Annotated in this window: 79 protein-coding genes and 1 riboswitch (1 of these 80 only partly in view); of the genes, 43 read left to right on the top strand and 36 right to left on the bottom strand. The window is 73.9% G+C overall.

Annotated features, from left to right (window positions below; translation table 11 throughout):
• Positions 1-271 precede the first annotated feature (271 nt).
• On the top strand, positions 272-943 hold the full coding sequence (locus tag D4B81_RS12310) for a dihydrofolate reductase family protein (protein WP_122262901.1): 672 nt from the start codon (positions 272-274) through the stop codon (positions 941-943).
• Between the two features lie 98 nt (positions 944-1,041).
• Here D4B81_RS12310 and D4B81_RS12305 read toward each other — a convergent pair whose 3' ends face one another.
• From D4B81_RS12305 to D4B81_RS12275, 7 genes are all read right to left on the bottom strand, one after another.
• Complete coding sequence (locus D4B81_RS12305) at positions 1,042-1,239, bottom strand: PIN domain-containing protein (protein ID WP_237565970.1); 198 nt, start codon at positions 1,237-1,239, stop codon at positions 1,042-1,044.
• Positions 1,240-1,389: 150 nt separating this feature from the next.
• Positions 1,390-1,710, bottom strand: coding sequence for a type II toxin-antitoxin system PemK/MazF family toxin (locus D4B81_RS12300; RefSeq protein ID WP_122262900.1), 321 nt, complete (start codon positions 1,708-1,710; stop codon positions 1,390-1,392).
• Between the two features lie 2 nt (positions 1,711-1,712).
• Positions 1,713-1,946 carry a ribbon-helix-helix domain-containing protein gene (locus tag D4B81_RS12295; RefSeq protein WP_122262899.1) on the bottom strand — a complete coding sequence of 78 codons (234 nt, stop codon included), beginning with the start codon at positions 1,944-1,946 and terminating at the stop codon, positions 1,713-1,715.
• Between the two features lie 483 nt (positions 1,947-2,429).
• Positions 2,430-2,534, bottom strand: coding sequence for a hypothetical protein (locus D4B81_RS18885; protein ID WP_237565975.1), 105 nt, complete (start codon positions 2,532-2,534; stop codon positions 2,430-2,432).
• 275 nt (positions 2,535-2,809) lie between these two features.
• Complete coding sequence (locus tag D4B81_RS12285) at positions 2,810-4,315, bottom strand: CopD family protein (protein WP_122262897.1); 1,506 nt, start codon at positions 4,313-4,315, stop codon at positions 2,810-2,812.
• Positions 4,316-4,318: 3 nt separating this feature from the next.
• Positions 4,319-5,119 carry a class F sortase gene (locus D4B81_RS18165; RefSeq protein WP_161965150.1) on the bottom strand — a complete coding sequence of 267 codons (801 nt, stop codon included), beginning with the start codon at positions 5,117-5,119 and terminating at the stop codon, positions 4,319-4,321.
• A gap of 13 nt (positions 5,120-5,132) precedes the next feature.
• A complete protein-coding gene (locus D4B81_RS12275; protein WP_122262895.1) occupies positions 5,133-5,903 on the bottom strand; it encodes a CHRD domain-containing protein in 771 nt (256 codons plus the stop codon).
• Between the two features lie 455 nt (positions 5,904-6,358).
• Between D4B81_RS12275 and D4B81_RS12270 the strand changes: the two genes are divergently transcribed.
• The 4 genes from D4B81_RS12270 to D4B81_RS12255 are packed head-to-tail and all read left to right on the top strand — an operon-like array spanning position 6,359 to position 10,141.
• Entirely contained in the window at positions 6,359-7,450 is a 1,092-nt protein-coding gene (locus tag D4B81_RS12270) for a tartrate dehydrogenase (protein WP_122262917.1), read from the top strand.
• A complete protein-coding gene (locus D4B81_RS12265; RefSeq protein ID WP_122262894.1) occupies positions 7,447-8,619 on the top strand; it encodes a mandelate racemase/muconate lactonizing enzyme family protein in 1,173 nt (390 codons plus the stop codon). Before D4B81_RS12270 ends, D4B81_RS12265 begins: the two co-directional genes overlap by 4 nt.
• 17 nt (positions 8,620-8,636) lie before the next feature.
• Positions 8,637-9,482: a sensor histidine kinase gene (locus D4B81_RS12260; protein WP_122262893.1), complete on the top strand. Its 846-nt coding sequence runs from the start codon at positions 8,637-8,639 to the stop codon at positions 9,480-9,482.
• Positions 9,479-10,141 carry a response regulator gene (locus D4B81_RS12255; protein WP_122262892.1) on the top strand — a complete coding sequence of 221 codons (663 nt, stop codon included), beginning with the start codon at positions 9,479-9,481 and terminating at the stop codon, positions 10,139-10,141. Before D4B81_RS12260 ends, D4B81_RS12255 begins: the two co-directional genes overlap by 4 nt.
• A gap of 39 nt (positions 10,142-10,180) precedes the next feature.
• Here D4B81_RS12255 and D4B81_RS12250 read toward each other — a convergent pair whose 3' ends face one another.
• Positions 10,181-13,273: a S8 family serine peptidase gene (locus D4B81_RS12250; protein ID WP_161965149.1), complete on the bottom strand. Its 3,093-nt coding sequence runs from the start codon at positions 13,271-13,273 to the stop codon at positions 10,181-10,183.
• A 151-nt stretch (positions 13,274-13,424) separates the two neighbouring features.
• Positions 13,425-14,678, bottom strand: a complete 1,254-nt coding sequence (locus D4B81_RS12245) for a metal-dependent hydrolase family protein (protein WP_122262890.1) — start codon at positions 14,676-14,678, stop codon at positions 13,425-13,427.
• A gap of 81 nt (positions 14,679-14,759) precedes the next feature.
• Here D4B81_RS12245 and D4B81_RS12240 point away from each other — a divergent pair, with 81 nt between their 5' ends.
• Positions 14,760-15,839 carry a tocopherol cyclase family protein gene (locus D4B81_RS12240; RefSeq protein ID WP_122262889.1) on the top strand — a complete coding sequence of 360 codons (1,080 nt, stop codon included), beginning with the start codon at positions 14,760-14,762 and terminating at the stop codon, positions 15,837-15,839.
• 194 nt (positions 15,840-16,033) lie between these two features.
• Here the strand turns inward: D4B81_RS12240 and D4B81_RS12235 are convergent, their stop codons facing one another.
• Positions 16,034-16,327, bottom strand: a complete 294-nt coding sequence (locus D4B81_RS12235) for a hypothetical protein (RefSeq protein WP_122262888.1) — start codon at positions 16,325-16,327, stop codon at positions 16,034-16,036.
• Positions 16,328-16,416: 89 nt separating this feature from the next.
• On the opposite strand from D4B81_RS12235, the gene D4B81_RS12230 reads away from it, so the two are divergent.
• The 3 genes from D4B81_RS12230 to D4B81_RS12220 are packed head-to-tail and all read left to right on the top strand — an operon-like array spanning position 16,417 to position 18,878.
• Positions 16,417-17,184, top strand: a complete 768-nt coding sequence (locus D4B81_RS12230) for an META domain-containing protein (RefSeq protein ID WP_122262887.1) — start codon at positions 16,417-16,419, stop codon at positions 17,182-17,184.
• 55 nt (positions 17,185-17,239) lie between these two features.
• Positions 17,240-18,430 carry an MFS transporter gene (locus tag D4B81_RS12225; protein WP_122262886.1) on the top strand — a complete coding sequence of 397 codons (1,191 nt, stop codon included), beginning with the start codon at positions 17,240-17,242 and terminating at the stop codon, positions 18,428-18,430.
• Between the two features lie 28 nt (positions 18,431-18,458).
• Positions 18,459-18,878 carry a PH domain-containing protein gene (locus D4B81_RS12220; protein ID WP_122262885.1) on the top strand — a complete coding sequence of 140 codons (420 nt, stop codon included), beginning with the start codon at positions 18,459-18,461 and terminating at the stop codon, positions 18,876-18,878.
• 18 nt (positions 18,879-18,896) lie between these two features.
• Here D4B81_RS12220 and D4B81_RS12215 read toward each other — a convergent pair whose 3' ends face one another.
• The 3 genes from D4B81_RS12215 to D4B81_RS12205 all read right to left on the bottom strand — a co-directional run bounded on the left by D4B81_RS12215 (position 18,897) and on the right by D4B81_RS12205 (position 22,151).
• Positions 18,897-19,676, bottom strand: coding sequence for an SDR family NAD(P)-dependent oxidoreductase (locus D4B81_RS12215; protein WP_122262884.1), 780 nt, complete (start codon positions 19,674-19,676; stop codon positions 18,897-18,899).
• 66 nt (positions 19,677-19,742) lie between these two features.
• Positions 19,743-20,891, bottom strand: coding sequence for an acyl-CoA dehydrogenase family protein (locus D4B81_RS12210; RefSeq protein WP_122262883.1), 1,149 nt, complete (start codon positions 20,889-20,891; stop codon positions 19,743-19,745).
• A gap of 99 nt (positions 20,892-20,990) precedes the next feature.
• Positions 20,991-22,151: a hypothetical protein gene (locus D4B81_RS12205; RefSeq protein WP_122262882.1), complete on the bottom strand. Its 1,161-nt coding sequence runs from the start codon at positions 22,149-22,151 to the stop codon at positions 20,991-20,993.
• Between the two features lie 161 nt (positions 22,152-22,312).
• On the opposite strand from D4B81_RS12205, the gene D4B81_RS12200 reads away from it, so the two are divergent.
• On the top strand, positions 22,313-23,452 hold the full coding sequence (locus D4B81_RS12200) for a putative sulfate/molybdate transporter (RefSeq protein ID WP_161965148.1): 1,140 nt from the start codon (positions 22,313-22,315) through the stop codon (positions 23,450-23,452).
• Here the strand turns inward: D4B81_RS12200 and D4B81_RS12195 are convergent.
• Together D4B81_RS12195 and D4B81_RS12190 are read right to left on the bottom strand one after the other, a co-directional pair.
• Positions 23,439-24,131 (bottom strand): HpcH/HpaI aldolase family protein, encoded by a 693-nt coding sequence (locus tag D4B81_RS12195; RefSeq protein WP_122262880.1) that lies wholly within the window; start codon positions 24,129-24,131, stop codon positions 23,439-23,441. The genes D4B81_RS12200 and D4B81_RS12195 overlap by 14 nt on opposite strands.
• 69 nt (positions 24,132-24,200) lie before the next feature.
• Entirely contained in the window at positions 24,201-24,908 is a 708-nt protein-coding gene (locus D4B81_RS12190; RefSeq protein WP_161965147.1) for a DUF305 domain-containing protein, read from the bottom strand.
• A 233-nt stretch (positions 24,909-25,141) separates the two neighbouring features.
• Here D4B81_RS12190 and D4B81_RS12185 point away from each other — a divergent pair, with 233 nt between their 5' ends.
• The gene (locus D4B81_RS12185) at positions 25,142-26,503 is read left to right on the top strand and encodes an LVIVD repeat-containing protein (RefSeq protein WP_237565969.1); all 1,362 of its coding nucleotides are present in this window, start codon (positions 25,142-25,144) and stop codon (positions 26,501-26,503) included.
• A 94-nt stretch (positions 26,504-26,597) separates the two neighbouring features.
• On the opposite strand, the gene D4B81_RS12180 is transcribed toward D4B81_RS12185, so the two are convergent.
• The gene (locus D4B81_RS12180) at positions 26,598-27,455 is read right to left on the bottom strand and encodes an SGNH/GDSL hydrolase family protein (protein WP_122262877.1); all 858 of its coding nucleotides are present in this window, start codon (positions 27,453-27,455) and stop codon (positions 26,598-26,600) included.
• A complete protein-coding gene (locus tag D4B81_RS12175; protein ID WP_202613674.1) occupies positions 27,455-28,132 on the bottom strand; it encodes a uracil-DNA glycosylase in 678 nt (225 codons plus the stop codon). Before D4B81_RS12175 ends, D4B81_RS12180 begins: the two co-directional genes overlap by 1 nt.
• A 145-nt stretch (positions 28,133-28,277) precedes the next feature.
• Here D4B81_RS12175 and D4B81_RS12170 point away from each other — a divergent pair, with 145 nt between their 5' ends.
• The 3 genes from D4B81_RS12170 (at position 28,278) to D4B81_RS12160 (ending at position 31,204) form a co-directional block, all read left to right on the top strand.
• On the top strand, positions 28,278-28,565 hold the full coding sequence (locus D4B81_RS12170) for a DUF3263 domain-containing protein (protein WP_122262875.1): 288 nt from the start codon (positions 28,278-28,280) through the stop codon (positions 28,563-28,565).
• Positions 28,566-28,635: 70 nt separating this feature from the next.
• The gene (locus tag D4B81_RS12165; RefSeq protein ID WP_122262874.1) at positions 28,636-30,303 is read left to right on the top strand and encodes a formate--tetrahydrofolate ligase; all 1,668 of its coding nucleotides are present in this window, start codon (positions 28,636-28,638) and stop codon (positions 30,301-30,303) included.
• Positions 30,304-30,370: 67 nt separating this feature from the next.
• The gene (locus D4B81_RS12160; RefSeq protein ID WP_122262873.1) at positions 30,371-31,204 is read left to right on the top strand and encodes an MBL fold metallo-hydrolase; all 834 of its coding nucleotides are present in this window, start codon (positions 30,371-30,373) and stop codon (positions 31,202-31,204) included.
• A 293-nt stretch (positions 31,205-31,497) separates the two neighbouring features.
• On the opposite strand, the gene D4B81_RS18160 is transcribed toward D4B81_RS12160, so the two are convergent.
• Positions 31,498-31,878 (bottom strand): hypothetical protein, encoded by a 381-nt coding sequence (locus D4B81_RS18160; protein WP_161965146.1) that lies wholly within the window; start codon positions 31,876-31,878, stop codon positions 31,498-31,500.
• Between the two features lie 38 nt (positions 31,879-31,916).
• Here D4B81_RS18160 and D4B81_RS12150 point away from each other — a divergent pair, with 38 nt between their 5' ends.
• From D4B81_RS12150 to D4B81_RS12140, 3 genes are read left to right on the top strand one after another with little or no spacing between them, the layout of a single operon-like run.
• Positions 31,917-32,258, top strand: coding sequence for a YnfA family protein (locus D4B81_RS12150; protein WP_122262871.1), 342 nt, complete (start codon positions 31,917-31,919; stop codon positions 32,256-32,258).
• The gene (locus D4B81_RS12145; protein WP_122262870.1) at positions 32,255-33,037 is read left to right on the top strand and encodes a DUF4031 domain-containing protein; all 783 of its coding nucleotides are present in this window, start codon (positions 32,255-32,257) and stop codon (positions 33,035-33,037) included. The genes D4B81_RS12150 and D4B81_RS12145 overlap by 4 nt, the downstream gene beginning before the upstream one ends.
• Before the next feature lie 59 nt (positions 33,038-33,096).
• Entirely contained in the window at positions 33,097-33,858 is a 762-nt protein-coding gene (locus D4B81_RS12140; protein ID WP_122262869.1) for a hypothetical protein, read from the top strand.
• Between the two features lie 15 nt (positions 33,859-33,873).
• Here D4B81_RS12140 and D4B81_RS12135 read toward each other — a convergent pair whose 3' ends face one another.
• Positions 33,874-34,590 (bottom strand): DNA alkylation repair protein, encoded by a 717-nt coding sequence (locus D4B81_RS12135; RefSeq protein WP_122262868.1) that lies wholly within the window; start codon positions 34,588-34,590, stop codon positions 33,874-33,876.
• Positions 34,587-35,279, bottom strand: a complete 693-nt coding sequence (locus D4B81_RS12130; protein ID WP_161965145.1) for an HD domain-containing protein — start codon at positions 35,277-35,279, stop codon at positions 34,587-34,589. Before D4B81_RS12130 ends, D4B81_RS12135 begins: the two co-directional genes overlap by 4 nt.
• Before the next feature lie 27 nt (positions 35,280-35,306).
• Between D4B81_RS12130 and D4B81_RS12125 the strand changes: the two genes are divergently transcribed.
• The 4 genes from D4B81_RS12125 (at position 35,307) to D4B81_RS12110 (ending at position 41,362) form a co-directional block, all read left to right on the top strand.
• Positions 35,307-36,299, top strand: a complete 993-nt coding sequence (locus tag D4B81_RS12125; RefSeq protein ID WP_161965144.1) for a phosphotransferase family protein — start codon at positions 35,307-35,309, stop codon at positions 36,297-36,299.
• A 95-nt stretch (positions 36,300-36,394) separates the two neighbouring features.
• Complete coding sequence (locus tag D4B81_RS19180; RefSeq protein ID WP_202613673.1) at positions 36,395-38,086, top strand: NAD(P)/FAD-dependent oxidoreductase; 1,692 nt, start codon at positions 36,395-36,397, stop codon at positions 38,084-38,086.
• A gap of 4 nt (positions 38,087-38,090) precedes the next feature.
• Positions 38,091-39,485: an adenylate/guanylate cyclase domain-containing protein gene (locus tag D4B81_RS12115; protein WP_161965143.1), complete on the top strand. Its 1,395-nt coding sequence runs from the start codon at positions 38,091-38,093 to the stop codon at positions 39,483-39,485.
• A 692-nt stretch (positions 39,486-40,177) separates the two neighbouring features.
• Positions 40,178-41,362, top strand: coding sequence for an adenylate/guanylate cyclase domain-containing protein (locus D4B81_RS12110; protein ID WP_161965142.1), 1,185 nt, complete (start codon positions 40,178-40,180; stop codon positions 41,360-41,362).
• Between the two features lie 63 nt (positions 41,363-41,425).
• Here D4B81_RS12110 and D4B81_RS18540 read toward each other — a convergent pair whose 3' ends face one another.
• Positions 41,426-42,064, bottom strand: a complete 639-nt coding sequence (locus tag D4B81_RS18540; protein ID WP_202613672.1) for a hypothetical protein — start codon at positions 42,062-42,064, stop codon at positions 41,426-41,428.
• 172 nt (positions 42,065-42,236) lie between these two features.
• On the opposite strand from D4B81_RS18540, the gene D4B81_RS12100 reads away from it, so the two are divergent.
• On the top strand, positions 42,237-42,572 hold the full coding sequence (locus tag D4B81_RS12100; protein ID WP_097188305.1) for a hypothetical protein: 336 nt from the start codon (positions 42,237-42,239) through the stop codon (positions 42,570-42,572).
• 125 nt (positions 42,573-42,697) lie between these two features.
• Here D4B81_RS12100 and D4B81_RS12095 read toward each other — a convergent pair whose 3' ends face one another.
• The 6 genes from D4B81_RS12095 to D4B81_RS12070 form a co-directional block, all read right to left on the bottom strand.
• A complete protein-coding gene (locus D4B81_RS12095; protein WP_237565968.1) occupies positions 42,698-44,743 on the bottom strand; it encodes a HelD family protein in 2,046 nt (681 codons plus the stop codon).
• A gap of 141 nt (positions 44,744-44,884) precedes the next feature.
• On the bottom strand, positions 44,885-46,060 hold the full coding sequence (locus tag D4B81_RS12090; protein ID WP_122262863.1) for a glycosyltransferase: 1,176 nt from the start codon (positions 46,058-46,060) through the stop codon (positions 44,885-44,887).
• Between the two features lie 19 nt (positions 46,061-46,079).
• Complete coding sequence (locus D4B81_RS12085) at positions 46,080-47,303, bottom strand: NAD-dependent epimerase/dehydratase family protein (protein ID WP_122262862.1); 1,224 nt, start codon at positions 47,301-47,303, stop codon at positions 46,080-46,082.
• Positions 47,304-47,456: 153 nt separating this feature from the next.
• Positions 47,457-48,860 (bottom strand): S1C family serine protease, encoded by a 1,404-nt coding sequence (locus tag D4B81_RS19175; RefSeq protein ID WP_122262861.1) that lies wholly within the window; start codon positions 48,858-48,860, stop codon positions 47,457-47,459.
• A 23-nt stretch (positions 48,861-48,883) separates the two neighbouring features.
• Positions 48,884-50,446 (bottom strand): sensor histidine kinase, encoded by a 1,563-nt coding sequence (locus D4B81_RS12075; protein ID WP_237565967.1) that lies wholly within the window; start codon positions 50,444-50,446, stop codon positions 48,884-48,886.
• Positions 50,443-51,147 (bottom strand): response regulator transcription factor, encoded by a 705-nt coding sequence (locus D4B81_RS12070; protein ID WP_122262860.1) that lies wholly within the window; start codon positions 51,145-51,147, stop codon positions 50,443-50,445. The genes D4B81_RS12075 and D4B81_RS12070 overlap by 4 nt, the downstream gene beginning before the upstream one ends.
• Positions 51,148-51,243: 96 nt before the next feature.
• Positions 51,244-51,372, top strand: a riboswitch (FMN riboswitch).
• Between the two features lie 122 nt (positions 51,373-51,494).
• On the opposite strand from D4B81_RS12070, the gene ribD reads away from it, so the two are divergent.
• From ribD to ribH, 4 genes are read left to right on the top strand one after another with little or no spacing between them, the layout of a single operon-like run.
• The gene (ribD, locus tag D4B81_RS12065; RefSeq protein WP_122262859.1) at positions 51,495-52,574 is read left to right on the top strand and encodes a bifunctional diaminohydroxyphosphoribosylaminopyrimidine deaminase/5-amino-6-(5-phosphoribosylamino)uracil reductase RibD; all 1,080 of its coding nucleotides are present in this window, start codon (positions 51,495-51,497) and stop codon (positions 52,572-52,574) included.
• A gap of 3 nt (positions 52,575-52,577) precedes the next feature.
• A complete protein-coding gene (locus D4B81_RS12060) occupies positions 52,578-53,201 on the top strand; it encodes a riboflavin synthase (protein WP_122262858.1) in 624 nt (207 codons plus the stop codon).
• Entirely contained in the window at positions 53,198-54,523 is a 1,326-nt protein-coding gene (gene ribB, locus D4B81_RS12055; RefSeq protein ID WP_122262857.1) for a 3,4-dihydroxy-2-butanone-4-phosphate synthase, read from the top strand. The genes D4B81_RS12060 and ribB overlap by 4 nt, the downstream gene beginning before the upstream one ends.
• Entirely contained in the window at positions 54,520-54,996 is a 477-nt protein-coding gene (gene ribH / locus D4B81_RS12050) for a 6,7-dimethyl-8-ribityllumazine synthase (protein WP_122262856.1), read from the top strand. Before ribB ends, ribH begins: the two co-directional genes overlap by 4 nt.
• Positions 54,997-55,117: 121 nt before the next feature.
• Here ribH and D4B81_RS12045 read toward each other — a convergent pair whose 3' ends face one another.
• Positions 55,118-56,791 carry a DNA repair helicase XPB gene (locus D4B81_RS12045; RefSeq protein WP_419866241.1) on the bottom strand — a complete coding sequence of 558 codons (1,674 nt, stop codon included), beginning with the start codon at positions 56,789-56,791 and terminating at the stop codon, positions 55,118-55,120.
• Positions 56,792-56,870: 79 nt separating this feature from the next.
• Between D4B81_RS12045 and D4B81_RS12040 the strand changes: the two genes are divergently transcribed.
• On the top strand, positions 56,871-57,809 hold the full coding sequence (locus D4B81_RS12040; protein WP_202613671.1) for a hydroxymethylglutaryl-CoA lyase: 939 nt from the start codon (positions 56,871-56,873) through the stop codon (positions 57,807-57,809).
• A 3-nt stretch (positions 57,810-57,812) separates the two neighbouring features.
• Here D4B81_RS12040 and D4B81_RS12035 read toward each other — a convergent pair whose 3' ends face one another.
• Positions 57,813-59,615: a hypothetical protein gene (locus D4B81_RS12035; protein WP_122262855.1), complete on the bottom strand. Its 1,803-nt coding sequence runs from the start codon at positions 59,613-59,615 to the stop codon at positions 57,813-57,815.
• Positions 59,616-59,678: 63 nt separating this feature from the next.
• Here D4B81_RS12035 and D4B81_RS12030 point away from each other — a divergent pair, with 63 nt between their 5' ends.
• On the top strand, positions 59,679-60,647 hold the full coding sequence (locus D4B81_RS12030) for a lysylphosphatidylglycerol synthase domain-containing protein (RefSeq protein ID WP_122262854.1): 969 nt from the start codon (positions 59,679-59,681) through the stop codon (positions 60,645-60,647).
• A 167-nt stretch (positions 60,648-60,814) separates the two neighbouring features.
• Here the strand turns inward: D4B81_RS12030 and D4B81_RS12025 are convergent, their stop codons facing one another.
• Together D4B81_RS12025 and D4B81_RS12020 are read right to left on the bottom strand one after the other, a co-directional pair.
• Positions 60,815-62,413 (bottom strand): ABC transporter permease, encoded by a 1,599-nt coding sequence (locus D4B81_RS12025; RefSeq protein ID WP_122262853.1) that lies wholly within the window; start codon positions 62,411-62,413, stop codon positions 60,815-60,817.
• A complete protein-coding gene (locus D4B81_RS12020; RefSeq protein WP_122262852.1) occupies positions 62,410-63,315 on the bottom strand; it encodes an ABC transporter ATP-binding protein in 906 nt (301 codons plus the stop codon). Before D4B81_RS12020 ends, D4B81_RS12025 begins: the two co-directional genes overlap by 4 nt.
• A 99-nt stretch (positions 63,316-63,414) precedes the next feature.
• On the opposite strand from D4B81_RS12020, the gene D4B81_RS12015 reads away from it, so the two are divergent.
• The 3 genes from D4B81_RS12015 (at position 63,415) to D4B81_RS12005 (ending at position 66,261) form a co-directional block, all read left to right on the top strand.
• Complete coding sequence (locus tag D4B81_RS12015) at positions 63,415-65,391, top strand: M13 family metallopeptidase (protein WP_122262851.1); 1,977 nt, start codon at positions 63,415-63,417, stop codon at positions 65,389-65,391.
• Positions 65,392-65,458: 67 nt separating this feature from the next.
• On the top strand, positions 65,459-65,863 hold the full coding sequence (trxA, locus tag D4B81_RS12010; RefSeq protein ID WP_122262850.1) for a thioredoxin: 405 nt from the start codon (positions 65,459-65,461) through the stop codon (positions 65,861-65,863).
• Complete coding sequence (locus D4B81_RS12005; protein ID WP_122262849.1) at positions 65,860-66,261, top strand: DUF302 domain-containing protein; 402 nt, start codon at positions 65,860-65,862, stop codon at positions 66,259-66,261. Before trxA ends, D4B81_RS12005 begins: the two co-directional genes overlap by 4 nt.
• A 24-nt stretch (positions 66,262-66,285) precedes the next feature.
• Here the strand turns inward: D4B81_RS12005 and D4B81_RS12000 are convergent, their stop codons facing one another.
• Positions 66,286-68,517: a helicase-associated domain-containing protein gene (locus D4B81_RS12000; protein ID WP_122262848.1), complete on the bottom strand. Its 2,232-nt coding sequence runs from the start codon at positions 68,515-68,517 to the stop codon at positions 66,286-66,288.
• Positions 68,518-68,527: 10 nt separating this feature from the next.
• On the bottom strand, positions 68,528-70,027 hold the full coding sequence (locus D4B81_RS11995) for a gluconokinase (protein ID WP_122262847.1): 1,500 nt from the start codon (positions 70,025-70,027) through the stop codon (positions 68,528-68,530).
• Positions 70,028-70,087: 60 nt separating this feature from the next.
• Between D4B81_RS11995 and menD the strand changes: the two genes are divergently transcribed.
• On the top strand, positions 70,088-71,794 hold the full coding sequence (gene menD / locus D4B81_RS11990) for a 2-succinyl-5-enolpyruvyl-6-hydroxy-3-cyclohexene-1-carboxylic-acid synthase (RefSeq protein ID WP_122262846.1): 1,707 nt from the start codon (positions 70,088-70,090) through the stop codon (positions 71,792-71,794).
• 112 nt (positions 71,795-71,906) lie between these two features.
• Here menD and D4B81_RS11985 read toward each other — a convergent pair whose 3' ends face one another.
• From D4B81_RS11985 to D4B81_RS11975, 3 genes are all read right to left on the bottom strand, one after another.
• Positions 71,907-73,220, bottom strand: a complete 1,314-nt coding sequence (locus D4B81_RS11985; protein ID WP_161965141.1) for a GNAT family N-acetyltransferase — start codon at positions 73,218-73,220, stop codon at positions 71,907-71,909.
• Between the two features lie 32 nt (positions 73,221-73,252).
• Complete coding sequence (locus tag D4B81_RS11980; protein ID WP_237565966.1) at positions 73,253-73,531, bottom strand: GNAT family N-acetyltransferase; 279 nt, start codon at positions 73,529-73,531, stop codon at positions 73,253-73,255.
• Positions 73,532-73,626: 95 nt separating this feature from the next.
• Positions 73,627-74,934 (bottom strand): isochorismate synthase, encoded by a 1,308-nt coding sequence (locus D4B81_RS11975; protein ID WP_122262844.1) that lies wholly within the window; start codon positions 74,932-74,934, stop codon positions 73,627-73,629.
• 37 nt (positions 74,935-74,971) lie between these two features.
• Here D4B81_RS11975 and D4B81_RS11970 point away from each other — a divergent pair, with 37 nt between their 5' ends.
• The 11 genes from D4B81_RS11970 to D4B81_RS11920 all read left to right on the top strand — a co-directional run.
• Positions 74,972-75,673 (top strand): demethylmenaquinone methyltransferase, encoded by a 702-nt coding sequence (locus D4B81_RS11970; protein WP_122262843.1) that lies wholly within the window; start codon positions 74,972-74,974, stop codon positions 75,671-75,673.
• A 17-nt stretch (positions 75,674-75,690) separates the two neighbouring features.
• On the top strand, positions 75,691-77,553 hold the full coding sequence (locus D4B81_RS11965; RefSeq protein WP_122262842.1) for a putative nucleotidyltransferase substrate binding domain-containing protein: 1,863 nt from the start codon (positions 75,691-75,693) through the stop codon (positions 77,551-77,553).
• Positions 77,553-78,245 carry an exonuclease domain-containing protein gene (locus D4B81_RS11960; RefSeq protein WP_122262841.1) on the top strand — a complete coding sequence of 231 codons (693 nt, stop codon included), beginning with the start codon at positions 77,553-77,555 and terminating at the stop codon, positions 78,243-78,245. Before D4B81_RS11965 ends, D4B81_RS11960 begins: the two co-directional genes overlap by 1 nt.
• Positions 78,246-78,410: 165 nt before the next feature.
• A complete protein-coding gene (locus D4B81_RS11955) occupies positions 78,411-79,703 on the top strand; it encodes a geranylgeranyl reductase family protein (protein ID WP_122262840.1) in 1,293 nt (430 codons plus the stop codon).
• 94 nt (positions 79,704-79,797) lie between these two features.
• Positions 79,798-80,163 (top strand): NADH-quinone oxidoreductase subunit A, encoded by a 366-nt coding sequence (locus D4B81_RS11950; RefSeq protein WP_097188361.1) that lies wholly within the window; start codon positions 79,798-79,800, stop codon positions 80,161-80,163.
• Between the two features lie 69 nt (positions 80,164-80,232).
• Entirely contained in the window at positions 80,233-80,787 is a 555-nt protein-coding gene (locus D4B81_RS11945; RefSeq protein ID WP_097188279.1) for a NuoB/complex I 20 kDa subunit family protein, read from the top strand.
• Complete coding sequence (locus D4B81_RS11940; protein WP_122262839.1) at positions 80,784-81,593, top strand: NADH-quinone oxidoreductase subunit C; 810 nt, start codon at positions 80,784-80,786, stop codon at positions 81,591-81,593. Before D4B81_RS11945 ends, D4B81_RS11940 begins: the two co-directional genes overlap by 4 nt.
• A gap of 71 nt (positions 81,594-81,664) precedes the next feature.
• Positions 81,665-83,014, top strand: a complete 1,350-nt coding sequence (locus tag D4B81_RS11935; RefSeq protein WP_181951298.1) for an NADH-quinone oxidoreductase subunit D — start codon at positions 81,665-81,667, stop codon at positions 83,012-83,014.
• Positions 83,011-83,904, top strand: a complete 894-nt coding sequence (nuoE, locus tag D4B81_RS11930) for an NADH-quinone oxidoreductase subunit NuoE (protein WP_122262838.1) — start codon at positions 83,011-83,013, stop codon at positions 83,902-83,904. Before D4B81_RS11935 ends, nuoE begins: the two co-directional genes overlap by 4 nt.
• Positions 83,901-85,214, top strand: a complete 1,314-nt coding sequence (gene nuoF, locus D4B81_RS11925) for an NADH-quinone oxidoreductase subunit NuoF (RefSeq protein WP_122262837.1) — start codon at positions 83,901-83,903, stop codon at positions 85,212-85,214. The genes nuoE and nuoF overlap by 4 nt, the downstream gene beginning before the upstream one ends.
• A protein-coding gene (locus D4B81_RS11920; protein WP_122262836.1) for an NADH-quinone oxidoreductase subunit G crosses the window boundary here: on the top strand, positions 85,211-87,738 show its 5' portion. Its footprint extends 52 nt past the window's final position; 2,528 of the gene's 2,580 nt are visible here — the first part of the coding sequence; it begins with the start codon at positions 85,211-85,213; the stop codon falls past the right edge of the window. The genes nuoF and D4B81_RS11920 overlap by 4 nt, the downstream gene beginning before the upstream one ends.

Raw genomic sequence — 87,738 nt, 5'->3', positions numbered from 1 at the left:
CGCTTCTGGCTCTCATCCATCGAGTTCCTCGTGAGCGCACCACGCTGCAGCACTTCACCGTGCACCCCGGAGGCCCACCACAACACCCCGTCCCTGGCACCGGCATCGCGACGCACGGGGACAACGAGACGTCCGGATTTGCCGCATGCCGGATGCGGTAGCGTCCGCTCCTACCGCTACTGGGTACGGTCCGTGTCGGACGATGAGAGTGCGCGGTGCCGGGAGTCGATCCCCTGTGGCGCAAACACGCCGCACTACCGGAGGAGCACAGATGTCACGCACCCGGATCCACAACCTGTCCGTCTCACTCGACGGCTTTGCCACCGGAGAGCCGCAGTCCGCCGAGGCCCCCTTCGGCCATGCAGGCGAGCGCCTGCACGAATGGATGCTCGCCACACGGTTCTGGACGCTGGGCGGGGACCCAGGTGGTGCAGGGGGCGGTGGCGGATCAGAGGGCGTCGACAACGTTTTCGCGGAGCGCCACATCGCCGGCTTCGGAGCTGAGATCATGGGCGCCAACAAGTTTGGTCCGCCGGGATGGCAGGACGACCCGGACTGGAGGGGCTGGTGGGGAGCGAACCCACCATTCCATACACCGACCTTCGTGCTCACCCACCACCCGCGGCCCCCGATGGAGATGGAGGGCGGCACCACGTTCCACTTCCTCGAGACTTCCCCGGCCGACGCGCTCGCGGTCGCCCGTGCAGCCGCCGATGGCCAGGACGTCCGGATCGGCGGCGGCCCCACCGTCGTCAGAGACTTCCTCGCCGCGGACCTCGTGGATCATCTGCACGTGGTTCTGGTCCCCATCGTGCTGGGCCGGGGCGTCCGGCTCTGGGACGGCTTGGAGGCTCTCGAGGGCGCCTACGACGTCGAGGCCGTCTCCTCGCCCAGCGGCGTCACCCACCTCACATTCACACGTAAGACCGTCTCTGCGACGTGACCTGGGCGAGATGGTCGCGTGAACGATGCTCCTGTCAACCTCCCGCAGATTTCGTGACCTCGCGTCAGCCCAGGTCCATCCCGTATTGCCGCGGGCCGTTAGGCCACGCGCACCTCGATCAGGTCCTCAAGTCCGGCGAAACCATCCGGGTTGCGGGTGTAGAGCGCAGCGTCATGTGCATGGGCGGTGGCTGCGATCAACAGGTCCATCGCGCGTCGGCGGGGTTGACGTCCGGCTTCTACGGCTGCGGCCGCGAGGCGGCCGTAACTGGCGTCGCGGACGGTGTCCTCGACCAACTCTCGATCAGTCTCCCAGTCCGCATCGGCAGGGCCGGCGAACAGGTCCGTGACCTCATCCCAAGCGCTTGTGCTACATACTCGCTCGTGCCGCCGGTCCCTCTCCATTCCAGCCCGATCGGAAGGCGCTGTCCCGGTCCCCGGGGGCCATCACGGCTCATCAAGCAACGGCACCTCGAGGTCGTACGCCAGCACGATGACTCTTGCAAGCTGGCGCTCCTGCTCGGGCGTGAGGAAACCCAGCGTCCGTCCCAGGAGGTCAGCGGGGATGGTCAGGACGTTGTCGATCGAGACAGCACAGTCGTGGTCCAGCCCGTTTGCACGTCCTACCGGCAGCTCGCTGGACAACCCCTTGACGGTCGACGTGAGGGGAGCCACGGTCACCTTGGTCATCACGGCGCGGGCAGTGTCGCGGGTGAGCACCAGGACGGGGCGGGTCTTGTCCAGCCGCGCCAGGCAGATCTCGCGCAAGGTCAGTCGTCCCGCGTCGTGTGGGCCACGGACCAGGTGACGAGTTCGTCGAGGTCATCGGCCGTGCCCTTCTTCTTCAGGGTCTGGGCGTCCTGCAGCGCGGCTTGCAGGCGCATCTCGCGCTCTAGGGCCGCCGCCACCAGTGCGGCTCGGCTGGGTGCCTTGCCACTGGCGACGCTCCGGTCGAGAAACCGAACCATCTCATCAGGGAGCCGTACCGCGATCTGTGTCGTCATCGCATGAGCATACCATCGGACATCCCAATATGGGATGCGCGACTCCCTCGCCCAGAGCCTTTTACCACAACGTCGTTCGGTAAAACACTGGATTCGTTCGTGAGCACTCCATTGGGACCGCCGAGTCGATGGACTACATCGGCTCCCCCTCCAGCCGCTACACCAACGCCATCGACATCGCGTCCGACTGCACCCGTGAGGTCCTGGCCGACATCGACATGGTGGCACTGGAACCGGATCCGAAGTCTCGGATGGCGCGCCTCCCGGTTCATCGGCCACTCGCCCTCCGCCGGGCGGGTGTTGGTCGTGATCGCCTACCGCGACCTCCACGGTGAGCTACACGGAGTGAACGCTCGGCCGGGGTCCAGAGCGTGGCCGATGCCAAGCATCTACCTGCATTCACGCTCGTGCGCTCCTGGATCCTTGAACGGCTTGACCAGGAGAGCGCCTAACCCGCAGCACTACTGTGCCGCGCGTCGAGGGTCACAATTGCAGATGGAGGCGCAGCGCTTCGTCGACCGCGGCCATGAGGCCCGGCGAAAGCCGGCCAATTGCAGAGCCCACCTGCTCAACAGCTACCGACCGCACCTGCTCAGCCTGGGCCTCGGAGTCCTTCTGCAGTCCTATCTCGTCTGCGGGCAACACCTGCAACGAGAAGACCCGCTCGCCTGCTCATTGCTGACGAGCACCGCGGGCCGAGCATGTTTGACTCGCTACCGCGCACGGGTCCAGGTCGACGAGAAGGATCTCACCGCGCAGCATCGGTGAGCCCGTCCGAGGACGCTACGGCCCACTTGCTACTTCAGTAGCAGCATCCGGCCATGCGCGCTGGCGACGGCTGCGCCCGACCGACATCGCCGTTGTCAGGGGTCGGCGCGGACCTGGAGCGTGTCGGCGAAACTCGTGGTTTTGCTGCTGTCGCTGCGGTTGGTGAAGTCGTAGTCGCCCGGCGCGGCAGGCGCGATGAACGTGATGAAGGTCCTTGGGCCAACGTCGGCGTCGAAGGTGCCGTCGAGCGCGCTGATGGTGGCGGCGGCGCTGCTGCGGTTGTACACGGTGACGGGTTGGCCGGGGCGGACCGTTCCGGCCACGTGGAAGCGATCCGTGTCGACGAGGATGGATACGGACAGCTCCCCGTGGTCGTGACCGCTCATGTCCTCGGCCGGCTCCTGCGGTGCGGGCGTGGAGGAACCGGCGTCGGCCGGTTCGGCCAGCTGTGGGTTCACGTCGACGGTGGTGGTGGTCGCCATGGTCGGCGTGGGTGCTGGTGATGCCGACAAGGCCACCGACAGGGCAATTGTCAGGCTCATGAGCGCCACCTCGACCACGCTGAGACGCAGGAATGCGCGCGGTGCTCCGGAGGCCAGTGCGGGCAGGGTGCGCCGTCGGTGCCACCAGCCGATGAGGGTCAGGCAGCCCAGAAGCAGGCTCTTGATCGACAGCAGGAGCACCCAGCCCTGGGTGGCCCACGCCAGCGTCGGCGGACCCGCCACCAGCACGGCGGAGGTCACACCCGAGGCGAGCAGCAGGACGACGCAGGCCAGCGCAAGGGTGCTGAACCGGCGCACGGCGTGCACGGACCGGGATCGGTCACGGCCATGCATGAGCAGTGCGACCAATCCACCGACCCACAGGCTGGCCGTGACGATGTGCACCGACAGGGCGACCACAGCAGGGACGTGGTTGTCCGCCGCCGCCGAATGACCGGCCAGCGCCGCTGGGAGCACGACGGCGCCCAGCGCCGCGAGGAGGAAGAGCGCTGATCCCGCACGGGTCCAACCCCGATGGTCTCCGGCCGCCACCACCCGGGCCAGCCAGGCCGTGCCCACGATGACCGCAGCGAGCAGCAGCGCGACCCAGAGGGCAGCCCGACCGGCGGGCAGCTGCATGAGCACCGCCAGGACCGCCCGCGGCGACAGGCCGGTGACCGGGACAGAGTAGACGGAGCTGGCCGTGAGGACCAGGGCGCTGCCCTCGGCGACGAGCCACCCCGTGGCGCACCAGGTGGTGTCCCGCAGGGCACTCACCGTCCCCCCAGCCGCTCCGGTCGGGGCGAGCAGTGCGGCGTAGGTGAGCTGTCCGACCGCCAGCACCGCAAGCACGCGAACGACGAGGTCGACCAGCGGACGGCCCCAGCCGGTCACCGAACCTGGGTCGGGCAGACCCGGCAGCGTGGGTGGCGGTCCGCCGCCTCCCACCACCAGCGCCGCGACCAGGATCCCCATCAGTAGCAGACCCGCCAGGACCCCCACCCGGACCACCCGGGAGAGAGGAACAGGTGCATGGATCAGCTCTTCGGATCCGGCCGGCTCGGTGGGTGCGACCGTCCGGGGCACGAGCGGACGGGTCTGGACGGTCAGCGGCGACATGGACTAGACCTCGCGGGCGAAGACGATGATGTTGTCGGTGAAGTGGCCCGTGCTCTCCGCGATGGTGCCGCCGCAGGTGATGAGGCGTAGCTCCGGGCCGGGCGTGTTGCCGTAGACCTGGACCGTGGGGAAGGAGTCCTTGGGGAACTGCTGCAGGTCGTACACCTCGAAGGTCACGACGGTGCCGTCCGAGCGCTCGACCTCGACCGTGTCTCCGACCTGCAGCCGGGCGAGGTCGAAGAACACCGAGGGTCCACTGTCGATGCTGGTGACGTGCCCCTCGATCACCGCCGGACCGGTCTGACCGGGGCGCGGGGAACCGTCATACCAGGCGGCGGAGTCGAAGTCCGGACCTTGGGGCACCTCCAGAGTGCCGTCCGGGTTCAGGCCCAGGTGCAGCAGGTCGGAGGTCACGTCGATCGCGGGGATGGACACCGAGACCGGCAGGGCCACCGGGGCGGGCTCCTCGGTGGGCTCGGCCTGCGCAGAGGGTGCGGCGGCCGACGACCCGGGGGAAGCCGCGTCGGGCGGCGCGGTGCGGGACGACGGTTCGGGGTTGCGCGACTGTCCCGCATCTCGCGACGGTGCTGTCGAGGAAGCAGCATCCGCCTCGGGTTCGGACCCGGCGGGCGCGGACAGTGCGGGTGGAACCGGTGTCCCGCCCTGACCGGACAGCCCGACGGCCACCGCTGTCCCACCGCTGAGCATCACGGTGAGCGCGACGGCCGTGCGGACCATCCGACCGGGACGTCGGGCGACGGGACCGGAGGTCCCCGTCACCGTGCGCCCGACGTCCTCATTCATCAGATGTCCGGGATCAGTTGTCGGTCGCGGTGCGACGACGGGCCAGGATCAGCGCGCCGCCGACGATGGCGGCACCGCCGGTCGCGGCCAGCAGGAGGTTCTGGCCGCCCATGGAAGCCTCACCGGTCTCGACGCCACCGGAGGGCACGCCGCCCATCTGCGAGGCCTGGACCACGCCACACAGGGCGGGGTCGGTGGCCTCACCGGGAAGCGAGGGGTCCAGGTCGGACGCGCCGCGGTCACCCTCGTCATACTCGCCGTTGCTGTTGTGGTCGACACCGTGCACGACGACGACAGCCTGACCGGCCATGATCGCGTCCGCGGTGGCCTGGTCGACCTCGATGCCTGCGCGGCTGTAGCTGACGTCGTCGCCGACGCCGAAGCGGTCGATGGCCAGACCGGAGTCCGGGCTCGTGTCGCCCTCGGTGGTCAGCGAGACGGCGATGCCGCCGTAGGACGGGGCTCCGTCGCTGGTGCTGATGAAGCCGTCGCCGTCCGCGTCGTCCTCAGCGGTGGGACACGCGTTGCGAGCGTCCGCGCCGAAGTGGATGTGGGCGGCGTGCGGGGCGTCGGCGAGCAGGCCCTGGTAGGCGAGGGTGAAGTCCACCATGGTGCCGTCGACCTCGAACATGGCCGAACCCGAACCCGGGGCGTCGTTGAGCGGCACCGGCTGCAGGTCCGCCATCGCCGAGCCGGTCGAGGCGGCCAGCGCCGGAGCACCGGCCATGAGCAGCACGGCGGCACCGGCGGCCGGGAGGGCGAAGAACGTTCGGGAAAGCTTCATCAGGTCATTCCTTCTACTCGGACCCGCGGCAGCCTGCATGCGCACCGTCGAGTCATGCGACCCCCACGTCTGTGGGGCTTCTCCCGGTGTTCGGTACCGATCGACCTTCGGATTGGGCCTTGGCCACCTGGTCTTGAGGAGACGGGGCGGAGGTGAGTTGCCCATGCGTGTCCGCCGAGCTCGAAACCGGCTTTCGTGTCGGCCCTCGGCCCTCGGACCCTTCGAGAGCCCCAGATCGACCGCCCCGGAACGTCTACTGCTCGTGGTTACCGGTGCGGCGCAGGCGTGTCTGACAGGACTGGGGCAGGGGCGCGGCATACGCCCATCGGGGCTAACCTCTCGGCAAGGCCTCTGCGCGACCGTCTCCACCCCCTCGACCACGCCGGGGGCACCCGGCTGGTCACGCCGATTGCCGTCGCCCGGTCCAGGTCTTCCGACAACGTGGAGGTATGCAGATGGAGTCACCCGACATCTCCCGGAAGGTCACCGTCGCCGTGATCCCCGGGGACGGGATCGGCACCGAGGTCATGGAGCCCACACTGGGCATCCTCGAGGCCGTCGGTGAGCGTCACGGCCTGGAGTTCGCCTGGCAGCACCACGACTGGAGCTGCGAGTACTACACGAGGACCGGCGCCATGATGCCCGAGGACGGGCTCGAGCAGCTGGCGGCGGCCGACCAGATCCTCCTCGGCGCGGTCGGGTTCCCGGGGGTCCCCGACCACGTCTCCCTGTGGGGTCTGCTGATCCCGATCCGTCGGGCCTTCAGGCAGTACATCAACCTGCGTCCCGTCAGGCTGATGCCCGGGATCGACTGCCCGCTCGTGCTGCGCGAGGGCACCGAGATCGACTTCGTCGTCGTGAGGGAGAACAACGAGGGGGAGTACTCCGAGGTCGGCGGTCGCATGTACCGCGGCACCCCCGACGAGTTCGCCGTCCAGGAGTCGGTCTTCACGCGACGCGGCGTCGAACGGGCGGCCCGCTTCGCGCTGGACCTCGCGGTGTCCCGGCGGGGGAGCCTGGCGTCCGCCACCAAGTCCAACGGCATCGTGCACACCATGCCGTTCTGGGACGAGGTCGTCCACGACTGCGCCCGCGACTACCCGGGCGTGGAGGTGCGCGACTACCACATCGACGCCCTGGCGGCGCTCTTCGTCCTCGACCCGGGCCGCTTCGACGTGGTCGTCGCCTCGAACCTCTTCGGCGACATCCTCACCGACCTCGGCGCGGCCATCATCGGCAGCATCGGCATCGCGCCGTCTGCCAACCTCAACCCGGAGGGGGAGCACCCGTCGATGTTCGAGCCGGTCCACGGGTCGGCCCCGGACATCGCCGGCCTGGGAATTGCGAACCCCCTCGGCCAGATCTGGGCCGCGTCGCTGATGCTCGACCACCTGGGGCACCCGCAGGCAGCCGCGGAGGTGGTCTCGGCGATCGAGGCCAGCCTCACCTCGGGCGTGCGCACCCGGGACCTCGGCGGCACCGCGAGCACGACCGAGGTGGCCGACGCCGTCCTCCGTCATGTCACCAGCGAAGGGGCCGCAGCATGAGGATCGTCGAGGTCCGTGAGCGGACCTTCCCCATCAGCAGCCCGATCCGCAACGCGGTCGTGGACTTCTCGCAGATGACCCTGAGCCTGGCGGCCGTCATCACCGACGAGGTTCGCGACGGTCGCCGGGTCGTGGGCTTCGGGTTCAACTCCAACGGCCGCTACGGCCAGGGGTCGCTCATGCGCGAGCGCTTCGTCCCCCGGCTCACCGCTGCCGCACCCGACGACCTCCTCGACGACGAGGGCCTGATCGACCCGCACCGGACCTGGGACGTTCTCATGACCAACGAGAAGCCCGGCGGCCACGGCGAGCGGTCGGTGGCGGTCGGCGTGCTCGACATGGCGCTGTGGGACCTGCGGGCCAAGCTGGAGGAGCGCCCGCTCTACGACCTCATCGCCGAGAAGCACGGCACCGGCGCCCCGGACCGACGGGTCTTCGTCTACGCCGCCGGCGGCTACTACCACCCCGGCAAGGGCACCCGCGGTCTGAAGGACGAGCTGCTCAGCTATCTGGACCGCGGTTACACCGTGGTGAAGATGAAGATCGGCGGTGCCCCCCTCGCCGAGGACCTCGAGCGGGTCGAGGCCGCGCTGTCCGTCCTCGGCCCCGGACAGCGCCTCATGGTCGACGCGAACGGACGGTTCGCCGCGGAGGAGGCCACGGCATACCTGACGGCGTTGGAGTCCTACGACCTGCACTGGTACGAGGAGCCGACCGACCCCCTCGACTACCACGGGCTCAACCAGGTCGCGGAGCGTCGCACCTCGGTGCCGCTCGCCACGGGGGAGAACCTGTTCTCCTCCCAGGACGCGCTCAACCTCGCGCGCTACGGCGGTCTGGACCCCGAGCGCGACTACCTGCAGTTCGACTGCGCCCTCAGCTACGGGCTCGTGGAGTATCTCCGTACCCTCGAGTCGCTCCGGCCGCTGGGCTGGGAGCCGAGCCGCTTCATCCCGCACGGCGGGCACCAGATGTCCCTCAACATCGCGGCCGGGCTCGGCCTGGGCGGCAACGAGTCCTACCCCGACCTGTTTCAGCCCTTCGGCGGCTTCCCCGACGGTGTCGAGGTCGAGGACGGCCACATCACCATGCCGGAGCTGGCAGGCATCGGCTTCGAGGGCAAGGCGGACCTCGCCGCCGTCTGCGCCTCACTGGTCGAGGACGTGTAGGCGACCCCGCCACGCGGGTGCGTCGTCCGTCCCCGGGCCGGGCCACGCAGGTGCGCCGCGAGTCCGATCGAGCCCGCCGCAAGGGCGGCGAGGGCGACGACGAGCCCCGGCCCCGTGACGAGGACGACCATCCCCACGAGTCCGGCGAGCAGGGTCGCGGGGACCCACCGTGGGACGGCACGGGTGAGGAACAGGCCGGCCACGACGAGCAGCAGGCCGCCCAGCCAGAGGAGGCCACCCGGACGGCGGTCGCGGAGGAGCGGATGCGGCTGGCCAGGGAGCTGCACGACGTCGTGGCCCACCACCTCGTGGTCATGGTGGTGCAGGCCGGCGCGGCGCGACGCACGCTCGAGAAGGGGCGACCCGGCGCGTCCGAGCCCCTGTCCGACGTGGCCCGGACCGGCGCCGAGGTGCTGACCGAGATCCGGTCCCTCCTGGACCTCGTCAACCCGGGCGCGACGACCGGGCCGGCGCACGGCCTGTCGGAGCTCGAGCTGCTGGTCGACCGGGCCAGGGCAGGCGGGCTCGACGTCGGGCTGACCGTCCGGGGCGAGCGTCGGAGCCTTCCCGGCCTCGACCTGGTGGCGCACCGGATCGTCCAGGAGTCGCTCACCAACGTCATCCGGCACGCCGGGGCCACCCGGGCCGACGTGGTCGTCGCCTACGACCCTGCCCGGGTCACGATCGAGGTCACGGACGACGGGCACGGGCTGCGGGACGGGGCCGTCCCGGGGCTGGGGGTGCGCGGCATGGACGAGCGTGCCCAGCTCTACGGCGGCTCCTGCGAGCTCAGCGACCTCCCCGGCGGCGGGGCACGAGTGCTGGCGACGCTGCCCCTCGAGCCGGAGGGGGTGCTGACGTGAACGGCATACGCGTCCTCGTCGCGGACGACCAGGACCTGGTCCGCCGCGGTTTCCGGCTGATCCTCGAGGCCGAGGACGACCTGGAGGTCGTCGCGGAGGCCGAGGACGGCGCCCGCGCCGTCACCCTCGCCCTCGAGACACGCCCCGACGTCGTGCTGCTCGACATCCGGATGCCGGTCCTCGACGGGCTCGAGGCCGCCCGACGGATCCTCCAGCAGCCCGGCCAGCGGGCCAGGGTGCTGATGCTCACCACGTTCGACCTCGACGAGTACGTGTACGAGGCCCTGCGCATCGGCGCCAGCGGCTTCCTGCTCAAGGACACGCCACCGGAGCACCTGGCCGCGGCGGTCAGGGCGGTCGCCGCGGGCGAGTCGATCCTCGCTCCGAGCGTCACCGCACGGATGATCGCCCGGTTCACCCGGCAGCCCCCCGCGCAGGATGCCCGCAGACTGCTGGACCGGCTGACGCCCCGCGAGCAGGAGATCTTCGTCCTCCTGGCACGCGGTCGGTCGAACCAGGAGATCGCGGGGGAGCTGTTCCTGGGTGAGACCACCGTGAAGACGCACGTCTCCCGCGTCCTGGCCAAGCTCGGTCTGCGCGACCGCGTGCAGGCGGTCGCGCTCGCCTACGAGACCGGCGTCGTCAGCCCGGCTGAGTGAGCTCGAGGGCGCTGGGCCGCCGTCCGGCTCTGCGCCCGCTCAGTCGGTGACGGTCACGGTCGCGGCCTCCTGGCCGAGGACCCCGTCCCGGTGCAGCAGCAAGAACCCGCTCTGCGACGGGGATGCCGTCGCACCGCCGGCTGGCGCCGTGACGGTCAGCGTCGACGTCGTGCCGGGCTCCACCAGCGGTGTCAGCTCACCGACGGCATACCTGGGCGTGCCCACCGTGAACGTCATGCCCGTGATCGCGTCGGTCAGGGAGCCGGTGAAGTAGTTGTCGAAGGCGTACACCGACACGTCGAACTGTCGTCCCGGGGACAGACCGACGGCGGACATCGGCACCGTCAGGATGGCGTTGGCACTGTTCAGGTTGGCATCCGTGAAGTAGTAGGCGGTGCCGACGCCGCTGCCCACCCTGGACACGTAGACCACGTTCTGACCCGTGCCGAGGTCCGCGTTGTAGACGACGTAGTCGTCCCTGCCGTCGCGGTTGGTGTCGAGGTAGACGTCGAACTCCGCCGGGTAGTTGGGGTGCGAACGGTCACCGTAGGTCGTGATGCCGAACTGCATCACGCCCGCGTCCCCCCGGACGCCCACCGCCCGCAGGTCGATGACCGCGCGGTTCTCGCCGATGGCGGGCAGCTCGGAGGCGGGGATCTGGGGGCTCGTCCCGGTGAGCGCGAAGACCTCCACCGCGGCGCCGAGCCCGCTGTCGCTGGTCGTGTTGCTCAGCTGGAGCGAACCGGTGCCCGCCGTCAGGTCGACCGACGCAGGGGAGGTGACCTCCGCGGCGCGGTGCGGCAGCACGTGCCAGGGCAGGTGGACGGTGTCGCCGCCGCCGGAGATCACGACGTAGCCGTCGAACTCGTTGGTGGCGAGCGACGGTCCGTCGCCACCCCGTGGGCCACCGTCCAGCACGTAGGCCGGGAGCCTGCTCGCGTCGATCTTCATGATGACGTCGACCTTCTTCGTCTGGCCGGCCGGGACCCTGACGCTCCGGGGTCCGACGAACCGGACCGCTCCGCTGGCGCGGTCGTCGGCATACCGGAACTCCGGGGTGACGGAGTAGGTCCTTCCCGCGCCGGTGTAGTTGCGCACGAGCACGGTCCGCTTGAGGGTGACGTCGTCATGAACGGTGAGGTAGCCGAACGACAGCGCGGCACCGTCGCCCTCGGAGTCCCAGGCCGCCGTCCGGGCGGCCACGGCGTCGTCGACCCGCACCTCGCCCGCGCCGATCCGGGTGATCTCCGCAAGCTCTCCCGGCCGGGTCATCGGGTTGATCTGGACGTCGGTGTCGGCGGTGTTCATCAGCACCGCCTTGACCTCCAGCGGCGTGCGCGCGGGATAGGCGTCCAGCACCAGCGCGGCAGCGCCCGCGACCATGGGCGCCGCGCCGGAGGTCCCGCCGAAGGCCGTCTCACCCGTCCCCGTGCCGGCCTCGGCCGACACCGAGGCGCCGGGCGCGCCGATCTCGGGCTTGATGGCGTCGAACGACATGCTCGGGCCGCGGGACGAGGTCGACGCCATGCTCCCGGCCAGAGGTATGCCGTCCGCCGGATCCACCGTGACCGTCACGCCGTTCGCCACCTGGGTCTTGATCCGCGTCCCCACCTCCTGACCGATGACGAGGGTCTGGGCCGGGGTGAACGGGTCCGGACCGCCGAAGGAGAACGACGGCGCCTCGCCCGGGGCGTTGTTGGCCAGCAGGACGCCCGTGGCACCGGCCTCGGCGGCGTTGTGCACCTTGATGCTGATGTTGCAGCCGCCGCGGTCGATCAGCGCCACCTTTCCGCCGAACACCGAACTGGCGAGCGGGCCGCACCCGAGCTGCTCCTGGGAGCTCTGGCCATAGGCCACGACGCCGGCGAACCCGTCAAGCACCGGTGCCCACTCGACGGTGTTGGTGTTGGTGTAGATCCCGGCGATCGCGGGCGGCGTGTTCACCTCCAGCACCAGTCCGCGAGCACCGGGCACCTGGGTCTGCGCGACCGAGATGGCTCCCGGCGTCGCGGCCGGCGAGCCGGTGATGTAGGGCCGGTCGCCGCTGTTGCCCGCGGAGGCGACGACGACGACGCCCAGGTCGACGGCGTTGGCCACCGCCGCGGACAGGTCGTCCTCGATCTGGCCGTACGCGCTGCCGAGCGACAGGTTGATCACGTCCACGGCGTCGTCGATCGATCCGTCCCCGTCCGGGTCCACCGCAGCCTCCATCCCCTCGAGGAGGGCGACGCCGTTGCACGATGTGGATACCGCGGAGCACACCTTGTACGCGTAGAGGTCGACGTCCGGCGCCACGCCGGTGTCGCCGCCGACGATTGCGGCCACGTGGGTGCCGTGCCCACCGCTGCAGCCGATCGGGCCGGGACCGCAGTCGATCGGGTCGGGGTCGTGCACGGCCGGCCCGTTGGGCCACACCTCGCCGACGAAGTCGAAACCCTCCACGACCTTCGCGGTCGGGAACTGACCGTCGCGGGACCTGTTGCGCACGTCGCCGGTCGAGGTGCCGTATGCCGCGGCGTACGCCTCCGCGGTCCCGGCGCCGCCGAGGCGCTCATGGGTGTAGTCGATGCCGGAGTCGAGCACCGCCACGGAGATGCCCTCACCGGTCAGCGCGGGGTCGCCCTCGTGCAACGCGGTCGCCCCGATGTAGGGCACCGTCTCGGTCAGGTCGAGCTCGTAGTCCAGGACCGGACGCACCGACACCACGCCGGGGATCTCCGCCAGGCTGCGGACGTCGTCCACGTCGACGGACACGACGACGGCGTTGACCGCCTTCTGCGTGGTCGCCAGCTCCTCGCCGCCCAGCGCCTTCACCCGGCCGGCGACGCCCCGCTGCGCGCGCTCGAGGCTGGCGACGTGGGCCCGCTGTGCGGCCTTCCCGAGGGCGGGTCCCTGCTGCTTGGCGCCCTCGCCGACCGCCTCGGCGAGCGAGGGGGCGGACAGCCGGAGGGACACTGTGACCTTCCCCTCCGCGTCGGCCAGCGGTCCCTCCGGGACCCGGTCCGTCGAGACCGGGCCGCCGGGGATGCTCAGCCGCTCCGACGGGTCGTCCTGGGCGGAGACCGCCAGGGCCGGGAAGCAGAGTCCGAGGGTGGCGGCGGCCGCCACCATCGTGCGCAGGGAACGGCTCACGAGAGACCTCCTGGGGCCCATGGGCGGGACGCCGACAGACCCTCGGCGATGACGCGAACGTACTCCCGCCCCGTCGGTGCGTCAATGGTCCGGGAGGGTTCGCCTCGCCCCCGAGCTCGCGGCGTGATATAGCAGCCTCCGGCCAGCGGCGTCAGGGCTCGTCGTGGTCCTCCCGACGGCTCACCCGCACGCCCGCCATCCACACCTCCCGGACCCGTTCCCGCAGCCCCACCAGGTCGTCGTAGGACCCGTCGACCACGACCACGTCCCCGACCTTGCCCTCCTCGAGCGTCCCGTGGTCGGCCTCGACCCCGAGCAGCTCCGCGGCGACCCCCGACGCCGCTGCCCAGGCGCGCGCGGGCGGCATACCCAGGGCTGCGAGGTGCCCGAGCTCGTCGAGGTTGGTGCCGTGCACGCCCACCCCGCTGTCGGTGCCCATCGCCACCTTCACCCCGGCCTCGACCGCCCGGCGCACCGAGTCGTCGTGCACCGCGGCGACCATGCGGGCCTTGGCGACGACCGCGTCCGACATCGCCGCACCCGCCTCGGCCTGGGCCAGCACCGCCCGCGGCGCGCTGAGGGTGGGCACCAGCCAGGTGCCGTGCTCGAGCATGAGCTCGATCGCCTCGTCGTCGAGGTAGATCCCGTGCTCGATCGAGCGGACCCCGTTGCGGACCGCCGTCTTGATGCCGTCGGCGGCGATGGCGTGCGCCATGACGTTCAGCCCAGCCGCGGTGGCCTCGCGGACCAGCTCGGCGACCTCGTCGTCGCGCAGGTGCCCGTGGACCGGGTTGGACCGGGGCGAGAGCACGCCGCCGCTCGTGGCGACCTTGATGACGTCGGCCCCGGCGCGGACCAGCTCGCGCACCTTGCGGCGCATCTCCACCGGGCCGTCGACGACCGCCGACGGCATGCCGGGATGACCCGCGATCAGCCCGACCTGCGCCCCGCACACGTGCCAGTCGTCACCGTGGCCGCCGGTCTGGCTGATCATCTGGATCGCCACCTGCATCCGCGGCCCGAGCACCAGCCCGCGCCGGACGGCCTCCGCCAGCCCCAGGTCCGAGCCGCCGGCGTCGCGCACGTAGGTGATCCCGGTCGCGACGGTCCGCCGCATCCGGTCGATCGCCTCGTAGAAGGGGAGGGAGAACGGGGTCTGGAGGGTCTTGACCATCGTGGGCTGCTCGAAGAGGAAGTGCACGTGGCAGTCGAAGAGCCCCGGCGTGACGAACGCGCCGGCGCAGTCCACCACCCGGAGGTCGTCGTCCCCGCCCCCGCCATCGAGGCCGGGGAGGCCGGTGCCGACCCCCGCCACCCGGCCGTCCACCACCAGGACGTCGGCGGGAGCCGGGTCGGCGCCCGTCCCGTCGACCACGACACCACCACGGAAGAGGACCCGGTTCATGCCGGCCGACGTTACCCTGGCGGGGGAGGGGGTCGGGGACGGACCGCGTGCGTCGGGCCCGGGGGTCGGTACCGTTCGGGCGTGGCCCTGCTCGCGCGCTACCGCGGCACCGGCGCGGACCTGCCGTGGCAGGACCCGCGCCGTTCCCACCCGGGGGTGGCCATGGAGGGGTACTTCTGGCGGGTGACCGACGTCCGGGCCGGGCGCACGCTCATCGTGCTCGTCGGCGTCAACCGGGGGCCCGACGGCCCGTGGGCGACGATCGGCCTGGCCACGTCCGGCGGACTGCTGTGCACGACCGCCCTGCCGGGTGCGGAGGCGGCGCCCCACGGGCTGGGTGCGCGGGGCGGCGCGGTCGGGGCCGGCTGGGTGGTCGAGGGCACGGCGCACCGGCTCAGGGTCGACCTGGGGACCGACGCCCGCGTCGACCTGCGGCTGGAGCCTCTCCACCCGTGGCCCCCCGGCCGGCTGGGCGGGTCGAGCGTCTTCCACGCCGTGCCGCGGCTCAACCAGTACTGGCACCCGTGGCTCCTCGGCGGGCGGGCCACCGGCACCGCCGTCCTGGGGAGGGAGACCTGGACCCTCGACGACGCGCAGGTCTACGGCGAGAAGAACTGGGGCCCGGAGGGGTTCCCGGACGCGTGGTGGTGGGGGCAGGCGCACGGCTTCGCCGAGCGCGGGGCGTGCCTCGCCTTCGCGGGCGGCCAGGTCCACGCCACCCCGCTCGGTATGCCGCTGCGCACCGAGGTGACCGCGCTCGTCGTCCGCCTCCCCTCGGGTCGGGTCCTCCGCCTGGGCGATCCGGTGGTGACGCCGGTGGCGGCGCAGGTCGACGATGCGTCGTGGCGGCTGCGCGGGGTCGACCGGCTCGCCGGGTGGCAGGTCGAGGTCGACGCCGCCTCGCCGCTGTCCGACGCGCACGTCCTGCCCGTCCCCCTGCCGTCGCAGGGGCGCAACACCCCGGGGGCCCTGGAGCACCTCGCCGGGACGCTCGAGGTGCGCGTCGCCCGGCGGGGCCGGGAGGTGTGGCGAGGAACGTCATACCTGGCCGGTCTGGAGCACGGGGGACTGGCGCGGGCCGAGGCCGAGCTGGCGAGGCGGGGCGGGCGGCCCGAGCCCGGTGGACCACCGGGTCCGCAGCCCCCTCCGACCGGACTGTGAGGAAGCCCTGCCTCCCAGGACAGGGGGGATTCGTCACCCGTGCCCGGCTGTCGGCGCAGCCCGTCGCGGGTGTGGGGCGGTTCGTGGCCCCTGGAGGGGCCATATCTCGCCGCGGACGCGGACGTCAGCGGGCCGGCTGGACCTCGCCGGGCAAGGGGACCTGCACGGCGGCGATCCCGGGAGCCGGGTCGTGCTCAGCGCCGGCCGCGACGGGCCAGGGAGACGGCGACCGCGGCACCCGCGACCAGCGTGGTGAGGCAGCCGATCGGCAACGGCAGGCAGCACCCGCCCACGGTCACCCGCGTGCCGCCGCGGCTCCACGTACGCGCCGGGATGGGGCCGAGGCCCCCGCCGCTGGCCACCCACCCGTCCTCGCCGCGCTGAGCCTCCTGCTCCTGGGCCCAGGGGTTGGCGGGCTCCGAGCCGGGAACGGCGTCGGGGCGCGGACGGGGGGCGTCGTCGGGCCACGGGCCACCGGGTGAGGTCATGGTCCGATCCTCCCAGGGGAGGTGGGGTCCGGCAGGCTCAACCGTGTCCGCGCCGGGAACCGCCGGCCCGGGCCGGACGTCGGACTCGCATGAGGATCCTCGTCGTCGTGGCGCTGGTCGGCCTGCTCGTCACCGCGTGCGGCGCCGGGGCAGGTCCCGGCGGTCCCTCGGTCGAGGGGCGCACCTACCTCAGCACCGGCGTGACCGAGGACGGGGGGACCCGCGAGCTGGTCCCGGGGTCCCGGGTCCAGGTGTCGTTCGTCGACGGCCGGGTGTCGGCGAGCGCCGGGTGCAACTCGATGAGCGGGGCGTACCGGCTCGTCGACGGCACCCTCGTCGTCGAGCCGATGGCGATGACCGAGATGGGGTGCCCGGAGGAGCTGATGTCGCAGGACGCCTGGCTGGCCGACCTGCTGACCGCGGAGCCGGCGCTGGCCGTCGACGGGGACACCCTGACCCTGACGACCGCCAGCACCGTCCTCACCCTGCTGGACCGGGAGCTCGCCGACCCCGACCGACCTCTCGTGGGGACCACCTGGCTGGTCGACTCGCTGATCACGGGCGAGACCGTCTCGAGCGCGCCCGGCGGCGCGGAGGCCTCGCTCACCCTCGCCGAGGACGGCTCCGCCCAGGTGATGGCCGGCTGCAACCGGGGCCGGGGCAGCTGGGCGCAGGGCGAGGGCACGCTGACCGTCAGCGCCCTGGCGCTGACCCGGATGGCCTGCCCCGGTGACCGCGGCGAGCTCGAGCGGGCCGTCCTGGCCGTGCTCGAGGCGGGCGAGCTCGGGGTCGAGATCACAGCCGACCGGCTGACGCTCACCGCCGGGGACCTGGGCCTGGGGCTGCGGGCCGGCTGACCCCCGCGGGGGCGCCCTTTGCTCGTGGCGCGCCGACGTCATACCGTTGACCCACGTGCCAGCCAGTCCCGCCCGCGCCCGCCTGGGGATCTCCCTCCAGTTCCTCACCAACGGCGCCCTCATGGGCACCCTCCTGCCGCACTACCCCCAGATCAAGGACGGCTTCGGGCTGTCCAACTCCGCCTACGGGCTGCTCGTCGTCGCCTTCGCCCTCGGCTCCATCCTCACCGCCGCGTTCTCCGGGCGGCTCGTCCGGCGGTTCGGCGCGATGCAGGTGGCGACGGCGGGGACGGTGGTGCTCGCCGCGATGCTGGCGGTGGCGGCGTCGAGCCCCTGGGTCTGGCTGCTCTTCCTCGGGCTCCTGCTCGCCGGCGCGGTCGACCCGATCCTCGACTCCGGTCAGAACGTCCACGGGCTGCGGGTGGAGCGCGTCTCCGGCCGCTCCATCATCAACTCGCTGCACGCGATCTGGAGCCTCGGGGCGGTCGTCGGCGGGCTGGTCGGCGCGTGGACGGCCGGCGTCGGTCTCGATGTCGGCACCGTCATGGTCGTCAGCGGGATCGGCTGGTCGGGGGTGGCCCTCCTGGCCTGGTGGCTCACCCGGCTCCCCGGTGCCGACGAGGCGGCCACCGAGAGGGAGGGTCACGTCCTGGTGCGCCGCCGCCGGGGCCTCCTGCTCGTCGCGCCCGTGGCGCTGCTGGCGGTCTGCGGCACCCTGGTGGAGGAGATCGGCAACTCCTGGGCGGCGCTCTACACCCGCGACGCCCTGGGGGCCGAGCCCGGCGTGGCCGGTCTGGCCTACGTCACGGCGTTCGCCGCGCAGTTCGTCGGGCGGCTCCTCGGCGACCCGCTGAGCGACCGGTTCGGCCGGGGGCCGACGGCCGCCGGCGGCGGGGTGCTCATCGCGCTCGGCGCGCTCGTGGTCATGGTGGCGCCGGGGGTGGCGGTCGGCCTCCTCGGCTTCGTGCTGCTGGGCCTGGGCTGCGCGACCCTCGTGCCGGCGGCCTTCGCTGCGGCGCACGAGATCCCGGGGCTTCCTTTCGGGACGGGCATCGCGCTCGTCACCTGGCTCATGCGGACCGGTTTCCTCCTCACGTCGCCGCTCTACGGCGTCATCGCCGACGGGGCGGGGCTGCGCGCGGGCATGGTCCTGCCGGTGGTCGCCGGTGTCGCGGCCGTCGTCGTCTCGCTGCGCTGGGTGCGTCCCGCGCCGGCCCGCGAGGGTGCGTCCGTCACCGGCCCGTGAGGGCGGTGGTCGGCCCTACGCTGGTGCGGTGACGACCCCGGCGCCGCAGGAGGACCAGTGGCTCATGCAGCCGCGCTGGGTCCCCGCCCTGCGCGCCGGGATCGGGCTGCTCCTCGCCGGGTCCGCCGTGGCCGCGCTCGTGCTCGTCCGGCCCTGGCGCGCCCCGGCGCTGGCGCTCATCCTGGCCTGGCTCGCCCTCGGGATCTTCCTGGTGTGGGCCAGCCGGTTCGAGCGCAGCGGCACCCGGCTGGAGGCCGACGCGATCACCGTCGTCGAGGGCCGCCGGCCGCGGCGCCTCACCCGGGAGGACATCCTCGACCTGCGCGGCGAGCCTCCGCAGGCCCCGTGGCGGCTGCAGGCCGTGCTGCGCGACGGCCGGACCGTCACCCTGCTCGGCGTGCCGCCCGGTGAGCTGGAGCGGCTGCGCCGCTGGCACTCCGGGGTATGACGCACGGGCGCCGGTCGGTCAGCGGGGGGGCATGCGGAGCGCGCCGTCGAGGCGCACCACCTCGCCGTTGAGCAGCGGGTTCTCGACGATGTGGGCGACGAGGGCGGCATACTCCTCGGGGCGTCCGAGGCGCGCGGGGTGGGGGACCAGCGCCTCGAGCGACTCCTTCACACCGTCCGGCATCCCGGCCATCATCGGTGTCTCGAAGACCCCCGGCGCGATGCACATCACCCGGATCGCCTTGTCCGCCAGGTCGCGTGCGCAGGTCAGGGTGAGCCCGGCGACACCGGCCTTGGAGGAGGCGTACGCCGCCTGCCCGACCTGCCCGTCGAAGGCCGCGACGGAGGCGGTCGTGACGATGACGCCGCGGTCACCGAGGCCCCGCTCGTCGGGCACCGGCTCGTTCCCGGCCATCTGCTCGGCGGCCAGGCGCAGCACGTTGAAGGTGCCGACGAGGTTGATCTCCACGACCGTGCGGAACGTCTCGAGGGGCAGCACGCCCCGCCGGGACAGCACCCGTCCCGGCGTCGCGACGCCCGCGCAGCAGACGACGACCCGCAGCTCGCCGAGCTCCGCGGCCCGCGCGACCGCCGCCGCGACCTGCTCCTCGTCGCGGACGTCCGCGCCCACGAACGTCGCGCGCTCCCCGAGCGCCGCGGCGACCTCCTCTCCGCGGCCGCCGGGCAGGTCGACGAGCACGACCCGCGCCCCGTCGGCGAGCAGCCGCCGGGCGGTCGTCTCGCCAAGGCCGGACGCGCCGCCGGTGACGAGCGCGACGGTGGTGTCGGTGATCTGCATGGTGTCCTCCGGGTATGACGTGGGCCGGCTCCGCGGGGCCGCGGCGGTCGGCTGGACGGTCGGGGCTCAGGCGTGCTGCGCGAGCACCTGGCGGGAGATGACCAGCCGCTGGATCTGGTTGGTGCCCTCGAAGATCTGGGTCACCTTGGCCTCGCGCATGAAGCGCTCGACCGGGAAGTCGGTCGTGTAGCCGTAGCCGCCCAGCACCTGGACGGCGTCGGTCGTGACCCGCATGGCGGCGTCGGTCGCGACCAGCTTGGCGATCGAGGCCTCCCGCGTGTGCGGCTTGCCGGCGTCCTTGAGGCGGGCCGCGTGCAGGTAGGTGGCCCGGGCGGAGCCGACCGCGGCGGCCATGTCGGCGATGAGGAAGGCCAACCCCTGGTTGTCGGCGATCGGCCGGCCGAACTGCTCGCGCTCGGTCGCGTAGCGGCTGGCCACCTCCAGCGCGCGCTCGGCCAGACCCGTGGCGGCCGCGGCGATGCCCAGCCGGCCGGCGTCGAGGGCGCCGAGCGCGATCGGCATACCCTGCCCCTCCGCGCCGACGCGGTTCTCCTCGCCGAGGCGGACCCCCTCGAGGAGGACCTCGCGCACGGTGGCTGCGCGCATGCCCATCTTGCGCTCGGGCTCGCCGAAGGCCAGGCCCTCGGTGTCGGCGGGGACGTGGAAGCAGGAGAGCCCGCGCCCGCCGTCGTCGGAGGTGCGGGCGAAGAGCGTGTAGAAGTCGGCGTGGCCGGCGTGGCTGATCCACGCCTTGGTCCCGGTGACGACGTAGGCGTCGCCCTCGCGCACGGCGCGGGTGCGGATCGCCGCGACGTCGGAGCCGGCCTGCGGCTCGGAGAGGCAGTAGGCGCCGAGCTGGTCGCCGGAGAGCATCCCGGTCAGCCAGCGCTCCTGCTGCTCGGGCGTGCCCTGGGTCGCGAGCGGGAAGCAGGTGAGGGAGTGCACCGAGACGCCGACGGCGACCGACATCCAGGCGCGGGCGATCTCCTCGACGACCTGCAGGTAGACCTCGTAGGGCTGACCGCCTCCCCCCTGGTCCTCCGGGTAGGGCAGCGACAGCAGCCCCGCCTGGCCCAGCATCGTGAAGACGTCGCGGGGGAAGCGCGCCTGCGCCTCGGCCTCGTCGACGCGGGGGAGGAGCTGCTCGTCGGCGATCTCACGGACGAGCGTGAGCAGGTCCTCGGCCTCGTCGCTGGGGAGCACGCGTTGCACCATGCGGCGCACGATAGCCCCCGACGTCGCGTCAGCCGCTAACCGGCCGCGCGGAGACGGCCCGTGCACCGGGGGAGGTGCACGGGCCGTCGGGCGGGGCGGTCAGCCGAGCGGGTATGCCGCGACGCCCGCCTCCGTGCTCATCAGCAGCAGGTCGCCGAGGAACCCCTCGGGCCGGGCCTCCACCGGGCCGCCCACCGTGAGCTCGCCGTCGCGGAGCAGGGCGACGCCCCCCAGCCCGCACCAGGCGCAGTCCGCCGTCGGGACCTCGTCCCCGACCACCGGGCCCGCGAGGGTGCCGTCGTCGGCGAGGGCGGTGAAGCCGTCTGGAGCGTCCGGCTGCGGCTCGACGCAGGTCACCTCCGCTGCGCCGAGGTCGACGACCGCCATGCCCAGCCAGATCAGGTCGCGGTTCGGCGACCGGGGCGGCACCGGGTCGACGCCCGGCCGCTCACCTCCGCCGGAGTAGCAGTCGACGCTCTCGCCGACCGGGCCGTCCGGGGTGAGGACCCGGACCACGTCGTCCACCGTGTCGACGAGGAGGTCGTGCATGACGGCCAGCGAGTCGACCGGAAGGTCGTAGCCGTCGGCGCCGTCGTCGACCATCATCGTGCCGTCCTCGGCGATGGTCAGGACGGAGGCGACGTCGGTGGGGTGCGCGAGCCACAGCTGGTCGCCGCTGACCGGCTCGGAGACGACGTAGCCGGCGGGCACCTCCAGGGCGCCGATGGCGACGTCCTCACCGGTCGTGGGGTCGACGACGGCGCCGGCGGCCAGGGTCAGGCCCCCGTCGAGGGTGCCCGTCCAGGCGAGCCGCAGCGTGTGGTGGCCCGGCAGGACGACGACCGTCAGGTCGGTGGCTCCGGCCAGCTCCTCGGGCGCGGAGAGCTCCCGCTCCCAGGCCACCGAGCCGTCGGCGCCCAGGGCGGTGAGCAGGCCCTCGCTGCTGCCGGGCTCCCCGTCGTGGACGACCGCGACGTCGCCGTAGGCGCCGACGAGGTGCCCCGCCGCGGTCCACGCCGGCTCGTCGGCGATCGCGAGGGAGCCGTCGTCGGTCTCCTCGGGCTCCGCCGGGGTGGTCGGGGCCTGCCTCTCCGTCGGCGTGCTCGTCGGGGGCTCGCTCGTCGGCGCGGGGTCCGTGGTCCCGGTCGGCGTGGCCGGCGCCGGCGCGCCCACGTCGGGGGACTGCTCGCCGCAACCGGTGAGAAGGAGGGCCGCGGTCAGGGTGATCGTCAGGGCCAGGGATCTGGGGTGGGTGTGCATGGCGGGAGTCCTCCGGGTGCGGGGTCGCCCTGCGCGACCCCTCTGGCAGTCATGACGCCGCACCATGGGCCGACCGTTGGACCGTCTCGGTGTGATGTGCGTCACGGTGGGGCCTCCGCGGGTGGGCGGACGGCACGGGAGGCGGTGCGAGGATGCGGGGTATGCGGTGGAGCTGGCGGGAGGTCGCGGGCGCCTTCGGGGATCTCGGGGTGCTCGTGCCGATCGCCGTCGCCCTCATCGTGGTCAACGGTCTCTCCGCGACCGCGGTGCTGCTGCCCGCCGGCATCCTCTACGTGGTCTCCGGTCTGGTCTACCGGGTCCCGGTCCCGGTGCAGCCGCTCAAGGCCTTCGGGGCCATCGCGATCGCGCAGGGCCTCGGGTCGGACGTCATCGCCGCCGGCGCCCTGCTCATGGGCGCGATCTTCGTCGGGCTCGGTGCGACCGGGCTGCTCGACCGTGCTGCGCGGTGGGTGCCGCAGCCGGTCATCCGCGGCGTCCAGCTCTCCGTCGGGCTGTTGTTCCTCAGGGTCGCGTGGGGGCTGACCAGCTCCCCGCCGGAGGCGTTCACCGACGCGGCGCGACCGTCGTGGTGGCTGCTCGGCGGCGCCCTGCTCGTCGCGCTGGCCGCCGGCCTCTGGCGGCAGCGGCTGGTCACCCTCGGCCTGGTGGCGCTCGCCGTGGCCGCGATCGCCTGGCACGGCCCGCAGCTGAGCCTCGGCCCGTCCGCGTTGCGCGTCCCCAGCCTGGACGCCGCCACCTTCGGCCTGGCGTTCACCGTGCTGGTCCTCCCGCAGCTGCCGCTGACCTTCGCCAACTCCTGCCTCGCGACGGCCGACGTAGCCCGGGACTACTTCGGCGGGGCCGCGCGCCGGGTGACGCCCGGCAGGCTCGCGACCTCGCTCGGTCTGACCAACCTCGTCGTCGGCGCGGTCGGCGGCATGCCCGTGTGCCACGGGGCCGGCGGGATGAGCGCGCACCGCGCCTTCGGGGCCCGGACCGGGGCCGCCCCGGTGGTGATGGGCGTCGTCCTGGTCGCGCTGGCGGTGGTGCTGGGGTCGGCTCTCGCAGGGCTCCTGGTCGCGTTCCCGCTGCCGGTCCTCGCGGGGCTGCTGGCGGTGGCCGGCGTCGTCCACGTCCTCCTGCTGCGCGACGTGCGTGGCGTCTGGGACTGGACGACCGTCCTCGTCGTGGGCCTTCTCGGGCTCGCCGGCCAGCTCGGCCTCGGCCTGCTCGTCGGGCTCGTCCTGGCCTGGGCCCCCCGGCTGCGTGCGCGCCGGGCGGCCGAGCTCAGCTCGCGCTGAAGAGCTGCGCCATCCCGAGGCGGATCGCGCCGACGTCCGTGTCCACCCCCAGCAGGTCGAGCCCCGGCAGCCGGCCGTCGAGGTTCCGGTCGGCGGAGAAGGCGCCGACGAGGACGCCCTGCCGCCGGGCGGTCGCAGCGACGTGGTGGATCGCCGCGACGACCTCCTCGTCGACGACGGACGGGCGGCCGAGGGAGAGCGACAGGTCGTAGGGGCCGACGAACACGCCGTCGACCCCGTCGCAGCCGACGATGTCGGCCACCGCCTCCAGCCCGCCGCGCGTCTCGACCATGGGCAGCAGGAGTGGGTGCGACGGGCCGCCGACGAGGGCGCTGCGGGACAGGCCGCTGCTGCGCCGCCCCTCCGGCGGGAAGCGCACGGCCGACACCAGGGCGGCGGCCTCCTGGCCCGACCCGACCCCGGGGACGATGACCCCCGCCACACCGGTGTCCAGCACGCGCGCGAGGTGAGCGGCGTCCTGGGAGGCCGTGCGGGCCAGCACGGGGACGGGGCTCACCCGCAGGATCCCGGCCAGGTCGGCCACCTCCAGGCGTCCGTGCTGCAGGTCGACGCCCACCCAGCCGACGCCCTCGAAGGGCACCGCCTCGAGCGCGTCGGCGCCGAGGAGGGTCAGCCACAGGCCGTGCGGGGAGCGGAACGGGGTGGTCGCTGGGGTCAAGACGTCTCCTCGGCGGGGTCGGTGGGGGAGCTCGCGGCGGGACGCCCGGCAGGCGCCGACGCGTCGGTCTCAGGAACGCGCGTCGAGCATCTCCTGCATGCGCTCGATCTCGATGGCCTGCTTGCTGCTGACGTCGTTGGCCATCTCCTCGGCGCGGGGGTCCAGCGCGCCGCCCAGGACGGGCTGGGCCATCTCGATCGCGCCCTGGTGGTGGGCGATCATGTAGGTCAGGAACGTGCGCTCGAACTCGACACCGCGCGCCTTCTCGAGGATCACCATCTGCTCCGGGGTGACCATGCCGGGCATGCCAGCGTGGGTGCTGTGGGGCCCGTGCTCCGAGGTCGGCTCGACCTCGGGAACGGGAAGCCCGCGGTCGGTGAGCCAGGTCGTCATGACGTCGATCTCCGGTCCCTGGGAGATGGCGATCCGCTCGGCGAAGACCTTGAGCTGCTCGTCCTCGGCGCGCTCCTGCGCCAGCTCGGCCATCTCCAGGGCCTGGGCATGGTGGGGGATCATCTGCTCCACGAACCGCGCTTCGGCCTCGGTGAAGCCGCCCCCGAGGACCTCACCGGTCTCGCCGGGCTCCAGGACGGTGGGCTCCTCGCCGGGCCGACCCGGGATGATCACCCGCGCGTCGGCGGTGAAGGTCTCGGTCGTGGGTTCGACGCCCCGGTCGACCGCAGCCTCGGGCTCAGCGCTGCTGCAGCCCGTCAGCGTCAGCGCGAGGGCAGTCAGCCCGACGCCGCACCGCTTCCGTGCACCCGTGATCATCGACATCCAGGACCTCCCGCTTGACCATTCCTTGACCATTTCCTGACGACTTCTTGTCCAAACCCTTGCAACACTTTTACGTCCGAAGGTGTCGCGCGCGTCACATCCCACACTACGTTGAGAAGGCCCCGTTTTCACCGCAGTGCCCCACACGAAGGGATGTCCCCTTGCGACCATCATTCAGGAGATTCGCCGCTACGGCGGCGACCGGCGTCCTCGCCGTCGGCATGTCCGTCGGCGTGGCTTCCCTGCCCAGCGCGGCCGTCAGCGCGCCGTCGGCCCCCCTCGCGGCGGCGGCCATGGACGAGATCCTCGAGCCGGGCGAGTCAGCCAGCACCGACAACCTCAGCCTCATCGCCAACCTGCCCAAGCCCGAGGCGTTCGCCGCCCAGGGTGCCTACAACTCCGACTTCGCCTTCCAGGGCAACCACGCCTTCGTCGGCAACTACAACGGTTTCTCGATCTACGACATCAAGAACCCCAAGAAGCCGAAGCTGGTCAACACGGTCGTGTGCCCGGGCTCGCAGAACGACATCACGGTTCACGGCGACCTGCTCTTCCTCTCGACCGACTCGGTCCGCAGCGACGACTCCTGCGACAGCACCGCCGGCCAGGCCAGCAACCCCACGATGTGGGAGGGCATGAAGATCTGGGACATCTCCGACATCAACAACCCGCAGTACATCAAGTCGGTCCAGACCGCGTGCGGCTCGCACACCCACACCCTGGTGCCGGACGGGGACAGCGTCCTCATCTACGTCTCGTCCTACAGCCCCAGCGTCAACAACTACTACTGCAAACCGCCGCACGACGCGATCAGCATCATCGACGTGCCGCTCGACAACCCGACGGAGGCCGCAGTCATCGACGTGCCGGTCCTCTTCCCGGACGGTGGCTACACCAACACCTCCGGCTGCCACGACATCACGGTCTACCCCGAGCTCGACATCGCCGCCGGCGCCTGCATGGGCGACGGCATCCTGATGGACATCTCCGACCCGCGCGAGCCGGTCGTGACCGAGCGGGTCCGCGACGAGGCCAACTTCGCCTTCTGGCACTCGGCCACGTTCAACAACGACGGAACCAAGGTCGTCTTCACCGACGAGCTCGGCGGCGGCGGCGGGGCCATCTGCCGTCCCGCCTACCGGGACAACCAGGGTGCCAACGGCATCTACGACATCGTGGACGGCCAGCTGGAGTTCGCCAGCTACTACAAGATCCCCCGCGAGAACACGGACACCGAGAACTGCGTCGCGCACAACGGCACCCTGATCCCGGTCAAGGGCAAGGACATCATGGTCCAGTCGTGGTACCAGGGCGGCATCTCGGTGTTCGACTTCACCGACTCCAAGAACCCGACCGAGCTGGCCTGGTTCGACCGTGGCCCGCTCTCGGCGGAGCGCCTCATCCTCGGCGGCTCCTGGTCCTCGGGCTGGTACAACGGCCACATCTACTCCAGCGACATCCAGCAGGGCTTCGACGTCCTGCAGATGAAGGACTCGAGGATCGCCAGCGCCAACGGCGCGAAGTACAAGGAGTTCAACGCCCAGACCCAGCCGTCCTACCAGGACGCACCGGGTCTGGCCAAGAAGAAGGGCTGACCGGACGCACCGTCCTGACCGCCTGACCGCCGGAGCCCGGCACCTCCCCAGGGGTGGTGCCGGGCTCCGCCGCGTCACGGATCGGTCGGGAGGGTCACGGGTCGATCGGCCGCGTGCCCTGCGTCGGCGGTGCGCTGGGCCGCACGGGTGCGAGGTCGGGACGCTTGGGCGTCACGTCGTCACCGGAGCTGCGGCCGGTGAGCCGGCGCTGCACCCACGGTGCGCCGTAGGCGCGGACCCACTGGGCGTTGCCGCGGATCGTCTCCAGGGTGCCGGCGGGGGCCTGCGGCGGCAGGGGGACGTGCCAGTCGGCGTCCTGCGGGTCGTGGCCCAGGGCGGCGTAGGCCGCCAGGGCAACCCGCCGGTGGCCCTCCGGCGTCATGTGGATCCGGTCCTCGGCCCACATGCGCCAGTCCTTGAGGAAGTCGAGCGCCCACTGGTTGAGGACGAAGCACCCGTGCCGGTCGGCGATCGACCAGATGTGGGCGATGTAGACCCCGACCCGGCCGCGGGTGCGGGAGATGACCGGCGCGCCGGCGGGGTCGGTGGGCGTGGCCATGAGCACGTCGGCCCCGCTGGCCCGGACCCGCGCCACCGCCTCCTCGAGCTGCACCGCCAGCGCGTCGACGTCGGCCCGCGGACGGAGCAAATCGTTGCCGCCGCCGACGATGCTCACGAGGTCGGGTCGCAGCTCCAGCGCCGCCTCGAGCTGCGGACCGGCGACGTCGACCAGCTTGCGCCCCCGCACCGCGAGGTTGGCGTAGGAGAACTCCTCCTCGGCGTGCGGGGCCAGGAGGCTGGCGAGGCGGTCGGCCCACCCGACGTAGGCCCCCGGGGCCGCCGGGTCGGGGTCGCTCATCCCCTCCGTGAACGAGTCGCCGACCGCGGCATACCTCGTCCATCCCCGCGGTGCCGGGCGCGGCGCGCGCGGCCCGGTGGGGGGTCCGTCCATCAGAGCCTCCAGTCGATCGGGTCCGCCCCCTGGCGGACGAGCAGCGCGTCGGCGCGGCTGAACGGACGGCTGCCGAGGAAGCCGTTGCGGGCGGACAGGGGGGAGGGGTGGGCGCTCTCGACGCGGGGCACGTCACCCAGCCGCCCCGCCAGGCTTCGGGCGTCGCGCCCCCAGAGGATCGCGACGAGGGGTCCGCCGCGCCGCACGAGCGTGTCGATGGCGAGGTCGGTGACCTCCTCCCAGCCCAGGCCCCGGTGGCTCGCGGGCGTGCCCGGGCGGACGGTGAGGACCCGGTTGAGCAGCATGACGCCCCGCTCCGCCCACGGGGTGAGGTCGCCCGACGTCGGGACGGGGTGGCCGAGGTCCGCGTGGAGCTCGGCGTAGATGTTCTGCAGGCTCCGCGGCACCGGCCGCACCTCCGGGGCGACCGAGAAGCTCAGGCCGACGGCGTGCCCGGGGGTCGGGTAGGGGTCCTGGCCGACGATCAGCACCCGCACCTCCTCCAGCGGCCGCTCGAAGACGCGCAGCACGTGCTCACCGGCCGGCAGGTAGCCCCGACCGGAGGCCGCCTCCGCCCGCAGGAACTCCCCGAGGCGTGCCACGGTGCCCGCGGCGGGCTCCAGCGCGCGCGCCCAGGACGGGTGCACGAGCGCGCTCAGCGGGGCGGGGGCAGGCACGGGACGAGGGTATGTCGTGCCCGCGCCGGCGGCGAGGCTGGGCCGCCCTGCCGCGCCACACCGGTGAGGAATGACAACGGTGCAACTCCATGTCGTAGACTCACCAGCGGTACGGGCATCGTCGAGGTCGAGAGAGAGCTGTTTCATGGGCGCAGCGCAGGTGCAGCACGCCACCGGGGCGTCCTCCCTGACCGATCGGGACCGGGAGATCCTCGACTTCGAGCACCAGTGGTGGAAGTACGCCGGGTCCAAGGAGCAGGCGGTCAAGGACCTGTTCGACCTCAGCCCCACCCGCTACTACCAGATCCTCAACCAGCTCATCGACAACGAGGACGCGCTGGCGCACGACCCGATGCTCATCAAGCGGCTGCGTCGACAGCGTGCCCGGCGCCAGCGGAGCAGGTCCGCGCGCCGCCTCGGCATCGAGCTCTGACACCGGGTAGTAGCGTTCGGCCTACGCGGGCCGCGGAGGGTCCGTCCGGTGCGCAAGGAGGCCGCCCGACGTGAAGTCAGACATCGAGATCGCCCAGGGAGCCACGCTCCGGCCGATCGGTGAGATCGCCGCCGGGCTGGGTCTGAGCGAGGCGGAGTGCTCCCCCTACGGTCACGACAAGGCCAAGATCTCCCTGTCCGTGCTCGACCGGCTGGCGGACCGCCCGGACGGCCGGCTGGTCCTGTGCACCGCCATCAACCCGACCGCGGCCGGCGAGGGCAAGACCACGACGAACGTCGGCCTCTCGATGGCGCTCAACCGCCTCGGCCACCGCGCGATCACCACCCTGCGCGAGCCCTCTCTGGGACCGTCCTTCGGCATGAAGGGCGGGGCGGCCGGCGGTGGCCACGCCCAGGTGGTGCCGATGGAGGACATCAACCTGCACTTCACCGGTGACTTCCACGCGATCACCTCGGCGCACAACCTGCTCGCCGCGCTCCTCGACAACAGCCTCCACCAGGGCAACCCCCTGGGTATCAACCCCAAGCGCGTCACCTGGCCCCGCGTGCTGGACATGAACGACCGGGCGCTGCGCAACGTCGTCATCGGGCTGGGCAAGGTCGGCGACGGCGTCGTGCGGGAGTCCGGCTTCGAGATCACGGTGGCCAGCGAGATCATGGCCGCCCTGTGCCTGGCGACCGGCCTGGAGGACCTCAAGGAGCGCTTCGGCCGGATCGTCGTCGCCCAGACCTACGACAGACGACCGGTCACGGCCGCCGACCTCGGGGCCCCCGGAGCCATGGCGCTGCTGATGAAGGACGCCGTGCGCCCCAACCTGGTGCAGACCCTGGAGAACACCCCGGCGATCATCCACGGTGGCCCGTTCGCCAACATCGCGCACGGCAACAACTCGATCCTGGCCACCCGGACCGCGCTCAAGCTCGCCGACTACGTCGTCACCGAGGCCGGGTTCGGTGCCGACCTCGGCGCGGAGAAGTTCTTCGACATCGTCTGCTCCGCCGGTGGGCTGACGCCGTCGGCGGTCGTCCTCGTCGCCACCGTGCGGGCGCTCAAGCTCAACGGGGGCAGGGACCGCAAGGAGCTGGCCGAGGAGGACCTCGACGCGCTGGGCCGCGGCGTCGTCAACCTCGAGCAGCACCTGGAGAACCTCGCCCTCTTCGGCGTGCCCGCGGTGGTCGCGCTCAACCGCTTCCCGACGGACACCGACGCCGAGCTGGACCTGGTGCGGCGGCGGTGCGCGGAGCTGGGGGTCGACGTGGAGCTGTCCGAGGTCTTCACCCGGGGCGGGGAGGGCGGGGAGTCGCTGGCGCGCAAGGTCGTCGAGCTGTGCGAGCAGGACAGCACCTTCACGCCGCTCTACGGACCGCAGGACGGCGTGCTCGAGAAGATCGAGCGGATCGCCACGCGCGTCTACCGGGCCGACGGCGTTGACCTCACCGGTCCGGCGCGGACCCAGCTGGCCCAGCTCGAGGCGCAGGGTCACGGTGCCCTGCCGGTCTGCATGGCCAAGACCCAGTACTCCTTCTCCGACGACCCCGCCCTCCTCGGCGCGCCGCGCGGTTTCCGCATCACGGTCCGCGAGCTGGTGGTCAACGCCGGGGCCGGTTTCGTGGTGGCCCTGACCGGCGACATCATGCGGATGCCGGGGCTGCCGAAGGTGCCGGCGGCCGTCGGGATGGACATCGCCGGGGACGGCACGATCACCGGCCTGTCCTGACGTCGGTCGGTCGTCGCGGCGGTCGTCGCGGCGGTCGACCCCGCGGGCCGACCGTAGACTGCCGGGCATGGAGCTGACCTGGCAGGAGATCGGCCCGGGGGTCCACGTCCGACGGCACGAGGAGCTGAACCTCAACTGCGGGCTGGTCGTCGGGGAGGAGCGCGCGCTCGTCGTCGACACGCGCAGCTACCACCAGCACGGTATGGAGCTGCTCGCCGCCGCGCGCGAGGTCACCGACCGCGAGCTGGTCGTGGTCAACACCCACGCGCACTACGACCACTGCTTCGGCAACAGCGCGTTCCGGGACTCCCAGATCTACGCCCACACCGGGTGCGTCGAGGACCTGATGCGCACCGGAGAGCTCCAGCGCGAGCAGATCGTCGCGCACATGCGCCGCACCGACCGGGAGGAGATCGCCCGGGACATCGAGGCCACCGAGATCGTCCTGCCGTTCTACCTCGTCGAGGAGGACACCGGGATCGACCTGGGCGGGCGCGACGTGCAGCTGCTCCACCGCGGCCGGGGTCACACCGACCACGACCTCGTCGTCGGGGTGCCGGACGCCGGGGTGGTCTTCGCCGGCGACCTCGTCGAGGAGGGGGCCGACCCCCACATGGAGGACGCGTTCCCGCACGAGTGGGGGCCGACCCTGCGCGAGCTCCTGGCCGCCGACGCGCTCGACGGCGTGGACGTGTGGGTGCCCGGGCACGGGCAGGTGGTGGACCGCGCCTTCGTCGAGGAGCAGGCCGTCGTCATCGAGCGTCTCGCCGAGCGGATGGGCGAGGTCCTGGACGACGGCGCCCTCGGTGTCGAGGGCCTGGTGAGCGGCTGCCGGGGCCTGGGCCTGGCCGACCAGACCCTGCGCGACGCCGCCGTGCGCGTCCTCGAGCTGCGCACCTGACGGCATACCCCCCGCTCCGTCCTCGTCCCCCGCCGTCAGCGTCCTCGAGCGCGGCTGACGGCATACCCCGACCGACCCGCGCGGCTGACGGCATCCCCGGCCGACTCACGCGCCTCCGGCTGTTCCGCCGAACGGGCACATCCGACCCCGTCCTGCGGCTTTGCGGCCATCTGCGCGAATGTGCCCGTCCGCGGCAACGCCGAGCGCACGGGCGGGTCGGCGTGGACAGGAGTGGGCCGTCGCGCACCGGGGGGTCGGCGGGGACAGGAGCGGGCCACGCGCCCTCCTCGCTGTTACGGGGAACGGGCACATCGGAGGGCGTCCTGCGGCGATGCGGCCATCTGCGCGAATGTGCCCGTCCGCGGCGACGCCGAGCGCACGGGCGGGTCGGCGTGGACAGGAGTGGGCCGTCCGAGCACCCCCGACTCGCCTGCGGCGGGCAGACCCTCGGGGGCTCCGCCCCCGAGCACCCCCGACTCGCCTGCGGCGGGCAGACCCTCGGGGGCTCCGCCCCCGAGCACCCCCGACTCGCCTGCGGCGGGCAGACCCTCGGGGGCTCCGCCCCCGAGCACCCCCGACTCGCCTGCGGCGGGCAGACCCTCGGGGGCTCCGCCCGCGAGCACCCCCGACTCGCCTGCGGCGGGCAGACCCTCGGGGGCTCCGCCCGCGAGCACCGCAGAAGCACCTCCTCGGGCAGCTAGTCTCGGACCTCATGACCGGCCGCTCGATCGCGCTCTTCGCCCTGGCCGCGCTGCTGGAGATCGGCGGTGCGTGGCTGGTCTGGCAGGGGGTGCGCGAGCGGGTGCAGGGCAGCTGGGTCCTCGTGGGGCTCGGGGTGGTCAGCCTCGGCCTCTACGGTGTCGTCGCCGCGTTCCAGCCCGATCCCCACTTCGGCCGGGTGCTCGCGGCCTACGGCGGCGTCTTCATCGTCGGGTCGCTGCTCTGGGGGATGGCCCTCGACGGTTTCCGCCCGGACCGCTACGACGTGGGCGGGGCGCTCCTGTGCCTGGTCGGCGTCTGCGTGATCATGTACGCCCCCCGGGGCGTCGGGTGACGGTCCTCGTCGACCCGCCGATGTGGCCCGCCCACGGGCGGTTGTGGTCGCACGTGGTCAGCGACACCTCGCTCGAGGAGCTGCACGCCTTCGCGCGCCGGGTCGGCCTGCCCGAGCGCTCCTTCGAGGGGGACCACTACGACGCCCCCCAGGAGAGGTATGCCGAGCTGCTGGCGGGCGGGGCCGTGCCGGTGGGTGCCACGCAGCTCGCGCGGATCCTCCGCGACAGCGGCCTGCGCTTCCCGAAACGACGCGGTGAGCGACCGCTGGCGCGGGTCCAGAACGGTCTGCGGGCGGTGACCCCCGTGCCGCACGTGCTCGACGTGGTGGCCTCGCCCCACGAGCGGCGCACCGCGGGGGCGGCCGTGGTCCTCGTACGCGTCGCCGGCACCCGGCGCGACCCGCTGATGGCGATGGTCCGCAACGCCACCCGCGAGGGGTGGTACCCGCCCGGCGGCAAGCGCGACCCGGGGGAGAGCGTGCGCGAGGGTGCGGTCCGGGAGGTGGCCGAGGAGACCGGCCTGGTGCTGGACCCGGGCGCGCTGCGGCCCGTGGGCTACGAGCGGATCACCGTCCCCGCGGGCGTCGACGCCCGCCCGTTCGACCCCGGCGTCAACCACCTGCAGGTCTTCGCCGCGGTCGTGACGGACGCGGTGCCGCTGCGGCCCGACCTCGACGACGTGCTCGAGGCGGCCTGGTTCACCCGCTCCCGCGCGCAGGAGCTGTCGGGGCCGCAGCCGTGGTGGCCGCTCGTGCACTGGTGGTGGGAGAGGCACTGATCGGCCCGGCGTCGGCGCGTTCTCATGGCCCTCTCACCGGGTGTGGTTACGGTTGAGGAATGCTTCGAGCAGCAGGCGACGACGCCCCGGACTCGGCCCGGTCCCGGGGCCGGACCGCCTCCCGGGGGCTGCCGTGGCGCCGGGTGGCCTGGACGCTGGCCGTCCTCAGCCTGCTCCTCGTGCTCCTCAGCCTGGCCCTCCCACCCGCTCTGGGCCTGCCCTACGACGACTACGACCACTGGCTGCGGGACTTCCTCGACGTGGGCCGTGAGGGCAACGTCCCCACCTGGTGGTCGTCGTCGCTGCACCTGGTGGCCGCGGGCGTCCTCACCGTCGTGGCGCTCGTCCACCGGCAGGCCGGCCGGGGGACCGGAGCGGCGTGGGCCTTCTTCGCCCTGCTCCACCTGGCGTTCTCCGCCGACGAGGCGACGCTGATCCACGACCGCGCCCGCCGGCTCACCACCCTCGTCGCCCCCGACCACCCGTTCGGCGACGGCTACGCCTGGTTGGGGGTCGGCATACCCCTGGGGATCGCCGTCCTCGTGGCCGCCGTGCTCGCCGCGCGCGGGCTCCCGGCGCTGTCCCGGCGACTGGTGCTGCAGGGGCTGGGGGTGTTCTTCCTCGGCGCGGTCGGGTTCGAGATCCTGCACGCCGCCGTCGACCCCTACCTCGAGGTCGGCTTCACCTGGGTGGCGATCTACCACGTCGAGGAGCTGCTGGAGATGTGGGGGGTCGTCATCGTGCTGGCCGGGGCGATGACCGGCGTCCGCTACCGACCGGCCGGCCCCACCGTCGTCCTGGAGCCGACCGCCGGGAGCTGACCCCGCCGCCCGACGTCACCGCACGTGCTTCGTCGCCTCGCGCACGGTCAGCCTGCTCATCCGCGCGCCGTGCCGCCGCACCAGGTCCAGGACCCAGGCGGGGTCCGTGCGCGCGTGCTGGCGCAGCGCCCAGCCGATCGCCTTGCGGACGAAGAACTCCCCACCGAAGGGCGACCCCTCGAGGTTGGCGACGACGCACCTCTCCAGCAGCGCCGTGTCGGTGGCGGCCCCGTGCCCCAGCTGGCTCAGGATCGCCGTCCGCCGCAGCCACAGGTCCTCACCGGTCGCCCACGCGTCGACCACCGGCGTCACCTCGGCCCGGTGGGCGAGCAGGACCGGGCCGACGAGGTGCCCCGCCGTCTCGTCGACGAGGTCCCACCAGGCCCCCGTGACGACGAGGTGGCGGCAGAGCCCGAGCAGCTCCGGGTCCCGCCAGCGCGCGGCGACGCGGTCCCGGGCGACGGCGACCGCGGCGTAGCGCTCCTCCCGGTGCGTCGCGCCGTCCCACAGCTCGCGCACCGTCGCCTCCCAGGTCGCGCGGTCGGCGGGCGGGTGGCGGCGCAGCTGGTCCGCCACGAGCCGCCGGACCTCGGGCAGGGTCACCCCGTGGAAGGGCAGCGTCGAGCGCATGTAGCGCTGCTGCCCGACGGCGCGGACCGGGTCCCCGGCCGACGCGAGAGCCGCACGGACCCCGGCGACCAGCGCCACGTCATACCCGGGACTGCCGGTCACGACCGGAGGTCCGCGAGCTCGGCGGCGAGGTTGGTGCGCGCCCGCGCGGTCCAGCGCGCGTGGGCGTGCGCGGTCCGGTAGATCCGCGCCCGGTCCGCGAAGCGCTCCAGGACCGTGGTCCGGCCGGCGCGGAAGAGGTCCTCCGGGACGACGGCGTACTCCGCCCGCACCTGCGCGCGGTAGGCGGCGTAGCGGTCGGCGGCGGAGGAGAGGATCCACAGGTCGGCGTCGTGGACCCCCTCCAGGACCCGGGTATGCCGTCCGGCCGGGTCGACCTCGTGCGCGGCGGTCATCAGCACCCCGGCCTCGACCACGTCCACGACCCGGTCGTCGACCCCCAGCTGGTGGAGGTGGTCGCGCGCCATCGTCGCGCTGCGCTGCTCGTTGCTGCCGGCGGCGGCGCGCGGGTCGTGGTGCAGGTCGTGGTACCAGCCGACGAGACGCGCCACCAGCGCCTGGCCCTCGTCGAGGTGCCCGGCCGACCGCAGCTCGTCCAGCGCCGCGAGGACCTCGTGGAGGTGCTCGACCGTGTGGTAGCGCCGGTGCGGCTCGCCCCAGCCGCGCAGCAGCAGCGAGCCCTCGCGCAGCCAGCGGTCGCGGCCGGCCCGCGGCGCGACCAGCTCGGCGTCGTCGAGCCAGCGGTCGAGGAGCGGCTCCGCGAGGGCGTCGTCCGCGAGGGTGGGGGGCACGGCCCCCACTCTGGCATCATCGGCGGGATGAGCGCCCCGACGCCGCCGCAGCTGGGCCCGGAGGAGGTGGCCGCCCTCGTCGACGCGCACCCCGGGTGGTGGCCGACGGGGGCCGAGGACCGCTCCGGGACGGACACGGAGGTGACCCTGCTGGGCCGGGGCGAGTCCTCCACGGCGTGGCGGGCCCGTCGCGGCGACGCGGAGCTGGCGGTCCGGGTGCCGCACCGGCCGCCGGTGGAGCTGCCCACGTCCCTCCCCGACGAGCACGAGCTGCTGGACCGGCTCCCCGACGGGGTCGGGGCCCGGCCGGTCGCGGTGCACGAGCCCACGGCGGCCGACCCCACGGCCTACCTCGTGACCACGCTCGTGCCCGGGCACGTGCTGACCCCCCGGGACTGGACCGACGGCCTCCTCGCGGCCCTCGCCGGTCAGCTCGCGCGTCTGCACGTGCTGGCCCGCACCGACGGGCTGGACCTCACCGGCGACCACGACCTCGTCGAGGCGGCCACCGACTCGCGCGACTGGTGGCGCGAGCACGAGCCGGAGCACGGCGCCGCCCTCGAGCCGCTGTGGCCCGCCGTGCTGGCCCACCAGACGAGGGTGCAGGCGGCTGCCCCGGCGACCGGGACGACCCTCATCCACGGTGACGCCTGCCTGACCAACGTCGTCGTCGACGGGGACGTGCCGCGGCTCATCGACTGGGAGTGGGCCGGTGCCGGCGACCCGGCGCGCGACCTGGCCTACGCCGGCGGGCGGGTGCACGCCGACCCCTGGTACGCCGACCTCGACGACGACCGGGTGCGCCGCCAGGTCGAGGCGTATGCCGCGGCCCGGGCCGACCTCGGGAGTCCCGCCGACGTCGAGCAGCTGCTCCTGCGGCGGGCCGGGTGGCTCGTGCACGAGACGTACTTCGTCACCCCGCACCTGCGCCGGGTGGCCTCCTGGGGCGGGCCGGAGGCCGGGCGCTACACCCGCACGGCGGACCTGCTGACCGCGGGCCTGAGCGCCTGGTTGACCTGAGGTGGCGCGCCTGCCCGCCGGTGGCCGCCACCTCCGCGTCTGCGGCGCGCCGGAAAAGGGCTGACGCCACGGCAGCCGGGGCCTAGCATGTGCCCATGGGCACCACGGAATGGGGCGTCCGGCCACTCCTTCTCGTCGTCGACGGGGACGCGCACAAGCTCGGGCGGACGGAGACGGAGCTGTCCCGCGCCTTCGGGGCCACGCACCGGGTCCGCGGCGAGCTGACGGGGGAGGACGCGGGGCGGGTCCTCGAGGGGGCGGACGTGCGGGACGAGCCGGTGGCCCTGGTCCTCGTGGGCGACGACCTGCCGGAGGCGGACCGGGACGAGCTGCTCGCGCTGGCCAGGACGCGCCATCCGGAGGCCCGCCGGTGCCTGCTCATCGACTGGGGCGCGTGGTCCGACCCCGGGGTGGCGTCCACGATCCTGCGCGGCACCGGCATCGGCGACCTGCACACCTACGTCCTGCGGCCCTGGACCGAGGCCGACGAGCTGTTCCACCGCACCGTCGCCGAGATCGTCCAGGACTGGTCGCGCACCGACCCCCGCACCCGCCGCGAGGTCGTCGTGGTCGCCGACCGGCACTCGGGCCGTGGCTTCGAGGTCAGCGACCTGCTGCAGCGCAACCGCATCCCCTACGCCTTCCGCGACCGGGCCGCCGAGCAGGGGCGCCGGGTCCTGGAGGCCGCCCGTCCCGAACGGGAGGGGGAGGTCGTCGTGTGGTTCCCCGCCCTCGGCGGCACGGTGCTGGTCGACCCCACCGACGAGCAGGTCCTCGCCACCTGGGGCATCCCGACGACCGTCGCCGACGACCAGCGGGAGGTCGACGTGCTCGTCGTGGGCGCGGGACCCTCCGGCATCGCCGCCGCCGTCTACGCGGCGTCCGAGGGGCTCAGCACCCTCGTCGTGGAACGATCCGCGATCGGCGGCCAGGCCGGCACCAGCTCCCTCATCCGCAACTACCTCGGGTTCTCCCGCGGGCTGAGCGGCTCCGAGCTGGCCCAGCGGGGCTACCAGCAGGCCTGGATGTTCGGGGCCCGCTTCGTCCTCACCCGCTCCGTGGAGTCGGTCGACGCGCGGGACGGCGGCTTCGTCGCGCGGGTCTCGGACCAGGGCGAGGTGCGGGCGCGCGCGGTCATCCTCGCCTGCGGCGTGGCCTACCGGCGCCTCGGCGTGCCCTCGGTGGAGGCGCTCACCGGCCAGGGGGTCTACTACGGCGCCAGCGTGTCCGCCGCGCACTCCCTCACCGGCCTCTCGGCCGCGGTCACCGGTGGCGGCAACTCGGCCGGGCAGGCCGTGCTGCAGCTGGCCCGCTACTGCCGCCAGGTCCACCTCGTCGTCCGTGGGCCCCGGCTCGAGGACACCATGTCGGCCTACCTCGTCGAGGCCATCGCCGGCGAGCCGGCCATCACCGTGCACCTGTCCTCGGACGTCACCGACGCCTCGGGCCAGGGCCGGCTGGAGCGGCTCACCCTCACCGACCGGGGCTCCGGCGCCACGCAGGAGGTCGAGGCCGACGGGCTCTTCGTCATGATCGGGGCGGAGCCGCGCACCGACTGGCTGCCCGAGAAGGTCCGCCGCGACGAGCGCGGCTTCGTCCTCACCGGCACCGACGCCGCGCACGACCCGTCCGACCTGGCCGTGCACCCCCACGAGACGTCGGTGCCCGGCCTGTTCGCCGTCGGGGACCTGCGCAGCGGCTCGGTCAAGCGGGTCGCCTCCGCCGTCGGCGAGGGCTCCGTCGTCGTCTCCGAGGTGCACCAGCACCTCGCCACGCCGCACGGGTGAGGGTATGCCGTCGGCCGGGCCTCCCCGGTGGTCGCGGGCAGGCCCGTGGTCGGGGATGGCGCTCGCGCTCCTGCTCCCGCTCCTCGGGCTGGCGCTGCTCCTGGCCCGTCCCGGCCTGGACCTGCGGTGGGAGCACCACCCCGGCCACTTCTGGCTGGTGCTCGTCACCGCGGGGCTCGCCTCGGTGCTGGCCTACGCCACCGGGGACGCCGCCGCCCGGCGCGGGGACGCCCGGCTGACCCACGTCTCGCTGGCGTTCCTGTCCTCGGCGGGCTTCCTCGGGCTGCACGCCCTCGCGACACCGGGGGTGCTGCTCGCCGCCTCCAACGTGGGGTTCGCCGTGGCCACCCCCGTCGGGGTCGCCCTGGGCTCGCTGTTCGCGCTGCGCTCGACCCGGGAGGTCGCGGGCGGGGAGGCGGTGGCCGAGGTGGCACGAGCCCGCCGGCTGCGGTGGGGGCTGCTCGGCGCGATGGTGGCGTGGGGTGCCGTCTCGCTGGCGGGGCTGCCGCCCCTGGATCGCCCGCCCGCCCGGGCCGAGGGGCTGCCCGGGCTCGTCGCGGTGGTCGGCATCGTCCTCTACGTGCTGGCCGCGTGGCGCTACGCACACCGGTGGCGCACCCGGCGGGAGGGGGTGCTCCTGGCCGTGGTGGCGGCATACCTGCTGCTGGCGGAGGCCCTCGTGGCGATGGCGCTCGCGCGCAACTGGCAGCTGTCGTGGTGGGAGTGGCACCTGCTGCTGCTGGCCGCGTTCGCGCTCGTCGCGGTCGCGGCGCGTCGCTCGTGGCGCGAGGAGCGCTTCGCCGCGCTCTACCTCGACGACACGGCGGCGGGGCGTCGCGAGGTGAGCGTGCTCTTCGCCGACCTGCAGGGCTTCACCACCTTCTCCGAGGCGCACCCCTCGGAGGAGGTGACCGAGATGCTCAACACCCACCTCGCCGCCGCGGTCCCCGCCGCGCTCCGGCACGGCGGGGACGTCGACCGGATCGTCGGCGACGCCGTCATGGTCACCTTCAACACCCGGGGTGACCAGCCCGACCACGCGGAGCGGGCGGTCCGGGCCGGTCTGGCCCTGCAGGAGGAGACGGCCCGGATCGTCGACGCCCACCCGGGCTGGCCCCGCTTCCGGGTCGGGGTCAACACCGGGCCGACGACCGTGAGCGTGCTCGGCGCCCACGGCGGGCGCACCCACACCGTCATCGGCGACACGGTCAACACCGCGTCGCGGATCGAGGGACGGGCGCCGGCCGGCGGGGTGGCGGTCGGGCCGGCGACGCTCGCGGCACTCCCCCCGTCGGTCCGCACCACGCCGCTCGGCGCCCTCGCCCTCAAGGGGAGGACGGAACCGGTGGAGACGTACCTCGTCCTCGGTCTGGACCCTTCGGTCAGGAGCACCCCATGAGCACTGCGGTCGACCATCTCAGCACCGGCCGCGCCGCCGTCGCCGACGGTCGGTGGGGGGCGGCCTACGCCGAGCTCGCCCAGGTCGACCGGGTGGCGATGGACGGGCACGACCTCGTCGCGCTCGCCGACGCCGCCTGGTGGACGGGCAGGGCCGACGAGGTGGACGGGCAGGGCCGACGAGGCCCTCGAGCTGCGGGAGTCGGCCTTCTCCGCCCTGCTGTCCGCGGAGGACGTGGAGGGGGCGGCCCGGGTGGCGGTCCTGCTGGCCTGGGACCACATCTCGCGGGGCGCCGCGGCGGTCTACCAGGGCTGGATGGCCAAGGCCGAGCGGCTGCTCGAGGGGCGTCACGACTCGTCGGCCTACGCCTACCTCGTCACGGTCCGCGGCTTCAACCGGATGGAGATGGGTGACGCCGCCGGGGCGCTGCCGGACCTGGAGCTGGCCGAGCAGCTGGGGTCGCGCCTCGGGGACGCCGAGGTGCAGGCGGTGGCGCGGATCGGGCGGGGGCGCATCCTCGTCCACGCCGGTCAGGTCGACGAGGGGCTGGCCCTGCTGGACGAGGCCTCGGCCGCCGCCGTGAGCGGTGAGCTCCAGCCGTTCGAGGCCGGCCTCGTCTACTGCGTGACCATCTCCGCCTGCCAGGACGTCGGGGACTTCCGGCGGGCGGCCGAGTGGACCGAGGGCTGCGGATGCGCGGCCGGTGGTCGGACGCCGAGACGCAGTGCCAGGCCGCCTGTGACGAGCTCAAGGACTACAACGCCTGGATCACGGCCGCGGGGCTCTACGAGATCGGGGAGATCCGCCGGCGGCGCGGGGAGTTCGCCACCGCGCAGGAGTCCTACCGGGCCGTGTCCGAGATCGGGGTGGACCCCCAGCCCGGTCTGGCGCTGCTGCGGCTCGCGGAGGGGAAGGTGGACGCGGGCGTGGCGGCGCTGCGGCGCAGCCTGGAGGAGGCCGAGGAGCCGCTGCGGCGGATGGCGCTGCTGCCCGCCCAGGTGGAGGTGTCGCTCGCGGCCGGCGACCTGGCGGCCGCGCGCGGGGCGCTCGCCGAGTTCGCGTCCACGGTCACGGCATACACGATCGGCGGGATGCCGGCGCCGGCGTTCGTGACGCAGCAGCACCTCGCCGAGGGGCGCATCCGGCTGGCCGAGCGCGACTGGGCCGGCGCCGTGCGCTGCCTCCGCGAGGCACGCTCGAGGTGGCAGCAGGTCGGGGCGCCGTACGAGGTGGCCCAGGCGCGGATGCTGCTCGGGATGGCCTACCGGCACCAGCGCGACGAGGACGGGGCGACCAGCGAGATCGAGGCGGCACAGTCGACCTTCGCCCGCCTCGGCGCCCGGCTGGACGAGGAGCGCGCCCGGGAGCTGCTCGGGCGCCTGGAGACGCGCCGGACGTTCGTCTTCACCGACATCGTCGGGTCCACCCAGCTGCTGGAGACCCTCGGCGACGAGAAGTGGCGCCGCCTCCTCGCACGGCACGACCAGCTGCTCCGGGAACGGATCGTGGAGGCAGGGGGTGAGGTCATCAAGCAGACCGGCGACGGGTTCTTCGCCTCGTTCGAGCACCCCAAGGCGGCGCTCCAGGCGGCCGTGGCGATCCAGCGGGCTCTCGCGGAGGAGGTCTTCGCGCCCGACGTCCGCGTCGGGGTGCACACGGGCGGGGCGTTCCACCCCGAGGGAGATGCCGCCGACTACGCCGGGCAGGGCGTGCACATGGCCGCGCGGATCGGCGCCGCCGCCGGCGCCGGGGAGATCCTCGCCAGTGCCGAGACCGTCCAGGACCTGACGGACACCGGGTCCCTGTCGGATCCCCGTGAGCTGCCGCTCAGGGGCTTCAGCGAGCCGGTGCCGGTCGTCTCGGTCGGCTGGCGGTAGACGACACACGACACGGCCCGGACCCCTGCGCAGGGGTCCGGGCCGCGGTCGTCGTCGGTGGCGTCAGCGCTTGAGCATCGACTCGGCGAGGTCCGCCAGTGCGTCGGCCAGCTCCTCGCGGGCGTCGTGGGCGCTCTCGAGGAGTCCCTTGACCCCCTTGCTCGCACCGCTGGAGCCGGAGTGCACGGCGCCGGTGACCCCGGAGGCGACCGAGCCGGCTACCCCCGCGACGCCGCCGGTGACCGCGCCGGCGGCGTTGCTGACGCCGCCCGCGACCGCCTGAGCGGCGTGCTTGGTGCCGGAGAGGAAGGACTGGCTGGCCAGCGTCAGGCCCGCCCCGACGAGCCAGACGTCCTTGGCCAGCGACGTGCCCTCGGTGGTGGGGCGGACACCGTCGGACTCGGTCATGCCGGGCGTCTTGAGGTACATCCCGGTCAGGCCCGCACCGAAGGCGGCCAGCGCGCCGCCGGCGATGGCCGAGGGGACGGTCGGCAGCAGGAGCAGGGCGCCCACGCCGATCTCGCCGTACCCGAGCAGCTTGGTGAAGTCGCCGGCCTTCATGTCCTTGAACATCGGGTAGACGCTCGAGGCCCAGCCGTGCATCTGCTCCTGGCCCTCCTCGTCGGCCTTGAGCTTGTTCAGGCCGGAGTTGAGGATGTAGGCGCCGGTCGCCAGGCGGATCGGGACGTGCGTGGGGTGCATGGTCACTCCTGTGTCGGACGGGGTGAGACGTGTTCCCCTACGGTATGTCGTGCCCGTCTCCCCTGCTACCCGGCGCCCCGCGCGGCCGAGATCCCGGGTGCGGCGGGGCTGACGGGGCGCCCTGGCGTCGGGGTGCCGGGACGGGACGGCGCAGGGATGCCAGGATGGGCGGGTGACCTCGGAGACGCGGATGGTGGCCCTGGGCTTCGGCAAGTTCGCCCGGGCGGACCGCATCTTCGCGCTCGAACGGATCACCGGGGACGAACGCGGCGAGGGTCGTCGCACCAGGGTCTGGATCGACGGCGTGGCCGACCCCCTCATCGCCTCACGCACCGAGGGCACGATCCTGCGTGACATGGGGCAGGACGCCGCCGTCGGACCGGACCTCGACGAGGCGCTCGACCTGGCCCAACGCCTGGCGGCCGCCGCCGACGCGGGGCGGGTCGATCTCAGCGACCTCGGTCGGCGGGCCCGGCGGCTGCTGGAGTCGACGACCGTCCCCGGCTGACCGCGCACCGGAGGCGGGGATCGATGTGCCGCGCTGTCGTGCCACGGGCGTCGTCAGGGCGATGACCGCGTCACGACAGCCGCGCACAGGCATGGCCGTGAGTCCTGCGCCGGCGGTGGCGTCCCTCACGCCTCGCGGGCCAGCGGCCCCGGCAGGGGCTCGGCGTGGACGACCGTGAGACCGCTCACGGCCCGGGTGAGCACGACGTAGAGCCGTCGGAGCCCGCTGCGCGTGTCCGGCTCGGCCGACGCGATCGCCGCGGGCTCCACCACGACGGCCTGGTCGAACTCCAGGCCCTTGGCCACGGTCGCGGGGACGAGGTGGACGGGCAGGATCCGCGCCTCGGCGTGCTCCCCGTCGAGCACCTCGTGCTCGACCCCGGCAGCGGTGAGGGCCGCGCCCACGTCCGGCACCCACGCGTCGGGGACGATCACCCCGACCGACCCCTCCTGCCGGGCGGCCCGGGCCGCGGCGTCCACCGCGCCGGCCACCGCGTCGTGCGCCCGCAGCACCTCCAGCCGACCGGGGTGCGAGCGAACCGACCGGGGCGCCCCCAGCCCGGGCGCCATGAGGGGGAGGAGGCGCGCGGCATACTCGATGACGGCGGCGGGCACGCGGAAGCCCCGGTCGAGCACCTCCAGGTGCACGTCGTCCGCGCCGAGGTCCTTGCCGAGGTGGGCCAGCGACTCCTCCCACGAGCCGGTCGCCCACGGGGTCGTGCCCTGCGCGATGTCGCCGAGCACGGTGAGCGAGCCCGTCGAGGCGCGGCGCCCGACGGCGCGCAGCTGCATGGGGGAGAGGTCCTGCGCCTCGTCGAGGACGACGTGGCCGAGGCTGGGCGTGCGCGCGAGAAGGTCGGTGACCTCGTCCAGGAGCACGAGGTCCGCCGCGCTCCACCGGGCCGACCCAGGTGCGCGGGACGGCTTGTCCCACACCATGTCCCGCTGGTCGTCCGCCAGCCCTTCGCCGCTCGACAGGACACGGTGCAGGACCGCCTGGGGCTTCAGCTCGGGCCACAGCGCCCTGACGTACGCGCGCACCGGCGCGGAGCGGGCGACGCTGTCCTGGACGGCGTCGTCGGGGGCGTCACCCGCTCGCTCCATGGCGACCAGGACGGCGTGGGCGAGGCGGTGGGGGAGCATGGCGCGGGCGGCGGCGTACCGGACGCCGCGGCCGCGCAGCTCGTCGAGGATGTCCTGCACCTCGTAGGCGGGGACCCGCCAGCGTCGCGCCCCCCTCGGCACGACGAGCGCGTCGGTCGCGGGGCGGACGTGCGACCACACCGCCGTCCGCAGGACCTCCGCCATCCTGGCCTCGCCCTTGAGGCGGGCGATCGCCGGAGGGTCGACGGCGCGCACCTGCCCGTGGGCCACGAGCTCCTCGACGGTGGTGTGCCGCACCGTGATCTCCCCGAGCGAGGGGAGCACCGCGCCGACGTGCTCCAGGAACGCGCGGTTGGGGCCGACGACCAGGACGCCGGTCCGGGACAGGCGGTCGCGGTAGGCGTAGAGCAGCCAGGCCGCGCGGTGCAGCCCGACGGCGGTCTTGCCGGTGCCGGGCGCGCCCTGCACGCAGATGGTGGTGCTGACGTCGGCGCGCACGATCTCGTCCTGCTCGGGCTGGATCGTGGCGACGATGTCGCGCATCGGACCGATCCGCGGGCGCTCGATCTCCCGGGCGAGGATCTCGCTGCCACCGGGCGTGCCGTCCCCCTCGCCGTCCGCCCCCTCGCCGCCCGTGACGAGCTCGTCCTCGAAGGCCGTCAGCTGACCCTGCTCCACCCCGAACCGCCGTCGGCGGACGACGCCCATCGGCTCGGCGGGGCTCGCGCGGTAGAACGCCGTCGACACCCCGGCCCGCCAGTCGAGGACCACCGGGTCGCCGTCCCCGTCCGTGACGTGCCGCCGGCCGATGTAGAGCCGCTCCGGGGTGTCGGTGTCGAGGCGACCGAAGAACAGGGTGGTGCGGGGGTCGTCCTGCAGCGCCCGGGCCCGCAACCAGAGGGTGTGCGCCAGCACCTCGCCGGCGACGGCGTCCCCGCCGTCGGCCTGGAGGCTGAGGGTGTGCTCGCGCATGCGGGCCAGCTCGGCACGGGCACGCTGCAGGTGCGCCTGCTCGGCGGCGAGCTCGGACGCGGGGGAGGAGGGCGGGGTATGGCGTGGGCTGGGCACGGCGGGGCACCTCGGCTGGGAGGGAGGGCCAGTGATGCTACCCGCCCGGTGGGACGGCGAGACGGCCGAGGGGTCAGACGGCCAGCCAGCAGATGGGCAGACGGCCGAGGGGCCGGACGGCCGAGGGGCCAGCAGGCTGCCTCAGGGGCGGCGGGCGCGCAGCGGGCGGGGCACCGGGCGTCGACCCCGGTGCCGCTCGATCGCCAGCTCGTAGTCCCGCACGAGCGACTCGGTCGCCGCCCGCCACGAGTGCTCCTCGGCGTCCTGGCGGGCAGCCCTGCCCATCCGCGTGCGCAGGTCGGCGTCGGTGACGAGGCGCTCCAGCCGGTCGGTCAGGGCGTCCGCGTCACCGGGAGGGACGAGGAAGCCGGTGCGCCCGTCGTCGACGACGAAGGGGATGCCGCCCGCGTCCGCCCCGATCACCGGGACGCCGCTGGCCATCGACTCCAGCGCCACCAGGCCCAGCGTCTCGGTCGTGGACGGGAACGCGAAGACGTCGGCCGACGCGTAGGCCGCGGCGAGGTCGGCGCCGCCCAGGTAGCCGGTGAACACCGTCGGGGTCCCGGCGAACAACCGCTCCAGCTCCGACCGGCCGGGGCCGGACCCGACCAGGGCGAGGCGAACGCCATACCGGGAGAGCCGGCGCACGGGTTCGACCAGCTGGTCGAGGTCCTTCTCCCGGGAGAGACGACCGACGTAGAGGACGAGCGGCGCGTCCGGGTGACCGTCGGTGAGGCGCTCGCGCATGGCGGCGGTCCGGGCGCCGGGGTGGTAACCCACGGTGTCGACCGCCTTCGGCCACAGGTCGACCTCCCGGATGCCCACCTCGCGGGCGCGGTCGACCATCTGCGCCGAGGTGCACAGGTTGACCTCGGCGAGGTTGTGCATCCACGTCGACCAGCCCTGGACGGGTGCGCGCAGCACCTGAAGACCGCCCCCGATGGCCGTCGTGTAGGACGGCACGTCGGTGTGGAAGCTGGCCAGCAGGGGCAGGTTGCGCCGCCGCGCGGACAGCACGCCGTAGGCGGCGAGCCACACCGGGTTGACCGCGTGCACGACGTCGGGCCGGAAGTCCTGCATCTCGCGCGCGATCCGGGGGGTGGGCAGGCCGACCATGATCTCGGGGTACCACGGGCGGAACGAAACCGACCGCACCCGCACCACCCGGTGCGGGCCGTAGCTGGCCGGGGGGTCACCCGGTGCGAAGACCAGGGCGGTGTGACCGAGCTCGCCCAGCTGGTCGAGGGTGCGGGTGACCCGGGTGACCACCCCGTCGACCTTGGGCAGGAAGACCTCGGTGAAGAGCGCGATGCGCACGCGGGTATGCCGTCCGCGCTCAGGCGGTCTTCTGGCCGGCGGGCGTCCGCGACACGGGCACGCCGGGCTGCTGCTCCTTGGTCCACACCGAGGTGCAGGGGATCTTGTCGAGGTCGACGCGGTCGGCGTAGCGGCGAGCCACGTCCTCGACCTCCACGAGCAGGCCCTCCTCGAGCAGGGTCGGCTCCAGGCCGAGGTCGAGGAAGGTGTCGTTGCGGACGTGCAGGTCGTTCTCGGCGGCCTCGTGGCGCGGGTTGGGCACCAGCTCCACCGTCGCGCCGCTGATCCGGGCCACGAGCTCGGCGAGGTCTCGCACCCGGTGCGTCTGGGTCATCTGGTTGAAGATCTTGACGCGGTCGCCGCGCGACGGGGGGTTCTCCAGCGCGATCTGCACGCACCGCACCATGTCGCGGATGTGGATGAAGGCGCGGGTCTGACCGCCGGTGCCGTGGACCGTGAGGGGGTAGCCCACCGCCGCCTGCATCAGGAAACGGTTGAGGACCGTGCCGTAGTCGCCGTCGTAGTCGAAGCGGTTGACGAGCCGCTCGTCGCGCAGCGTCTGGTCGGTGTGGGTGCCCCAGATGATGCCCTGGTGGAGGTCGGTGATCCGCAGCGCGTCGTTCTTGGCGTAGTAGGCGAAGAGCTGCTGGTCCAGGCACTTGGTCAGGTGGTAGATCGAGCCCGGGTTGGTCGGGTAGAGCATCTGCTGGCTGACGGTGCCCTCCGCGGGCTCGTCCAGGCGCACCTCGACGTCGAGGTAGCCCTCCGGGATCTTCATCCCCGCGGTGCCGTAGCCGTAGACGCCCATCGTGCCGAGGTGGACGACGTGGGTGTCCAGCCCGGCGTCGACCAGCGCGCACAGCACGTTGTGGGTGGCGTTGGTGTTGTTGTCCACCGTGTAGCGCTTGTGCCCGGGCGACTTCATCGAGTAGGGGGCGGCGCGCTGCTCGGCGAAGTGCACGAGCGAGTCCGGGCGCTCGGCGGCCAGGAGGGCCACGAGCCCGTCGTAGTCCTGGGCCACGTCCAGCTCGACGAAGCGCAGCTGGTGCCCGGAGACCTCCCGCCAGGCCTCCACCCGCTCCTCGATGCTGCGGATCGGCGTCAGCGAGGAGGCCCCGAGCTCCTCGTCGATCCGGCGCCGCGAGAGGTTGTCGACGATGATCACGTCGTGCCCGAGGTCGGACAGGTGGAGGGACGCGGGCCAGCCACAGAACCCGTCGCCGCCGAGGACCACGATCTTCACGCAGGAGCTCCTTGCACGGGGACCCCGCCGGCCGGCGGGATCGGACGGCGACACGCTACCAACGGATGCTGCCGGGTCCGGTGCGGGACGACCGGGGCGTCCGGGAGGTCCCGGGCGCCCCGGCCGTCGGACGGGGTATGCCGCGCGCCCCGCTCAGTCGGCCCGGGTCGCCAGGGTGGTGGTCACCTCGGTGCGCTCCCCGTCCCGGACGAACTCCAGGACCGCCTCCTCGCCCGACCCGCGCTCGCGGACCTGGCCGATGAGGGCGTCGGAGGAGGTGATGGACTCGCCGTCGATGCCGACGATGACGTCGCCCGGCTGCAGACCCACCTGCTCCGCCGGTGAGCCACCCTCCACGGCCTGCACCTCGGCACCGGTGAGGACGGCGCCGTCGACCTGGACCCGGCCGTCGAGCAGGCCGACGCCGAGGAAGGCGTGCTGGGCGGTACCGGTCCCGATGAGCTGGCCCGCGATGAGCCGGACCTTGGTGGCCGGGATGGCGAAGCCGATGCCGATCGAACCGGCCTGGGACTGGCCGGCGCTGGGCAGCGAGGCGATCGAGGAGTTGATCCCGACGAGCTGGCCGGCGCCGTTGACCAGCGCGCCTCCCGAGTTGCCGGGGTTGATGGCGGCCGAGGTCTGGATGGCGTTGGTGACGACCCGCTCACCCTGGCCGCCCCCGGTCGTGACCGGTCGGTCGAGCGCGCTGACGATGCCGGTGGTCACCGTCCCGGACAGGCCGAGCGGGTTGCCGACGGCCATGACGGGGTCCCCCACCGCCAGGGCGTCGTCGTCCCCCACCCCGATGGGCGTGAGGCCGTCGGGGACGGTCTCGAGCCGGACCACGGCGAGGTCGCTGGAGGTGTCGGTGCCGACCACGCTCGCGGCATAGCTGCGGCCGTCGTTGAGCACGACCCGCAGCTGCTCGGCACCCTCGACGACGTGGGCGTTGGTGACGACGTGACCGTCGGTGTCCCAGACCACCCCCGAACCGGTCCCGGACCCCAGCTGTCCGGCCACGTCGATCGAGACGACGCTCGGGCTGACCGCCCCCGCGACCGAGCGCCAGTCCTGCTCGCCCGTGAGGGAGACCGTGGTGCCCTCGGTCGCCCCGCCGTCGGTGGCGTCGGCCGCGCCGTCCTCGCCGGCGGAGACGGTGGTGGAGGAACCGGCGTTCCCGTCATCGGCGGCGCGGATCGCGGCGTAGGTCCCCCCGGAGGAGAGCACCGCGGCCAGCACGCTCGCCACCGCCACGTCGCCCCAGCGACGCGGCCGGCGCGTGCGCCTGCCAGCGGGCGGCGCGGCGGAGGAGGGCGCGGAGGAGGAGGGCGCGGAGGGGGCTGCGGAGGAGGAGGACGCGGAGGAGGCGGGGGCGGCCTCGGCCGCGCCGGGGGAAGCCTGGGCCGACGGCACCGGGACGGTCTGGTCCGGGCCCCGGGACGGGGTCCCGAACGGGTCGTGCCGATCCTCGTCGACCGGCCGCGGCGGCGCGGCCCAGGGGTCGCGGGGGTCGGGGCCGGAGGGATCAGGCTGGGGGCCCGTCGGTGTGGTCGTCATGTCCCCATCCGACACCATGGACGTCAGCGATCCCTGGGCGCGTGCTGTGAGGTGGCTGAACGACCCTCCACCAGCTGGGGCACCCGCCGGCGCACCCGGACGCCGCCGGTCACCGGCGGGGCGGCGGGCAGCTCCACCCGGAAGGTCGCCCCGCCCCCCGGCGTGGGCAGGTGCCTCACCAGCCCGCGGTGACGGGCGACGATGGCCGCGACGATCGCCAGCCCCAGACCGGTCCCGCCGGAGGCGCGGCTGCGGGACTTGTCCTCGCGGTAGAAGCGCTCGAACACGCGGTCCGCCGTGCCGACCGCCAGGCCGGGCCCGTGGTCGCGCACCTGCACGACGACCGACTCGCCGACCCGCCCGAGCGTCAGCTCGACGGGGGAGCCTGGCGGGGTGTGGTCGACAGCGTTGCCGACGAGGTTGGTCAGCACCTGCCGCAGCGCCCCGTCCTCCCCGATCACGGTGAGGTCGTCGTCACCGCCGGTCCCCTCGAGCGGCCCCAGGGTGATCGGCCGCTCCGGCGCCCGCACCCGCGCGTCCTGGACGACGTCGTTCCCGAGCACCATGAGGTCGACGCGGGTCGGCGACATCGCCGGCTCCGAGTCCAGCCGGGTGAGCGTCAGCAGGTCCTCGACCAGGCGCCCCATCCGGGTCGCCTCGTCCTCGATGCGGCGCATCGCCCCGGGCAGGTCGTCCGGGGCGACCGCCCCGACGCGGTACAGCTCGGCATACCCCTTGACGGTCGCGAGGGGGGTGCGCAGCTCGTGCGAGGCGTCGGCGACGAAGTCGCGCATCTTGCGCTCGGAGGCCTCGCGCACGGCGAAGGAGTGCTCGATCTGGGCGAGCATCCGGTTCAGCGAGTCGGACAGCGACCCGACCTCGTCGTTCGCGCCGCGCGGGGGGACCCGGCGCGCCAGGTCGCCGGCCGCGATGCCGGCAGCGGTGTCCTCGATGCGGGTGAGGGGGCGGAAGGCGCGGCGGACGGCGAACCAGCCGAGCACGCCCACCACGACGAGCGTGGTCAGCCCGATCACCGCGGTGAGCCAGGCCAGCGTGCGCACGGTGCTGTCGACGTCGGTCAGCGGGACGGCCACCGCGATCGTGCCGCCCTCGGAGAGCCGGGCAGCCAGCACCCGCCAGGAGCCGTCGTCGTCACGCGCCTCCACGGTGAAGGGGACGCCGAGCCGGGGGTCACCCTCGCCGATCCGCCCCAGCTCGGGCGCGCTGATCTCCGGGCGGGTGGGCACCACGAACGGCGTGGGGGGCACGTCGTCCTCCACCGGCGTGTAGACGACGTAGTAGGGATTGGGCGGGACGAAGGTCTGCCGGGGGAGCGTGAACGGCTGCCCGGTCGACTCCTCGACCATCTGGCTGTAGGCCTGACGGGCGAGCGGGGTGATGTAGGCGTCGAGGTCGGCGTCGGAGCGCTCGAGGAGGTAGCCGCGCAGCATCATCAGCGACACCGACGTGGTCAGCACGTAGGCCGCCAGCACGAGGAGGACGACGACGGTGACCAGCCGCCGGGTCAGCGAGAGGTTGTGCAGCCGCTGGTAGGACGCGCTGCGCAGCCTCCCGAGTCGGCTCACCGCGGGGCGCGGAGGACGTAGCCGACGCCGCGCTTGGTGTGGATCAGGGGCTCACCGACCACGTCGACCTTGCGTCGCAGGTAGGAGATGTAGGACTCGACGATGTTCATCTCGCCCCGGAAGTCGTAGTCCCAGACGTGGTCGAGGATCTGGCTCTTGGACAGCACCCGGCCGGGGTTGAGCATCAGGTAGCGCAGGAGCTTGAACTCGGTGGGGGAGACCTCGATGACCTGCCCGTCGCGCCGCACCTCGTGGCTGTCCTCGTCGAGCTCGAGGTCGGCGACCCGCAGCACGTGGTCGTCCTCCTCGACGGTGCGGGTGCGCCGCAGCACCGCGCGGATGCGGGCGACGACCTCCTCGAGGCTGAACGGCTTGGTGACGTAGTCGTCGCCGCCCACGGTCAGGCCCTTGACCTTGTCGTCGAGCGAGTCGCGGGCGGTGAGGAAGACGATGGGGACGTCCAGCCCCCGCTCCCGCAGCGTCCGGGTGACGGTGAACCCGTCCATGTCGGGCAGCATGATGTCGAGCACCGCCAGGTCGATGTCGTGCTCGCCGGCCAGCTGCAGGGCGCTGCGCCCGTCGACGGCGGCATGCACGGCGAACCCGGCGAAGCGCAGGCTCGTGGTCAGCAGCTCGCGGATGTTGGTCTCGTCCTCGACGACGAGGAGCGTGGCCTCCGGCGCGTCGTTGATCGTGCTCATGCGTCCCATCGTCCGGTCGTCGCCTGGGAATCGGCTGAACGCACGCTGGGGACGTCGGTCCCGTCCCAGGCGGGGCTGATATCTTGCCCTCACGACAACGCGCTCCGGGGTCGGTGCAACTCCGAACCGGCGGTGACAGTCCGCGACCCGGCCGCAGCCAGCGGCCGGTTGACCCGGTGGAACTCCGGGACCGACGGTGAAAGTCCGGACGGGAGGCAGCGCGAGCGTCGACGGATCCGTCGTCGACGTCCACGGACCCGTGTGGTCCCGGACGTCCCGCCGGCCCTCGCCGCCCTCGTCTCCCAGCCCTCCCCGGGCCGCCCCACGGCGAGACGGAGGAGACGGCGGTGACCAGCACCGAGCACCACCTGGACGAGGCGGTCGACCGCGCCCTGCGCGGTCCCGCCCGCGACCGCAACCCCCGGGTCGGCTGCGTCCTCGTCGACCCCGCCGGTCAGGTCGTCGGGGCCGGGCACCACGCCGGCGCCGGCTCCCCGCACGCCGAGGTCGCGGCGCTCGCGTCCGCGGGCGACCTGGCTCGCGGGGCGACTGCCTACGTCACCCTCGAGCCCTGCAACCACCACGGCCGGACCGGCCCGTGCGCCCGCGCGCTGCGCGACGCCGGTGTCGTCAGGGTCGTGTATGCCGTGCCCGACCCCACCGCGCAGGCCGGGGGCGGCGCCGCCTGGCTGCGCGCGCACGGCATACCCGTCGAGCGGTGCGCGCACCCCGCCGCCGAGGCGCTGGTCTCCGACTGGGCGAGGGCGCGCACGCTCGGCCGCCCGCACGTCACCTGGAAGATCGCCAGCACCCTGGACGGTCGGGTGGCGGCGGCCGACGGCTCGAGCCGGTGGATCACCTCGGCCGAGGCGCGGGAGGACGCGCACCGGCTGCGCTCGCGCGTCGACGCGGTGGTCGTCGGCACCGGCACCGCGCTCGCCGACGACCCCGCCCTGACCGCCCGCACCCCCGACGGCGCCGCGGCGCCGGTGCAGCCGGTCCGTGTGGTGGTCGGGCTCCGGGACCTGCCCACCGGCGCCAGGCTCGGCCTCGGGCCCGACCCCGCCCTGCACCTGCGCACCCGCGACCCGCACGAGGTGCTGGCCGCGCTGACCGCCCACGGGGTGCACTCCGTGCTCCTCGAGGGCGGACCCACGCTGGCCGGCGCGTTCTGGCGGGCCGGGTGCGTGGACGAGGTCCTCGTCTACCTCGCCCCCGCCCTGCTCGGCGCCGGTGCGTCGGCCGTGCCGGACCTCGGGGTCCGCACGATCGACGACGCCGTCCGGCTCGAGCTGGCCGAGGTGAGGCCGGTCGGGCCGGACCTGCGCCTCCGGCTCGTCCCCGGCCGGCCGGCACCGTCGACCCCGCCCGGTCACCCGGCCGTGCACGCCCTCGTCCCACCCGTCCCGTCGTCCGAGGAGGACTGACCCATGTTCACCGGCATCGTCGAGGAGCTCGGCACGCTCACCACCCGCACCGACGGCCCCGACTCCAGCGTCATCGAGATCGCGGCCACCACGGTCACCGCCGACGTCCGGCACGGTGACTCGATCGCGGTGGACGGCGTCTGCCTCACCGTCGTCGAGCACGGGCCGGGACGGTTCACGGCCGACGTCATGGCCGAGACCCTCGCCCGCTCGACCCTGGGCCGCCTGACCGCGGGCGACCCCGTCAACCTGGAGCGGGCCATGCGCGCGGACGCGCGCTTCGGCGGGCACATCGTCCAGGGTCACGTTGACGCGACCACGACCGTGCTGTCGCGGGAGCCGGGGGAGCGGTGGGACGTCGTCACCCTCGCCCTCCCGCTGCAGCTGCGCCGCTACGTCGTGCTCAAGGGCTCGGTCACGCTCGACGGGGTGTCGCTGACCGTGTCCGCCCGGACCCCGGACACCTTCGCGGTGAGCCTCATCCCGACGACCCTCGAGCTGACGACGCTCGGGCGGCGCGGGCCGGGCGAGGAGGTGAACGTCGAGGTCGACGTGCTCGCGAAGTACGTGGAGTCGATGCTCACCGAGGGCGTCGTGCCGGCCGGCACCCAGGAGGGGTCCCGGTGACCCGCGCCGAGACCGCCGTGGCCGCAGCGCTGGACGCGCTGCGCGAGGGTCGGCCGGTCCTCGTCCTCGACGACGTCGACCGGGAGAACGAGGGTGACGTCGTCCTCGCGGCGCAGACCCTCACCGACCGCTGGCTGGGCTGGACCGTGCGGCACAGCTCCGGCTACGTCTGCGCCCCGATGCCGGGCGCGTGGGCGGACCGGCTCGAGCTGCCGCTCATGGTGGAGCACAACGAGGACCTGCTGCGCACGGCATACACGGTGACGGTGGACGCGGCCACCGGGGTGACGACGGGGATCAGCGCGGCGGACCGGGCGCGCACGCTGCGCGTGCTCGCCGACCCGGCCACGACCGCCGCGGACCTGCGTCGTCCCGGGCACGTGGTGCCGCTGCGGGCGCGCGAGGGCGGGGTGCTCGCCCGACGCGGCCACACCGAGGCCGCGGTGGACCTGTGCCGGCTCGCCGGGCTCGCGCCCGTCGGGGTGATCGCCGAGCTCGTCGACGACGAGGGCGAGATGCTCCGCGGCCCGCAGGTGCTGGAGCTCGCCGCCGAGCACGGGCTACCGGTGCTGACCATCGCCGACCTCGTGGCCCACCGTCTGGTGCACGACTCGGTCCGCCGCGAGGTGACGACGGTGCTCCCGACCGAGCACGGGGAGCTGGTCGTGCACGGCTACCGCGACCTGGTCACCGGCGTCGAGCACCTGGCCCTCGTCGGGCGCCCTGACCCGGGCCCGGAGCCGCTCGTGCGCCTGCACTCGGAGTGCCTGACCGGCGAGGCGCTCGGGTCGCGGCGGTGCGACTGCGGCCCGCAGCTGCAGGACGCCCTGGCCCGCGTCGCCGCCGAGGGCGGTGTCGTCGTCTACCTGCGCGGCCACGAGGGTCGCGGGGTGGGGCTGCTCGACAAGCTGCGGGCCTACGCCGTCCAGGACACCGGCGTCGACACGGTCGCCGCGCAGCACGCGCTGGGGCTGCCCGTCGACGCACGGGACTACGCCGCCGGCGCGGCCGTCCTGCACGACCTCGGGCTGGCCGGGCGGCCGCTGCGCCTCATCACGCACAACCCCGACAAGGCCGCGGCCCTGCTCCGCCACGGGCTGCAGGTGGCGGCCACGGAGCGGTCGCGGACGGTGCCGCCGCCTGAGGCGCACGCCTACCTGCGCGCCAAGACCGAGCAGCTCGGCCACGTCCCCCACGCGCTGCCGGAGGTGCCCCACGCGCTGCCGGAGGTGCCGCAGGCGCTCCCCGGCGCGGCCGGTGCCGCGGGCCCGGCAGGCACGCACGGCATACCGACCCCGAGCACGATGAGGAGCACCGCATGAGCAAGGCCGGAGCGCCCACCCTCTCCGTCGACGCCGCAGGTCTGCGGGTCGCGGTCGTCGCCGCGTCGTGGCACACGACCGTCATGGACGGGCTGCTGGAGGGGGCCCGCCGCGGTCTGGCGGACGCCGGCGTGAGCGAGGTGACCGAGATACGCGTGCCGGGCAGCTTCGAGCTGCCCGTCGCCTGCGCGCGCCTCGCCCGGACCGGCAGGTATGACGCCATCGTCGCCCTGGGTGTGGTGATCCGCGGGGGCACCCCCCACTTCGACTACGTCTGCTCGGCCGCCACGGAGGGCCTGACGCGCGTGTCGGTCGACACCGGCGTGCCGGTCGGTTTAGGGGTGCTGACCTGCGACGACGAGGATCAGGCGCTGGACCGTGCCGGGCTGCCGGGGTCGTCGGAGGACAAGGGCCACGAGGCGGCCACCGCCGCGGTCGCCACGGTCCTCGCGCTCCGCGCCGTGCCGGCCTGAGGGGTCACCGCACGAGGCCGACGATCGATGTGCCTCCCTGCCGTGACGCAGGCGTCGCCAGGGCGATCGTCGTGGCACGACAGCGACGGCCAGGCATCGCCGCGGATCGCGTAGGTGCCCCTCAGCCGACGGTCGGCGTGGGGTCGAGGCTGTCGAGGTCGTCGGCGTCCACGATGCGGTAGGCGTAACCCTGCTCGGCGAGGAAGCGCTGGCGGTGGGCGGCGAACTCGGCGTCCACGGTGTCCCGTGAGACCACCGTGTAGAAGTGCGCCGTGCGGCCGTCGCCCTTGGGGCGCAGGACCCGCCCGAGCCGCTGGGCCTCCTCCTGCCGGGAGCCGAAGGTGCCGGAGACCTGGATCGCCACCGACGCCTCCGGGAGGTCGATCGAGAAGTTGGCGACCTTGGACACCACGAGCAGCGTGATCTCCCCCTCGCGGAACTGGCGGAACAGCTCCTGGCGCTGGGTGACGGTGGTCTCACCGGTGATGAGCGGGGCGTCCAGGGTGCTCGCCAGCTGGTCGAGCTGGTCGAGGTACTGGCCGATGACCAGCGTCGGCTCCCCGCGGTGCCTGGCCACGAGCCGACGCACCACCTCGTCCTTCGCCGGGGCGCAGGAGGCGAACCGGTAGCGCTCGTCGGGCTCGGCCACGGCATACGCCATCCGCATCGGCTCGGGCAGGCTGACGCGCACCTCGACGCAGTCGGCCGGGGCGATCCAGCCCTGGGCCTCGATGTCCTTCCAGGGGGCGTCGAAGCGCTTGGGGCCGATGAGGGAGAACACGTCGGACTCCCGGCCGTCCTCGCGCACGAGGGTGGCGGTGAGCCCGAGGCGGCGGCGCGCCTGTAGGTCGGCCGTCATCCGGAAGATCGGGGCGGGCAGCAGGTGGACCTCGTCGTAGAGGACCAGACCCCAGTCCCGCGCGTCCAGGAGGTCGAGGTGGGTGTAGACGCCCTTCCGTCGGGTGGTCAGCACCTGGTAGGTGGCGATGGTGACGGGCCGGATCTCCTTGCGGGCGCCGGAGTACTCGCCGATCTCCTCCTCGGTGAGCGAGGTGCGGCGCAGCAGCTCGTCACGCCACTGGCGCGCACTGACGGTGTTGGTGACGAGGATGAGGGTCGTGGTGCCGGACCGGGCCATCGCCCCCGCACCCACGAGCGTCTTGCCCGCGCCGCAGGGCAGCACGACCACACCGGAGCCGCCGTCCCAGAAGCCGTTGACGGCCTGCTGCTGGTAGGGACGCAGGCTCCAGCCGTCCTCGTGAAGGTCGATGGGGTGCTTCTCGCCGTCGACGTAGCCGGCGAGGTCCTCGGCGGGCCAGCCCACCTTGAGCAGCTCCTGCTTGAGGTGTCCCCGCTCCGAGGGGTGGACAACCACCGTGTCGTCGTCAACCCGGTCGCCGACCAGCGGCCGGATCTTCTTGTGCCGCAGGATCTCCGCGAGCACGGCGCGGTCGGTCGTGCGCAGGAGGAGGCGGGGCACCCCGGCCTCGTCCGGCTCCTTGAGGAGGGTCAGCCGGCCGTAGCGGTCCATCGTCTCGGCGACGTCGACGAGCAGCGGCTGCGGCACCGGGTAGCGGCTGTGGGTGAGCAGGGCGTGCACGACCTGCTCCGCGTCGTGCCCCGCCGCCCGGGCGTTCCACAGGCCGAGCGGGGTGACGCGGTAGGTGTGGATGTGCTCGGGGGCGCGCTCGAGCTCGGCGAAGGGCGCGATGTCGCGCCGCGCCGCCTCGGCGTCGGGGTGGTCGACCTCGAGGAGCAGGGTCTTGTCGGACTGGACGATCAGGGGGCCGTTCATCAGAGGTCTAACGGTATGGCGTGGCGCCGGCATTCCGGGGCGGTGCCGGCGGGGAGCGGCGCTGGGGGAGGATGGCCCCATGAGCACGCCGTCGCTGCCGATGACCGAGCCGCTGCCGGGCATGCCCGACCGGGTGACGATCTACGAGGTGGGGCCCCGCGACGGGCTGCAGAACGAGAAGACGGTCGTGCCGGTCGAGGTGAAGGCGGAGTTCGTCCGGCGCCTGCTGGCCGCCGGCCTGGAGACGGTGGAGCTCACCAGCTTCGTGCCGCAGCGGTGGGTGCCGCAGCTGGGGGACGCCGAGGAGCTGCTCGACCTGCTGGGCGCCGCGGGCATCGGCCAGCAGCGTCCCGTCCTCGTGCCGAACGAGCGCGGGCTGGACCGGGCGCTGGAGAAGGGCGTGCGGGCCGTCGCCGTGTTCGGCAGCGCCACCGAGAGCTTCGCCCGGGCCAACCTCAACCGTTCGGTCGCCGAGTCGGTGCAGATGTTCGCGCCCGTGGTGCAGCGCGCCCTGGACGGGGGGGCGTGGGTGAGGGCCTACGTGTCGATGTGCTTCGGCGACCCGTGGGAGGGCCCGGTGCCCGTCGCGCAGGTGGTCGACGTCTGCTCCCGCCTGATGGACCTGGGCTGCGACCAGCTGTCCGTCGGGGACACGATCGGCGTCGGGACCCCCGGACACGTGCACCGGCTGCTGGACGCGCTGGACGGAGCCGGCATCGGCCCGGACCAGACGGCCGTGCACTTCCACGACACCTACGGCCAGGCCCTGGCCAACACGATGACGGCGGTGGGCCGAGGGGTGCGGGTCGTCGACGCGTCCACGGGCGGTCTCGGCGGGTGCCCCTACGCCCGGTCCGCGACCGGCAACCTCGCGACCGAGGACCTCGTCTGGGCGCTCGACGGGCTCGGCATCGAGCACGGGGCCGACCTCGGGGCGCTGGTGGAGACGAGCGTGTGGATGGCCGAGCAGCTGGGCCGCCCGGCCCCGTCTCGGGTGGTCCGCGCCCTCTCCGGCTGACCCTCAGGACACGCGGCAGGGGGTCACGTCGCCCAGCGGGCGCGGGGGCTCGGTCGAGCCGTCGCGGCGCAGGACGTAGAACTGGCCCGTGTAGGTCAGGGGGCCGTACTCCGCGGCGAGGCGGGCCAGCAGCGGGTCCGTGGTCGACTTCTCCTCCCACTCCGTACCGACGGGTCGCTGGACCGCGACGACGTCCGGCCACCGCCCGGTGCGGTCCAACCAGTCCACGACGTCCTGGTTCGCCGCCCCGAAGTCGCCGAGCCAGACGATCGCGCTGTCCGTCGGTCCGTCGGTGTAGAGGTAGGCGGCCGGCATCCCGTAGGCCAGCAGGCCCTCCCCCGGCGCGACCCACGCGTCGAACAACAGCCGCCACGCGCATTCCTCGTACCGCATCTCGGGCGAGGTACGCAGCCCGGCGTTGGGGCCCTCGTCGACGCGGAGGGTGGCGATCCAGGGCGCGGGGTCGCGGAAGCTGCGCAGCGCGTGCGTGCCCAGGAGGCTGGTGGTGACCAGGGCCGTCGCGACGAGGGTGGCGACGCCCACCCCGTGCGGGGAGCGCTCCACGGTGGCCGGGACCCGGGCCAACGGCTCCCCCCGGGTCCACGGCTCCCCCCGGGCGTCGGCCACCATGGCCACCACGCCCAGACCCACCACCCCGAGGAGCGGGACGACCGGGGGCACGACGGCTCCCCACCGCGCCGCCGCGGTCGTGAGCGAGGCGTAGACCAGCAGACCGACCAGCCCGGGCGCGGCCAGGGCGAGCAGGAGGAGGAGGTCCCGGTCCCCGCCGCGGCCGGCCCACAGCAGGACCGGCACCAGCAGGACCAGCGCGACCATCACGGCGTACGAGCCGCTGGTCCCGCCCACCTGCACTGGCGCCTCGACCCGCGCCACCGCGGGGAGCGCGGCGGCCACCGGCACCAGCACCGCCGCGACGGCCCGCCCCCGGGCCGGCACCCGCCCGGTCGAGGCGATCAGGGCCAGGGCAAGCACGGGGAGGTAGGGCAGCGAGGTCATCGCCTGCAGGAAGTCCTCGGCCGTCCGCGCGAGCCGCACGAGCGGGTCGGGCCGCGCGCTCTGGTAGTCCGTGGTGTAGGCGACCGTCGTCAGGAGCGCACCCAGACCCGGCCCGAGGAGGATCGCCAGCACCACCACGGCGGAGGCGGCGCCCCCGCCGATCAGCAGACCGCGGGCCGGCCCACCACGCCGCAGCAGCAGGACGAGAAGGAGCAGCCCCAGCACGGCCGCCCCCGGCAGCGCCGACGGGTGGGAGACCACGGCGACGGCGAGCGCCACGCCGGCCACGGCCGCCCAGCGCCCGCTGCGGCGCGCGACCGCGGCATACCCGGTGAAGGTGGCGACGCCCAGCGCCAGCCCGGGAACCGTGTTGTAGGAGGTGACGAGCAGGTTGTAGGGCGTGGGCGTGCACGCCAGGACGACCGCGACGAACGCGGGCAGCGGCCGGAAGCCGGTGCGCAGGGCCGCGTAGCCGAGCGCCCCCGCGCCCAGGGCCAGGGCCAGGTAGAACGTCCGGGACGCGAGCACCACGCCCTCAAGCCCCACGAGCTGGAGCCAGACCCAGGTGAAGGGCACAGCGGCCAGTGAGCCGAGGGACTGCAGGTTGAGCTCGTCGGCGAGCGGGACGTCGCCCTCTGCCAGGCGCACGGCGATCGCCACGACGTGGGCCCCGTCGCCCAGGTCGACCCCCTGCCGGACCCGCCACAGGGCGAGGGCCACCAGGGCGAGCGTCAGCACCGCGACCACCCGGCTCTGCGGGTCGGATCGGGTGTCCCTGCGGTGCTTCACACCTGGATCCTGCCCCACGGGGCGGGGGCCGGTGCGCCCGCGGGGGGCTAGCATCGCAGGACCATGACCGACACTGGGGCCGCCCGTCCTCGACCCGCCTCGGGTATGTCGAAGGTCCTGTCGGTCCTCCGCTCGCCCTGGGCGCGGCGCGGGTTCGTGGCCGCGGCGGTGCTGGCCGCGGTCGTCGCGGTGGTGCTGGAGCGGGAGTCCGTGGGGCAGGCGCTGACGCAGGCCTCCTGGTCCTTCGTCGCGCTCGCCGTGGTCCTCTCGCTCCTCAACGTCTTCTTCGCCACCCTGTCCTGGCGCGCCGTGAGCGCGGGCCTCGGCGCCCCCCTGGGCGTCCGCGACGCCTCCGTCGTCTACCTCGTGGGGCAGGTCGGCAAGTACCTGCCCGGCGGGGTGTGGAACCTCGTCGCCTCGGCCGAGCTGGGCAGCGACCGCGGGATCGAGCGCCGCCGGACGGTCGGGACGCTGCTCGTCGCGGTCCTCGTCTCGGCGACGATGGGCGGCCTGCTGGTGCTCCTCACCCTTCCCGGGGCGCCGGGCACCCCCCTGGAGGAGTGGGGGTGGATGAGGTGGCTGGCCCCGCTCCTCGTGGTCGCGGTGCTGCCGGTCGTCCTGAACCGCGTCCTCGTCACGCTCCTGCGGGTGACGCGCCAGGCGCCGGTCCACGACCGCATCGGCGCGGGCGCGGTGGTCGAGAGCGCCCTGTGGGCCCTCGCGTCGTGGGCCGCGATCGGCCTCCAGGTCCTCGTGCTCGCGGTGGCCGTCGGCGCCGAGCCGGGTATGCCGCTCCTGCGCCTGTCCGTGGGGGGCTATGCGCTGGCCTGGGTGGTCGGCTTCGTGCTGGTGTTCCTGCCGGCAGGGGTCGGCGCCCGGGAGGCGATGCTGGCGTTGGCGATGGCGCCGGTGCTCGGCACGGGGGGCATCCTCGTGGTCGTCCTGCTCTCGCGCGTGCTGCTGACGGTCGCCGACCTCGCCTCGGCGGGGTTGGCGCTGGCGGTCTCGCGAGCTCTCCCCCCGGACCGCTGAGCCCGCACCGGGCTCCCCGCACGAGGTGGACCGCCGGACCGCGGCGACTGATGGCCCCCAGGGGGGCCATCGTCCATCACTGACGCGGACGTCACGGTGCCTCGCCCGCACGGTGCTCGTCCACGACGGGCTTCCGGCCAGGGACGGCTTCCCGGCCCGCGACGGGCTCAGGGCAGCCGCAGGTCGCGGCGACGGTAACCCCATACCCCGGCGGCCATCAGGGCCAGCGCCAGCCCGGTGGTGACCAGCACCGGCGCCCAGCCCATCTCCTCCACCGGGAGCGCGGGCAGGGCGTGCCAGGGGGTGAGGCGGGCCAGCCACTCGGGCAGGCCGAGGACCGAGCCGACCCAGACCATGAACAGGGACCAGCCGACGACCACCCAGACGAGCCAGGCCAGCCGCGGCAGCAGCCCGTGGAGGAGGACGGCGAGACCGAGGACGAGCAGCCCGCCGGGGGCGAGGGCGAGAGCGGCGCCGACGGTCTGCAGGATCACGCCCGCGTCCCCCCGGTCCAGCGCCTCGGGGGTCGCGAGGAGGGCGGCGAAGACGGCGAGGACGGCGGTGCTGGCCAGCGCGGCGAGGACGAGGTGGGACAGGGCCAGCCGGGTCCGCGGCACCGCCGCGGCGAGCAGCAGCTCGGCGTGGCCGCGGTGCTCCTCGGTGGCCAGCCGCTGCCACAGCTGGACGCCGACGATGCCCACGAGCACGGCGACGATGCCGAGCATCGCCACGAAGAAGGCGTCCACCAGCTGCTCGGCCCCCTGGCCCAGGCGGCGGAAGACGGCCTCGAGCTGGGGCAGGTCCTCCAGCATCTGGCCGAAGCTGCCGGACAGCGACCCCATCCCGAGCGCGAAGACGCTCAGGCCCACGAGCCAGCCGATCACGGTGCCCCGCTGCAGCCGCCAGGCCAACCCGGAGGGCGACAGCAGCCCCTCCGCGGCACGGTCCCGGCCCGGACGCACCGACCACAGCCCCGAGCCGTGGTCGCGACGGCTCTCCAGGACGAAGGCGCCGCCCACGAGCAGCGCGGTCAGCCCCGCGGGGAGGAGCAGCACCGCCCACCGCTCGTCGGCGTAGGGGCGGACCAGCGCCATCCACTGCAGCGGGGAGGCCCAGGCGAGGTCCCGGCGCACCGAGCCCTCGGGGCCGGCGTCCGCGATCCCGCGCAGCAGGTAGGCCGCGAGGAGGACGGCGAGACCGAGCCCGCGCGCGGCCCGGCCCGCGGAGGTGACCTGGGCGGCGACGGCACCGACGCCCACGAACACGGCGGACACCAGGGCGACCCCGAGGCCGAAGGCGAGCGAGCCGGTAACCGGCTCGCCGACCGCGGCCATGCCTGCGGACACGAGCGCGCCGAGGACGAGGCAGCCCAGCAGCGCGACCAGCACGCCCGCCGTGAGCGGGGCGTGCCGACCGACGACGCCCGAGCGGATCAGCTCGGTGCGGCCCTCCTCCTCGTCGGCGCGGGTCACCCGGACGACCCCCAGGACGGCCATCACGCCGGCGGCGGCGGCGATGAAGGTGCCCACGCGCCATACCGTGAAACCGCCGGGGGTGCCCAGGTCCGTGGGCGGTCCGAGCATCGCGCGCATGGTCGGGTTGGCGGCCATGACGTCGAGGGCGCCCGCGCCCGCCAGACCGCCCACCACGGTCTCGTAGGCCGTCGCGGTGGCCGGGGCGATCACGGCCAGGCCGAGCACCCAGGCCAGCAGGAACCAGCGGTTGCGTCGCAGCGCCAGCCGGACGAGGGTGCCCAGACCGGTCACGGCCGGGGCTCCGCCGTGCCGCGCTGGTCGTAGTGGCGCAGGAACAGCTCCTCCAGCGTCGGGGGCGTGGAGGTGAGCGACCGGACGCCCAGCGCGGCGAGCCGGGAGAGGAGGGCACCCAGGGCGGCGTCGTCCACCTGGCAGGTCAGGCGCGTGCCGTCGACGACCGTGTCGTGCACGCCCGGCGCGTCGGCGAGGTCGGCCGGCACCGGCACCGCGAGCACCGCGTCCAGCTGGGTCCGCGTGAGGTGGCGCAGCTGGGCGAGGGTCCCGCTCTCCACGACGACGCCGGAGCGGATGATCGAGACCCGGTCGCAGAGGTGCTCGACCTCGGACAGGATGTGGCTGGAGAGCAGCACCGTGCGGCCCCGGTCGCGGTCGGCGGCGACCACCTCCCGGAACTCGGCCTCCATGAGGGGGTCCAGCCCCGACGTGGGCTCGTCGAGCAGGAGCAGCTCGACGTCCGAGGCGAGCGCGGCGACGAGGGCGACCTTCTGCCGGTTGCCCTTGGAGTAGGTCGACCCCTTCCGGCGGGGGTCGAGGTCGAAGCGCTCCACGAGGTCGGCGCGACGGCGCTCGTCCAGACCGCCGCGGAGCCGGCCGAGCAGGTCGATGACCTCGCCGCCGGTGAGGCCGGGCCACAGCGAGACGTCTCCGGGGACGTAGGCGAGGCGCCGGTGCAGGGTGGCCGCCTCCGACCAGGGGTCGCCCCCGAGCAGCCGGGCGGTGCCGGAGTCGGCGCGCAGCAGCCCGAGGAGGACCCGCAGGGTGGTCGACTTCCCCGCGCCGTTGGGCCCGAGGAAGCCGTGGATCTCCCCCTCCTCGACCTCCAGGTCCAGGCCGTCCAGGGCCACGGTGGAGCCGAACCGCTTGACCAGGTCGCGGATCTCGATCACGCCCACGCGTGCAGCCTACGCCCGGCGAAGGACGACGGGGCGGGCACGACATACGGTGGAGGGCAGGCATCGACCCCCCTGCCCCGACCCCACACGAGGACTGGCATGCACTCCGGCATCGACCGCGCCCACATGGACCCCACCGTCCGACCCCAGGACGACCTCTTCGCCCACGTCAACGGCACCTGGCTGGCGACCGCCCGCATCCCCGAGGACCGATCCCGCTACGGATCCTTCGACATCCTCCGCGAGAGCGCGGAGGCCGCGGTGCGGGACCTCATCGAGCGGGCTGCCGAGCAGCAGCCCGAGCTGGGGACGGCCGCGGGCAAGGTCGGCGCGCTCTACGCCAGCTTCATGGACACCGAGCGCGTCGACGCCCTCGGAACCGACCCGCTGGTGGCGCCGCTGGGCGAGGTCGCCGGCGTCGCCTCCGCCTCGGACGTGCTGCGCGTCGGCGGCCGCCTCCAGCGGGAGGGGCTGGCCGGTCTGGTCAGCCCGTTCGTCACGGCCGACGCGGGCAGCCCCGAGGACTACGTCGTCTACCTGCAGCAGGCCGGGATCGGGCTGCCCGACGAGGCCTACTACACCGCGGAGGAGCATGCCGGCGTGCGCGACGCCTACCGCACCTACCTGGCGACGCTCCTCGGGCTGGGGGCACCTGCCCTGGAGAGGGCGGGCCTGGACCTCGGGACCGACCCGGTGGCCCGGGTCTACGCCCTCGAGGAGCGCATCGCCGACGCGCACTGGGACCGGGTCGCGGCCCGGGACGCCGTGCGCTCCTACACCCGCCTGACCCGCGAGGAGCTGGCGGCGCTCACGCCCGGCTGGGACTGGCAGGCGTATGCCGAGGGGCTGGGTGCCCCCGCGGGCGCCCTCGACGACGTGGTCGCCCGGCAGCCCGACGTGCTGACGGAGCTGGGGGCGATGCTGACCGAGGTGCCGGTGGCGGACTGGCGTGCCTGGCTCGCGGTCCGGGTGCTGGACGGGTTGGCGCCCTACCTCACCGAGGACCTCGTCGCCGCCCACTTCGACTTCCACGGCACGGCGCTGTCGGGGATCCCGGTCAACCGGGAGCGGTGGAAGCGGGGCGTCGGCCTGGTCGAGTCGCTCCTCGGCGAGGCCGCCGGGCAGCTCTACGTCGAGGCCCACTACCCGCCGGCCGCCCACCAGCGGATGAGCGAGCTCGTCGCGAACGTCACCGAGGCCTTCCGTCGCCGCATCGGCGAGCTGGAGTGGATGGGGGAGGAGACGCGGGCGAGGGCGCTGGAGAAGCTGGCCGCGTTCCGCCCCAAGATCGGGCACCCGCCCACCTTCCGGGACTACACGGCATACCGGCTGGACCCGGAGGACCTGGTCGGCAACGTGCGGCGCGGGGCGGCGTTCGAGACCGACCGCGAGCTGGCCAAGCTGGGCCGGCCGATCGACCGGGACGAGTGGCTCATGACGCCGCAGACGGTCAACGCCTACTACCACCCCATGCTCAACGAGATCGTCTTCCCGGCCGCGATCCTGCAGCCGCCGTTCTTCGACGTCGACGCGGACGACGCGGTCAACTACGGCGGCATCGGCGCGGTCATCGCCCACGAGATCGGGCACGGTTTCGACGACCAGGGCAGCCGCTACGCCGGTGACGGCTCGCTCACCGACTGGTGGACCGAGGAGGACCGGGCCCGCTTCGACGAGCGCAGCCAGCGCCTGGTCGAGCAGTTCGGCACGCTGTCGCCGCGCGACGTGCCGGGCGACGAGGCCACGGTCAACGGCGGGCTCACGGTCGGGGAGAACATCGGCGACCTCTGCGGGCTGGAGCTGGCGCACCTGGCCTACAGCATCGCGACCGACGGGTCGGCTCCCCGGGTCGACGGCTGGACCGGCGAGCAGCGGTTCTTCCTGGGCTGGGCCGCGGTCTGGCGCGCGGTCGCCCGCGAGGAGGAGGCGCGGCGGCTGCTCGCGATCGACCCGCACGCGCCCGCCGACCTGCGCGCCAACACGGTCCGCAACGTCGACGCCTTCCACGAGGCGTTCGGCACGGGCGAGGGCGACGGGCTGTGGCTCGCCCCCGAGGAGCGGGTAAGGGTCTTCTAGGAATACCCCTAGGGGTATGTCGGTTGACGCCTGTCGACAGCTTCGTCCCACCCTCAGGAGGAGAACCATGGCCACCGTCGAGCTGACCGCCGCCGACTTCGAGCAGACCCTGTCCGACAACGACATCGTGCTGGTGGACTGGTGGGCGTCCTGGTGCGGTCCCTGCCGCATGTTCGCCCCCGTCTACGAGGCCGCGAGCCAGACGCACGGCGACGTCGTCTTCGGCAAGGTCGACACCGAGGCCGAGCGTGAGCTGTCCGGCGCCGCCCAGATCATGTCGATCCCCACGCTCATGGCCTTCCGGGACGGCATCCTCGTCCACGAGCAGGCCGGGGCGCTGCCCGGACCGGCCCTGGAGCAGGTCATCGCGGCGGTGCGCGAGCTGGACATGGACGACGTCAGGACGCGGCTGGCCGAGCAGCAGGTCCTCGGGCAGGACGGCCCGAGCGCGGGCGCGGAGGTGTCGCGATGAGCTACACGTTCGGCGTCACCGTCCCGCGCGACCACCCGAGCACCGTCGAGGCCACCCGCGCCGCCATCGCGGACCAGGGCTTCGGCATCCTCACCGAGATCGACCTGGCGGCCACGCTGCGGGAGAAGCTCGGCGTCGAGGTCCCCGCCCACCTCGTCCTGGGGGCCTGCCGACCGCCCCTGGCCCACCGGGCCCTGCAGATCGACCCCTCGATCGGCACGGTGCTGCCGTGCAACGTCGCCGTCCGCGACCTCGGCGACGGCAGGACGATGGTCGGGGCCTTCGACCCGGCGGCCATGGAGACGCTGGCGGGCGCGGCCTTCGCCGAGGTGGCGGCCGAGGCGGCCGGCCGGCTCCGGGCCGCCCTCGACGCCGTGGCGTCGGCCCCCGGCTCGTGACCGTCCGTCCTCGACCGACGCGCGCTACTCGACCGTCCGCACCCGCGTCACCCGGTGCAGCAGGAAGGTGCGGAGGGCGTTCCCGTCGCCCACGGTCGCGCTGATCCGGCCACCGACCACCGACTCCGGGCGGAGAAGGTAGGTGGCCACCCCGCCCACCTCGTCGGCATACCCGATCCAGACCGCCTCACCCGTGGCGGCCGCCTCGCGCAGGACGGCCGAGACCACCAACGGGTCGGTGTGCGCGCCGGCGTCGTCGAGCCCTGACGCCCGCGCACCCTCGCCGCGCCGCATCAGCGCCACGACCTGGCGGGCCACGCCCTCGTCGACCGAGCTGACCCGCACCGGGGCGCCGGGCCGGGCGGTGGTCCGGTGCCACCGCGGCGCGCCCAGCTCCAGCCCGCCGTCGCCGCCCTCGACGACCGGGCCGTACTGCTCGTCCCGGAGGACGTCCAGCACGGTCGACGCGGGCACGGGGGACACCAGCACCGTCGGGGCGACGCGGCGCCACTGCAGCAGGCCGAGGGCGCGGTCGTGCTCGACGCGGTCCAGCAGCGCGGGGTCGTCGGAGCGCAGGTAGGCCGCGCAGGACCCCACCCGCGCCTGGCCGTGCCGGCGGGCGACGTCGCGCACGAGGTAGTCGAGCGGCTGCGGGACCCCGGTGCGGGAGGCCGCGGCGAGGTCGGCCAGGACCCGGTCGGCCGACCACCCGGCGTCGAGCGCGCGACGCACGCTGGCCTCGCCGAACCGGTGCACGGTCGCCCCGCCGCGTGACTCGACGTCGCTCACGAGGTGCATGAGCGTGCGGACCGGGCCGTCCAGGCGACCGGGCGCGATCGCCGTGAGGTCGGCCTGCAGCAGCACGTGGTCGACGGCGGGAGGGACGAGGGGTTCCATGAGGCCGGCCGCCTCCTCGACGGTCCCGGCCGTCACCAGCCGGCGGCCCGGCCCGGCCAGGGCCCCGCGTCCGGTCACCGCAGCCCACTCGGCCTCGCGCAGCACCACCACCGTCCCGCCGTGCTCACCGCCCAGCCGGGTGGTGCGCAGCGGGTGGCGCCAGCGCAGCAGCCCCTCGAGCCCGTCCTCGGTCGGGGCCGTGCCGGGCGGGAGCGCGGCCATGGCCCGCAGCGTGTCCTGCCGCCGGACCCGGGCGAGGGGGTATGACGTGTGCGTGGACAGGGCGTTGACCCGCCCGCCCGCGCCGCTCCCGGGTCCCGGGCCCGCGCCGACGAGGCTCGGTGCCGCCGGCATCGTCCACCAGGCCTGCGCCAGCGCCGCCCAGCGGGCGCCCGGCTCGTCCTCGAGCCACTCGTCGGCCAGCGTGGTGGGGACCCAGGTCGCGGACGGCTCGGTCGTCCGCCCGCCGTCGTCCACCCCGAGCAGCCCGGCGGCGTGGGCCGTCTCCAGGAGCCAGGCGGCCTGGTCGGCGTCGATCTCGAGGTGCGCCGCGAGCCGGGTCAGGTCGCGCACCGCGACCCCGCCCGCCCGCAGCACGCGGGGCGGGCGGGCGCCCCACAGGTCGACCAGCTCGGTGACGAGCACGACGAGATCCGCGGCTCGTCCTCCGGCGGCGGCGTCGACCACGACGGGGTCGAGCACGCTGTGCTCCACCTCCGGCGGCGCGGTGGCGGTGGGGCGGTGCAGCCGGCCCCCGCGCAGCGCGAGCGCGACCTGCCGGGGCAGCTGCACGTGGTCCTCGTCCAGCCGGACGAGCAGCCCTGCGTCGACGAGCCCGGCGGCCGCGGCGGCCATCGGCCCGGTGCGCCCCAGGGCGCCGAAGGGGGGTCCCCACGTCAGCGCGTCGAGCAGGCTGCGGGCACGGGCGTCCTGGGCGGCGAGAGCCTGTTCCAGGTCGGCCCCCTGCGGCACGTCGGCCCCGGGCGGCCCGAGCCCGGCGGGGTCGCCGACGACCTCGGCCACCGGCCGGGCGGGCCGCAGCCCCTCCGGCGAGCGCCAGCACAGGGCCAGCTCCCGCAGGCGTCCGGTGAGCTCCTCCGCCCGGGCGACGTCGCAGTCGAGCAGCCCCGCCACCTCCCCGGCGGACGCGGGCGCGGCGACGACCACCGCCTCCAGGGCCTGCAGGTGCGCCAGGTCGAGCCCGTCCAGCGCCCGCTGGATGGACGCCCGGGTGGTCGCGCGCGCGGTGAGCGAGGTGACGTCGCCGGGTGCCGGCCGGGCGAGGTCCGGGCGGGCCTGCAGCAGGGCGGTCAGCTCGGCGTCGGTGCGCCCCCTCAGGTCGTCGGCGAGCGACCTCACCTGCCGGTCCTCACCCGAACAGCGCGTCGTAGACCCGCTCGAAGCGCTGGAACCGCTCGGTGTAGTAGGGGCGGCGGGCGTAGTCGGGGGTCAGCGCCGCACCACGGTCCGGGCGGGCCCGGCGCACGTCCGGGGCGACCGTCTCCAGGGCCAGCAGCGCGGTGCCGTGCAGGGTCGAGCGCTTCATCCGTACGGGGGTCACAGAGGTGCGCATCGCGTCGGCCATGACCTGCAGCAGCTCCGGCCGGCTCGTCGTCACGCTGCCGCCGCAGTAGAGCTTCTCCGGCTGGGGGGCGACCTCGCGCAGCTGGGAGGCGATCCGCGCGTAGGAGAGGGCGATCCCCTCGATCACCCCGCGGTAGACCTCGACCGGCGCCGACCCGGCCCCGATCCCGGTGACGACCGCGCGCGCGTCGGCGGCCCAGCCGGTGCTCCGCTCGCCGGTGAAGAACGGCAGCACCAGCGGGGTCGTCTCGTGCGGCTCCGCGGTGAGTGCCGCGGAGAGGTCGTCCGGGTCCACCTGGTCGACCGCGACGGTGACGTCCGCCCACGCCAGGGCCCTGCCCACGTCGTTGAGCGCACCGCCGACGAGCGCGCGGTCGTGCGAGACCCGGTAGCACCACAGGCCGGCCGGGAGCTCCTCCGGCATCTCCGTGACCAGCACCCGCAGCGCCCCGGAGGTCGCGCAGGAGGCGCCGATCGTCGTCTCGTCGTAGGCCCCCAGGCCGACGTTGGCCGCCAGGCCGTCGGTGATCGGGGCGAACCACCGCGCCCCGTCGAGCACCGGCCAGCGCTTGGCCAGCTTGGCGGCGCGCTTGGGCTCGATGCGCACCGGCTGGTCGAGGTGGTGGATCGGCGGGAGCTGGTCGAGCCGGATCCCCGCGATCTCGACGAGCTCGGCATACCACTCGGCCGTGTGCCGGTCGACCATCCCGGTCCAGGCCGCCGTGGACGTGCCGGTGGCGAGCGTCCCGGTGATGGAGAGGAGGACGTAGTCGCCCAGGGAGAGGTAGTGCGCGGTCGACGCCGCCACGTCGGGTCGCGTCTCGGCCAGCCAGCGCAGCCGCGCCGGCCAGTAGCTGGAGTGCACCCGGGTGCCGGTGCGCTGCTGCAGCGCCTCCTCGCTCAGCTCCTTCCGCAGGGCGACGACGTGCTCGCCGCAGCGGCCGTCGGCGTAGGTGAAGCAGGGGGTGAGGGGGTGGCCGCCGTCGTCGACGGCGACGAGGGAGGAGGCGAAGGTGTCGAGCGCGATCGCGGCCACCCGGTGCTCGCCGAGCGCCTCGGACAGCGTGTCGATGATCTGCTTGACCTCCTCGACGACCTGGTCGGGGTCGATCTCGGAGGTGCCGTCCGGGGCGACGGTGAAGCTGTGGGCGACCTTGGCCCGCCGTCCCACCGGTCGGCCCTGGGCGTCGTAGACCATGCCCCGGCTCGCCGTGGACCCCACGTCGAGAGCGAGGACCAGGGGAGGGACGGCATCCTTGAGCTCGATGTCGAAGTGGGAAGGCATAGTGCTGACCACTCTACGGCTCCCGTCGTGGGTACCGGCCCGCGTGCGAGGATCGGGCGCGTGCACCCTTCGACCGCGCTGGCCGCCGTCCTCGTCGACGAGCTGGTCAGGGGCGGGGTCCGGGAGGCCGTCCTGGCCCCGGGGTCGCGCTCAGCGCCCCTGGCCTACGCGCTCGAGGCGGCGGACCGGGCGGGGCGGCTGCGGCTGCACGTGCGGGTCGACGAGCGCTCCGCGGGCTTCCTGGCCCTCGGGATGGCGCTCGCCTCCCGTCGCCCCGTCCCCGTGCTCACCACGAGCGGGACGGCCGTGGCCAACCTGCACCCGGCGGTGCTCGAGGCCTCCCACGCCGGCGTGCCGCTCGTCGTGATGTCCGCCGACCGTCCCGCCGAGCTGCGGGGCACCGGCGCCAACCAGACGACGGTGCAGCCGGGTCTGTTCGGCACCGCGGTGCGCTGGGAGGCGGACCTGCCCGCTCCCGGCCCGGTCACCGACGGGCACTGGCGCTCCCTGGTATGCCGCGCGCTCGCCTCCGCGACGGGCCGGCCGTCCTCGCCGGCCGGGCCGGTGCACCTCAACGTGTCCTTCCGGGACCCGCTCGCCCCGGACCTGGGCAGCCTCGCCGCGGCGCCGTCCGGGAGGGCGGACGGCGGCCCCTGGACGGTGCTGGGTCGCGACCCGGGGGGTGGCCATGCCGACGGTGGCGGCGGGGTCGCGCCGGGGGAGCGCACCGTCGTCCTCCTCGGCGACCTGGGGGACCACGACCTGTCGAGGCGGGCGCTGGGCTGGGCCGCGGAGGCCGGCTGGCCGGTCCTGGCCGAGCCGTTCGGGGTGCTCCCCGGAGGGGCGACGGTGGTGCCGCACGGCGTCGTGGTCGCCGGCCGGCTGGCAGCCGGTGCCGACAACCTGGCCGGCCTGGCACCCGACCGGGTGCTCGCCGTGGGGCGGTTGACCCTCTTCCGCGAGCTCGGCGCGCTCTCCCGGCGGCCGGGTGTCCGGGTCGAGCACGTGTCCGCGACGCCGTGGTGGACCGACCCCGGCTCGGTGGTGCACGTCGTGCACCCGACCCGGGTGCTGGACGTGACGCCCGACCGTGCGGCCGGGGCGGACAGCTGGGTGGCGGCGTGGCGGGCCGCGGGCCGGGACGCCGCGTCGGTGGTCGCCGGGATGACGGGGACGCTGACCGGGCCCGGGGTCGCGGTGACCGTCGCGGCCGCGCTCGCGGAGGAGGACGTCCTCGTCCTCGGCTCCTCCAACGGTCCCCGCGACCTCGCCATCGGGCTGGGCGGCCGCCCGGTCCCGGGGTGCCGGGTGGTGTCCAACCGGGGCCTCGCCGGCATCGACGGCACCGTGTCCACCGCCGTGGGCGTCGCGCTGGCGGGGGGAGGGGGCAGGACGGTGGCGCTGATGGGCGACCTGACGTTCCTCCACGACACGAACGGCCTGCTGATCGGCCCGGGCGAACCGCGCCCCGACCTGACGGTCGTCGTCGTCAACGACGACGGCGGGGGGATCTTCTCGACGCTGGAGTACGGCGAGCCCGCCCGGTCGGCCACGCCCGAGGGGGCAGCCCGGACGGAGCGGCTCTTCGGCACGCCCCACGGCACCGACCTGGCGGCCCTCTGCGCCGCGCACCACGTCCGTCACGCGCGGGTCAGCTCGCTCGAGGACCTCCGGGACGCTCTCGCGGAGCCGGACGAGGGTCTGCGCGTGGTGGAGGTGCCCCTCGACCGGGCCGGCCACCGACCCCTGCGTGACCGCCTGCGCTGAGGGCCGCCACTTCTCCGTGCCCCGCGCACGACGGTCCGCTGTCGACCGCCCCTTTTCGACCGCTCGATCTCGCGCCATGGCCCCAGGAGGAGCGGTCGAAAGGGGCGGTCAGCTAGAACCCGATCGCGCCGAACGGCTGGTCGTCCCCGCGCATCGCCCTCGACAGCTCGCGCAGGGCCCCGTCGCGGCGTTCCTGCACGGCGTGGTGCCGGGCCAGGGAGACCAACGACCGACCACCGGCGTAGGCCGCGCCGAGCACCACGACCGGCGTCACGAGGTCGGCCTCGTCCTGGGTCGCCACACAGGTGCCGCGGCCCGAGGCGTCGACGGTGAGCCGCCAGCGTCCTGCGTTCCACGGGCAGACCTCGTCCAGGACCTCGACCACGACGTCGCACGGCGCGGCGTAGCCACGCTCCGCGAGCGCGCGGGGGACGTCCACGAGCCGCAGCCACAAGGAGTCGTAGGCGCGCACGCCCACGCCGCGCGGACCACCGGCCCACCACATCACCGGGTCCTCCATCGAGCGGGACCACAGCGTGACGGTCGAGGTGAGGTCCATGTCGACGAGCCGCCGCACCACGGCGAGCAACGAGCCGTCGTCCACGGAGCCGAGCTCGGCGACCTCGACCTTGCCCTGCGGGCGGCCGTCCTCCCACTTGCTCTCCCGCCGGAAGACGGCGTAGCCGGTCGTGGCGCCGTCCCGCTCCGCGAGCAGCAGCCGCCACGGCTCCTTAGATCCGCGCGCCTTGGGAAAGTCGCGCCACCACATCGAGGCCTTCGCGTCAGGACGGGTGACCGTGCCCAGGGTGGCCCGGACGGAGGCCACGTGCGCCGCGTGCAGGGCCGCCATACCCGCCTCGGTCGGGACCGTGACGACGTGGGTGCGGACCTCGTCGGCCGCCGCGCCCACCGCCGGCGGCGCCACCAGCTCGGCGCCGCGACCCAGGCTCAGCTTGACGTCCAGCGTCGCGCAGCCGTAGCCGAAACGCCCGTAGATGCCCTGCTCTGAGGCGTGGAGCCCGGCGACGGCGGCCTCGCCGCGGTCGTGCACGCGGTGCAGGTGGTCGGTCATCATCCGGCGCAGCAGGCCCTGGCGGCGCGCGTCGGGGTGCACGCTCACCCAGGTCAGGCCGTCCATGGGCAGGCTGACCAGCCCGCCGTCCGGCGCCGGCACGCTGACCGTCATGTCGAAGGCGCTGTACATCCCCACCAGCGGCCGCCGGTCCCCGGCCACCTCCCCGGGCAGCGGCCCACCGGCCCGCTCCGCCGCCCGCGCGTGCCGGAAGTCCAGCTCGTCGGCCAGGTCCGCAGAGGTCCCCCCGGGCCGCACCTCGAACCACACCGCGTCCGCCAGCTCCTGGACCCGGTCGAGGTCCTCCGGCGTCAGGTCGATCATCCTGGGCTGCGTCGTCGTCTCGTCACTCACCCGCACAGTGTGACCACCCCTCGCCGGGCGGGCTACCCGTTTTCGGTGATCCAGTAACGCCGCTTCGGCGCCTGACCGGGACGGCGCCGCACGTCCTCGAGGACCCCGCCGCAGCGTTCGATGACGGCCGCCGATGCCGGGTTGTCGTCATCGCAGGTGACCAGCACCCGGCGCACGCCCAGCTCCGACAGACGGGCCACCGACTGACGGAGCATCTCCGTCGCGTAGCCGCGCCGGCGGAACCGCGGTCCCACGGCATACCCCCGTCGTGCCCACCCACGTCGGCGAGGAACGCGGTGAGCTGATGACACACCGACACCCTCCCCACGACCTCCCCGTCCACCTCGGCGAGCAGGAAGTCGGCGCGCACCCTCCCCGGTGGCAGGTCCACCTCGCCGGTGGAGGGTCACGGAGCCAGGAGCCCCAGCGCGTGCCGCATCGCGGTGAGCTTCATCTCGGTCTCGGCCAGCTCGGCCTCCGGGTCGCTGGCGGCGACGATGCCGCCACCGGCGAACAGCCGCACGCTGCGCCGGTCGGCCGACAGCTCGCCGCAGCGCAGCGCGATGCCCCAGTCGCCGTCGCCGGAGCCGTCCATCCACCCGACGGGCCCGGCGTAGCGGCCGCGGTCCATGCCCTCCAGCTCGCCGATGACGCGAGCCGCGGCCTCCGTCGGTGTGCCGCACACCGCGGCGGTGGGGTGCAGGGCGGCCGCGAGCCGCAGCGAGGTCGCCCCGCTCGCCATCGTGCCGGTGAGGTCGCTGGCCAGGTGGTAGACGTCCGGCAGCTCGAGCACGTAGGGCGCCTCAGGCACGTGCAGCTCGCTGCAGTGGGGGGCCAGCGCCGCGCTGACCGAGCGCACGGCGAAGGCGTGCTCGTCGAGGTCCTTGGTGCTGGTGACCAGGTGCAGCCGGGGGTCGTTGGGACCCTGGGCGGGCTCGGGAGGCAGGGGTATGCCGTTGCTGCGCCGGATCGTGCCGGCGAGCACGCGGGACCGGGCGCGACCGGCCTGGAGCCGCACCAGCATCTCGGGGGTGGCGCCGACGAGGCCGGCGACGGCGAACGTCCACGTCGCGGCATACCGCTTCTCGAGCCGCTCGAGGACGGGTGCGAGCCGCACGACCCGGCCCTCCCGGTGGCGCACGACGACGTCGCGGGCCAGGACCACCTTCTCGACCTCCCCGGCGTCGATCCGCTCCACGGCGCGGGAGATGACACCCGGCCACGCGGCAGCCGGGACCGAGCCCTCGGTCTCGACGAGGGGGTCGAGGGTGCCCAGCATCGGGTTGCTGCGCCCCAGCAGCTCGGCCGGGTGGTCGGGCGGCCACGGCTCGCCCTCGGTGACCACCTGGGTCACCCAGGCCAGCCCGTCGCGGCGCCCCATGAGCACGCGGGGGACGGTCAGGACGCTGGGGTCGGTGGACCCGGCCGCGAAGGCGAAGGACCCGAAGGCCACCAGGCCGCTGCCCGGCAGACGCACCTCGTCCTCGACGGCGGCGGCGTCGCGCAGGGCCTCCCACCAGCGCTCGGCGTCCTCGAAGCGGTCGACGCCGCTGGTGGACACGGACGCGACCGTGCCCCACCCGACCAGCCCGTCACCCTCGCGCAGCCAGGTCACCACCTCGCGGGGGTCCACCTCGTCGGGGATCCGGGTGAGGAGGTCGCCGGTGACGTCCACGGCGACGCTGCGCACGCGCAGCCGGGGGGCGGGGGACATAGCCGCCCACTCTAGGTCGTGGTGCGAGGATGACGGCATGAGCCCGTCCCGTGCCAGCCTGCAGAAGAAGCCGCGCGAGGTCGCCGCGATGTTCGACGACGTCGCCCGGCGCTACGACCTCACCAACGCGGTCCTGACCGGTGGCATCGACCACCTGTGGCGTCGCGCGGTGACGAAGGCCGTCGGCGCAGCACCGGGGGAGCGGGTGCTCGACATCGCGGCCGGCACCGGCACGTCCAGCGAGCCCTACGCCGACGCCGGGGTCGAGGTCGTCCCCGCCGACTTCTCGATCGGGATGCTCCGCGAGGGCTACCGGCGTCGGCCCGACCTGCCCTTCACGGCGGCCGACGCGACGCGGCTGCCGTTCGCCGACGACTCCTTCGACGTGGTCACCATGAGCTTCGGGCTGCGCAACGTCGAGGACGTCGACGCGGCGCTGCGCGAGTTCCTCCGGGTGACCCGCCCGGGGGGGCGCCTCGTCGTGTGCGAGTTCTCCACGCCCGTGGTCCCGGGTCTGCGGGAGGTCTACGGCAAGGGGGTGCTCAAGGTCCTGCCCGCGGTCGCCCGCCGGACCAGCTCCAACCCGGACGCCTACGTCTACCTGTCGGAGTCGATCGAGGCGTGGCCGGCGCAGGAGGAGCTCGGCCGCTCGGTCCGCGCGGCGGGCTGGACGCAGGTCCGCTGGCGCAACCTCACCGGTGGCATCGCGGCGATCCACCACGCCGTCAAGGCCCACTAGTTCGGGGGAGGTCGGGCATGGACGTCGAGCTCGCCGAGGTGCGGGACTTCCTCGCGGGGCACGCGCCCTTCGACGTCCTGCCCGACGCCGTCCTGGAGGACCTGCCCCGCCGGTGCACGCTGCGCTACGCGCGCCGCGGGACCGAGATCCTGCGCGCGGGTGAGCGCAACGACCGTCTCCTCGTGGTGCGGTCGGGCGCGGTCGACATCACCGACGAGGGCCAGGTCGTCGACCGGGTCGGGGCGGGGGGCAGCTTCGGGATGTCCGCGGTCGTCGAGCACGTCCCGACCCGGTATGCCGTCACCGCCCGGGAGGACACCCTCCTCATCACCCTCCCGCAGGAGGCGTTCGACGAGCTGAGCGCGGCGCACCCGGAGGTGACGCTCCACTTCGCCGCGACGCACCACGAGCGGATCAAGGCCGCGATCGCCCGGCTGCACGAGGGTCGGCGCGGGTCGGCCGTCCTGCGCACCTCCGTGCGCGACCTCGTCCGACGGGCGCCGGTGACGGTCGGTCCCGACGTCAGCATCGGCAGCGCCGCGAAGGTGATGACCGACGCCGGGGTGTCGTCGCTGCTGGTGATGGAGGAGGGGCGGCTCACCGGCATCATGACCGACCGCGACCTGCGGCGCCGCGTGCTCGCCGCGGGGACGGACCCGTCCCGGCCGGTGCGCGACGTGATGACCTCGGCGCCGGTGACCGTGGGGGCGGACGCGCTCGCGCTCGAGGTGATGCTCGAGATGACCGGGCGCAACCTGCACCACCTGCCGGTCCTCGAGGTCGACGGCTCGGTCCTCGGCCTCGTCACCACCACCGACCTCATCCGTCTGGAGCGGTCCAACCCGGTCTACCTCGTCGCCGACCTGGCCCGCCAGCCCGACGCCGCCGGGGTCGTCGGCCACGCACGCGAGGTGCCGGCGCTGATCTCCCAGCTCGTGGCCGAGGACGCCACCGCCGGTGACATCGGCCGGGTGACCACCGCCCTCCTGGACGCCGTCGGCACCCGGCTGCTCGAGCTGGCGCAGGCCGAGGTGGAGCAGGACCTCGGGCCGGCGCCGGGGGGCTTCGCCTGGGTGGTCCTGGGCTCGGCCGCCCGCGAGGAGCTGGGGCTGGGCGGCGACCAGGACCACGCCCTGGTCCTCGCCGACGGGGCCGACCCCGCGCACCCCTGGTGGGCGCGGCTCGCGGACCGGGTCACCGAGGGGCTCGAGGCTGCCGGGCTGCCCCGCTGCGAGGGCGAGGTGATGGCCACCAACCCGCGGTGGCGGATGACCGTGGGCCGGTGGCGCGCGACCTTCGCCCGCTGGTCGCACGAGCCGGAGCCGGACGCCGTGCTCCGGGCCGCCATCTTCTACGACATGCGCGCCCTCTACGGGGACGCCTCGCTGGTCGAGGACCTGCGTGCCGACGTCGTCCCGCTGGCGGCCCGCTCGGACCTCCTGCTCTCCTACCTGGCCGCGCAGGCGGCCCGGATGCGCCCGCCGCTGGGGTTCTTCCGCGGGTTCGTGCTCGAGGACTCCGGGGCCCACCGGGACACCCTCGACGTCAAGCGCGGGATCACCGCGGTCGTGCAGGTCGCGCGGGTCCACGCGCTCCGCGCGGGCTCACCGGCGCTCGGGACGACCGCCCGGCTCGCCGCCGCCCGCGCCGCCGGGGTGGTCCCCGCAGAGACCGCACGCGACCTCTCCGACGCGCTCGAGCTGATGTCCTACCTGCGGCTGCACCACCAGGCGGAGCAGCTGCGCCGCGGCGAGCGCCCCGACAACCACCTCGCGCCGGAGCGGCTCGGCGGCCTGGAGCGGCGCCACCTGCGCGACGCGTTCGCGATCGTGCGCGCTGCCCAGCAGGGTCTGCTCCTGCGCGGCCCGCGGGTGGGCTGATGCCGCGCCTGCCCTGGCGCCGCGACCCCACGCCGCCGCCCGGGCCGCTCGCCGAGCTCGCCGACGTCCCGCCACCGTCCCGCTCGACCCTCCTGTCCGAGGTCGAGATCCTCGCGCTCGACGTCGAGACGACCGGCCTGCGCCCGCGACGCGACGAGCTGCTCTCGTTCGGCCTGGTGCCCGTGCTCGCGGGCGAGGTGCTCCTCGGCGGGACGCGCCACCTGGCGGTGCGGCCGCGCGGCGACGTCGGCGGCTCGGCCGTCGTCCACGGGCTGACCGACGACGTCCTCACCGACGCCCCGCCGCTGGCGCAGGTGCTCCCCGAGGTGCTGCGGGCGTTCGTCGGCCCCGGCTACCGACGGGTGCTGCTCGCGCACTTCGCCCAGGTCGAGACGAGCTTCCTCGCGTCCTCCTGCCTGGAGGTCTACGGCGCGTCCGTGCCCTTCCAGGTGGTGGACACCCTGGAGCTGGAGCGTCGGCTGATGCGGGCGCAGCACCACGAGCTGCCGCAGGGGACGCTGCGCCTCGACGCCTGCCGGCGCCGCCACGGGCTGCCCCGGTATGCCGCGCACCGCGCCACCACCGACGCCGTCGCGTGCGCCGAGCTCTTCCTCGCGCAGTGCGCCGAGCTGGAGTCCCGCCGGGGGAGGCCGCTGGTCCTCGACGACGTCGCCGAGCGTGGCCTGGCGTGATGAGTCATGGTCCGGAGCGGGCGGGACTGCCCTCGTCCTCGGCCCGGCAATGGGTCAGGATGACCTGACCTAATCGTGACAAGGAACCCCTCATCCGGGTCGCCCGAACCCCGTGCCTAGACTGGCGCAGTTAGTGAACGTCGGCACAAGCGAGGACGCACGATCGTGAATCCGCAGGTCGAGACCGCCCAGGTGATCGTCGTCGGCGCCGGACCCGGAGGGTCGAGCACCGCGGCCTATCTCGCGGCCCACGGCCTCGACGTCGTGCTCCTGGAGAAGACGTCCTTCCCCCGCGACAAGATCTGCGGCGACGGTCTGACCCCCCGCGCCGTCCGGGAGCTGATCAGCCTCGGCGTCCCGACGCGCGAGGAGGACGGCTGGCACCGGACCAAGGGCCTGCGCATCATCGGCGGGGGCATGCGCCTGGAGCTCGACTGGCCCGGCAACGCCACCTTTCCCCCCTACGGCCTCGTCCGCACCCGGATGGACCTCGACGAGATCCTCGCCCGCCACGCCGTCTCCCGCGGCGCGCGGCTGCACGAGCTGACCAGCGTCCAGGCGCCGATCCTGGACCGTCGCGGGCACATCTGCGGCGTGAGCGCCCGTGTCATGGGCCCGGACGGGCGCCCCACCGGCGAGACGCGCGAGTACCGCGCGCCCGTGGTCGTGGCGGCCGACGGCAACTCCAGCCGGCTGTCGCTGGCGATGGACCGCCCCAAGCGCGACGACCGTCCGATGGGCGTCGCGGTGCGCACCTACTACCGCACGCCCCGCCACGACGACCAGTACATCGAGTCCTGGCTGGAGCTGTGGACCAAGGGCGACGACGGCTCCGACGTGCTCATGCCCGGCTACGGGTGGCTCTTCCCGCTCGGCGACGGCACCTGCAACGTCGGCCTGGGCATCCTCGACACGGCCGAGGAGTTCGGCACCTTCGACTACCGCGACGTGATGCGCCGCTGGGTCGCCACGATGCCCGAGGAGTGGGAGATCTCCGAGGAGACCCAGCTCGCCCCGATCCGTGGCGCGGCGCTGCCGATGTGCTTCAACCGGCAGCCCCTCTACGACCGCGGCCTGCTCCTCGTCGGGGACGCCGGCGGGATGGTCAACCCGTTCAACGGCGAGGGCATCGCCGAGGCCATGGAGGCCGGCCGGCACGCCGCGGAGGTCATCGCCTCCGCGCTGGCCCGCGCCACGCCCGGGGAGACCGAGGCGGTGCTGCAGTCCTACACGACCGTGATGAAGCAGTCGCTGGGGGGCTACTACATGCTCGGCAAGGGGTTCGCCACGCTCATCGGCAAGCCCGAGGTGATGCGGCTGGCGGTGCGCTACGGGCTGCCCCGGAAGTCGCTGATGCGCCTCCTCCTGAAGATCATGGCCAACCTGCCGCAGGAGCGCGACGGACGGCTCGACGACCGCGTCCTCAATGCGCTCAGCAGGATGACCCCTGCGGCATGATGGCAGTCCAGCACCCTAGGATTGCGCTGCGTCCGACCTTGTCCTCGGCGTGCCCGGCGCCGAGGCAGCCCCGAAAGGAGTCCAGGCACCGATGATGGACTACCACCCCTATCTCCCCATCGTCTTCTTCCTCCTCTTCGGACTCCTCTTCGCGTTCGGGTCCGTCTTCGGCGGCGGGCTCCTCGGCAGGGCCCAGTACAACCGGGCCAAGGCGGAGGCGTACGAGTGCGGGATCCAGCCGACCCCCCAGGCGCACGAGGGCGGGCGCGTGCCGGTGAAGTACTACCTCACCGCGATGCTCTTCATCGTCTTCGACGTCGAGGTGCTCTTCCTCTACCCCTTCGCGGTGGCCTTCGACCAGGTCGGCCTCTTCTCGGTGCTGGCGATGCTGCTCTTCCTCGTCGTGGTCTCGGTGCCCTTCGTCTACGAGTGGAGCCGGGGCGGTCTGGAGTGGGAATGACGCAGGGGTATGACGTGAGGCAGGCGGTCGGGCGCGTGCCCGGGCCGGCGGAAGGAATGGGTGAGACAGATGGGTCTTGAGGACAAGATTCCCGGTGGCATCATGCTCAGCACGGTCGAGGGCCTGGCCGGGCAGCTGCGCCAGCAGTCGGTGTGGCCGGCGACCTTCGGGCTCGCCTGCTGCGCGATCGAGATGATGGCCGTGGGCACGCCCGACTACGACATCGCGCGCTTCGGGATGGAGCGCTTCGCGGCCACGCCGCGCCAGGCCGACCTGATGATCGTCGCGGGACGGGTCTCCCAGAAGATGGCGCCCGTGGTGCGGCAGGTCTACGACCAGATGCCCAACCCCAAGTGGGTCATCTCGATGGGCGTCTGCGCCAGCTCGGGAGGGATGTTCAACAACTACGCGATCGTGCAGGGCGTGGACCACATCGTGCCTGTCGACGTCTACCTGCCCGGCTGTCCGCCGCGCCCGGAGATGCTGCTCAACGCCCTCCTGGAGCTGCAGCGGCAGATCCGCGAGTTCAGCTTCGGCGTCAACCGCGAGGAGGCCGCCCGCGCCGCCGAGCGCGCGGCCCTGGGAGCGGCTCCGCTCCACGAGCACAAGGGGTTGCTGGCATGACGAGCACCGGCCCGGAGACACCTGACAAGACTCCGCCGTCCCAGACGACGACCCGCGACGCCGAACACCAGCCTGCCCGTACCGAGGAGCAGGTGGTCGACACGACGACGGCGCAGGCCGGCGACGCCGTCCGTCCGAGCACCCCCGGGGAGCCGGTGGTCGTGGCCCGTCGGCAGGGCATGTTCGGCGGGACCCTCGGGACCGACACCAGCGGCTACGGCGGTCTGGACGTCCCGGTCCTGCTCCCCGGCGGCGCCGAGCGGCCCTACGGCTCCTACTTCGACGAGGTGGTCGACGCCCTCCAGGCCGCGGCCCCCGAGGCCTTCGAGTCCGGCGTCGAGCAGGTGGTGGTGGACCGCGGCGAGCTGACGCTCGTCGTGCGCCGCGAGCACCTGCGCGCGCTCCTGCAGGTCCTCCGCGACGACGCCCGCCTGCGGTTCGAGCTGGGTCTGGGCGTCTCCGGCGTGCACTGGCCCGAGCAGACCGGCGCCGAGCTGCACGCGGTCTACCACTTCGCCTCGATCACCCACGGGATGCGGCGCGTGCGCTTCGACGTCAGCTGCCCCGAGGACGACCCGCGCGTCCCCACCATCGTCGACATCTACCCCGCCAACGACTGGCACGAGCGGGAGACGTTCGACATGTTCGGCATCGTCTTCGAGGGCCACCGCGGCCTGACCCGCATCCTCATGCCGGACGACTGGGCCGGGCACCCGCAGCGCAAGGACTACCCTCTCGGTGGCGTGCCGGTCGAGTACCACGGCGCCACCATCCCCGCACCCGACCAGCGGAGGAGCTACAAGTGACCACCACCGGCCAGCCCGACGGGACCCACGTCGGCACCCGCGCCGACGAGGGCGCCGAGCACCTGGACCCGATCTCGGCGACGGACTACTACTCCGACCGCGACGAGTTCGCCGACAGCGTGGACGGCGGGGCGGTGTTCAACGCCGGCGGCGGGGACTGGGACCAGATCGCCAAGGACGTCGCCACCCTCGGTGCCGAGCGCATCGTGGTGAACATGGGCCCCCAGCACCCCTCCACCCACGGCGTCCTCCGCCTGATCCTGGAGCTGGACGGGGAGACCGTGCGCGAGGCACGGGCCGGCATCGGCTTCCTGCACACCGGCATCGAGAAGAACATGGAGTACCGCACCTGGGTGCAGGGGACCACGTTCTGCACGCGCATGGACTACCTGACGCCGATCTTCAACGAGGCCGCCTACTGCCTGGCCGTGGAGAAGCTGCTCGGGATCACCGACCAGATCCCGCAGCGCGCCAGCGACATCCGCGTGCTGATGATGGAGCTGAACAGGGTCGGCTCCCACCTCATCTGCCTGGCCACCGGTGGGATGGAGCTCGGGGCCACGACGATCATGACCGTCGGGTTCCGCGAGCGCGAGCGCATCCTCCGCTTCTTCGAGGCCGTGTCCGGGTTGCGCATGAACCACGCCTACGTCCGCCCGGGCGGGGTCGCCCAGGACGTGCTCCCGGAGCACCTCGACCTGCTCGAGTCGGAGCTGCCGGCCCTGCGCCGCGGCGTCACCGAGCTGGAGCGGCTGATCCTGGAGAACCCGATCTACAAGGGCCGGACCGTCGACGTCGGTCACCTCTCGCTCACCGCCTGCATGGCGCTGGGCGTCACCGGGCCGATCCTGCGCTCCACCGGGTTGCCCCACGACCTCCGCAAGGCCGAGCCCTACTGCGGCTACGAGACCTACGAGTTCGACGTGATCACCCGGCGCGACATGGACGCCTACAGCCGGACCGTGATCCGCATGGAGGAGATCTGGCAGTCGCTGCGGATCGCCGAGCAGGCCATCGAGCGGCTGCGGGCGAGCCAGGGCGAGCCGGTGATGGTCGCCGACCGCAAGATCGCCTGGCCCGCCCAGCTCTCCGTCGGGGCCGACGGGCAGGGCAACTCGCTGGACCACATCCGCGAGATCATGGGGGAGTCGATGGAGTCCCTCATCCACCACTTCAAGCTGGTCACCGAGGGCTTCCGCGTCCCGCCGGGCCAGGTCTACGTGCCCATCGAGTCGCCCAAGGGCGAGCTGGGCGTACACCTGGTCTCCGACGGGGGCACCCGGCCCTACCGGGCGCACTTCCGGGACCCCAGCTTCCACAACCTGCAGGCGGCGTCGGCGCTGGCCGAGGGCGGCCTCGTCGCCGACGTCATCGTCGCCGTGGCCTCGATCGACCCCGTGATGGGAGGCGTGGACCGATGACCACCGACCACGGGCTCGAGCCGCTGCACCACCAGACGCCGCTGCAGGCGTCCGAGGAGCCCTACGCACCCGACGTCCTCGACCAGCTGACCGCGGACGCCGCGCTGATCATCGCGCGCTACCCGCAGGCGCGCTCCGCGCTGCTCCCGCTGCTCCACCTCGTCCAGTCGGTCGACGGTTACGTCACCGGCCGCGGCGTGCACTTCTGCGCCGACCAGCTGGGGCTGACCACGGCGGAGGTGAGCGGCGTGGCGACCTTCTACACCCAGTACAAGCGCCACCCCAACGGCGACTACACGGTCGGCGTCTGCACCAACACGCTGTGCGCCATCATGGGCGGCGACCAGATCTTCGACGAGGTGAGCGAGCACCTCGGGGTCGGTCACGACGAGACCACCGAGGACGGCAGGATCACCCTCGAGCGCGTCGAGTGCAACGCGGCCTGCGACTTCGCCCCCGTGGTGATGGTCAACTGGGAGTTCTTCGACCACCAGACCCCCGACTCCACGAAGGTGCTGGTCGACCGGCTGCGCGCCGGTGAGGACGTCACGCCGACCCGCGGGCCCAGCCGGGTCTGCTCCTTCAAGCAGGTCTCCCGCGTCCTGGCCGGCTTCCACGACGGCCTGGCCGACGAGGGCGTCGGCGCCGGGGAGGCGTCGCTGCGGGGGGTCCGCCTGGCCAAGGAGCAGGGCTGGACCGCCCCGAGCTCGTCCACCGCCTCCGTCCAGCACGACACCGAGGCGTCGCCGGAGGCGCAAGCGGGCGGCATGGAGCGGGGTGGCTACGGCTCGGTCAACGCACCCACCAACGAGCCGGACGAGAAGCCCGGGGACGGCGAGATCAACGACGGCCGCCCCGCCGGGGCGCAGACGGAGGAGAAGGACGCGTGAGCACCGTGCTGACCCCGATCCTGACAAAGTTCTGGGACCACCCCCAGTCCTGGACCCTGGCGACCTACGAGGACAACGAGGGCTACCAGGCCCTGCGTGCCGCCCTCGACAAGGACCCCGCCGACCTCGTCGCGATGACCAAGGACTCCGGCCTGCGCGGCCGCGGCGGCGCAGGCTTCCCCACCGGCCTCAAGTGGGGCTTCCTGCCGCCCCCGGACGGAGGTCCCCGCTACCTCGTCGTCAACGCCGACGAGTCCGAGCCGGGCACCTGCAAGGACACCCCGCTCATGATGGCGGCCCCGCAGTTCCTCATCGAGGGCATGATCATCACGTCCTACGCGATCGGCTGCCACCACGCCTTCATCTACGTGCGCGGCGAGATCGTCCACGTCTACCGCCGCCTCCTGCGCGCGGTCGAGGAGGCGTACGCCGCGGGGTACCTCGGCAAGGACATCCTCGGTTCCGGGTTCGACCTCGACATCACCGTCCACGCGGGCGCCGGGGCCTACATCTGCGGCGAGGAGACCGCCCTGCTGGACTCGCTGGAGGGTCGGCGGGGGCAGCCCCGCCTCAAGCCCCCCTTCCCTGCGGTCGCCGGCCTGTACGCCCGGCCGACGGTCGTCAACAACGTCGAGTCGATCGCCTCCGTCCCGCCCATCGTGCTGCACGGCGCCGACTGGTTCGCCGACATGGGCACGGAGAAGTCGCAGGGCTTCGGCATCTTCAGCCTCTCCGGGCACGTCACCCGGCCCGGCCAGTACGAGGCGCCGCTGGGCATCACGCTGCGCGAGCTGCTCGAGATGGCCGGCGGGGTCCGCGACGGCCACCGCCTCAAGTTCTGGACCCCCGGCGGGTCCTCGACGCCGATCTTCACCGACGCCCACCTCGACGTGCCGCTCGACTTCGAGTCGGTCGCCAAGGAGGGCTCGATGCTCGGGACCAGGGCGCTGCAGATCTTCGACGAGACGACCTCGGTCGTGCACGCGGTCTCCCGCTGGACCGACTTCTACGCCCACGAGTCCTGCGGGAAGTGCACCCCCTGCCGCGAGGGGACCTTCTGGCTCAAGCAGATCATGACCCGGCTGGAGAACGGCCAGGGCCACGAGGGCGACATCGAGAAGCTCGACGACATCTGCGACAACATCCTGGGCCGGGCGTTCTGCGCCCTGGGTGACGGCGCCACCAGCCCGGTCACCTCGGCCATCCAGTACTTCCGCGAGGAGTTCGAGCAGGCGATGCACACGCCGTGGTACGAGCTCTTCCCGCCGGAGCGCTCCACCCTCTTCGCGAAGGAGAGCCAGCCCGCATGAGCGTCTCGACCTCCCCCGCAGCAGGCGGCAACTCCGTCACCGACGGTGGCGACGCCAGCACGTCGTTCCCGGCCGAGCCCGACGTCACGATGGTCGAGCTGACCATCGACGACGTCCCGGTGTCGGTGCCCGAGGGGACCCTGGTGATCCGCGCCGCCGAGCACGTGGGGATCCACATCCCGCGGTTCTGCGACCACCCGCTCCTGGACCCCGTCGGTGCCTGCCGCCAGTGCCTCGTCGACGTCGCCACCCCCGACCGCGAGGGCACCCTGCGACCGATGCCCAAGCCGCAGGCCTCCTGCACGATGGTGGTCAGCCCGGGCATGCAGGTGCGCACCCAGGACACGAGCCCGGTGGCCGACAAGGCCCAGCACGGCGTCATGGAGCTGCTGCTCATCAACCACCCCCTCGACTGCCCGGTCTGCGACAAGGGCGGGGAGTGCCCGCTGCAGAACCAGGCCATGTCCAACGGTCGGCCGACGTCGCGGTTCGAGGACGTCAAGCGCACCTTCCCCAAGCCGGTCAACATCTCCAGCCAGGTGCTGCTGGACCGGGAGCGCTGCGTCCTGTGCGCGCGCTGCACCCGGTTCTCCGACCAGGTCGCGGGCGACCCCTTCATCGCCCTCATCGAGCGCGGCGCCCTGCAGCAGGTCGGCATCTACGAGGAGAAGCCCTTCGAGAGCTACTTCTCGGGCAACACCGTGCAGATCTGCCCGGTCGGTGCGCTCACGGGTGCCGCCTACCGCTTCCGCTCCCGCCCGTTCGACCTGGTCTCCACCCCCAGCGTGTGCGAGCACTGCGCCTCCGGGTGCTCGCTGCGCACCGACCACCGTCGCGGCGCCGTGCTGCGTCGGATGGCGCTGGACGACCCCGAGGTCAACGAGGAGTGGAACTGCGACAAGGGGCGGTGGGCCTTCACCTACCCCACCCTCGCGGACCGGCTGCGCGAGCCGGTGGTCCGCGGGTCGGACGGCGAGTACGCCGTCACCCCGTGGCGGACCGCCTACCAGGCCGCGGCGGCAGCCCTGTCAGGGGCCCGGGCGGCCGGCGTGCTCGTCGGCGGCCGGGTGAGCGTCGAGGACGCCTACGCCTACGCCAAGCTGGCCCGGGTCGCGCTGGGCACCAACGACGTGGACCACCGGGCCCGCCCGCACAGCGCGGAGGAGGCGGCCTTCCTCGCCTCCAGCGTCGTCGGCGCCCGGGACGTCAGCTACGCCACCCTCGAGAAGGCGCCCTCCGTGCTCCTCGTCGGCCTCGAGCCCGAGGACGAGAGCCCGATCGTCTTCCTCCGCCTGCGCAAGGCGGTGCGCCGCAGCAAGACCCAGGTGTATGGCGTCGCGCCGTTCGCGACGCGCGGGCTCACCAAGCTGAGCGGCACGCTGCTGGCCTCGGCGCCGGGCACCGAGGCCGAGGTGCTCCAGGCGCTGTCCGCGCACCGCGAGCAGTCTGCGGCCCGACCGGTCGACGGTCCGGCCGAGCCGCTGCCCGCCGCCGCCCTGGACGAGGGCACCAGCGAGTACACCCTGGCCGCGGACAGCCTCACCGAGGGGTCGGTGATCCTCGTCGGGGAGCGTCTGGCCACGGTGCCCGGAGCCCTCTCCGCCGCCGCCGCCCTGGCCGAGCGGACGGGGAGCTTCCTGGCCTGGGTCCCCCGTCGCGCCGGCGAGCGGGGAGCGGTCGAGGTCGGCGCCCTGCCGGGGCTGCTGCCGGGTGGTCACCTCGTCGGTGACGCCGCGGCGCGTGCCACGGTCGCCGGGGCGTGGCGGACGACGGCCCTCCCCGAGCGGGAGGGGCGCGACACCACGGCGATCCTCGAGGCCGCGGCCCACGGGGAGATCGACGTCCTCGTCGTCGGCGGGGTCGAGATCGACGACCTGCCCGATCCCGAGCTGGCGCGGGAGGCCCTGCGCCGCGCCTTCGTCGTGAGCCTGGAGGTCCGCGAGACCGAGGTCCACGCCTACGCCGACGTCATCCTGCCGGTCGCCCCGCAGCAGGAGAAGAGCGGCGCCTACGCCAACTGGGAGGGGCGCCTGCGCCTCTTCGAGCAGGCGCTGGACTCCTCTGCCCAGTCCGACCACGTGGTCCTGGACCGCCTCGCCGACGCGATGGGCGTCCGGCTGGGCACCGAGTCGGTGCAGGCCGTCCGCCGCGAGCTCACCGCGCTCGGCACCTCCGCGTCCCGCCCGCCAGCGCCGACGGTGGCGCCCGTGGGCCCGGCAGCGCCGGCGGCGGGGGAGGCGGTCCTCGCCACCTGGCACCACCTGCTCGACGAGGGGTCGCTCCAGGACGGCGAGCCGTTCCTCGCCGGGACCGCGCCGCAGGCACGGGCCCGGGTCTCCGCCGGCACGGCGGCAGCCCTCGGGGTGGGGGAGGACGACCTGGTCACCGTCTCCACCGACCGCGGCTCGATCGTGCTGCCGGTCTCGCTGACCGCCATGCACGACGGCGTCGTCTGGGTCCCGACCAACTCGACCGGCTCCACGGTCCGCGCCACCCTCGGGGTGGACGCGGGCGCCGTGGTCCG

This window comes from Ornithinimicrobium cerasi, from assembly GCF_003702705.1.
Taxonomy (GTDB): Bacteria; Actinomycetota; Actinomycetes; order Actinomycetales; family Dermatophilaceae; genus Ornithinicoccus; species Ornithinicoccus cerasi.
The sequence above is the reverse complement of the archived record's forward strand: the minus strand, read 5'-3'. Positions and strand labels throughout refer to the sequence as shown.

What these genes read in the sequence shown, in the direction of transcription:
- D4B81_RS12310 (WP_122262901.1), top strand. Translation starts at nt 272, where the DNA reads ATGTCACGCACCCGGATCCACAACCTGTCCGTCTCACTCGACGGCTTT.
- D4B81_RS12295 (WP_122262899.1), bottom strand. Translation starts at nt 1,946, where the DNA reads ATGACGACACAGATCGCGGTACGGCTCCCTGATGAGATGGTTCGGTTT.
- D4B81_RS12285 (WP_122262897.1), bottom strand. Translation starts at nt 4,315, where the DNA reads ATGTCGCCGCTGACCGTCCAGACCCGTCCGCTCGTGCCCCGGACGGTC.
- D4B81_RS18165 (WP_161965150.1), bottom strand. Translation starts at nt 5,119, where the DNA reads ATGAATGAGGACGTCGGGCGCACGGTGACGGGGACCTCCGGTCCCGTC.
- D4B81_RS12275 (WP_122262895.1), bottom strand. Translation starts at nt 5,903, where the DNA reads ATGAAGCTTTCCCGAACGTTCTTCGCCCTCCCGGCCGCCGGTGCCGCC.
- D4B81_RS12270 (WP_122262917.1), top strand. Translation starts at nt 6,359, where the DNA reads ATGGAGTCACCCGACATCTCCCGGAAGGTCACCGTCGCCGTGATCCCC.
- D4B81_RS12265 (WP_122262894.1), top strand. Translation starts at nt 7,447, where the DNA reads ATGAGGATCGTCGAGGTCCGTGAGCGGACCTTCCCCATCAGCAGCCCG.
- D4B81_RS12245 (WP_122262890.1), bottom strand. Translation starts at nt 14,678, where the DNA reads ATGAACCGGGTCCTCTTCCGTGGTGGTGTCGTGGTCGACGGGACGGGC.
- D4B81_RS12235 (WP_122262888.1), bottom strand. Translation starts at nt 16,327, where the DNA reads ATGACCTCACCCGGTGGCCCGTGGCCCGACGACGCCCCCCGTCCGCGC.
- D4B81_RS12230 (WP_122262887.1), top strand. Translation starts at nt 16,417, where the DNA reads ATGAGGATCCTCGTCGTCGTGGCGCTGGTCGGCCTGCTCGTCACCGCG.
- D4B81_RS12215 (WP_122262884.1), bottom strand. Translation starts at nt 19,676, where the DNA reads ATGCAGATCACCGACACCACCGTCGCGCTCGTCACCGGCGGCGCGTCC.
- D4B81_RS12210 (WP_122262883.1), bottom strand. Translation starts at nt 20,891, where the DNA reads ATGGTGCAACGCGTGCTCCCCAGCGACGAGGCCGAGGACCTGCTCACG.
- D4B81_RS12205 (WP_122262882.1), bottom strand. Translation starts at nt 22,151, where the DNA reads ATGCACACCCACCCCAGATCCCTGGCCCTGACGATCACCCTGACCGCG.
- D4B81_RS12200 (WP_161965148.1), top strand. Translation starts at nt 22,313, where the DNA reads ATGCGGTGGAGCTGGCGGGAGGTCGCGGGCGCCTTCGGGGATCTCGGG.
- D4B81_RS12190 (WP_161965147.1), bottom strand. Translation starts at nt 24,908, where the DNA reads ATGTCGATGATCACGGGTGCACGGAAGCGGTGCGGCGTCGGGCTGACT.
- D4B81_RS12180 (WP_122262877.1), bottom strand. Translation starts at nt 27,455, where the DNA reads ATGGACGGACCCCCCACCGGGCCGCGCGCGCCGCGCCCGGCACCGCGG.
- D4B81_RS12170 (WP_122262875.1), top strand. Translation starts at nt 28,278, where the DNA reads ATGGGCGCAGCGCAGGTGCAGCACGCCACCGGGGCGTCCTCCCTGACC.
- D4B81_RS12160 (WP_122262873.1), top strand. Translation starts at nt 30,371, where the DNA reads ATGGAGCTGACCTGGCAGGAGATCGGCCCGGGGGTCCACGTCCGACGG.
- D4B81_RS12150 (WP_122262871.1), top strand. Translation starts at nt 31,917, where the DNA reads ATGACCGGCCGCTCGATCGCGCTCTTCGCCCTGGCCGCGCTGCTGGAG.
- D4B81_RS12140 (WP_122262869.1), top strand. Translation starts at nt 33,097, where the DNA reads ATGCTTCGAGCAGCAGGCGACGACGCCCCGGACTCGGCCCGGTCCCGG.
- D4B81_RS12125 (WP_161965144.1), top strand. Translation starts at nt 35,307, where the DNA reads ATGAGCGCCCCGACGCCGCCGCAGCTGGGCCCGGAGGAGGTGGCCGCC.
- D4B81_RS19180 (WP_202613673.1), top strand. Translation starts at nt 36,395, where the DNA reads ATGGGCACCACGGAATGGGGCGTCCGGCCACTCCTTCTCGTCGTCGAC.
- D4B81_RS12115 (WP_161965143.1), top strand. Translation starts at nt 38,091, where the DNA reads ATGCCGTCGGCCGGGCCTCCCCGGTGGTCGCGGGCAGGCCCGTGGTCG.
- D4B81_RS12110 (WP_161965142.1), top strand. Translation starts at nt 40,178, where the DNA reads ATGCGCGGCCGGTGGTCGGACGCCGAGACGCAGTGCCAGGCCGCCTGT.
- D4B81_RS18540 (WP_202613672.1), bottom strand. Translation starts at nt 42,064, where the DNA reads ATGCACCCCACGCACGTCCCGATCCGCCTGGCGACCGGCGCCTACATC.
- D4B81_RS19175 (WP_122262861.1), bottom strand. Translation starts at nt 48,860, where the DNA reads ATGACGACCACACCGACGGGCCCCCAGCCTGATCCCTCCGGCCCCGAC.
- D4B81_RS12070 (WP_122262860.1), bottom strand. Translation starts at nt 51,147, where the DNA reads ATGAGCACGATCAACGACGCGCCGGAGGCCACGCTCCTCGTCGTCGAG.
- D4B81_RS12060 (WP_122262858.1), top strand. Translation starts at nt 52,578, where the DNA reads ATGTTCACCGGCATCGTCGAGGAGCTCGGCACGCTCACCACCCGCACC.
- ribH (WP_122262856.1), top strand. Translation starts at nt 54,520, where the DNA reads ATGAGCAAGGCCGGAGCGCCCACCCTCTCCGTCGACGCCGCAGGTCTG.
- D4B81_RS12045 (WP_419866241.1), bottom strand. Translation starts at nt 56,791, where the DNA reads ATGAACGGCCCCCTGATCGTCCAGTCCGACAAGACCCTGCTCCTCGAG.
- D4B81_RS12040 (WP_202613671.1), top strand. Translation starts at nt 56,871, where the DNA reads ATGAGCACGCCGTCGCTGCCGATGACCGAGCCGCTGCCGGGCATGCCC.
- D4B81_RS12030 (WP_122262854.1), top strand. Translation starts at nt 59,679, where the DNA reads ATGACCGACACTGGGGCCGCCCGTCCTCGACCCGCCTCGGGTATGTCG.
- D4B81_RS12015 (WP_122262851.1), top strand. Translation starts at nt 63,415, where the DNA reads ATGCACTCCGGCATCGACCGCGCCCACATGGACCCCACCGTCCGACCC.
- trxA (WP_122262850.1), top strand. Translation starts at nt 65,459, where the DNA reads ATGGCCACCGTCGAGCTGACCGCCGCCGACTTCGAGCAGACCCTGTCC.
- D4B81_RS12005 (WP_122262849.1), top strand. Translation starts at nt 65,860, where the DNA reads ATGAGCTACACGTTCGGCGTCACCGTCCCGCGCGACCACCCGAGCACC.
- D4B81_RS11995 (WP_122262847.1), bottom strand. Translation starts at nt 70,027, where the DNA reads ATGCCTTCCCACTTCGACATCGAGCTCAAGGATGCCGTCCCTCCCCTG.
- D4B81_RS11975 (WP_122262844.1), bottom strand. Translation starts at nt 74,934, where the DNA reads ATGTCCCCCGCCCCCCGGCTGCGCGTGCGCAGCGTCGCCGTGGACGTC.
- D4B81_RS11970 (WP_122262843.1), top strand. Translation starts at nt 74,972, where the DNA reads ATGAGCCCGTCCCGTGCCAGCCTGCAGAAGAAGCCGCGCGAGGTCGCC.
- D4B81_RS11965 (WP_122262842.1), top strand. Translation starts at nt 75,691, where the DNA reads ATGGACGTCGAGCTCGCCGAGGTGCGGGACTTCCTCGCGGGGCACGCG.
- D4B81_RS11960 (WP_122262841.1), top strand. Translation starts at nt 77,553, where the DNA reads ATGCCGCGCCTGCCCTGGCGCCGCGACCCCACGCCGCCGCCCGGGCCG.
- D4B81_RS11950 (WP_097188361.1), top strand. Translation starts at nt 79,798, where the DNA reads ATGGACTACCACCCCTATCTCCCCATCGTCTTCTTCCTCCTCTTCGGA.
- D4B81_RS11945 (WP_097188279.1), top strand. Translation starts at nt 80,233, where the DNA reads ATGGGTCTTGAGGACAAGATTCCCGGTGGCATCATGCTCAGCACGGTC.
- D4B81_RS11940 (WP_122262839.1), top strand. Translation starts at nt 80,784, where the DNA reads ATGACGAGCACCGGCCCGGAGACACCTGACAAGACTCCGCCGTCCCAG.
- nuoE (WP_122262838.1), top strand. Translation starts at nt 83,011, where the DNA reads ATGACCACCGACCACGGGCTCGAGCCGCTGCACCACCAGACGCCGCTG.